The organism is Kitasatospora sp. NBC_00458 (assembly GCF_036013975.1).
Lineage (GTDB): Bacteria > Actinomycetota > Actinomycetes > Streptomycetales > Streptomycetaceae > Kitasatospora.
In genome coordinates, this window is sequence record NZ_CP107904.1 from 5,902,234 (window position 1) to 6,017,576 (window position 115,343).

Here is a 115,343-nt window from a genome sequence, read left to right on the forward strand (position 1 = left end):
ACGAGGCACTGGCACTCGGCCTGCGCCGCAAGGACGGCAGCGGCGCACTGCTCGCCGCCGGTGACCGGATGGCCGGCCTGCTCGGCCCGGCCGCCGCGCTGCTGCGGATCGCCCCCGGCCACGAGACCGCGCTGGCGGCCGCGTTCGGCGCGGCGGCGGACGCCGTGGCCGTCGACTCGCCGGACTCCGCCGCCCTGGCGCTCCGGCTGCTGCGCACGGAGGACGCCGGCCGGGCCGCCCTGCTGATCGCCGGCGGACCCGAACCGCGCGGCCGGGCCGGGGAGTTGCCGCCCGGCGCCCGCTGGGCCGCCGAACTGGTCGACGGCCCGGCCGGATTGCTGCCCGCCGTCGGCGAACTGCTGGCCGGCGTCGCGGTCGTCGACTCGCTCGACGACGCCGTCCGACTGGTCGCCGCACAGCCCGGGACGACCGCCGTCACCGCCGAGGGCGACCGGCTGGGCGCCCACTTCGCACACGGCGGTTCCGGCGGTGCGCCCAGCCTGCTGGAGACCCAGGCCGCGGTGGACGAGACCGCCCGGGCACTCGACGAACTGGCCTCCCGCTGCGCCGAATCGGCCGAACGGCTCGCCGAACTCACCGAACAGCGCCACGAGTCGGCGGCCGAACTGGAACGACTCACCGTCCGGCGGCGGCAGCTGGAACGCGAACGGGCCGAGGTGGCGGGCACGCTCGGCCGGCTCGGCGGACAGGCCAGGGCCGCCGCCGGTGAGGCCGAACGGCTCACGGCCGCCGCCGCCCGCGCCGAGGACGGACTGGACCGGCTGCTCGCCGCCGCCGATGAACTGGCCGAACGCCTCGCGGCGGCCGAGGAGTCGGCGGCCGCGGGGGAGGACGAGCCGGACCCCGCCGAGCAGCAGCGGCTCGCCGCGGCCGCCACCGCCGCCCGGCAGGTCGAACTGGAGGCCCGGCTCGCCGTCCGTACCCACGAGGAGCGGGTCCGCGCCCTGACCGGCCGGGCCGACCAGCTGGACCGGGCCGCCCGCACCGAGCGCGAGGCGCGCGCCCGGGCCGCCGAGCGCCGCCGGCGTGCCGAGCACGACGCCGCGGTGGCGAACGCCGTCGCGGCGGGAGCCCGGCAGCTGCTGGCCTGCCTGGAGGTGTCGCTGGCCAGGGCGGACGCCGGCCGGGCCGCGGTCGAGCGGGCGCGCGCGGCGCGCGAGGCCGAGCTGAAGGAGCACCGCGAGCACGGTCGCGAACTCAAGGACGAGCTGGACAAGCTGGTCGACGCCGGTCACCGCGACGAGGTGCTGCGGGCCGAGAAGCGGCTGCGGATCGAACAGCTGGAGTCCCGGGCACTGGAGGAGTTCGGCATCGAGGGCGGCGAACTGCTGGCCACCTACGGGCCGGACCGGCCCGTCCCGCCGTCCCCCGCGGCCCCGGCCGACGGCGACCCGGCCGAGGGGGCACCGGAACCGGGGGAGTCCCGCCCGTACGTCCGGGCCGAGCAGGAGAAGCGGCTGCGGGCGGCCGAGAAGGCGTACCAGCAGCTGGGCAAGGTCAACCCGCTGGCGCTGGAGGAGTTCACCGCGCTGGAGGAGCGCCACACCTTCCTCGGCGAGCAGCTGGACGACCTCAAGCGGAGCCGGCGCGACCTGCTCGACATCGTCAAGGACGTCGACCAGCGGGTCGAGCAGCTGTTCACCTCCGCGTACCACGACACCGCCGCACAGTTCGAGGGCGTCTTCGCCCGGCTCTTCCCCGGTGGCGAGGGCCGGCTGGTGCTCACCGACCCGGACTCCATGCTCACCACCGGCGTCGAGGTGGAGGCCAGGCCGCCCGGCAAGAAGGTCAAGCGGCTCTCGCTGCTCTCCGGCGGCGAGCGCTCGCTGACCGCGGTGGCGCTGCTGGTCTCGATCTTCAAGGCCCGGCCCAGCCCGTTCTACGTGATGGACGAGGTGGAGGCGGCGCTGGACGAGACCAACCTGCGCCGGCTGATCGCGATCATGGAGGAGCTCCGGGAGAGCTCCCAGCTGATCGTGATCACCCACCAGAAGCTGACCATGGAGTCCGCCGACGCGCTCTACGGCGTGACCATGAAGGGCGACGGCATCTCCCAGGTGATCAGCCAGCGCCTGCGCGGGCAGCCGGCACCCGGCGGCCGGGCCCGGCGCGGGCCCCGCGAGCAGCCGGAGGCCGTCGGCAGCACAACGGTCTAGCCGCGGTACGGCCGCCTGCGGTCCGTCCGGGCCCCGGTCGCGGATACTGGACGGGTTATGGAATACGTGATTCTTGCCGTAGTCATCGCGGTGGTCGCCGTCGGAGCGATCGCCGGACTCGTCGTTTCCGGCAGACGACGCCAGCAGCTCCCCCCGAAGTCGCAGGCGCCGGTCATCACGGCGCCCCCGACCCCGCGCGAACCCGCCGTCGGCGAAGAGGCCGCGCCGCCGACCGAGGAACCGCGCCGCACCGTCGAGGAGGTGGAGCTCCCCGAGGCCGCGGCCGTCGCCGAACCGGCCGTCGTCGAGGAGGCGGTTCCGGCCCTCGACGTCCCCGAGCCCACCGCCGGCCGGCTGGTCCGGCTGCGCTCCCGGCTCTCCCGCTCGCAGAACTCGCTCGGTAAGGGCCTGCTCTCGCTGCTCTCCCGCGAGCACCTCGACGAGGACACCTGGGAGGAGATCGAGGAGACCCTGCTGACCGCCGACGTCGGCGTGACCCCCACCCAGGAGCTGGTCGAGCGGCTGCGCACCCGGGTCAAGGTACTCGGCACCCGCACCCCCGACGAGCTGCGCGGACTCCTCCGCGAGGAGCTGGTCGAGCTGATCGGCAAGGACGCCGACCGCACGGTCCACTCCACCAAGCACGAAGCGGGCCCGGCCGTCGTCCTGGTGGTCGGCGTGAACGGCGTCGGCAAGACCACCACCACGGGCAAGCTGGCCCGGGTCCTGGTCGCCGACGGCCGCACGGTCGTGCTCGGCGCGGCCGACACCTTCCGTGCCGCCGCCGCCGACCAGCTGCAGACCTGGGGCGAGCGGGTCGGCGCGCGCACCGTGCGCGGGCCCGAGGGCGGCGACCCGGCCTCGATCGCGTTCGACGCGGTCAAGGAGGGCATCGCCGAGGGCGTCGACACCGTGCTGGTGGACACCGCCGGCCGGCTGCACACCAAGACCGGCCTGATGGACGAGCTGGGCAAGGTCAAGCGGGTCGTCGAGAAGCACGGCCCGGTGGACGAGGTGCTGCTGGTCCTGGACGCCACCACCGGTCAGAACGGGCTGGTCCAGGCCCGCGTCTTCGCCGAGGTGGTCGACATCACCGGCATCGTGCTGACCAAGCTGGACGGCACCGCCAAGGGCGGCATCGTGATCGCGGTCCAGCGCGAGCTGGGCGTTCCGGTCAAGCTGATCGGGCTCGGCGAGGGCGCGGACGACCTGGCGCCGTTCGAGCCGGGCGCGTTCGTGGACGCGCTGATCGGGGACTGACCCCCGGCTGGCCAGGCCTCCCCCGAGAAGGGTCCGCTCCGCGAGGGGCGGGCCCTTCGGCGTTCCCGCAGGTCGACCGGCGGAGCACCCGCCCGGGCAGTCCGGCAGGCGCCTGTCCCGTGGTGAGCCGTTCGGGCACGCGCCTGCCCCGTCGGCCCCGGCCGTGCACCGGGTCCGTTCGGCGCCCGCCCCGCCAGGGCCCTACGGCACCCGCCCGCCTCAGCCGTGCACGGGACCGCGCCGTCGGCCCCGGCCGTGCACCGGGTCCGCCGTGAGCCGTCCGGCATCCGCCCACCCCACCGGCCCCGGCCACGTACCGGGCCCGCCCCGAGCCCACTCGGCACCCGCCCACCCCGCCGACCTCGGCCATGCACTGGACCCGTTCGGCGCCCGCCCCGCCAGGGCCTTAAAGCACCCGCCCGCCCCGCCGACCCCGGCCATGCACCGGGCCCGCCCCGAGCCGAAGGGCCGCGCCGGTGCCGAAAGGAAGAGCGCGAGGAGGCCGCGAGGAACGAGCGGCATCGGAGCGCCGCTCGTCGGCACCGGATCAAAGCGGCCCGGAGGCGAGCGGGCGACAACACAGCCCGGAGGCGAGCGGGCGACAGTACAGCGGGCTAACCGGCCATCCAGGCGGGCTCCGGGGTGCGCTCCCGGCCGCGGTGGCAGGCGTAGGCGAGGGTGCCGAGCAGCAGTCGGGCCTCGGGCGGGCAGCCGGCGTTGTCGCGGGTGGGGCGGCGGAGCCAGCGGACCGGGCCGAGGCCGCTCAGCACGGTGGGCGGGGCGGCGACGAAGCTCCCCTCGCCGTGGCAGGTGAGGTCGAGTGCGGCGTCGTCCCACCCCATCCGGTACAGCAGGTCCGGCAGCCGGCGGGCGGTGCCGGCCGCGACGAGGAACTGCAGCCGGCCGGTGGGCGCGGTGAGGACCGGTCCGACCTGGGTGCCCATCCGTTCCAGTCGGACCAGCGCCTGCAGCCCGGCCTGTTCGGGGACGTCCAGCACGTCGAAGGCGCGGCCGGTGGGGAACAGGACGGAGACGTCCGGGCCGGGGTGTGCGGCGGGTCCGCCGCCGGGGACGGGGTGCAGTCCGGGGGCGGCGCAGCGCGGGGTGCCGCAGTGGCAGCGGGCCGGGGCGGCGGTGGCGCGGGCCGGCTCGCCGACGACGACGGCCCAGCCCCAGCGACCGGTGTACTCCGCGGCAGCCTGGCCCGCGGTGACGCGGGTGCGGCGGCGCATGCCCAGTGGTGCCAGCCGCAGGTTCCCCAGTCGAAGTTCGCCGAACAGGTTGTCCATGCCTCCCCCAACAGGTTCTCGTTGCCGATGGTTACGGGACGGTGACTGTGTGTTGATTGTCTGTTGCGTGGTGCGTTGTGCGGTGGCGGCGCGCGGCGCTCGGAGTGCGCCTGTTGGGTCGGTGTGCCTCGGGCGCCGCCTTGTGGCGGGCGGTGCCGATGCCGGATCGTCGTGAGCGCGGGGCGGGCTTCGATCGGCGCGCACGGCAAACTCGCCTGTGGCTGGGGCGCATTGCCGTGAAGGACCGGGTACCGCTGGGGACTTGGCGGCCCGCATATGCCGGACCGTCGGGACTACCCAGTCAAGCGCGTGCCGACTTGGTTCGGTTCACTCCTGGGGGTGGCGAAAGGTGGCGTTTCGCCAGGGCCGCTCCCCCGGACGGTACGCGGGGCATTACGTTCAGCACACGGACCTCGTCGGGGAGTCCGCTCCGGGCGCTGGGGAGCCGGGAGTTGGGGGAGCTGACGGTCGGTCCGGCGGCGGTGGCGCCGCAGGCACGACACCGGCAAGAGCCCGCAACCGTCGGGCGGTCACGATCGGGGGCCCCGCAGCAGGGGCCGGGCGGGATGGGGACGTTCCCATGGCAGAGAAGCAACCCAACGAGAAGCTGACCACGTGGTTCGCCCGCAGCGGCTGGTCCAAGGGCGAGTTGGCGCGCCAGGTCAACCGTCGGGCCCGGCAGATCGGTGCCCACCACGTCTCCACCGACACCTCGCGGGTGCGCCGCTGGCTCGACGGCGAGCAGCCGCGCGAGCCGATCCCGAAGATCATGTCCGAACTCTTCTCCGAGCGCTTCGGCTCCGTGGTCTCCATCGAGGACCTCGGCCTGCGCGCCGCCGTTCCGGTCTCCACCGTGGGCGGCGGCGTCGACCTGCCCTGGAGCGCCCCCCAGACCGTCCAGCTGATCAGCGACTACTCACGCAGCGACCTCATGCTCAACCGGCGGGGCTTCCTCGGCACCTCGCTGGCCCTGACCGCCGGCGCCGCGCTGATCGAGCCGATGCAGCGCTGGCTCGCCCCCGGCCCGAACGGCACGCCCACCCCGATCCTGACCGCCGCCAACGGCGGCGAGCCGTTCACCGGCCGGCTCTCCGAGCCCGAGCTGGAACTGCTGGAGCAGACCACCGTGATGTTCCGGCAGTGGGACGCGCAGAACGGCGGCGGGCTGCGCCGCAAGGCCGTGGTCGGCCAGCTCCACGAGGTCACCGACCTGCTCCAGGAGACGTACCCCGAGCAGACCACCCGGCGGCTGTTCCGGCTCACCGCCGAGCTGGCCCACCTGGCCGGCTGGATGTCCTACGACGTCGGCATGCACCCCAGTGCGCAGAAGTACTACGTGCTGGCGCTGCACGCCGCCAAGGAGGCCGGCGACCGCCCGTTCGGTGCGCTGATCCTCACCGACATGAGCCGCCAGATGATCCACCTCAACCGCGGCGAGGACGCCCTGGAGCTGATCCACCTCGCCCAGTACGGCAGCCGCGACACCGCCACCCCGCGCCAGCAGGCGCTGCTCTACGCGATGGAGGCGCGCGCGTACGCGACCATCGGCGAGGTGAACCGCTGCGCCCGGGCGGTCCGGCTGGCCGAGGACACCTTCACCGACATCCGCGAGGGCGACGGCGACCCGGACTGGCTGAAGTTCTTCTCACCGGCCGAGCTGAACGCGGAGAACGCGCACTCGTTCCGCGACCTCGCCTACCACTCCGACCAGTCCGAGCTGTACGCCTCGATGTCCGCCCCGGTGATGGAGCGGGCGGTCGACCTGTTCCGGCAGGACGGCGACCACGTCCGCTCGTACGCCTTCAACCTGATCGGCATGGCCAGCGTGCACCTGCTGCAGCGCGAGCCGGAGCAGGCCGCGGTCTTCGCCGAGCAGGCGGTGGACATCGCCACCAAGGTCCGTTCCGAGCGGCTGAACTCCCGGGTCCGCAAGACCACCGAGGCCGCGGCGGCCCGGTTCCAGGGCGTCGACGCGGTCAGCCGGCTCCAGGAGCGGGTGGTCCAGGACATCCCCGAGTACGTCTCGGTGGTCTGACCCGCGGCCCGCCCGGAGCCCGCCGCCCACCCGGAGCCCGCGGCCCGCCCAGAACCGGCCGCCCGGATCCCGCCGCCCGCCCGAACCAGGCACCCGCCCCGAAGCCCGTGCCCGCCCCGGACCCCGCCGACCGTACCCGCCGCCGCCGGTACGGTCGGTGGCATTTCCGGCACACCCCGTGCGGGGCGGCCGTACGGTAACCCATCCGGCGGCGCGGCGTGGCCGGGGTTCACGCGGGCGTAACCCCGGCGTCGCCCTCGTCACCACGGCGAAACAACCGGCCGCATCGGCCGAAACCAGCCTTCGGCACTCTCCTCTCATCGCCGACGCCCCGGGTACACGGGACAGGAAACCCGGGTGCGGAGCGGCTTCCATTCAGAGGAGACGCCGATGCCGGACGGCTTCAGCGCGGGCGACACCGCCTTCGTACTCATCAGTGCGGCCCTGGTCATGGTGATGACCCCGGGGCTGGCCTTCTTCTACGGGGGGATGGTCCGGGCCAAGAGCACCCTCAACATGCTGGCGATGAGCTTCCTCTCGCTCGGCATCGTCAGCGTGCTCTGGGTCCTCTACGGGTACTCGCTCAGCTTCGGCCCCGACGCGGGCGCCGGGCTGATCGGCAACCTGGACTTCCTCGGGATGCGCGGCATCGGCGTCACCGACCTCGCCGGGACGATCCCGGTCACCGCGTTCTCCGCCTTCCAGCTGATGTTCGCCATCATCACCCCGGCGCTGATCAGCGGAGCGATCGCGGACCGCGCCAAGTTCGCCGCCTGGGGCCTGTTCGTCGGGCTCTGGGTGACCGTCGTCTACTTCCCGGTCGCGCACTGGGTGTTCTTCTTCGACGGCGGCAACGGCGGCTGGCTCGGCGACCGCAACGGCGTGATCGACTTCGCCGGCGGCACGGCGGTGCACATCAACGCCGGTGTCGCGGGACTGGCGCTCTGCCTGGTGCTCGGCAAGCGGATCGGCTTCCGCAAGGACCCGATGCGCCCGCACAGCCTGCCGCTGGTGATGCTGGGCTCCGGGCTGCTCTGGTTCGGCTGGTTCGGCTTCAACGCGGGGTCGGCGCTGGCCGCCAACGGCGTCGCGGCGATGGCCCTGGTCAACACCCAGGTCGCCACGGGGGCCGCACTGATCGGCTGGCTGATCTACGAGAAGCTGCGGCACGGCGCGTTCACCACCCTGGGCGCCGCCTCCGGCGCGGTGGCCGGCCTGGTCGCCATCACCCCGGCCTGCGGCTCGGTCTCCCCGCTCGGCGCGGTGGCGATCGGCCTGATCGCCGGTGCCGCCTGCGCGGCCGCGATCAGCCTCAAGTACCGCTTCGGCTTCGACGACTCGCTGGACGTGGTCGGCGTGCACGCCGTCGGCGGCGCGATCGGCTCGCTGCTGGTCGGCCTCTTCGCCACCGGCACCGTGGGCCAGACCGCCAAGGGCCTGTTCTACGGCGGCGGGCTGGAGCAGCTCGGCAAGCAGGCGATGGGCGTGGCCGTGGTCGGCGTCTACTCCTTCGTGCTCTCCTGGCTGCTCGCCAAGGCGATCGACAGCACCATCGGGTTCCGGGTCGCGGAGGAGGTCGAGGTCGCCGGCATCGACCAGGCCGAGCACGCCGAGTCCGCCTATGACTTCAGCGCGCTGGGCGCCGGTCCGGCCCGGACCACGCCCGCCCCGGCCGTGTCGGCCGTCGCCGCGAGCAGCGCCGTCAAGGCCGCCGGTCCCACCGCCGCCGCGCCCGCTTCCGACCCCGCCGCCGCTCCGAAGAGCACCGAGAAGACCGAGGTGGACGCCTGATGAAGCTCATCACCGCCGTCATCAAGCCCTACCGCCTGGATGAGGTGAAGGCCGCGCTGCAGGCCTTCGGCGTGCACGGCCTGACCGTCACCGAGGCCAGCGGCTACGGCCGCCAGCGCGGTCACACCGAGGTCTACCGGGGCGCGGAGTACACCGTGGACCTGGTCCCCAAGGTCAGAATCGAGGTCCTGGTGGAGGACGACGACGCCGACCAGCTGATCGACGTCCTGGTGAAGGCCGCCCGGACCGGCAAGATCGGTGACGGCAAGGTCTGGGCGGTCCCGGTCGACACCGCCGTCCGGGTCCGGACCGGCGAACGCGGCCCCGACGCCCTCTAGCATTCGGATGATCACGCAGGCGGGCCTGCGACCACCCAGTGGTCGCAGGCCCGCTGACGGCGTATCGGCGCCGCTCGTTCCACCCGCACGACCACGGACGGGGACTTCGCATGGCCACCGGAACCGACGACTCCCGCGACGACTCCTACGACGACCCCCGCGACGGCGGGCCGGACGGCGCGCCCGACCACGCCGCCGCCCGGGCCCGGCTGCTGGCCGCGCCCGGTCCCGGCGGCCGGGCCCGCCGCGCCGCGCTGTCCGCGCTCACCGACGACTGGCTGGCCGGTCTGCTGGCCGCCGCCGGCGCCCCCGCCGGGGCGCCCGCCGACGCCCCGGCCGCAGCGCCCGGCGGCGTCGCCCTGGTCGCGGTCGGCGGCTACGGGCGCGGCGAGCTCTCCCCGCGCAGCGACCTCGACCTCCTGCTGCTGCACGAGGGCCCGCTCGACCCCGCCCTCCCCGAACGCCTCTGGTACCCGGTCTGGGACGCCGGAGCCTCGCTCGACCACTCGGTCCGCACCCTGGCCGAGGCCCGGTCGGTCGCCGCCGCCGACCTCAAGGCGCAGCTCGGACTGCTGGACGCCCGGCACGTGGCCGGCGACCCCGCGCTCACCGCCGCACTGCGCTCCGCCGTGCTCGCCGACTGGCGGGCGAGCGCCCCGAAGCGCCTGCCCGAGCTGCGCGAACTCGGCCGGGAGCGGGCCGAGCGGCACGGCGAGCTGTCCTTCCTGCTGGAGCCCGACCTCAAGGAGGCCCGCGGCGGGCTGCGGGACGTGGTCGCGCTCAACGCCGTCGCCGCGACCTGGCTCGCCGACGCCCCCCGGGACGGCCTGGACGCCGCCGCGCTCCGGCTCGCCGACGTCCGGGACGCCCTGCACCTGGTCACCGGCCGGGCCACCGAGCGGCTCAGCCTCCAGGACCAGGACCAGGTCGCCGAGCGGCTCGGCGTCCTGGACGCCGACACCCTGCTGCGCCAGGTCTACGAGGCCGCCCGGACCGTCGCCTACGCGGGCGACGTCACCTGGCGGGCGGTCGACCGGGTGCTGGCCGCCCGGTCGACCCGGGGGCGGCGCTCCCACCGGCTCGCCTTCCCGTTCGCCGGCCCCTTCGGCGGGTCCGGGCGCGGTGCGGGCGCGGTGGCCCGGGGCGCGGTCGACCGCCGACCGCTCGCCGAGGGCGTCGTCGAGCAGGACGGCGAGGCGGTGCTCGCCCAGGGCGCCCGGCCGGCCGCCGATCCGGTGCTGCCGCTGCGCGCCGCGGCCGCCGCCGCCCAGAACGGCCTGACCGTCTCCTACGCCACGGTGCGCCGACTGGCCGCCGAGTGCCGCCCGCTGCCGGTGCCCTGGCCGGACGAGGCCCGCGAGCAGCTGGTCACCCTGCTCGGCGCGGGCGAGGCCTGCCTGCCGGTGTGGGAGGCGCTGGAGGCCGAGGGGCTGATCACCCGGCTGCTGCCGGACTGGGAGCGGGTCCGCTGCCGGCCGCAGCGCAACGCGGTGCACCGCTGGACCGTGGACCGGCACCTGGTGGAGACGGCGGTGCGGGCGGCCGCGATGACCCGCCGGGTGGCCCGGCCCGACCTGCTGCTGGTCGCCGCGCTGCTGCACGACATCGGCAAGGGCTGGCCCGGCGACCACAGCGAGGCGGGCGAGGTGATCGTCCGCGACGTGGCCGCCCGGATGGGCTTCGACCCCGAGTCGGTGGAGACGCTCGCGGTGCTGGTCCGCCACCACCTGACCCTGGTGGACACCGCGACCCGCCGTGACCCGGACGACCCGGCCACCGTCGAGGCGGTCACCAAGGTGGTCGGCACCCTGTCGCGGCTGGAGCTGCTGCACGCGCTGACCGAGGCCGACGCGCTGGCCACCGGCCCGGCCGCGTGGAGCCGCTGGCGGGCCTCGCTGGTGGAGGGCCTGGCCGCACGGGTCGCCGCCCGGCTGTCCGGGGCGTACCCCGCCGCGGCCCTCGACCGCGGCTACGGCCACCCGGCGGAGGCCGAGCCGACCGCCGAGCAGGAGCGGCTCGCGGTGGAGGCGGCGCGGACCGGCGGGCCCGCCCTGTCGCTGGTCGCCCAGGCCGAGGCGGACGAGTCCGGCACCGAGCCGATGGGCGTACGGCTCCTGCTGGCCGTCCCGGACCGGCCCGGCCTGCTCGGCACCGTCGCCGGGGTGCTCGCGCTGCACCGCCTGACCGTCCGCTCGGCCGGGCTGCGCGAGCTGGACCCGATCGGGGCCGGGGCGGTGCTGCTGCTGTCCTGGACGGTGGCGGCCGAGTTCGGCGAGCTGCCGGAGGCGGCCCGGCTCCGGGCCGACCTGCGCCGGGCGCTGGAGGGGTCGCTGGACGTCTCGCGGCGGCTCGCCGAGCGGGACGCGGCGGCCCCGCGCCGGCGCGGCATCCCGACCCCGCCGCCGCTGGTCGCGGTGGCGCCGCCGGTGGCCTCGGCGACCGCGACGGTGCTGGAGGTGCGCGCGCACGACGCCCCGGGGCTGCTGCACCGGATCGGGCGGGCGCTGGACGGCGCCGGGGTGCGGGTCAGGACCGCGTACGTCTCCACGCTGGGCGCGGACGCCGTCGACTCCTTCTACCTGACCGACGAGGCGGGCCGTCCGCTCGCCGCGCAGCGGGCCGGCGAGGTGGCGGCGGCGGTCCGGGCGGCGCTGGGCTGACGTCCGGGCGGGGCCGGTCCGGCGCAGGTCCGGCGCAGGTCCGGGGCCCGGGCGGGGGCCGGGCGGGGCTCGGGAGGGGGCTCGCGCCGGGCTCGGCGAACCCGGGTGGAGACCGCTCCCGGGGCGGCCGGATACCCTTGGGGGCGACGACCGTACTGATACCGATGCCGCAGAGGACCCGCGACGACGTGTTCGACACCCTTTCCGATCGCCTCGCAGCGACGTTCAAGAACCTCCGGGGCAAGGGCCGCCTCAGCGAGGCGGACATCGACGCCACCACCCGCGAGATCCGCATCGCGCTGCTGGAGGCGGACGTCGCGCTGCCGGTCGTCCGGGCCTTCATCAAGCAGATCAAGGAGCGCGCGCTCGGCTCCGAGGTCTCCGGTGCGCTGAACCCCGCCCAGCAGATCATCAAGATCGTCAACGAGGAGCTCATCGCCATCCTCGGTGGCGAGACCCGCCGGGTGCGGTTCGCCAAGAACGGCCCGACGGTGATCATGCTGGCCGGCCTCCAGGGTGCCGGTAAGACCACCCTCGCCGGGAAGCTCGGCCACTGGCTGAAGCAGCAGAAGCACACCCCGCTGCTGGTCGCCTGCGACCTCCAGCGCCCCAACGCGGTCAACCAGCTGCAGGTCGTCGCCGAGCGCGCCGGTGTCGCGTTCTACGGCCCGCAGCCGGGCAACGGCGTCGGCGACCCGGTCCAGGTGGCGCGGGACTCCATCGAGTACGCCAAGCAGAAGCAGTTCGACGTCGTCGTCGTCGACACCGCCGGCCGTCTCGGCATCGACGCCGAGCTGATGCAGCAGGCCGCCGACATCCGGGCCGCGGTCGACCCGGACGAGGTCCTGTTCGTCGTCGACGCGATGATCGGCCAGGACGCGGTCACCACCGCGCAGGCCTTCCTCGACGGCGTCGACTTCACCGGCGTGGTGCTCTCCAAGCTCGACGGCGACGCCCGCGGCGGTGCCGCGCTCTCGGTCGCGCACGTCACCGGCCGGCAGATCATGTTCGCCTCCAACGGCGAGAAGGTCGACGACTTCGACGCCTTCCACCCGGACCGGATGGCCTCGCGCATCCTGGGCATGGGTGACGTCCTCTCGCTGATCGAGAAGGCCGAGCAGACCTTCTCGCAGGCGGAGGCCGAGAAGATCGCCTCCAAGCTGCAGGGCGGCGGCAAGGACTTCACGCTCGACGACTTCCTGGCCCAGCTGGAGCAGGTCCGGAAGATGGGCTCGATCTCCAAGCTGCTCGGCATGCTGCCCGGCATGGGCCAGATCCGCGAGCAGATCAACAACATCGACGACAAGGACGTCGACCGCGTCGGCGCCATCATCAAGTCGATGACTCCGGCCGAGCGGACCGACCCGAAGCTCATCAACGGCTCGCGCCGCGCCCGCATCGCCAAGGGTTCGGGCGTGCAGGTGGGCGAGGTCAACAACCTGGTCGAGCGGTTCTTCGAGGCCCGCAAGATGATGTCCGCGATGGCCTCCGGCAAGGGCATCCCCGGCATGCCGGGCATCCCGGGGATGGGCGGCGGCGCGAAGAAGTCCGCCAAGAAGGCCCCGGCCGCCAAGGGCAAGCGCAAGAGCGGCAACCCGCTGAAGCGCGCGCAGGAGGAGGCCGCGGCCGCCGAGCGGCGCGCGCTCGGCCCCGGCGCCGGCCAGGCGCCCGCCCAGGGCGGTGCGTTCGGCCTCGGCGCGGGCAAGGGCCCGTCCGACTTCGAGCTGCCCAAGGAGTTCAAGGACCTGCTGTAGGCCCTCGAAGTCCGTTCCGACGGCCCGCCGCCCGGTGCTCCCGGGCGGCGGGCCGTTCGCATGCCCGATGATGGTCGGATGCGAGTGACGATCAGGGCCCCGCGGGCCGGGGACGAGGTGGCGTACGCCGAGGCGGTCCGGCGGTCCGCCGAGCACATCGGACGGTGGAACCCGGTCGAGCCGGACGGGCTCCCGGACCTGCTGGAGCGGCAGGGGCCGGGCCTGCGGACCTACCTGGTGGTCGACCGGGAGACCGGCGGGCTGGTCGGCAAGGTCAACGTCGCCAACATCGTGATGGGCCGGTTCTGCAACGGCTCGCTCGGCTACGACTCCTACCTGCCGTTCGCCGGCACCGGACGGATGTCCGAGGGCATGCGCCTGGTGCTGGACCGCTGCTTCGCCCCGCAGACGGAGGGGGGTCTCGGCCTGCACCGGCTGGAGATCAACGTCCAGCCGGACAACGGGCGCTCCGTCGGGCTGGCCAAGCGGCTGGGCTTCCGGCACGAGGGGTTCACCCCGCGGATGCTGTTCCTGCAGGGGGCGTGGCGGGACCACGAGCGGTTCGCGCTGACGGCGGAGGAGTGGCCCGGGCTGGGAGCGGAGTAGCCGCCGGGCCGGGCGGCCGTCCCGGCGGGGTGCCGCGGCGGCCCGGGCGGGGGTGCGGCCGGGGCGGGGGTGCGGTGCGGCGTTGCGGTTGGAGGACCCGAGCAGATGTCCGTATTGTCCGATGAGTGACCGATCCCGTGCCGCCGCGCCAGACCCCCGACCAGCCGTGGCGCTCCGAGGGCGCCCCGCCCCCGTCGCCCCCGCGCCGCAAGATGCCCGGCGGCTGGTTCGGACTCGTCCTCACCGCCCTCGTGGTGTTCCTGATCAGCGACCTGCTGCTGTCCTTCTTCGGCCCGGGCGGCGCCACCACCATCTCCTACACCGAGTTCAACAGCCAGCTGAACAAGGGCAACATCACCAAGATCTACTCCAAGGGCGACTCGATCGAGGGCACCCTCAAGAACGCCGAGCCCAAGCCGGACGGCGACAAGGGGACGTACACCGAGTTCGACACCCAGCGCCCGGTCTTCGCCGGCGACGACCTCTGGGCCACCCTCCAGCAGCAGGGCGTCGAGGTCACCGCCGAACCGGTCGTCCAGCAGCGCAGCTTCCTCGCCAACCTGCTGATCTCGCTCGCCCCGATGCTGCTGCTGATCCTGGTCTGGGTCCTGATCGCCCGCCGGATGGCCGGCGGCATGGGCGCCGGACCGCTCGGCCGCAAGACCCCGCCCAAGCCCGTCACCGCCGAGGCCGGCAAGCGCACCACCTTCGCCGACGTGGCCGGCATCGACGAGGTCGAGGCCGAACTCACCGAAGTGGTCGACTTCCTCAAGAACCCGCAGCAGTACCGCCGGCTCGGTGCCAAGATGCCGCGCGGCGTCCTGCTCAGCGGCCCGCCCGGGACCGGCAAGACCCTGCTGGCCCGGGCCGTCGCCGGGGAGGCCGACGTGCCGTTCTTCTCCGCCTCCGCCTCCGAGTTCATCGAGATGATCGTCGGCGTCGGCGCCAGCCGGGTCCGCGAGCTGTTCGCCGAGGCCCGCAAGGTCGCCCCGGCGATCGTCTTCATCGACGAGATCGACACCATCGGCCGGCAGCGCGGCGGTGGCGGCGGCATGGGCGGCCACGACGAGCGCGAGCAGACGCTCAACCAGATCCTCACCGAGATGGACGGCTTCACCGGCTCCGAGGGCGTCATCGTGATCGCCGCGACCAACCGGGCCGACGTGCTCGACCCGGCCCTGCTGCGCCCCGGCCGGTTCGACCGGCGGATCACCGTCAGCCCGCCGGACCGGGACGGCCGCGCGGCCATCCTGCGCATCCACACCCGGTCCGTCCCGCTGGCCGGCGACACCGACCTCGACCAGCTCGCCAGGGTCACCCCCGGCATGACCGGCGCCGAGCTGGCCAACCTGGTCAACGAGGCGGCCCTGCTGGCCGTCAAGCGCCGGCAGGACGAGGTGAACGAGCGGGACCTCTCGGAAGCACTGGAGAAGGTCCAGCTGGGCGCGGTCCGGCCGCTGGTGATGCCGCGCGAGGAGCGGGAGCGGACGGCGTACCACGAGAGCGGCCACGCACTGCTCGGCATGCTCCGGCCGGGCGCCGACCCGGTCCGCAAGATCACCATCGTGCCGCGCGGCCGGGCCCTCGGCGTCACCCTCTCCACCCCCGACGCCGACCGGTACTCCTACACCGAGCCCTACCTGCGCGGCCGGATCATCGGCGCGCTCGGCGGGATGGCCGCCGAGCAGGTCGTCTACGGCGTCATCACCACCGGTGCGGAGAGCGACCTGGAACAGGTCACCAACATCGCCCGGGGCATGGCGGGCCGCTGGGGCATGAGCGAGCGGGTCGGCCGGCTCACCGCCGTCCCGTCCGACCCGCAGGGCGCGTACGGGCTCTCCGCCGCTCCGACCACGCTGGACGCGGTGGACGAGGAGGCCCGCCGGATCGTCGCCGAGTGCTACGACGAGGCGGTGCGCCAGCTGACCGAGCAGCGCGCCCGGCTGGACGCGCTCGCCGCCGCGCTGCTGGAGGCGGAGACGCTGGACGAGGAGGAGGCGTACCGGGCGGCGGGGGTGCCGCGGAAGTCGCTGGACTGACCGGGCGGGCTGGACAAGCCGGACCCGCCGGACCCCGCCGGACCCCGCCGGACCGAGGGGCCTGGGCTGTCGGGGAGTGGGGGACCGGGCCCGGCGGTGGGCCGAACGGGTGAAACGGGCTGGACGGGCCCCGGGATGCGCGGTTGCCGTCGTGGTTCCGGTCTGCGGGGCCCGGGCCGGGGTCGGGGTCGGGGTCGGGCCGGGAGGGCGATGGACGGGGCGTGCGCCGCCCGGCGCGCGCCCCGTTCCGCCGCTCCTGCAGCGGTCGGCTACAACGGTCGGTGAGGCCGCTCGGCGACCAGGTAGCGGAAGACGTTCTCCATCCGCACCGTGCCCTCCGGCCGGAGGTACGGATGCAGCGCCTCCTCCAGCTCCTTCGCCACCAGCGGCAGCCCGGAGAACTCCGCCGCCGCGTCGTACAGGCCGGTCGAGAGCAGCCCGCGCACCGCGCTGTCCAGGTCCGGGTAGGCGAACGGGCAGCCCACCCGGCCGCCGCCGGCCGGACGCAGGCCGGCCCCGGCGAGCAGGTCCTCCAGCGCGCCGGGCGGACTCAGCTCGAACGGATCGCGCGCCGTGCTGCGCCGGGTCATCCGGCGCGCCACGTCCAGGACGGCGGCGCTCTCGCAGCGCTCCCGCGGCCCCCAGGCGGCCAGCACCACGTGCCCGCCGGGGAGCGTCAGACGGGCCGCCTCGGCCACCGTCCGGCGCGGATCGGCGGATCCCGGGAGCCCTTCGAAAACCGTGACCAGCGAATGGGCCGAGCGGGCGACGGCCGCCGCCGGCCGCGGCGCCGGGCCCACCCGCAGCCGGCGGCCCCGGGCCAGCTCGCGCAGCTCGCTCTCCGGCTCCAGGCCGGCGACCTGCGCGCCCCGCCCGGCGGCGAGCAGCAGGGCCAGCCCCGAGCGGCAGCCCAGGCCCAGCACGCTGGTCGCGGGACCGACCTCCAGCCGGTCGTGGACGGCCTCGTAGAGCGGCACCAGCATCCGCTCCTGGATCTCCGCCCAGTCGCGCGCCCGGGCGGCCTGCCCGGCCACCGGGCGCGGGTCGTGCGGTCGTGCGCCCGTGGGTCGTACGGTCGTGCCGGTCACCCGCGCTGAAGCCATCGCGGCCTCCTATCCGGTCCTTGGGTGTGCTGCTCCGGCCCCCCAAAGTCCCGCCCCACTCCAGCGAACAGCGGCTCGGGCGCGGCGTCCAGAGGGGTGCGGGGTGGTGCGCGCGTGTCGGGGTGGTGCGCCCCCCGGTGAGACGACCCGCAATCGATTCGAAGTCGAAGCCCGGATCCCCGTACCATTCGCCCCATGGCTAAGGCACCCGTTCTCACCCCTCAGGCGGAAGACTTCCCGCGCTGGTACCAGGACCTCATCAACAAGGCCGAGCTGGCCGACAACGGTCCGGTGCGCGGCACCATGGTCATCCGACCGTACGGCTACGGCCTGTGGGAGCGGATGCAGCAGGAGATGGACGCCCGGATCAAGAAGGCCGGCGCCCAGAACGCCTACTTCCCGATGTTCATCCCGCAGTCCTACCTGACCAAGGAGGCGGAGCACGTCGAGGGCTTCGCCCCCGAGCTCGCGGTGGTGACCCACGGCGGCGGCAAGCAGCTGGAGGAGCCGGTCGTCGTCCGGCCGACCTCCGAGACGATCATCAACGAGTACTTCTCGAAGTGGGTGCAGAGCCACCGCGACCTGCCCCTGCTGATCAACCAGTGGGCCAACGTGGTCCGCTGGGAGCTCCGCCCGCGCGTCTTCCTGCGCACCACCGAGTTCCTCTGGCAGGAGGGCCACACCGCCCACGCCACGTACGAGGACGCCCGTGACTACGCCTCGATGATCCACACCCAGGTCTACGGCGACTTCATGACCAACGTGCTCGGCATCGACGTCGTGCTCGGCCGCAAGACCGCCAAGGAGCGCTTCGCCGGCGCCATCAACACCCTCACCCTTGAGGGCATGATGGGCGACGGCAAGGCGCTGCAGATGGGCACCAGCCACGAGCTGGGCCAGAACTTCGCCAAGGCGTTCAACACCACCTACCAGCTGCAGGGCGCCGAGCGCGAGTACGTCTGGCAGACCTCCTGGGGCGTCTCGACCCGCATGGTCGGCGGCCTGATCATGTCGCACGGTGACGACAACGGGCTGCGCGTCCCGCCGAGGCTGGCCGCCGTCCAGGCCGTCGTCCTCGCCATCAAGGGCGACGACGCGGTGATCGCCAAGGTCCGCGAGATCGGTGCCAGGCTGGAGGCCGCCGGCATCCGCGTGGTCGTCGACGACCGCACCGACACCCCGTTCGGCCGCCGCGCGGTGGACTGGGAGCTCAAGGGCGTGCCGCTGCGCATCGAGGTCGGCCCGCGCGACCTGGAGAACGGCACCGCGATGCTGGCCCGCCGCATCCCCGGCGGCAAGGCGCCGGTCGCGATCGACGGCCTGGAGCAGCTGCTCCCGGGCATCCTCGACGAGGACCAGGCGCAGCTGCTGCGCGAGTCGCGCGAGCGCCGCGAGGCCCGCACGGTCGACGTGAAGGACCTGGACGAGGCCGTCGAGGCCGCCGCCACCGGCTGGGGCCGGATCTCCTGGGCCGAGCTGGGCCCGGAGGGCGAGGCCAAGCTGGCCGAGCAGGGCGTCTCGGTGCGCTGCATCGTCGCCGCCGACGGCTCGGTGCCGCAGACGGACGACCAGGACGGCAACATCGCGATCGTCGCGCGCGCCTACTGACGGACCGGTACGTCCCGCGGGCGATGTGTCCCTGGCGGCGCCCCGCGCGGGAAGTGCCCCGCGGGATGTCTGAACGGGATGTGTCGAACGGGATGTCGTAATGCGACATCCACGGACGCGGACTGACGGCTGTTGACCGGTGCGACGGGTAATTCGCGCGGCCGGTGACCGGGGTTGTTCCGCGGACGTCTCACATCTCGGCATAGCTACTGGTCGGTCAACTGCCGGTATTAACGGAATAGCGGTACGGTGTACGGCCCGTGGCCCTGTCAACTCGACAGGACCCCGGGCCGTACGTCCTGGGGGCGACAGCCCGTCCCCGGACGGAATTGACGAGGCTCGCCGAGCTCGGCGGCCCCAAACCAGCAGGGGGTTGGTCTTGCGTCAGATCCGAAACGCGCATTTCGCGCGGGCGCGCACATTCCTGAGAGTTTCCTGGGAATTCCCGGGGAACGGGAACATGCGGAACATCGGCTCCTACTCCATCGTTGGTCTAGCGTGAGCACGACACAGCCCCTCGTTCTCGCGGCCGAACTGGCCGCCGCCTGGAGTGACATCCAGGCCTACCATCAGGACCTCCCCGACCTCGCCTCTCCCGAGGCGCTGATCGGCGAGTCCTCCTCGGCCTGTGGTACCCGGCTCGGATTCGAGCGGCTCCTCCACGAGGCTGCCCATGGTCTGGCCGCGGCCCGGGACATCCGGGACACCTCGCGGGCCGGCCGCTACCACAACCGGCGCTTCCTCCTCCTGGCCTCCGAGCTGGGCCTGGCGCACCCGGTCGAACCGCACGCCAGCAGCGGCTTCTCCCAGGTGACCATGCTCAAGGAGACCCAGGAGCGGTACGCCGAGACCATCGAACGCCTGGACCGCGCGCTCGGTGCGCACCAGGAGGCGGTGGCCGGCGAGGGGGCCTCGCGCGCCTTCCGCGGCCCGGCCGCCCGGCACGGCTCCTCCGGGGGCGGCGTCCGGGTGAAGGCGGTCTGCGGCTGCGGGCGCAACGTGCGGGTCGTCCCGTCGGTGCTCGCGCAGGCGTCCATCGTCTGCGGGGCCTGCCAGCAGCCGTTCAAGATCGCGTAGCCCGGGGAGCTGGAACAGCTCGGGGAACCCGGGGGACCGGCCGGTGGCTGTGCGGGCAGTGCGTCCGGCCGACGCGATCGACGGTGTTCGACAGTGATTCGCCAGTGATGTGGATGTGGTTGGGCTGACCGGGAGCGGGGGCTCCCGGTCGACCTGTTTCCCGGCCCCTTCGCGGGCCTCCTCGCAGGCCTCTTCGCAGGCCTCTTCGCCGACCCCTCGCCGACTTCCCCACGGGCCCCTTCGCGGGCCCCTCGGCCGGGTCCTTCCGGCGACCCGTTCGCGGGTCCCCGCCGGGCACCGCACGGCTTTCCCGGGGTGCCGCGGGGCGGCCGCCGGGTCCGGCCCGTGCGAGCCGGTCTGCGCCGGTATGGCACAATGGACAGCTGAGTACTCGGCAGCCGAGCAGGACCCCTCTCTCCTACGGCTGGCGTGTCCCTTGAACGGCCCACCCCGCAACCCCACGCGACGGCAGGGCTGCTCACCCACGTCAACACCAGGAGAATCCACTCCCGTGGCAGTCAAGATCAAGCTCAAGCGTCTCGGCAAGATTCGCTCCCCGCACTACCGCATCGTCGTCGCGGACGCCCGCACCAAGCGTGACGGCCGTGCGATCGAGGAGATCGGCATCTACCAGCCGACCTACAACCCCTCGAAGATCGAGGTCGACACCGACCGCGCCCAGTACTGGCTGTCCGTCGGCGCCCAGCCGACCGAGCCGGTCCTCGCCATCCTCAAGCTGACCGGCGACTGGCAGAAGTTCAAGGGCCTGCCGGCTCCGGCGCCGCTGCTGGTCGCCGAGCCGAAGGTCGAGGACTTCTCGCACCTGTTCGCCAAGGCCGTCGCCGGCTTCGAGGACGCCACCACCGGTGTCGCCATCACCCCGAAGGCCAAGAAGTCGGACAAGGCCGAGGCTGAGGCCGACGCCGCCGCCGAGGCCTGAGCGTGATCGAGGACGCCCTCGACCACTTGGTGAAGGGCATCGTCGAGCACCCCGACGAGGTGCAGGTGCGCTCGCGCAACCTGCGTCGGGGCAACACCATCGAGGTGCGAGTGCACCCCGATGACCTCGGCAAGGTGATCGGCCGGGGCGGCCGCACGGCGCGCGCACTGCGCACCGTGGTCGGCGCCCTCGGCGGTCGCAACGTCCGGGTCGACCTCGTCGACGTGGACAGCATTCGCTGACGCAGCTGTTCGCTCAGCCGTCGGGCCTGGGGCCGGCCGGGACGCATGTCGTCCCGGTCGGCCCTTCGCCGTTTTCTCTCGCTGCCCACCGCGGCAGTCTTCCCAAGCACTCACCCAGGAGAACGATCACCGTGCAGCTCGTCGTCGGCAGGATCGGCCGCGCCCACGGCATCAGGGGGGACGTCAGCGTCGAGGTCCGCACCGACGAGCCGGAACTCCGGCTCGGGCCCGGTGCCGTCCTGTCCACCGACCCGGCGTCGGCCGGACCGCTGACCGTCGAGTCCGGCAAGGTGCACAGCGGCCGGCTGCTGCTCCGGTTCGCCGGCGTCAAGGACCGCAACGCCGCCGAGGCGCTGCGCGGCACCGTCCTCATCGCCGAGGTCGACCCGGAGGAGCGTCCGGACGACCCGGAGGAGTACTACGACCACCAGCTGATCGGCCTGGACGTGGTGCTGCTCGACGGCACCCCGGTCGGTGAGCTCACCGAGGTCGTCCACCTGCCCTACCAGGACCTGCTCACGGTCAGGAAGGCCGACGGGACGGAGGTCCTGGTGCCCTTCGTCAGCCGGATCGTGCCGGTCATCGACCTGGAGAACCAGCGTGCCGTGATCGACCCGCCCGGCGGGCTGATCGACCCGGACGGGGCGGACGTCGCCGGAGGGGACTCCGAGGAGCCCGGCGACGGCGCGGAGGGATCCGCCGAAGGCCGGGAGGAGTCGGAGTGACCGCCGAGGAGACCACCGCTCCGGCCCCTGCCCCGGCCCCCGTCTCGGCCCGTGCTCCGGCTGGCACGGAGAGCGCCGTGGAGAGCGGTGCGGGCACTGCGGCCGGGGCTCCGGCGGTGCAGAGCGGGATGCGGATCGACGTCGTCTCGATCTTCCCCGAGTACCTGGAGCCGCTGAACATCTCGCTGGTCGGCAAGGCGCGCGCCCGCGGCCAGCTCGACGTGCACGTCCACGACCTCCGCGACTGGACGCACGACGTGCACCGCACCGTCGACGACAGCCCGTACGGCGGCGGCCCGGGCATGGTGATGAAGCCCGAACCGTGGGGCGAGGCCCTCGACGCGGTGATCGGCCGGGGCCCGGCGGGCGAGGTGCCCACCCTGGTGGTGCCCACGCCCAGCGGCCGGCCCTTCACCCAGGAGCTGGCGCAGGAGCTCGCCGGCCGGCCCTGGCTCGCGTTCACCCCCGCCCGTTACGAGGGCATCGACCGCCGGGTGATCGACGAGGCGGCCACCCGGATGCCGGTCGTCGAGGCGTCGATCGGTGACTACGTGCTCGCCGGCGGCGAGGTCGCGGTCCTGGTCATGGTCGAGGCGATCGCCCGCCTGCTGCCGGGAGTGCTCGGCAACGCCGAATCCCACCGGGACGACTCCTTCGCGCCCGGCGCGATGGCCGACCTGCTGGAGGGCCCGATCTACACCAAGCCCGCCGAGTGGCGCGGTCGCACGGTGCCGGACGTGCTGCTGAGCGGCAACCACGGCCGGATCGCCCGCTGGCGGCGTGAGCAGGCCTTCGCCCGCACCCTGGCGAACCGGCCGGACCTGGTGGAGCGCTGGCAGCGCGGCGCCTTCGACAAGAAGGACCGGGAGGCGCTCAGCGTTCTCGGCCTGGCCTGGGACGAGGGGCTCGGCCGATTTCGGTCTGTGGCCGGTGATGTGGAAGAATAGGCCGCTGCTGTCTGTCGCTGGGCTCCTCCCGTAGGAGTCACGTGGTTCGGCGCCCCCGCCACGGGGGGACCGCCGGTCGCCGACGCGGCCCGCAGCAGACCCCATTGTGACGAACTTCCGTGGGCGGCCCGTGGCGCCTGCGATGGAGAGCAACATGAGCAACAAGCTCGCTGCTGTCGACGCGGCTTCGCTGCGTAGCGACATTCCGGCCTTCCGCGCCGGTGACACCCTGAAGGTTCACGTCCGGGTCATCGAGGGCAACCGCTCCCGTGTCCAGGTCTTCCAGGGCGTCGTCATCCGTCGTCACGGCGCCGGCGTCGGTGAGACCTTCACCGTTCGCAAGGTCAGCTTCAACGTCGGTGTCGAGCGCACCTTCCCGGTGCACACCCCGGTCGTCGAGAAGATCGAGGTCGTGACCCGCGGTGCGGTTCGCCGCGCCAAGCTGTACTACCTGCGTGACCTCCGCGGCAAGGCCGCGAAGATCAAGGAGAAGCGCGACCGCTGATCCACCGGCCCCCGGCACTGCCGGGGGATCGGAACGCTCTGGGGGGCCGGCCTGCCGCACGGTAAGCTCAGCCCCCGATGAGCACGCACGAACCACCCGCGGACCGCGACGGCTGTCCCGCACCCACCGGTGCGGACTCGCCGACGCGGTCCGCGGTCGTTTCCGCAGGTGATCCCGGCACCGCTGCCGCGGACGGCGCCGCCGTCGAGGCCCCGGCGGCCGGACCGGCGGGAGCGGTCGGGCCGGCGCGAGCGGTCGGGCCGGTGGAGGGTGCGAAGCAGGCCGCGGAGGGTGCCGAGGACGCCGACGGCGGTGACGGCACCGAGGGCGGCGAGGGCGGCGACACCAAGGACGCCGAGGACCCCGAGGAGCCGTCCCGATCGCGATCCCGGGACCTCCTGCTGCTCGCCGGGACCTGCCTGTTCGTGCTGCTGGTGGTGAACGCCTTCGTGGCGCGGCCCTTCTCCGTACCGTCCGGGTCGATGGAGAACAGCCTGCGGCCCGGCGACCGCCTGATCGTGAACCAGCTGTCCTACGCCTTCGGCGGCCACCCCCGACGGGGCGACGTGGTGGTGTTCGACGGCACTGGCTCCTTCCTGCGCAAGCCGTTCGAGCGGGGCGGAATCTGGAGCGGGTTGCGCTCCTTCGGCCGGGACGTCGGGCTGGTGCCGGCCGGCGACTCGGTCTACGTGAAGCGGGTCATCGGTGTCGGCGGCGACCGCGTCACCAGCGCCGGTCCGGGGCACCCGATCACCGTGAACGGTGTGCCGGTCGACGAGTCCGCCTACCTGTCGCCGGGGGACGAGCCGTCCGGCGTGGCCTTCGACATCGTGGTCCCGGCTGGAAAACTCTGGGTGATGGGCGACCACCGGAGCGCGTCCCGGGACTCGCGCGACCACCTCGGCGATCCCGGTGGCGGATTCGTGCCGGAGGACAAGGTGATCGGGCGGGCCGCTTGGGTGGTCTACCCGATCGGGCACTGGAGCAGCCTGGACCGGCCGGCGGCGTTCGCCGCGACAGGGGGGACGGGTGGCCATGGGGACCAGAGGTAGGGGCAGGCTCGCCGACCGCCCGGACCCCGGCGCCTCCGGATCGACCGGATCGACCGGAGTGGGCGCGATACCGGGGACGGTTCCGTCCGGGCAGGCCCGGTCCGACTCGGCGGGGATCGAGTCGGCGGGGACCAAACCGACGGGGACCGAGTCGACGGGTTCCGGTGTGGTGGCTCCCGGGCCGACCGCGTCCGGGCCGACCGCGTCCGGTGGGGCGGCCCCGGTGGTGCGGGGCCGGGCCGAGCGCCGTCGCACCGCCCGGCGGGCGGCCCGCCGCCGCAGACGCTCCCACCTGCGGGAGATCCCGCTGATCGTCGTGGTGGCGCTGGTGGTGGCACTGGTGATGAAGACCTTCCTGGTGCAGGTCTTCGTGATCCCGTCCGGTTCGATGGAGCAGACCATCCAGATCGGGGACCGGGTGCTGGTGGACAAGCTCACCCCCTGGTTCGGTGCCGAGCCGGAGCGCGGCGAGGTGGTGGTGTTCAAGGATCCGGGCGGCTGGCTGGAGAACGGCCACCACGGGTCGTCGAAGGACGGACCGGTCCTGCACGGGGCCAAACAGGTGCTCACCTTCGTCGGGCTGCTGCCGTCGGACAACGAGCAGGACCTGATCAAGCGGGTGATCGGTGTCGGCGGCGACACGGTGGAGTGCTGCGACGACCAGGGCCGGGTCAGCCTCAACGGCAAGGCGCTGGACGAGCCCTACCTGGCGCCGGGCAACCCGCCCTCCCGGCAGCCGTTCAAGGTGCAGGTGCCGCAGGGCCGGCTCTGGGTCATGGGCGACCACCGCGACGTGTCGGCGGACTCCCGTTTTCACATGGGGAATCCGGGCCAGGGCACGATCCCGGTGAGCGGTGTGGTGGGGCGGGCCTTCATGATCGCTTGGCCGGTGGGCCGGGTTCATCAACTCGACGTGCCGGTTTCACTCTCCTCGGTGGCGTCGGCCCCGGAGGCGCGCGGAACTGCGCCGAACTCCGTGGGTGTTGGGCCGGGTCCGGAGGAACCTCCGCTCGTTATGGGTGTGTTGGGCATCCTTCCGCTTGTCGGCCGCAGGGTGGGGCGAGCCCGGTCCTAGACCGGTGCGGGTCGACGGTCGGCCGGTCGCGCGTGTGGGACCGCGAGCCGGATGCCCGGGAGTGATAGAGAAGTGCTGGGTGCGGCCGGTCCGTGTCGACTGGTCGCGCCCGAAGGCTGTGCTGGTGTCAGGTGTGCCCGGACCGGGTGGCCCTGGCGTTCACGGTCGGTGGTGGAGCGTGGTGCCCGCTGTGCGGCACTGTGAGCGCGGGCGCACGGGCGTCCGCACAGCAGGGAGGAGACGTTGTGGGGGATTTGGTGATCGGCGCCCGCTCAGGCGCCGGAGAGCCCGAGGGCTCCGGCAGCAGGGCGGCCCGGTCCGCGGAGCCGGCGGCGCCGTCGGCCTCGGCCGATGACGCGACGGCCCAGTCCGCCGACGAGCACGGCAACGGCGCGGACGACGCTTCGGAGGACATCGGGTCCGGCACCGCGCCGGCCGACGAGACGGAGGAGCGACCGGACCGGAAGGAGCGCAAGCAGCGCTCGTTCTGGAAGGAGCTGCCGATCCTGATCGGCATCGCCCTGGTCCTGGCGCTGGTGATCAAGACCTTCTTCGTCCAGGCGTTCTCCATTCCGTCGGAGTCGATGCAGAACACGCTCCAGGTCGGTGACCGCGTCCTGGTGGACAAGCTCACTCCGTGGTTCGGCGCCGAGCCGGAGCGCGGCGAGGTGGTCGTGTTCCACGACCCGGGCGGCTGGCTGGCCGACGAGCCCACCAACGAGAGCAGCAACTCCTTCGTCCGCGGTGTCCAGGACGTGCTCAGCTTCGTCGGTCTGATGCCCTCGGACAACGAGAAGGACCTGATCAAGCGGGTCATCGCGATCGGCGGCGACACCGTCGAGTGCGAGGGCGAAGGCCCGGTGAAGGTCAACGGGATCGCACTCGACGAGCCGTACGTCTACCCGGGCAACACCCCCTGCGGCACCAAGCCGTTCGGCCCGGTGAAGGTGCCGGACGACAGCATCTGGGTGATGGGCGACCACCGCGCGGACTCGCTCGACTCGCGGTTCCACATGGACCAGCCGGGCGGCGGCAGCGTCCCCGTGGACGAGGTGATCGGGCGTGCCTTCGTGGTGGCCTGGCCGATCGACCACTGGTCCACACTGCCGGTGCCGGCGACCTTCGACCAGAAGGGCCTCTCCGCGGCGGCCCCGGTCGTGCCGGCCGCTGCCGGTGCCGTGGGCGCCGTGGCGCTGCTCCCGCTGGTGCGCCGGATGAGGAACCGGGCGGACCGCGACGAGCGGTCCTGACACCGAACCGCTTCCTCCCGGGTCTTGCGCGGGCCGTGGTACCGACGAGTAATCTGCTCGGACGTGCCACGGCCCGCCGGGTTCTCCGCCCGTGGCCCCGGCGCACCGTGAGCGTTTCCGGTTCGGTCAGGGTTGGACGGTGTCGATGAGCAGTGTCGTGGAACGGGCGCCCGACCGTCCGCCGGCCGCCCCGCAGACCCGGCGCAAGCCCGCAGCCGTGCTGCAGGGCGTCCTGCTCGGCATCGGCCTGGTCCTGCTGATCGGCGGCTTCGCGGTGATCGCCGTGAACTACCGGCCGTACGACATCCCGACCGCCTCGATGGCCCCCACGCTCCAGGTCGGGGACACCGTCCTGGCCAGGAAGGCCGGCGGCGCGGACGTCGGCCGGGGTGACGTGGTGATCTTCCGCGACCAGGCCTGGGGCGACCAGCTGATGGTCAAGCGCGTGGTCGCGGTCGGCGGCGACACGGTCGCCGTCGGCGGCGGCGACCAGCGGCTGACCGTCAACGGCAAGCCGGTGGACGAGTCGTACCTCGCCTCGCAGGGCCCGCAGGGCGGCTCCTTCAACGTGACGGTCCCGGAGGGCCGCCTCTTCCTGCTCGGCGACAACCGGCTGGGCTCGCTGGACTCCCGCGTCCACCTGGAGGTCGACGGCGGGACCGTCCCGGCCACCGACGTGGAAGCCCGGGTGGAGGGCACCGTGCTTCCGCTCGGCCGGGCGGGCCTGTTCGGCGGTACCCGTGCGTTCGACGCGGTCGGCGGTGCGGGCCCGGCCGGCCCGGGGCCGCTGGAGCCGGCCTTCTACGCGACCGTCGTGGGCACGGCGACGATCGTCGTGACCTCGGCGGTGGGCGGGGTCACGGGCCTGGTCCGCAGGCGCGGCCGACCGTCCTGACCCCCTTCCGCACCGCCCCCCGCCGGGCCGCTCTGCCGAACCTCGCCCCGGACGGCCGCGCCGGGTGGCAGGATCGGGAGAACGACCGGGCCGGACGAAGGGAGTGTGGGGACCCGCCATGACGGCACAGCGGCGCAGGGCCTCGCGGATCCTGCTGCTGGACGGCCGGGACCGCCTGCTGCTCTTCCACGGGACGGACCCCGCGACACCGGACGTCACCTGGTGGTTCACACCCGGCGGCGGCTTGGAGCCCGGCGAGGGTCCGCGCGAGGCGGCCGAGCGGGAGCTGCGGGAGGAGACCGGCCTGCGGAGCGTGGAGCTGGGACCGGTGGTGGCGTACGGCACGGCGTCGTTCTCCTATCGGGGGCGGCGTTACGAGCAGGAGCAGTGGTTCCACCTGGCCCGGACCGTGGACACGGTGCTCGACCACTCGGGCATGGGCACGGACGAGCACGCCCAGTTGCTCGCGGCGCGCTGGTGGACGGTCGGGGAACTGAGAGCCACCACCGAGACGGTCCATCCGGCCGGACTGGTGGACTTTCTGGAGCGTCTGTTGACCGAGGGGCCACCGGTCGTTCCGGTAAGGCTCTGAGGGTGGGTGCGGTGGTCCACAATGGGTGGACGTGACAAGTTGAGGGGACGCCTGGATGAGTGCCGAAGATCTCGAAAAGTACGAGACCGAGATGGAGCTCAAGCTCTACCGGGAGTACCGGGACGTCGTCGGCCTGTTCAAGTACGTGATCGAGACCGAACGACGGTTCTACCTCACCAACGACTACGAGCTGCAGGTGCACTCGGTCCAGGGCGAGGTGTTCTTCGAGGTGTCGATGGCGGATGCGTGGGTCTGGGACATGTACCGGCCGGCCCGGTTCGTCCGCAAGGTCCGGGTGCTGACCTTCAAGGACGTGAACATCGAGGAGCTCGCGAAGAGCGATCTGGAGCTGCCCTCGGACGAACCCGGCTTCGGGAACTGACGGTGGACCGCTCCGCCCCCGGATGTCCAGGGGAATTTCGGGTATCCCGGGATTACCACCCCTGCGGGTGACAAGAGTTATCCACAGGCCCGGGTTGTCCACAGGAAAGGACAACCCCCTGGTCCGCCCCCGGACCGCACGGCAACCTCCGCGGCGGAGGTGGTCACCGTGCAGGACACCAAGCGCGCCACGCGCAAGCAGACAGCGAAGGCCCCGCAGGACGGGAGGCCGCGCCGGAGGGCGGCGCGGTCCGCGGCGGGCGGGCAGTCCCCGCCGACCGCCCCCGAGGCCGCCGCCCGGGGGCGGATCGGCAACAGCGGCCTCGGCCGCTACGGGGAGCAGGTCGCCGCCCGCCGGCTGGCGGAGGACGGGCTGCACATCCTGGACCGCAACTGGCGGTGCGTCGAGGGCGAGCTGGACATCGTCGCCCTCGACGGCGACACGGTGGCGGTCTGCGAGGTGAAGACCCGCTCCGAGCGGGGGTTCCAGCAGCCCACCCAGGCGATCGACCGGACCAAGGCGGCCCGGCTGAGACGGCTGGCGGAGCGCTGGATGGCCGAGCGCTGGCCGGACCACTTCGCCCGGCTGGCCGGGCCCGGCTACCTGCCCGGACCGGCCGATCCGCCCTGGGTGCCCGCCCCGCCCGGTGGCGTCCGGATCGACCTGGTCGCCGTCATCAACCGGATCCGCGGCGCCGCCTCGGTGGACCACCTGCGGGGGGTGGTCTGAGATGGCCTTCGCCCGGACGTGTTCCGTCGCGCTGGTCGGCGTCGACGGCGTGATCGTCGAGGTCCAGGCCGATCTGGAGCCCGGGGTGGCGGCGTTCACCCTGGTCGGCCTGCCCGACAAGGCGCTCTCCGAGGCCCGCGACCGCGTGCGTGCGGCGGTCGTCAACAGCGGCGAGTCCTGGCCGCAGCGGAAGCTGACCGTCGGGCTGAGCCCGGCGTCGGTGCCCAAGAGCGGCAGCGGTTTCGACCTCGCGGTGGCCTGCGCCGTACTGGCCGCCGCCGAACGGCTGGACCCGACCACGATCGCGGACCTCCTGGTCATCGGCGAACTCGGGCTCGACGGGCGGGTGCGCCCGGTGCGCGGGGTGCTCCCGTCCGTGCTGGCCGCCGCCGACGCCGGCTACCAGCGGGTCGTGGTGGCCGAGCAGACCGCAGCGGAAGCCTCGCTCGTCCCCGGGGTGGAGGTCATCGGCGTGCGGAGCCTGCGCCAGCTGGTGGCCGTACTCACCGGAGCCCCCGAGCCCGAGGAGCCGCCGGACCGGGTCGGCGGGCGCCCCGATCCCCTGATGGCGGGCCTGATGCTCCCCGGGGCCGGGGTGCGCGGGCTGCCCGACGACGCCGCCTCCCGGCTGGACCTCGCCGACGTGGCCGGGCAGTACGAGGCCCGCAGGGCCCTGGAGATCGCCGCCGCCGGCGGTCACCACCTCTACCTGAAGGGACCGCCGGGCGCGGGCAAGACCATGCTGGCCGAGCGGCTGCCGTCGCTCCTGCCGCCGCTCACCCAGAAGGAGGCGCTGGAGGTCACCGCGGTCCACTCCGTGGCCGGGCTGCTCCCGGCCGGCCGGCCGCTGATCGACCGCGCGCCCTACTGCGCCCCGCACCACTCCACGACCATGCCGGCGATCGTGGGCGGGGGCAGCGGCCTGCCGAGACCGGGTGCGGTCTCGCTGGCCCACCGGGGCGTCCTCTTCCTGGACGAGGCGCCGGAGTTCCCCGTCCGGGTCCTGGACGCGCTGCGCCAACCGCTCGAATCGGGCGAGGTGGTGATCGCCCGTTCGGCCGGATCGCTCCGGCTGCCGTCCCGTTTCCTGCTCTGCCTGGCCGCGAACCCCTGCCCCTGCGGGCGCCACTCACGGCGGGGGGAGGGGTGCGAGTGCACCCCGGCCATGGTCAGCCGGTACCAGGGCAGGCTCTCCGGCCCGCTGCTCGACCGGGTCGACCTGCAGGTCCAGGTCGCCCCGGTGACCAGGGCCGAGCTGATGGAGCGGGACAGCACCGCGGAGACCACGGAGATCGTCGCGGCGCGCGTCCGGGAGGCGCGCGAGCGGGCCGCCGCCCGGCTGGCGGACACCCCGTGGCGGACCAATGCCGAGGTCCCCGGGTACGAACTCCGGACCCGCTGGCAGCTGGCGGCGGGCGCGCTGAACGACGCCGCACGCCAGCTGGAGCGGGGACTGCTGACCGCCCGCGGCCTGGACCGGGTGCTCCGGGTCGCCTGGACAGTCGCCGACCTCGCCGGCCGGGACCGCCCGGACCAGCGCGACATCCGGACCGCGCTCGTGCTCCGCACCGGCGTCGAACAGGGACTGCCGATGGCCGAGCGCTTCGCCGGCTGGTCCGACCCCGGCCCCACCGGGGGCGACGGACCGGCGCCGAAGCGGCAGGCCCGCCCACGGGCGGCCCGCAACGCACCCGAGCGGCACGTGGAGGAGGAGACCGCCCCGTGAACCACCCCCTGAGCCACACCGCGGACCACCACCCGGCCGGCCCGCCCCCGCCCACCTGCCCGCCCACTTACCCGCCCCGGGTCCCGCCCCCGTGCCCGCCCGGCACCGCGGAGACCGACACGGATCCCGGGCCGGGACCCGACTCCGAGCGCCTCGCCCGGGTGGCGCTGTGCCGCCTCAGCGAACCCGGCGACGCCCTGGTCGGCCGGTGGCTGGCCCGCCTCGGCGCCGTCGAAGCCCTGCGGGCGATCAGGGACGGCACCCCGCCCGACCTTCCGGGGCCGGACACCGGCCGCCTGGCGGGCTACCGGGCACGGCTGGTCGACATCGATCCCGTCGCCGACCTGGAGCGGGTGCGAGGGGCGGGTGGACGCTTCATCATTCCGGGCGACACGGAGTGGCCGAGCCAACTGGACGATCTCGGCGACAGCCGGCCGATCGGGTTGTGGGTGGCCGGCACGGGGTCGCTGCGCCTGCTCGCCCTGCGCTCGGTCGCGGTCGTGGGCGCCCGGGCCTGCACGGCGTACGGCGCCCACGTCGCCGGCGAGCTCTCCGCACAACTCGCCGAACGCGGCTGGGTGGTGGTCTCCGGCGGGGCGTACGGGATCGACGCCGCGGCCCACCGGGGTGCGCTCGCGGTCGGCGGGATGACCATCGGGGTCCTCGCCTGCGGGGTGGACGTGGCCTACCCGAGGGGCAACACCGACCTGATCCGCAGGATCGCCGCCCAGGGGCTCCTGCTGAGCGAACTCGCACCGGGGGAGCACCCCACCCGGTTCCGGTTCGTCCTGCGCAACCGGGTGATCGCGGCGCTGACCAGGGGCACGGTGGTGGTCGAGGCGGCGATGCGCAGCGGGGCGCTCAGCACGGCCAGACGCGCCCGTGACCTCAACCGGCACACCATGGGCGTCGCCGGGCCGGTGACCTCGGAACTCTCGGCCGGCGTGCACGCCCTGATCCGGAGCGGCGGCGCCACCCTGGTCACCGACGCCGCCGAGGTCGTCGAGCTGATCGGGGCGATCGGCGACGACCTGGCGCCGCAGCGCAGCGGCCCCGTACTGCCGCGGGACCTGCTGGAACCCGCGGCGGCGCTGGTCCTGGAGGCGGTGCCGGCCACCGCCGAGGGGGCGCCGGTCGAGCGGTTGGCCCGGCGGTCCGGGTTCCCGCCGGACGAGGTGCTCCACCGGCTCTACGAGCTGGGCTCGCTCGGCTACGTCGAGCGGCACGGCGCGCACTGGCGCCTGGTCAGGAGGAGGTGACGGGCTGACGGGAAGGCGGGCGCGGCGATCCGGTCCGTCCACCGCCGGTACCCGGCTCCGGCGACACGAGTGCCACCGGATCGGGGGACGCCCGAGTGGCGGTAGCACTCCGCAGTGAGTCGGTCACGCTACGCTCGCCATGCCTTCCCTATCAGCACACGACTCGGCAGAACGGCGCAGACCAACGCATGCCCACACACATTCCCGGACACAGAGTGACCGGTGGCGCCCGGTCCTCGGGAGGGCCGCGGACCGAGCGGCGCCCCGTGACCGAGTTCCCGCCCAAGGCCACAGGCGGGATGGGGTCCCTGGCGCGGCAAGGCGGCCGACCGGCGCACACCGGGGCGCACGACGACCGGCCGGACGCGCCCGGCCCCTCCGACGACGCGTCCGCCCCGGTGCAGACCCCCGCGCCGGCCGAGGCGCCGGCCCCCCGCCGGGAGGCCGGCGGCCAGGACCGCACGGCGCTCGAAGGGCTCTGGCGCTCCTACAAGGAGACGGGCGACCAGCGGCTGCGGGAGCAGCTGATCCTGCACTACTCACCACTCGTCAAGTACGTGGCGGGCCGGGTGGGGGTCGGACTGCCCTCCAACGTGGAACAGGCCGACTTCGTCTCGTCCGGGGTCTTCGGGCTGATCGACGCGATCGAGAAGTTCGACATCGACCGCGCCATCAAGTTCGAGACCTACGCGATCAGCCGGATCCGCGGCGCGATCATCGACGAGCTCCGGGCACTGGACTGGATCCCCCGTTCGGTGCGGCAGAAGGCGAAGGCGGTCGAGCGGACGTACGCCACGCTGGAGGCCCGGCTGCGCCGGACCCCGCACGAACCCGAGGTCGCGGCCGAGATGGGCATCGCCATCGAGGACCTGCACGCCATCTTCAGCCAGCTCTCGCTCGCCAACGTGGTCGCGCTCGACGAACTGCTCCACCCCGTCGGCGAGGGCGGCGACCGGTTGAGCCTGATGGACACCCTGGAGGACCACGGGGCCGACAACCCGGTGGAGGTGGCGGAGGACCGCGAACTGCGCAGGCTGCTGGCGCAGGCGGTGAACACGCTGCCCGAACGGGAGAAGACGGTGGTGACGCTCTACTACTACGAGGGGCTGACCCTCGCGGAGATCGGTCAGGTCCTCGGCGTGACCGAGAGCCGGATCAGCCAGATCCACACCAAGTCGGTGCTCCAGCTGCGGGCCAAGCTGTCGGACGTCCGGTAGGCACAGCCGGGCGTGGCGCACGCCGGGCTCGCGCCCCTCCGCCTCCTGGCGCGTCCCTCCGCGTCCGCTGCGACGCGCGGCACCGTACCGGCGGGCCGTAGGGCTCCGTACAGTGGGAGGGTGCCGAAGATCCGAGCGGCCAGTGTGGCCGAGCATCGTCAGTTGCAGCGAGCAGCTCTCCTTGATGCTGCCCGCAGTCTCCTCACCGAGGGAGGCATGGAAGCGCTGAGCTTCCCCGCGCTCGCGGCGCGCACGGGGCTCGCGCGTTCCTCGGTCTACGAGTACTTCCGTTCCCGCGCGGCGGTGGTGGAAGCGCTCTGCGAGGTCGACTTCCCGCTCTGGGCCGCCGAGATCGAGGCGGGGATGGAGAGCTGCGACACCGCGGCCGAACGGATCGAGTCGTACGTCCGGGGGCAGCTGGTGCTGGCCGCGGACCCGCGCCACCGGGCGGTCGCCGCGATCTCCGCACTGGAACTCGACGACGCGGCCCGTGAACGCATCCGGGCGGCCCACGGGAAGCTGGTCGGACTGGTGGTCCAGGCGCTGGAGGACTTCGGGCACGAGCGGCCGAGGCTGGCTGCCGCGCTGCTCCAGGGGATCGTCGAGGCGGCCGTCCGGCAGTCCGAACAGCGTGCCGCGGGTGGGCGGGCGGAGAGTCCCGAGGTGATCGCGGACGCCGCTGTCGCCCTCGCCCTGCACGGGCTGGGCCCGAGCTGACCCCTTCCGCTCCGGGTAGCAGGGGCCCGGGGGCACTGTCGCGGGGCGGGTCTGCGCCGCTCTCCTCCGGGCCGCCCGCGCCGTCCCTTCCAGCGCCCTCCGAGCCGCCGCCGAGTGGCAGCAGCCGGGCGGTCCCGGCCCCGAGCAGCGCGGGCGGGTCGAGGTACCGTCCGCCGCGCAGCAGTCCCCAGTGCAGGCAGGACCCGCCGGGGCAGTGGCCGCTGCCGCCGCCGAGCCGTCCGATCACCCGGCCCGCCGCCACCGGAGTGCCCACCGGGACGGTGCCGACGACCGGCAGGTAGGTGGTCCGCAACGGGGCCGCCGGAGGGACCGCGGACGCCGGATGGGTGACGGTGACCACCGGCCGGCCCGCCACCGGCCCGGCGAACGTGACCACCCCCGGCGCGGCCGCCCGGACCTCGGAGCCGGGAGCGGCGGCCAGGTCGACGCCCCGGTGGCCGGCGGCCCACGGCTGGGACGGCGCGTCGAACCGGCCGACGACCTCGGCCGGCCTGCCGTCCGGACCGAGCACCGGCCATGACCGCTCCCTCCCGCCGGGTCCGTGCCCGTGCTCGTTCCCGCCTCCGGGTCCGTGCCCGCCCCCGGCGGCGGACCCCTCGGTCGCGTGCCCCACCGAACCGGGGAGCACGGTCGGCAGCAGGGCGGCCGACGTCAGCAACGCGATCAGCAGCATCCGCAGCCCCGCTCCGCGTCCGTGCCCGCGTCCGCGTCCGTGCCCGGATCCCTGTCCGGACGGCCGCAGCGCCGCCGGCGGACCCGCACCCGGGCCGACACCCGGGGCGCCGGGGCGTACCGGACCGGGGCCCGGGAGCCTCCGGCCCGTGACGTCGGAGCCCGCGCCGGCTGGAACACCCGTCAGAGCAGTCATGGGGGTGAGGCTCCCCGAACAGCTCCGGCCCTGCCGACCCCGTCCCGATCGCTGTGGACAACCTGCCCCTGTGGACAGCGGCCGTCCCTCCGACGGGTGTACGCCTGTACGCCGCAGACCGCCCGAGGGCCCGCCGGTCCGGTCCGCTCCCGCCCGTAGCCCCTGTCGCACCCAGCCCGCACCACAGTCCGCGCCACGGCCGGAACCGCCGCTCGCACCAGCGCCCGCACCAGTGCCCGCATCGCGGCCCCGACCACCGTCCGCACCCGTGTCCGGGGCCGCCCGCCTCCTGTGGAGTCGCTCCGCGCTCGGCGCTTCCCGTACACTTCACACGCGACCCGGTCCGCCGGGTCGACTTCGCACGCCCCGCCACCGGTGGAAAGAAACGGCTCAGCCGCCACCCTCCGCCAGGTGCGAGTGCCGCTCGGTCCGCCGAGCCCGACGGTCCCCGGACCGCTCGGGTGGAAGCGGCTCGGCACGTTCGGGGCGTCAGGCGTGGCCGTCACCTGGCTGCCACGGACAAAACCGAGCCTGACCCGGCCTTCGCAGACGCCGAGCGGGGAGCGCCACCGCGCCTACCGCGACGCAGCTGCACCAGAGCCGGGCGCAACACCTGAGGAGCACGGCTATGGCCGTCGTCACGATGCGGGAGCTGCTGGAGAGCGGCGTCCACTTCGGTCACCAGACCCGCCGCTGGAACCCGAAGATGAAGCGCTTCATCATCACCGAGCGCAACGGCATCTACATCATCGACCTCCTGCAGTCGCTGAACTACATCGACCGCGCCTTCGAGTTCATCAAGGAGACCGTTGCCCACGGCGGCAGCGTCCTCTTCGTCGGCACGAAGAAGCAGGCCCAGGAGGCCATCGCCGAGCAGGCCACCCGCGTGGGCATGCCCTACGTGAACCAGCGCTGGCTCGGCGGCATGCTGACCAACTTCTCGACCGTCTACAAGCGCCTGCAGCGTCTCAAGGAGCTGGGCGAGCTGGACTTCGCGGACGTGGCCGGTTCCGGCCTCACCAAGAAGGAGCTCCTGGTCCTCCAGCGCGAGCACGACAAGCTGGAGAAGACCCTCGGCGGTATCCGCGACATGCAGCGCGTTCCCAGCGCTGTCTGGATCGTGGACACCAAGAAGGAGCACATCGCGGTCGGCGAGGCCCGGAAGCTCAACATCCCGGTCGTCGCCATCCTCGACACCAACTGTGACCCCGACGAGGTCGACTACAAGATCCCGGGCAACGACGACGCGATCCGCTCCGTCACCCTGCTGACCCGCGTGATCGCCGACGCCGTCGCCGAGGGCCTGAAGTCCCGCGCGGGTGTCGCCAAGGGCGACACGAAGGCCGAGCCGGGCGCCGACCAGCCGCTGGCCGACTGGGAGAAGGACCTCCTGGAGGGCGAGAAGAAGGCTGAGGAGGCTCCGGCCGCCGACGCCGAGGCCACCGAGGCTCCGGCCGTCGAGGCCCCCGCCACCGAGGCTGCCGCCGCCGAGGCTCCGGCCGCCGAGGCCCCCGCCGCCGAGGTCACCGAGGCTCCGGCCGAGCAGGCCTGACGTACCAAGGGTGAGGGGCACCCGCCGGTACGACACCGGTCGGTGCCCCTCTCTCCCGTGCCCGGGCCGAACCAGCGGCCCCGGCGCAACCCCACGCAGACACGCGAGACGCGAGAAGAGATTCACACCATGGCGAACTTCACCGCCGCGGACGTCAAGAAGCTCCGTGAGCTCACCGGCGCCGGCATGATGGACTGCAAGAAGGCCCTGGACGAGGCCGAGGGCAACGTCGAGAAGGCCGTCGAGCTCCTGCGCATCAAGGGCCAGAAGGGCGTTGCCAAGCGCGAGGGCCGTGACGCCTCCAACGGCGCCGTCGCCGCGCTGATCGCCGAGGACAAGAAGTCCGGCGTCCTGGTCGAGCTGAACTGCGAGACCGACTTCGTCGCCAAGGGTGACAACTTCGTGAAGGTCGCCGACGCGATCGCCGCTCACGTCGCCGCGTCCGCCCCGGCCGACCTGGAGACCGCTCTCGCCTCCGAGATCGAGGCCGGCAAGACCGTCCAGCAGTTCGTGGACGAGGCCAACGCGACCCTGGGCGAGAAGATCGTCTTCCGCCGCTTCGCGCAGTTCGCCGGCGACGGCTTCGTCGCGGTCTACCTGCACAAGACCAGCCCCGACCTCCCGCCGGCCGTCGGCGTCCTGGTCGAGCTGGACAAGGAGAACGCCGAGGTCGCCAAGGACGTCGCGCAGCACATCGCCGCGTTCGCGCCGAAGTACCTGTCCCGCGAGGACATCCCGGCCGCCGACCTTGAGAACGAGCGCCGCGTCGCCGAGGCCACCGCTCGCGAGGAGGGCAAGCCGGAGGCCGCCCTGCCGAAGATCGTCGAGGGTCGCGTCACCGGCTTCGTGAAGGAGCACTCCGTCCTGGAGCAGGCCTTCGCGAAGGACAACAAGAAGACCGTCGCCAAGGTCCTTGAGGAGAACGGCGTCGCCCTCAAGCGCTTCGCCCGCTTCCGCGTCGGCGCCTGAGCCACGTTCCACCGGGCTCCCGGTCTTATTAGGCTGGGAACCGCCCCCGCCCGCTGAGCAGGGCGGGAGGGACGCGCCGAACGGGCTCACCCAGCGCCAGATCCATGGGCGGGTCACGTCGGCAGCATGAACGACGAGGAGGCCATTGCCGTGCAGGACACCGAACCGGTTCCCGCGGCAGTGGCCTCCTCGCGTGTACGCGCAGGCCGGGGATCCGCACATCCACGCCTGTGAACCAGTAGGTGTAGAAGGAGAAGTCCATGCAGGAGACGCAGGAGACCGCGCAGGACACCCAGGCGGGTTCGCGTCGCCGGGTGATGCTGAAGCTTTCCGGTGAGGCCTTCGCCGGTGGCGGCGGACTCGGCGTCGACCCCGACGTCGTGCACGCGATCGCCCGCGAGATCGCCACGGTCGTCCGTGCCGGCACCGAGGTCGCGGTGGTCATCGGCGGCGGTAACTTCTTCCGCGGCGCGGAGCTGCAGGTCCGCGGAATGGACCGGGCCCGCTCGGACTACATGGGGATGCTCGGCACGGTCATGAACTGCCTCGCGCTCCAGGACTTCCTGGTCAAGGAGGGCATCGAGACCCGGGTCCAGACCGCCATCACCATGGGCCAGGTCGCCGAGCCGTACCTGCCGCTGCGGGCCGTGCGGCACCTGGAGAAGGGCCGAGTGGTGATCTTCGGCGCCGGTATGGGCATGCCGTACTTCTCCACCGACACCACGGCCGTCCAGCGCGCGCTGGAGATCCACGCGGACGTGCTGCTGATGGGCAAGAACGGCGTGGACGGCGTCTACGACTCCGACCCCCGGACCAACCCGGACGCGGTCAAGTTCGACGCGCTCGAATACTCCGAGGTCATCGCCCGCGACCTCAAGGTCGCCGACCTCACCGCGATCACACTGTGCAAGGACAACAACCTGCCGATGCTGGTCTTCGAGCTGCTGGCGGAGGGCAATATCGCGCGTGCGGTGAAGAGTGAGAAGATCGGCACACTCATCAGCCAGGATTCTGTCCGGGCCTGAGCCGCAACCAGCCGTACGGGTCGGCGTCACCCGGGCGTGGTCGGAGTGATCACCGCGACCGGCCGTGGCGCCGATACCGGTCGGGACAACCGCAGATGAACCGGACAGGGAGTACACAGTGATCGAAGAGACCCTCCTCGAAGCCGAGGAGAAGATGGAGAAGGCCGTCGCCGTCAGCAAGGACGACTTCGCCGCCATCCGTACGGGCCGCGCCCACCCGGCGATGTTCGCCAAGATCGTGGCCGAGTACTACGGCACCGTGACGCCGATCAACCAGCTGGCCTCCTTCTCCGTGCCGGAGCCGCGGATGGCGGTCGTCTCGCCGTTCGACAAGACCGCGCTGAAGGCCATCGAGCAGGCGATCCGCGACTCCGACCTGGGCGTCAACCCGTCCAACGACGGTTCCATCATCCGGGTGGTGCTGCCCGAGCTCACCGAGGAGCGCCGCCGGGAGTTCATCAAGGTCGCCCGTGGCAAGGGCGAGGATGCCAAGGTCTCGATCCGCGCCGTGCGCCGCAAGGCCAAGGACGCCATCGACAAGCTGGTCAAGGACGGCGAGGTCGGCGAGGACGAGGGCCGCCGTGCGGAGAAGGAGCTCGACGACACCACGGCCAAGTACGTGGCCGCCGTCGACGAGCTGCTGAAGCACAAGGAAGCCGAGCTGCTCGAAGTCTGATGAACGACGCCCCTGACGCCCCTGGCTATTGGGGCCCATCCGACCAGCAGTACCAGCCGTACCAGCCTGCGCAGGCACCGAACGCGCCTGCGCAGGCCCCCGGCACGGCGGCGCCCGCGCCCGGCGCGCCGGCGCCCGGGTCCCACCGGGCGGCCCCGGGGCAGCACGCGGCCCCGGCGCAGCCGCACGGGCGGCACGGCGCCCCGCAGCAGAACGGTGCTCGACCGCAGTACGGAGCTCCGCAGCAGTACGGCGCCCCGCCTCAGTTCGGGGCCCCGGAGCAGCAGGGCGTCCGGGGAGCGCACGACGGTCCCGGACACCACGGCACGGGTGACCCCGGCCGCCGAACGGGTCACTCCCAGCAGTCTCCGGTGTACTGGGGGGCCGACGCGGAGGAGACTCAGGTCATGCGTCCCGTATCGGCCGAGGAGGGTCCCCGGCCGGGGACCCGACCGGGGCCCGACCCGGCGGAGGGGCCGGCCCGGGAGGCCGGCCGGCTGAGCGGCCCGCTGTTCCGGGACGAGCAGCCCGGACCGGCGGGACCGGCGTCGTCGGAGACGGTCGTGCTGCGCGCGATCACCGACGACACCGCCCCCGCTCCCGGAGGTCGGCCGCACCCGCACGCCGCGGCGTACCCGGTCCCGCCGGGTCCCCCCGCGGCAGCGCCGGGTCACCCCGCGGCGGGGCAGCCCCACCCCGTGCCGTCGTCCCACCCAGGGCAGGAGACACCCGTGGCCCAGCCCGACCCGCAGCCGCAGCCGCAACAGCGCAAGCAGCGCGGTGGTCGCAACCTCCAGGCCGCGATAGGCGTGGGCGTCGGCCTCGGCGCGGTGATCGTCGCCTCGTTGTTCGTCGTCAAGGCGCTGTTCCTGGTCGTGGTGATCGCGGCGGTGTCGGTCGGTGTCTGGGAGCTGACCAGCCGGCTGGCCGAGCGCAAGGAGATCAAGGCGCCGCTGGTCCCGCTGGTCGCGGGTGGCATCGCGATGGTCGCCACCGGCTACTGGTCGGGCATCCAGTGGGCGGCCGCGTCGCTCGCGCTGACCGGTCTGGCGGTGATGGTCTGGCGGATGGCCGAGCCGCCGGAGAACTACCTGCGGGACATAACGGCGGGCATCTTCACGGCCTTCTACGTGCCGTTCCTGGCGACCTTCGTGGCGATGATGCTGGCGGCCGACGACGGCCCGCAGCGGATCGTGCTCTTCCTGATCGTCACCGTCTGCAGCGACACCGGCGCCTACGCGGTGGGCTACAAGTTCGGCAGGACCAAGCTGGCGCCGACGATCAGCCCGGGCAAGACCCGCGAGGGCCTGGCGGGCGGCATCGGCCTGTCGATGCTGGCGGGCGCGCTGCTGATGGAGTTCGTGATCGACGACGGCAGCTGGTGGCAGGGCCTGGTCCTGGGCGGCTGCGCGGCGGTCACGGCGACCCTGGGCGACCTGGGCGAGTCGATGATCAAGCGCGACCTGGGGATCAAGGACATGGGCACGCTGCTGCCCGGTCACGGCGGCATCATGGACCGGCTGGACTCGCTGCTGCCGACCGCCCCGGTGGTCTGGCTGCTGCTGGCGGCCTTCGTCGGAAGCTGACCCCGGAGCGGGGAGCAGGGCCGCGGGCGGGGCCCCGGACGCCAGGCGTCCGGGGCCTCCGCCGTCTGCGGCACTGGATGAACCATGCCTAAGCCCGGAGAACATGCTCCGGGGAGATGATGAAAAGCCCCCTACCTGCGGGTTCTCTGTCGGAAGGGGGCTTTCGCGTTGGTGCCGGGCCGTCTCTGGGCCGTCAGTCGGTCGGGTCGCCCGGGAGGAAGAGCCGATTGACGCCCTTCCGGGCACGGTCCTGGCTGTCCGGTACGAGGTCGGCCTACACCCCGGCGGGCGAAGCACCGCAGGCGCCCGGTGCCGGGCTCACGGACACCAGGAGTCGCCGCTATGGCTCGCCCGGGCCTCCACCGTGTAGCCGGCAGACGTCCAGGACACGGCGAGATGGGAGGTGGTGCCGTCGACCTGCTTGGTGAAGCAGAGGCCGAGCCGTTCGCCGGTCGGGTCTTGGCGCCAGGCGGGCTCGTCTGGCTCGGGCGGCGCCGGCAGCCAGTCGTTGCGGGCGGTGGCAGCCCGGTAGTGAGCGACCACGTCAGCCCGCGGGGCGGGCGCGGTGTATCCCTGGGCGAAGTATGCGAAGCGGTCGTCATCGTCGCAACCGGTGTACGACTCGCCGTCGGCCTGTGACCCTTGCGGGGTGCCGAGCGTCCGGACTTGGGAGGCCATCGGGTCCTGCAACGCCGCATCCGCGAAGGTGCAGCCGTAGATCCCGCCGTTGAGGGCCCACCAGCCACCGATAACGGTGAGTGTGCCGAAGACCAGTCCGCCCGCAACGACGGACGCTCCCACCCGAAGATCCTTCACGGCGGGAGCGTACAGCGCCCTACTAGCGGGTTCTCCGCTGGTAGGGCGCTGTCGCGTTGATGGGGCCGTCATTAGGTGGGCTCGCCGGGTAGGAACAGCCGGTCGACGGCCTTCCGGGCGCGGTCCTGGCTGTTCGGCATGAGGTCGGCGTAGACCCTGAGTGTCAGGGCCGGTTCGGCGTGACCGAGGTGGTCGCTGACGGCCCGGATGCTCTCCCCAGCGTCGAGCAGTACTGAGGCGTAGAAGTGCCTCAGGGCGTGCATGCCGTGCTGACGGGCGGAGGCGTAGGGCTCGCCCCGGCACGGCGTCGGGATGAGGTCGGCCGCTGAGATCGCGGGCTTCCACTCATGGAGGTTGAAGTTGCTCCGCCAGACCGGCCCGTCAGCGGTGTTGCTGAACAACAGCCGGAAGGTGACCGGCGGTCCGTCCGGGGTCTTCTACGGGAGCGTGACCGGCACGGGCTTTCAGGCGTCCATGTGGGCTCGGACAGCAGCAGCCACGGAGCTGGGGAGCGGTACATCGCGTTCCTTGTTGCACTTCGGCGGAGCGAACACGGCCTTGCCCCGGATCTGCTTCACCTGACGGAGCACGTGGGCGGCCGACCCGCGCCGGGAGGCCGCGCTCGATCACTCAGAGGTCACTCACAGGCACAATCAGGGGGACGGGATGCCAAGCGAGCCGCCGCAGTCAGTCGAGCCGTTCATCGCCGAACTGAAGCGCTGGCGGGACGTTCGCGGGCTCTCGCAGTCGGCCCTGGCCAAGGCGGTGGGCTACACGCCCTCGTACGTCTCGAAGGTCGAGAGCGGCCAGCAGCGGCCCTCCCGGGCATTCGCCGAGCAAGCCGATCGGGTACTGCATGCCGGAGGCGCGCTCCGCCGGGCTTTCGGTGAGATCGAAGCCCGAATGGGGCCTGGAGTTGAGCCGATCCCCGTCTCCGAATACCGGGGTACGGGGCAGGGGTGGAGTTACGGCAGCGCCTGAGGCCGGGGTGGTGGACGGGTCGTGAGAGTGCCGCTCGGGCCGCGGCGCCACGCGCTGGGTCTCGCCCGCAGGTTTCAGCGGGCAAGACCGGCCGGGTTGCCGAGCTTATGAGCGGCGCCGCTTTCGCTGGTCCTGCGGCAGTGAACCGAGGAAGGTCGCAAGGGCAGCAGCGGTCGTGATAGCCATCCCCACGTCCGGGAAGACCAAGGTGATCACGAAGGCGGCCAGCGCCGCCGCGGCCAGGGCCGTGCGACGTGCTGCCGGGAACTGGTGGCTTTGATCTGATCTCGGGCGTACGTTCAAAGGGCACCTCTGGGCTACCCACCGCGCCGTAGGTGTCCCCGGCTGACCGGGCCGTCTGCGGGCCGTGCAACGGCGGCCAGCGATGACAAACGACGGCCGTGGCCGAAGCCACTGACACAGACAGGGCACGGGCGGGTTCGCCTGATCTGCGACACTGGATGAACCATGCCTAAGCCCGGAGAACTCACCTTTGTCGCGCCGCGCGGCGCAAAGCCCCCGCGACACCTCGCCGACCTGAGCCCCGCCGAACGCAAGGAGGCCGTCGCCGAGCTGGGCGAGCAGCCGTTCCGCGCGAAGCAGCTCTCCAACCACTACTTCGGCCGGATGTCGAACGACCCGGAGAGCTGGACGGACATCCCCGCCGCGAGCCGGGAGAAGCTCACCGAGAGCCTGCTGCCCGAGCTGATGTCGGTGGTCCGGCACGTCTCCTGCGACGACGACAACACCCGCAAGACGCTCTGGAAGCTCTTCGACGGCACGCTCGTCGAGTCGGTGCTGATGCGGTACCCGGACCGGGTCACCATGTGCATCAGCTCGCAGGCCGGCTGCGGGATGAACTGCCCGTTCTGTGCGACCGGCCAGGCCGGTCTGACCCGGAACCTCTCCACCGCCGAGATCGTCGAGCAGATCGCCGCCGGGATGCGCGCGCTCAAGACCGGCGAGATCCCGGGCGGCGAGGCCAGGCTCTCCAACGTGGTCTTCATGGGCATGGGCGAGCCGCTGGCCAACTACAACCGGGTGCTGGCCTCGATCCGCCGCCTCACCGACCCGGCGCCGGACGGCTTCGGCCTCTCCCAGCGCGGCATCACGGTCTCCACCGTCGGACTGGTCCCGGCGATGAACCGGCTGGCGGACGAGGGCCTCAGCTGCCGTCTGGCGCTCTCGCTGCACGCTCCGGACGACGAGCTGCGCGACGAGCTGGTGCCGGTCAACACCCGGTGGAAGGTCGCCGAGGTGCTGGACGCCGCGTGGAACTACGCGGAGAAGTCCGGCCGCCGGATCTCCATCGAGTACGCGCTGATCAAGGACATCAACGACCAGGCGTGGCGGGCGGACCTGCTCGGCCGGCTGATCAAGAACCACCGGGTGCACGTCAACCTGATCCCGCTGAACCCGACCCCGGGCTCCAAGTGGACGGCCTCCCGGCCCGAGGACGAGCGCGAGTTCGTCCGCCGGCTGCAGTCGCACGGCGTGCCGACCACGGTCCGGGACACCCGCGGCCAGGAGATCGACGGCGCCTGCGGTCAGCTCGCCGCGGCGGGCTGAGCCGGCGCGACCCGACCGGAGCGGCCGCCGTCGGGAACGGTCGGAGCGGTCCGGCCGGCGGGGTCAGCGCAGCCCGGCCGCGGCCAGCGCCGCGGTGGCCCCGCCGGTGACCAGCAGGACCGTGCCGACCATCAGGGTCCGCAGCGCGACCGCGCCGAACAGTATCCGCGGCGCGACTCCGAGCCGCAGCAGCGCCTCGGTGACCCCCCGGCGGGAGGTGCGAAGTTCGGCCAGCCGGGCGGCCACGGCGGCGGCCGCGCAGCCGAGCACCAGCGCGGCCTCGACCGCGGGCAGGACGTCGGCGCTGCCGGGCGCGCCGATCCAGTAGCGGACGGTGGTGAGCACCACCGCGAGCGCCAGGGTGAGTACGGCGAGCGGCGGCCCGAGCCGGCGGGCCTGCGCGGTCAGGCCGCGTCCGGCGAGCAGGCGCAGCGGGGTGGGCCGGCCGACGGCGAGCAGTCGTCCCGCCCAGCCGAGCAGCGGTCCGGTGAGCAGCGCGAGTCCCAGCGCGCTCGCGATCCAGCCGCCGAGGGCGGCGGTGCTGGTGGTGCCGAGTCCGGCCGGCAGGTGGATCGGGCGGCCGTCGGCGGCGGCGCCGGGCCGGAGGGCGATCAGTTCGAGTGCCAGGCCGATCACGGCCAGACCGATCGGCAGGGCGAGCCGCCACCGGCCGAAGCCGGTCGGCTCGGGCCCGGGACGGCCGGGCAGGTTCTCGGCGTGCGGGACGGCGCCGGCCGCGGAGATCCCGGCGGTGAGCGGGACGAGGGCGAGCAGGGTGACCGGTGCGGCGGCCGGGAGCGGCACGCCCATGCCGAGTTCGTCGGCGAGTGCCGGGCCCGCGATGTCGTTGCGCAGGACCAGGAACAGCAGCAGGGTCAGGACGGCGCCGGCGCCGCAGGCCAGCGCGACCTCGCCGGCGATCAGGGCCCGGATCCGGGTGGACCCGGCGCCGGCGGCGGTGAGACCGGTGATCCGTTCGGGCCGCCGGGCCGGGACGGCGCGGGCGGCGACGGCGGCGAACCAGCCGACCGCGGCCAGCGGCGGCAGGCACCAGAGCAGTCGGACGAGGGCGTCGCCGCTGCCGAGCGGGTCGCTCATGGCGCGGCCGAGGGCGCGCAGCAGGAAGGCGGCGACGACCGCGCCGGCCAGGGCGGTCAGCAGCCAGCGGCCGAGGTCGAGGGCCCGGTAGCCCCGGGCCAGACGGAGATAGAACACGTCGACTCTTTCAGCGGCAGGCGGCAGGCGGCAGGCGGCGGGCGGCAGGCGGCGTCAGCGGCCGGTGGCCGGGACGGCGGAGGGCCCGGCGACCCCGGCGGCTCCCGGGAGGCCGCGCGGCACGGGCGCGGCCGGGGCGGCCAGCCGTCCGTCGACGAGCGCGACCGAGCGGTCCGCGTACCGGACGAGCTCGGGGTCGTGGGTGGCCAGGACGAGGGTGAGCTGGTGCGAGCGGGCCGCGCTGGTCAGTATCCGCAGGACCTGGTCGGCGGTCTCGCGGTGCAGCGGCGCGGTCGGGTCGTCGGCGAAGACGACCGGCGGCAGCGGGGCGAGCGCGCGGGCGACGGCGACCCGCTGGCGCTGGCTCTGGACGAGGCGGTCCGGCCGGACCTTGGCGAGCTCGCCGATGTCGAGGCGCTCCAGCCACTCGTCGGCGGCGGTGTGGGCGGCCTTTCCGCCGGCTCCGGCGAGCAGCAGCGGCAGGGCGACGTTCTCGCGGGCGGTGAGTTCGGGCACCAGGTGCGGTTCGGAGCCGACGAAGCCGAAGCGGTCGCGGCGGAGCCGCTCGCGGCCGGCCCGGCCGAGGGTGTGCACGGGGGAGCTGTTGAACCAGACCTCGCCCTCGTCGACCGGGAGGAGCGCGGAGAGGCAGCTGAGCAGCGTGCTCTTGCCGGAGCCGCGCGGGCCGGTGACGGCGAGCACCTCGCCCTCCCGGACCCCGAGCGAGATGCCGCGCAGGGCGGGGGTGCCGTGATGGGACTTGACGATCCCCCGGGCCCACAGCACGTCGTTGTCAGGAGGGGCCGCTGACATGAGGTTCCATCCTGGTGGCCGCAGGGATATGACAGTCGTCAGATTAGAACGATCGGGCCTGGGCGCGGGTGCGGCACACTGGCCCATCAGGGGCAAATCACCCGCAATCAGGCGTGTTTGGTCGAGGAACCGGTCGGGAATCCGCCGGCCGGGTGGCCGGTGGGTTTCCTGAGGGGCCGCCCCGGTGCGTGCCGGGCGCGACGGGCACGGCCGCCGGCGGCCGGGAAACGCCGCAGGGCGGCCCCGCGGGAAGCGGGACCGCCCTGCGGCGGAGGGTGGGGAAGGAAGCTCGGACCGTCAGATCTTCGCCCACGCGTCGGTGAGGCTGGTCCGCAGGATCTGCTCGATCTCGTCGAAGGTCGACTGGTCGGAGATCAGCGGCGGGGCCAGCTGGACGACCGGGTCGCCACGGTCGTCGGCGCGGCAGTACAGGCCGTTGTCGAAGAGCGCCTTCGACAGGAAGCCGTAGAGCACGCGCTCGACCTCGTCGTCGTTGAACGACTCCTTGGTGACCTTGTCCTTCACGAGCTCGATGCCGTAGAAGTACCCGTTGCCGCGGACGTCGCCGACGATCGGCAGGTCGCGCAGCTTGTTCAGGGTGCCCAGGAACTTCGACTCGTTGTCGAGGACGTGCTGGTTCAGGCCCTCGCGCTCGAAGATGTCGAGGTTGGCCAGCGCCACCGCGGAGGAGACCGGGTGGCCACCGAAGGTGTAGCCGTGCAGGAAGGTGTTGTCACCCTTGTAGAACGGCTCGGCGATGCGGTCCGAGATGATCGTGGCGCCGATCGGGGAGTAGCCCGAGGTCATGCCCTTGGCGCAGGTGATCATGTCGGGCTGGTAGCCGAACTTGTCGGCGCCGAACATGGTGCCGAGGCGGCCGAAGGCGCAGATGACCTCGTCCGAGACCAGCAGCACGTCGTGGCGGTCGCAGATCTCGCGCAGGCGCTGGAAGTACCCGGGCGGCGGCGGGAAGCAGCCACCGGCGTTCTGCACCGGCTCGACGAAGACGGCGGCGACGGTCTCGGCGCCCTCGTTGAGGATCGCGACCTCGATCTCGTCGGCGCACCAGCGGCCGTACGCCTCGGGGTCGACCGTGCCGTCGGGGCCGGCCAGGAAGGCCGGGGCGCGGTAGATGTTGGTGTTCGGGGCCTTGTGGGTGCCCGGCACCAGCGGCTCGAACGGGGCCTTCAGGCCCGGCAGGCCGGTGATGGACAGCGCGCCCTGCGGGGTGCCGTGGTAGGCGACGGCCCGCGAGATGACCTTGTACTTGGTCGGCTTGCCGGTCAGCTTGAAGTACTGCTTGGCGAGCTTCCAGGCGGTCTCGACGGCCTCGCCGCCACCGGTGGAGAAGAAGACCTTGTTCAGGTCGCCCGGGGCGTAGTTGGCCAGGCGCTCGGCCAGCTCGACGGCCTTCGGGTGGGCGTAGCTCCACACCGGGAAGAAGGCGAGCTCCTTGGCCTGCTTGGCGGCGGCCTCGGCGAGCTCCTCACGGCCGTGGCCGGCCTGGACGACGAACAGGCCGGCGAGGCCGTCGAGGTACTTGCGTCCCTTGTCGTCCCAGACGTAGGTGCCCTCGCCCTTGACGATCGTCGGCACGGGGGAGTTCTCGTACGACGACATGCGGGTGAAGTGCATCCACAGGTGGTCGTAGGCGGTCTTGGAAAGGTCCTTCTGCGCCGGGTCGGCTGTCATCGGGTGCCCCAGGTGTAGGTCTGTTTCCGGAGCTTCAGGTAAACGAAGCTCTCGGTGCTCCGCACGCCGGGAAGCGAGCGGATGCGCTTGTTGATCATTTCGAGCAGGTGCTCGTCGTCCTCGCAGACCAGTTCGGCCAGGAGATCGAACGAGCCTGCGGTGCAGACGACGTAGTCGACCTCGTCGAGGGCGGCCAACGCGTCGGCGACGGGCTCGATGTCGCCCTCGACCCGGATCCCGACCATCGCCTGGCGGGTGAAGCCGACGGTGAGCGGGTCCGTGACGGCGACGATCTGCATCACGCCCTGGTCGAGCAGCTTCTGGACGCGCTGACGCACGGCCGCCTCGGACAGGCCCACGGCCTTGCCGATGGCGGCGTACGGGCGACGCCCGTCCTCCTGGAGCTGCTCGATGATCGCCTTGGAGGCGGCGTCGAGGGGAACGCTGGCGTTCCGGTCGCGGTTGGCCACGCCGCCACTGTGCCTGATCAAGGCCGCGTTCGCAAGCGTGGGAGCTGCTGATTTCGTCGTGATCTTGGAAAACGGATGCGGATTTCATCGTGTCAGTGCAGATGGTCTGTCGATACCGGCAGCCGAACGGCTAACCTGGCCCGGTACCCGCGCGGCTCCGCAGCGCCGCGCGGATTCCCCCACCAGTGGACCGTGCCGGCCCCGGCCCGGCCACTCGGCGCCCTTCGTCGGCCGCACCGGCCGACGTACCATGGCGCCGGATTCTGCAACGCCGCAGGCCGAGACCGAGGAGAGACCGTGAGCGACCTTCGCACGCTGCGCAACTACATCAACGGTGAGTTCGTCGATGCGGCGGACGGCCGTACGCTCGACATCGTCGACCCCACCACCGGCGAGGTCTACGCGACGTCCCCGCTGTCCGGCACCTCCGACGTGGACGCCGCCATGGCCAGCGCCGAGGCCGCGTTCCCGGCCTGGCGCGACGCCACCCCGAGCACCCGGCAGAAGCTGCTGCTGAAGATCGCCGACGCGGTCGAGGCGCGCGCCGACGAGATCGTCGACGTCGAGTGTCGCAACACCGGTAAGCCGCGGTCGCTGACCCTCTCCGAGGAGATCGGCCCGATGGTCGACCAGATCCGGTTCTTCGCCGGTGCCGCCCGCCTCCTGGAGGGCAAGGCCGCCGGTGAGTACATGGACGGCATGACCTCGATCGTCCGCCGCGAGCCGGTCGGCGTCTGCGCCCAGGTGGCGCCGTGGAACTACCCGATGATGATGGCCGTCTGGAAGTTCGCCCCGGCCATCGCCGCGGGCAACACCGTGGTGCTGAAGCCCTCCGACACCACCCCGGCCTCCACCGTGCTGCTGGCCGAGATCATCGGCGGCGTGCTCAAGGACCTGGAGCTGCCGGCCGGCGTCTTCAACGTGATCTGCGGCGACCGCGAGACCGGCCGGGCCATGGTCGAGCACCCCACCCCGGCGATGGCCTCGATCACCGGCTCGGTGCGCGCCGGCATCTCGGTCGCCGAGTCCGCCGCCAAGGACGTCAAGCGCGTCCACCTGGAGCTGGGCGGCAAGGCCCCGGTCGTGGTCTTCGAGGACGCCGACATCGCCGAGGCGGTCGAGGGCATCTCGGTGGCCGGCTTCTTCAACGCCGGCCAGGACTGCACCGCCGCCACCCGCGTGCTGGTGCACGAGTCGATCCACGACTCCTTCGTCGAGGCGCTGGCCAAGGCCGCCGCCGAGACCAAGACCGGTGGCGTGGACGACGAGGACGTGCTCTACGGCCCGCTGAACAACGCCAACCAGCTGAAGCAGGTCACCGGCTTCATCGAGCGCCTGCCGGAGCACGCCAAGGTCGAGGCCGGCGGCCACCGGGTCGGCGACAAGGGCTACTTCTACGCCCCGACCGTCGTCTCCGGGCTGAACCAGGACGACGAGATCATCCAGAACGAGGTCTTCGGCCCGGTCATCACCGTGCAGAAGTTCTCCGACGAGGACCAGGCCGTCGGCTACGCCAACGGCGTGGAGTACGCGCTCGCCTCCTCGGTGTGGACCAAGGACCACGCCCGCGCGATGCGGATGTCCCGCCGCCTGGACTTCGGCTGCGTCTGGATCAACACCCACATCCCGCTGGTCGCCGAGATGCCGCACGGCGGCTTCAAGAAGTCCGGCTACGGCAAGGACCTCTCCTCCTACGGCTTCGAGGACTACACCCGGGTGAAGCACGTCATGACCGCGATCTGAGCGGGTCGTGACCGTCGGACGGCGCGTCGGCGTGATCTGACGAGCGCACGGTCGTGTGATCCGACCATGGGCCCGGGTCCTCGTGACCCGGGCCCTGTGCCTTTGCACCCTGTCGGCCGTTGGCGTGACCGGCTGACAGGATGAACCTGCACTTCGGGGGCGTGACTCCCTAGCCTTGCCGCATGAGCATCCCCACCGCTGACTCAGCCGCCGGCCAGGCCGTCAAGGCCGCCGACCGCGCGCACGTCTTCCACTCGTGGTCCGCCCAGGCGCTGATCGACCCCCTCGCGGTGGCGGGCGCCGAGGGCTCGTACTTCTGGGACTACGACGGCAACCGCTACCTCGACTTCTCCTCCCAGCTGGTGAACACCAACATCGGTCACCAGCACCCGAAGGTGGTCGCGGCGATCCAGGAGCAGGCGGCGAAGCTCTGCACCATCGCCCCCGGCTTCGCGGTCGAGTCGCGCAGCGAGGCCGCCCGGCTGATCGCCGAGCGGACCCCGGGCGACCTCGACAAGGTCTTCTTCACCAACGGCGGCGCCGAGGCCAACGAGAACGCCATCCGGCTGGCCCGGCTGCACACCGGCCGCCAGAAGGTGCTCGCCACCTACCGCTCGTACCACGGCGCCACCGCCAACGCGATCGCCCTCACCGGCGACCCGCGCCGCTGGGCCAACGAGACGGGCGTCTCCGGCATCGTGCACTTCTGGGGCCCGTACGCCTACCGCTCCAACTTCCACGCCGAGAACGAGGCGCAGGAGTGCGAGCGCGCGCTGGCGCACCTGGAGCAGGTCATCGCCTTCGAGGGCCCGGGCACCGTCGCGGCGGTCATCCTGGAGACGGTGGTCGGCACCGCCGGCATCCTCGTCCCGCCGCCCGGCTACCTGGCCGGCGTCCGGGAGATCTGCGACCGCTACGGCATCGTCTTCATCCTGGACGAGGTGATGGCCGGCTTCGGCCGCACCGGCGCCTGGTTCGCCGCCGACCACTGGGGCGTCACCCCCGACCTGCTCACCTTCGCCAAGGGCGTCAACTCGGGCTACGTCCCGCTCGGCGGCGTGGCGATCAGCGCGGAGATCGCCGCGACCTTCGCCGAGCGGCCGTTCCCCGGCGGGCTCACCTACTCCGGCCACCCGCTGGCCTGCGCCTCGGCGGTCGCCACCCTCAACGCGATGGCGGAGGAGGGCATCGTCGAGAACGCCCGGCACATCGGCGAGACCGTGCTCGGCCCCGGGCTGCGCGAGCTGGCCGAGCGGCACCCCTCGATCGGCGAGGTGCGCGGGCTCGGCGTCTTCTGGGCGCTCGACCTGGTCAAGGACCGGGCCACCCGCGAGCCGCTGGTGCCGTACAACGCGGCCGGCGCCGCCAACGCGCCGATGGCCGAGCTGGCCGCCGCCTGCAAGCGGCGCGGGCTCTGGCCGTTCGTCAACATGAACCGGTTCCACGTGGTCCCGCCGTGCACGGTGACCGAGGAGGAGGCCAAGGCGGGTCTCGCGGTGCTCGACGAGGTGCTCACGCTGACCGACGCGCACACCGTCTGACCCCCCGGCAGGCCGGTCGCCGCACCGACCCGTTCGGCGGTGCGGCGCCGCACCGCCGAACGGCAGCACCAGTACCGACCGGGCGGCCCCGGGTGCCCGCGCGCCCGGGGCCGCCCCACGCCCCGGAGGCCCCCATGTCCCGCACCACCCTGACCCGCCGCAGCGTGCTCGGCACCGCCGGGCTGCTCGGCGCCGGCACCCTCGCGGGCTGCGGAATCCCTTCCGCGTACGTCGCCGAGGACCGCCGTTCCGCCCCCGACCGCTCCGGGGACGAGCCGCGGCTGGCCTTCTCCAACTGGACCCAGTACATCGACGCCGACGACGACGGCCGGCGTCCGACCCTGGACGCCTTCACCGAGCGGACCGGGATCGCCGTCACCTACACCGAGGACATCAACGACAACGACGAGTTCTTCGGCAAGATGGGCCCGGTCCTCACCCAGGGCACCGACCCCGGCCGGGACCTCATGGTGGTCAGCGACTGGATGGCGGGCCGGTACGTCTCGCTCGGCTGGGTGCAGGCCCTGGACCGGGGCAACCTGCCCCACGTCACCGCCAACCTGGACCCGCAGCTGGCCGACCCGGCCTTCGACCCCGGGCGCCGGCGGAGCGTGCCGTGGCAGTCCGGGATCACCGGCATCGCCTACAACCGCAAGGAGCTCGGCCGCGAGCTGCGCTCCACCGCCGACCTCTGGGCGCCCGACCTCAAGGGCCGGGTCACCCTGTTCGCCGGGCTGGACGAGGCGCTCGGGCTGCTGATGCTCGCTCAGGGCGCCGACCTCGCCGCGTTCACGGCGGACGACGCGCACCGGGCCATGGACCAGGTGCAGAAGATGGTCGACACCCGGCACGTCCGCCGCTTCACCGGCAACGACTACACGAGCGACCTGGCCTCCGGGGCCGCACTGGCCTGCCAGGCGTACTCGGGGGACGCCGTCCAGCTGATGGCGGAGAACCCGGACCTCGACTTCGTCGTGCCGGAGGAGGGCGGCGAACTCTGGGCGGAGAGCCTGCTGGTCCCGAACCGGGCCGGGCACAAGCGCAACGCCGAGCTGCTGATCGACCACTACTACCAGCCGGAGGTGGCCGCCGAGCTCGCCGTCGCGGTGCAGTACATCTGCCCCGTGCCGGCCGCCCGCGAGGTGCTCGCCGCCAGCGGGGAGAGGGAGAAGGCGGAGCTGGCCGAGCACCCGCTGGTCTTCCCGACCGGGGAGATGCGGGCGCGGCTGCACACCATGCGCGACGTCACCTCGGCCGAGCGGCCCGTCCTCCACAAGGTCTGGGGCCGGATCACCGGGGTCTGACGTTCCCCGCTCCCCGACCTGCTCCCCGACCCCCGCTCCCCGACCCCTGCTCCCCGGCCCAGACCACCGGCCCCGACCACCGGCCCCGACCATCGGGGTGCTGCGCCCGGGCTCAGCGCCGGACGGCGTCCAGGGCGAGCAGCGCGACGTGCAGCGACAGGCAGGACTCCACCTGGTCGAGGTCGACGCCCAGGATCCGCTCGACCTTGTGCAGCCGGTCGTAGAAGGACGGCCGGGACAGGTGCGCCGCGTCGGCCGCGGCCGACTTGTTCCGGCCCTGCTCCAGGTAGATCCGCAGCATCCGGACCAGCTGCGCGTCGTGCTCGGCGTCGTGGGCGAGCAGCGGGCCCAGCTCGCGCTCCACGTACGTCTGCAGCCGGGCGTCGTCGCGCAGCAGGTGCAGCAGGCCGCGCAGCCGGACGTCGGGCAGCCGGTAGTACGACGCCGCCCGGCCGCCGGGCGCGTCGTGCAGCGCCGCGTCGGCGACCTGGGTGGCCTCCAGCAGGGTGCGCCGGGCGTCGCGGACGGAGCCGACCGAGGAGCCGACCGCGACCACCGGGGACGGCGCGGCGGCGTCCCGGGCGGCCTCGGCGGTCAGCCGGCGCAGCGCCGCCGCGAAGGCGTCCAGCGAGGCGTGCTCGTCCTGCTGGGGGCCGAGCGCGATCAGCACGCCCACGCCCTCGTCGTCCAGGGCGCCGACCAGGGCCGAGAGCCGGCAGGCGCGGACGGCGCTCGCCGCCAGCTCGGTGAAGTCGCGCAGCCGGGCCTGTGCCTCCAGCGCGGCCGGGATCGGGCCGCGGCGCTGCCGCAGCACCACGCCGACCAGCCGGCGGCCCTCCAGCGGGACGCCGAGCGCCTGGGCGCGCAGCGCCACCTCGGAGACGGTCAGCGCGTGGGTGAGGATGCCGGAGAGCAGGGTGCGGTGGGTCTGCCGTTCCAGGCTCTCCCGGTCGCGGACCACCAGCCGGTTGAGCGCCAGCGCGGAGGCGCCGCGCTCCAGCAGCATGGTGTTCGGGTGCGGGCCGTCGTCGGGCAGCGGCCCGGGCTCCTGGACCAGGACCAGCCGTCCCCAGTCCTGGCCGCGGGCGCCGACCGTGGTGACCAGCCAGCCGCTGCGCGGGTCGTGGCCGGTGCGGCCGGACGGGCGGACCCCGCGCGAGCGGCGCTCCCAGTCCTCCAGCAGCTCGCTCTCGGGCCGGCCGGCGGGGTCGTGGGTCAGCACCTGGTGGGCGAGGTTCTCCAGGACGACCGGTGCGCCCGCTATCCGGGCGACCTGGCGGACCACCTCGACCGGCTCGGCGCCCTCCACGACGAGTTCGTTGAAGACCTGGTGGATCGCCTCCGAGGTGCGCAGCTGCTCCAGCTGGGCGTTGACCACCAGGGCGTGCACGGCCTCGGTGACGGCGACGAAGCGCAGCTCGCGGCGGAGCGCGATCAGCGGCAGGCCGCGCTGTTCGGCGGCGTGCACCAGGGCGCGCGGCAGGGTGTCGAAGTAGCGCCGCCCGAACTCGATGACCAGGCCGGCCACGCCGACGTCGGCGAGTTCGCGGACGTACCGGGCCAGCCCCTCGCGGTCCTCGGGCAGGGCGATGCCGGTGCTCAGCACCAGTTCGCCGCCCTGGAGCACGCCGGCGACGTCGGGCAGTTCGCTGACGTGCACCCAGCGGACCGGGCGTTCCAGGTGGGCGGCGCCGGCGACGACCTGGGGGAGGCCGCGCCGCATCACCTCCAGGTCCAGGATTCGGGCGACGGTGGGGAGCATCGCGGCCTCCAGGGTTCAGAGTGTCAGGTAAATCATCCCTCCCGGCGACGACCTGTCACCCCGCCCGAACCCTTGCACCCTGTAAGGCCCTGAGCTCCGAGGTTGGCGGAGTGAGCCTTGTCACGCCGGGGCGCCATTGGGCATGGTCAGCGGGTCGGCTGTGGCGGAACACGGGCAACATCCTCGGAATCCGTGGCGTGACCAGAAAGCAACAGCGGAATCCCTTGCCGGAGTACCACCGGGCTTGCCAGGATCGCGGATCCCGGCGACCGGCCGGAACGGATCCCCCTGGACCGCGGGTGCGGCGACTCGACCAGTCCGACCACGCCGTACGGGCCCCTCGTCCACCGGCGTGCGCGGCCCCGCAGGGATGATCAAGGTCACCTACGGGCGGTCGAACCACCGGGAACATGGAGGAACCAGATGGACCTGACCGATTTCGGTGCGGGCGCGCAGTACATCGCGGGCCGGTCGTACCGGGGGAGCGGCGAGCCCTTCCAGGTCGTCAACCCCGCCGACGGCAGCGTGGTCGAGCGGGTCGCCCTGGCCTCCACCGGGCAGGTCGACGAGGCCGTCGCCGCCGCCCGGGCCGCGCTGCCGGAATGGGCGGGCGCCACCCCCGGCGCACGTTCCGAGGCGCTCACCCGGCTCGCCGCCGTCCTCACCGGCGCCGCCGACGACCTGGCCCGGGTGGAGACCGCGCAGACCGGCAAGCCGATCAAGCTCTCCACCGAGTTCGACGTCCCCGGGACGATCGACAACACCGCCTTCTTCGCCGGGGCCGCCCGCAACCTGGAGGGCAAGGCGGCCGGGGAGTACTCCGGCGACCACACCTCGTACGTGCGGCGCGAGCCGATCGGCGTGATCGGCTCGATCTCGCCGTGGAACTACCCGCTGCAGATGGCCGCCTGGAAGGTCCTCCCGGCGATCGCGGCGGGCAACACCGTCGTCCTCAAGCCGGCCGAGCTGACCCCGCTCACCTCGCTGATGTTCGCCCGGGCCTGCACCCTCGCCGGCATCCCGGACGGCGTGGTCAACGTGGTCACCGGCGCCGGACGGACCGCGGGCGAGCACCTGGTCGCCCACCCGGACGTCGCGATGGTCTCCTTCACCGGCTCCACCCCGGTCGGCCGCCGGGTCGCGGAGCTGGCCACCGCCACCGTCAAGCGGACCCACCTGGAGCTCGGCGGCAAGGCCCCGTTCGTGGTCTTCGACGACGCCGACCTGGACGCCGCCGTGCACGGCGCGGTCGCCGCCTCGCTGATCAACAGCGGGCAGGACTGCACCGCCGCGACCCGCGCCTACGTCCAGCGGCCGCTGTACGACGCCTTCGTCGCGGGCGTCGCGGAGCTGTACCGCGCCGTCCGGCTCGGCGACCCGCTGAACCCGCGGACCGACCTCGGCCCGCTGGTCTCCCACACCCACCGCGACCGGGTGGCCGGCTTCGTCGAGCGCGCCCGGGCGGCCGGCGCCACCGTGGTCACCGGCGGCGCGCCCGGCACCGAGGGCCACGACGGGACCGACCTCACCCCCGGTGCCTACTACCTGCCCACCCTGATCACCGGCGCCGCGCAGGACAGCGAGGTCGTCCAGGGCGAGATCTTCGGCCCGGTGCTCGTGGTACTGCCCTTCGACACCGACGACGAGGGCCTGCGGCTGGCCAACGACACCCCCTTCGGCCTGGCCGCCTCCGCCTGGACCGGCAACGTGCACCGCTCGCTGCGCGCCACCCGCGAACTCGCGGCCGGCTGCGTCTGGGTGAACGACCACATCCCGATCATCAGCGAGATGCCGCACGGCGGCTACAAGTCCTCCGGCTACGGCAAGGACATGTCCCAGTACTCGCTGGACGAGTACACCCAGGTCAAGCACGTCATGTTCGACACCACCGCAGTGGCGCGCAAGGACTGGCACCGCACCGTCTTCGGAGACAGATAACCCCTCGGGGGACCCCCACCCCCCTTGCCCCAGGAGGCCCGTTCCATGGCGTTCAACGAGCTCACCGACGGTCTGCCCGAACCGGTCCGCAAGGCCTGGGAACGCAGTCTGACCAGCGGCCGGGCCGCGGTCGGCCGCCGCACCGTGCTGCGCGCCGCCGCCCTGGCCGCCGGCGCCGGAACGCTGGCCGCCTGCGGCATCCCGCCGGCGAGGACCGCCGGCACCGGTGACTCCGCGGCGAACGCCGCCAAGGACCTCTCGGACAGCGAGAAGGAGGTCAACTTCTCCAACTGGCCGCTCTACGTCGACACCGACGAGGACGACAAGGAGAAGCACGGCACCCTGGAGGCCTTCACCGCGGCCACCGGCATCAAGGTCAGGTACAGCGAGGACGTCAACGACAACGTCGAGTTCTTCGGCAAGGTCAAACCGCAGTTCGCGGCCGGCCAGGACACCGGCCGCGACCTGATGGTCCTCACCGACTGGATGGCCGCCCGGCTGATCCGCCTCGGCTGGGCGCAGAAGCTCGACCCGGCCAACGTCACCACCGCCATCACGACCATCGACTCCCGCTTCCGCGCCCCCGACTGGGACCCGGGCCGGCTCTACTCCTACCCGTGGGCCGGCATCCAGGTGGTCATCGCCTACAACCGGAAGGCCACCAAGGGCAAGGAGGTCACCAGCGTCTCCCAGCTGCTCGACGACCCCGACCTCAAGGGCCGGGTCACCTTCCTCTCCGAGATGCGCGACAGCGTCGGCATCACGCTGCTCGACATGGGCAAGGACCCGGCGAAGTTCACCGCCGACGACTACGACGCCGCGATCGCCCGCCTCCAGAAGGCCGTCGACAGCAAGCAGATCCGCCGGTTCACCGGCAACGACTACGGCCAGGAGCTGTCCTCCGGCGACATCGCCGCCTGCGTCGCCTGGGGCGGCGACCTCATCCAGCTGCGCGCCGACAACCCGGACATCGAGTTCGTCATACCGGAGAAGGGCTTCGTGTCCTCCACCGACAACCTGCTGGTCCCGGCCAAGGCCCAGCACAAGACCAACGCCGAGAAGCTGATCGACTTCTACTACCAGCCGAAGATCGCGGCGCAGCTGGTCGCCGGTATCGGCTTCGTCTCCGCCGTCACCGGGATGAAGGACGAGCTCGCCGCGATCTCCCCCGACACCGCGGCCAACCCGCTGGTCGTCCCCACCCCCGAGATGGCGGCCAAGGCGCACGTCTTCCGCACCCTCACCGAGACCGAGGAGAGCTCCTTCGAGGAGAAGTTCTCCAAGCTCATCGGCGCCTGACCCCCGACGGCCGCGACCAGAGAGACCCCCATGACAGACCAGCTGCGCACCCCGGCCGGCGGCGACGTCCGCCTCACCGGCATCGGCAAGACCTACGGCTCCTTCACCGCCGTCCACCCGCTCGACCTGACCGTCCCCCAGGGCTCCTTCTTCGCCCTGCTCGGAGCGTCCGGCTGCGGCAAGACCACCACCCTGCGCATGATCGCCGGCCTGGAGGAGCCCACCGAGGGCACCGTCCTGATCGGCGGCCAGGACGTCACGGCGCTGCCCCCGTACAAGCGCCCGGTCAACACCGTCTTCCAGAGCTACGCGCTCTTCCCGCACCTCGACATCTTCGAGAACGTCGCCTTCGGCCTGCGCCGGCGCGGCCGGAAGGACGTCAGGAAGCAGGTCGAGGAGATGCTGGAGCTGGTCGAACTCGGCGCCTACGCCCGCCGCAAGCCGCACCAGCTCTCCGGCGGCCAGCAGCAGCGCGTCGCCGTCGCCCGCGCCCTGATCAACCACCCGCAGGTGCTGCTCCTCGACGAGCCGCTCGGCGCCCTCGACCTCAAGCTCCGCCGCCAGATGCAGCTGGAGCTCAAGCGGATCCAGACCGAGGTCGGCATCACCTTCGTCCACGTCACCCACGACCAGGAGGAGGCCATGACCATGGCCGACACCATCGCGGTGATGAACGGCGGCCGGGTCGAGCAGCTCGGCGCACCGGCCGATCTCTACGAGAACCCCGCCACCACCTTCGTGGCCAACTTCCTCGGCCAGTCCAACCTGCTGCCCGCCGACGTCACCGGCAGCGCCGGCGAGGAACTGCTGCTCACCGCCGCCGGGGCCCGGCTCACCGTGCCCCGGGCCCGCTGCGCCGCCGAGGCCAAGCGGGTCCACCTCGGGGTGCGGCCCGAGAAGATCACCATCGAGCACGGCTCCGCCGAGGTCGCCGACGGCCGCAACCGGCTGTCCGGCACCGTCGTCGACTCCAGCTTCATCGGCGTCTCCACCCAGTACCTGGTGCGCACCGACGGCGGCCAGGAGGTCACCGTCTTCGAGCAGAACATGGAGCGCGACGCCCGGATCGTCCCCGGCGCCCCCGTCGTCCTGCACTGGAACCCGGCGCACTCCTTCGCCCTGGACGCCGCCCAGGCGATCGACGCGGGCACCGGGGAGGCGGCGGCATGACCACCACCGTCCCGGCCGCCCCCGCGGAGGCCATACCCCCCGACGGCGCCACCCCGGCCGGTCCCGCACCGCGCCCCCGGCGGCGGCTCACCCCGTACTGGCTGCTGCTGCCCGGCATCGCCTGGCTGGTCGTCTTCTTCGCGGTGCCGATGGTCTACCAGGCCTCCACCTCGCTGCAGACCGGCTCGCTGGAGGACGGCTTCCGCGTCACCTGGCACGTGGCCACGTACTGGGACGCCCTGGACGAGTACCGGTGGCACTTCGTCCGCTCGTTCGGCTACGCCGCCACCGCGACCGTGCTCTGCCTGGCCATCGGCTACCCGCTCGCCTACACGATCGCCTTCAAGGCGGGCCGGCGCTGGCGCAACGTCATCCTGATCCTGGTGATCGCGCCGTTCTTCACCAGCTTCCTGATCCGGACGCTGGCCTGGAAGACCATCCTCTCGGACGGCGGACCGGTGGTCGGCGCCCTCGACGCGCTGCACGTCCTCGACGTCACCGGCGCGCTCGGCCTCACCTCCGGCGACCGGGTGCTCGCCACCCCGCTCGCCGTGGTCTGCGGCCTCACCTACAACTTCCTGCCGTTCATGATCCTGCCGCTGTACACCTCGCTGGAGCGGATCGACCCGCGCCTGCACGAGGCCGCCGGCGACCTCTACGCCCGCCCGTTCACGACCTTCCGCAAGGTGACCTTCCCGATCTCGCTCCCCGGCGTGGTCGCGGGCACCCTGCTCACCTTCATCCCGGCCTCCGGCGACTACATCAACGCCCAGCTGCTGGGCTCGCCGAGCGAGCAGATGGTCGGCAACGGCATCCAGAAGCAGTTCCTGAACGTGCTCGACTACCCCACGGCGGCCGCGCTGAGCTTCATCCTGATGGCCCTGATCCTGGGCATGGTGACGGTCTACATGCGCAAGGCCGGGACGGAGGAACTGGTCTGATGTCCCGAGTGATCGCATGGATCCGCCGCAACCTGGTGGTACTCGCCGGCCTGCTGGCGCTGGCCTACCTGGTGCTCCCCAACCTCGTCGTGCTCGCCTTCTCGTTCAACAAGCCGGTCGGCAAGTTCAACTACGAGTGGAACGAGTTCTCCACCGACGCCTGGACCGACCCGTGCGGCGTGGCCGAGATGTGCCAGTCGCTCTCGCTCAGCCTCCAGGTCGCCGTCGCCGCCACCGTCGGCGCCACCGTGCTCGGCACCATGGTCGCCTTCGCGCTGGCCCGCTACCGGTTCCGCGGCAAGGGCGCCACCAGCGCCATGATCTTCCTGCCGATGGCGATGCCCGAGGTGGTGATGGCCGCCTCGCTCGGCACCCTCTTCCTCAACATGCGCATCCCGTTCGGCTTCACCACCATCCTCATCGCGCACATCATGTTCTGCCTCAGCTTCGTGGTGACGGCGGTCAAGGCCCGCGTGATGAGCATGGACCCGCGGCTCGAACAGGCCGCCCAGGACCTCTACGCGACCCCCGTCCAGACCTTCCTGCGGGTCACCCTGCCGCTCGCCTCCCCGGGCATCGCGGCCGGCGCGCTGCTCAGCTTCGCGCTCTCCTTCGACGACTTCATCATCACCCAGTTCAACTCGGGACCGACCACGGTCACCTTCCCGATGTTCGTCTGGGGCGCCTCGCAGCGCGGCATCCCGGTCCAGGTGAACGTCATCGGCACCGCGATGTTCGCCGCCGCCGTCGTGCTCACGGTCGCCGGCCAGTGGCTCGGCAACCGCCGCAAGGCGGCCGCCTGACCGACCTCCAGTACACCGCTCTACCTGTGGAAAGTGGCTGATAATGCATGGACTCCGCCCGCGCGCTCGCTGACGCCCGGCCCACCCCCTTCTGGCTGGAGGACCCCGGTCGGCCCGCGGCCCTGCCCGCCCTGACCGGGCCCACCGGCTGCGACCTGCTGGTCGTCGGCGGCGGCTACTCCGGTCTGTGGACCGCCCTGATCGCCAAGGAACGCGACCCCTCGCTGGACGTCGTCCTGGTCGAGGGCCAGGAGATCGGGTGGGCCGCGTCCGGGCGCAACGGCGGGTTCTGCGCCGCCAGCCTGACCCACGGCTTCGGCAACGGCCTGCAGCGCTGGCCCGCCGAACTCGGCCGGCTGGAGCGCCTCGGTGCCGCCAACCTCGACGGCATCGGGGCGACCCTGGAGCGGTACGGCATCGACGCCGAGTGGGAACGGACCGGCGAGATCGACATCGCCACCCAGCCCCACCAGCTCGAAGAACTCCACGAGCTCGCGGAGGCCGTCGCCGAGTACGGCCTCGACCTCACCGTGCTCGACGCCGGGGCACTGCGCGCCGAGGTCGACTCGCCGACCTTCCTCGGCGGGGTCTGGGACCGGGACGGCGTCGCCATGGTCCACCCCGCCAAGCTGGCCTGGGGCCTCAAGGCCGCCTGCCTGGGCCAGGGCGTACGGATCTTCGAGCACACCCCGGCGCTCGACCTGCGCGAGGACGGCGCAGGCATGAGCGTCCGCACCCCGCACGGCCGGGTGTCCGCCGGCAAGGTCGCGCTCGGCACCAACGCCTTCCCGTCCCTGCTCCGGCGCGTCCGTCCGTACGTCGTCCCGGTGTACGACTACGCGCTGATGACCGAGCCGCTCACCGAGGAGCAGCTCGCCGCCATCGGCTGGCGCGGACGGCAGGGCCTCAGCGACAGCGCCAACAAGTTCCACTACTTCCGGCTCAGCGCCGACAACCGGATCCTGTGGGGCGGCTACGACGCCGTCTACCACTTCGGCGGACACCTGCGGCGGGCCTACGACCAGCGGCCGCAGACCTTCGACACCCTCGCGCGGAACTTCGCCCGCTGCTTCCCGCAGCTGGAGGGGATCCGCTTCACCAACGCGTGGGGCGGGGCCATCGACACCTGCAGCCGGTTCTCCGCCTTCTACGACACCGCCCACCGCGGCCGGGTCGCGTACGCCGCCGGGTACACCGGCCTCGGCGTCGGCGCCACCCGCTTCGGCGCCGAGGTGATGCTCGACCTGCTGGCGGGGGAGCGCACCGAACGCACCGAACTGGAGATGGTCCGCCGCAAGCCGCTGCCCTTCCCGCCCGAGCCGGTCCGCTGGGCGGGCATCGAGATCACCACGCGGTCGCTGGAGCGCGCCGACCGCCTCGGCGGCCACCGCAACCTCTGGCTGCGCACCCTCGACCGGATGGGGCTCGGCTTCGACAGCTGACCGGTCGCGGGCCGCCGGTCGCCGCCGGTCGCGGGTCGCAGTCGCCGACCCGCGGACGCCGTCGCCCTCCGGCCTCCGGCACCGGACCGTGACACGGGCCACCCGAGGACCCGTGTAAGAGAGACCCGCCGTCACCCTCTCGTTGGTGACGGCGGGTCTCACTGCCCTTCCCGCCGCGTCACGACAGACCGATGCGAAGAAGCGGGGAAGCACATGGAGAGCACCGGACTGCACTGGCTCGCCCAGGCGGCGCCGGACCCGGAGTCCTTCCGGGAACAGTGGGAACGCACCGGCCTCGGCTTGGTGCTCCTCCCGGCCGGCCGGCGCTGGGACGTCCTCTCGGTGCCCGCCCGGCTCGGCCGGCCCGCCGTGGACCTGCTCGGCGCCGCCACCTGCGGCCCGGTCCTCACGGACTTCGGCGACGAGTACGTCGGCTTCCTGGTGCCCGCCGGGACCGCGGCCCGATGGGTCGGCACCGGAGTGCGCTGCGCGGGGGAGGGCACCTGGATCGTCGTGCCGCACCCGGGCCGGCGCAGCCGGGGCATCCGCTGGCTGGTCCCGCCCGACGGCTCCGGACGGCTCAACGACCCGGTCGTCCTCGAACTCGCGCTCCACGAGGCGGCCGCCGGGCTCAGCGACCGGTGAACCACCGGGCCGTCCACCGACCGGCGGCCGCGCCGACCCGGCCGGGGGCCGGTCCCGTCCGGCGGGCCCGGCGCACCGCACGGGCCCGCGCGCCAGACTGGAGGGGTGACCACCGCCCCGGACACCGCCGACCCGCCCCTCCGCCCCGACCCGGTCCAGCTGCGCCTCGCCGAACTGGCCCGGCCCGTCTGCGACCGGTACGGACTCGCGCTCGCCGGCGGACACGCGCTGCGGGCCCACGGCGTCCCGGCCTGCGCCCAGGACGGGCTCACCCTGGTGGCCGACGGCACCACTGACCTGCCGACGGCCGCCGCCGAGCTGGCCGCCGCCTACCGGGCGGCCGACGGCGGGGTCGCCGAGCGGCCGGGCACGCCGCGCCTGGAGCAGCTCTCCGTACGGCTCACCCTCGGCGGGCGGTCGCACGCCGTCGAGCTGCGCAAGGAACCGCTCGCCCACCGGCCGGTCCGCGTCGGCCTCGGCGGGCCCGAAGCCCCGCTGGCGGTCACGGCCGTCGCCCTGGAGGACGCCGCCGCGCTCGGCACCGTCCTGCTCGCCGACCGCGCCCTGCCCCGAGACCTGATCGACGTGCACGCGCTGACCGCCTGGTACCGCGAGGGCGAACTGCTCGCGCTGGCCACCGGACTCGACGCCGAGTTCCAACCCGCGGTGCTCGCCGACCGGCTGGAGACGCTGGCCGAGGCCGCCGACGGGCGGTTCCGGGCCCGGGGCTGTCCGTCCGGGGAGGTCGGGGAGCTGAAGCGGTGGGCGCTGGCCTGGGCACAGGACCTCCGGCTCGACCTGCTGGAGACCCGGGAGGCGGCCGACGGCCTGCACGACCCGTACCTGGAGGACGAGGAGGAGGCGTGACCGCCGGGCCGTCGGCCGCGCCGTGCCGCTCCAGCGGGTTCCGGGGCCCGTTCCGGAACGCTTCCTTCCCCCGAACGGGCCCGTGTCCCGACGACCTGTAAGGCTGAACCTCCGATCCCCGTCAGCCTGTTCGTTGAGCCGGCCGGCGCCGGCGACCAGACTGGGTGCTGAGCGCGGTCACCCCGTGACCCCGCCGCCCGGGCGCCGCGCGGGCGGCGCCACACAAGGGACCGGTGGCTTGATGCCGCCCGGGACTTCGGAGGCAGACGGACCTTGAGCAAGCACATCACCCACTGGATCGGCGGCCGGCCGGTCGCCACCGCCGGTGCCGCGCCCCGCCGCGGTGACATCTTCGACCCGGCCACCGGGCAGGTCACCGGCCAGGTCGACTTCGCCGGGACCGCCGAGGTCGACCAGGCGGTCGCCGCGGCCGCCTCGGCGTTCGCCGAGTGGCGCACCGCGTCGATCGCCAAGCGCACCACCGTGCTCTTCGCCTTCCGCGAGCTGCTCAACGCCCGCAAGGACGAGCTGGCGTCGATCATCGTCGCCGAGCACGGCAAGGTGCACTCCGACGCCCTGGGCGAGATCGCCCGCGGCCTGGAGGTCGTCGAGTACGCCTGCGGCATCCCGCAGCTGCTCAAGGGCGGATTCACCGAGCAGGCCTCCACCGGCATCGACGTCTACTCGATCCGCCAGCCGCTCGGCCCGGTCGCGATCATCTCGCCGTTCAACTTCCCGGCCATGGTGCCGATGTGGTTCTTCCCGATCGCCATCGCGGCGGGCAACACCGTCGTCCTCAAGCCCTCGGAGAAGGACCCGTCCGCCGCCGACTTCCTCGCCGGGCTGTGGAAGGAGGCCGGTCTGCCGGACGGCGTCTTCAACGTCGTGCACGGCGACAAGGTGGCCGTCGACCGCCTGCTGGAGCACCCTGACATCAAGTCGGTCAGCTTCGTCGGCTCCACCCCCATCGCCCGGTACGTGTACGAGACCGGCACCCGCTACGGCAAGCGCGTCCAGGCCCTCGGCGGCGCCAAGAACCACATGCTGGTCCTGCCCGACGCGGACCTCGACCTCAGCGCCGACGCCGCCGTCAACGCCGGCTTCGGTGCGGCGGGCGAGCGCTGCATGGCGGTCTCCGTCCTGGTCGCGGTCGACCCGGTCGGCGACGAGCTGGTCGAGAAGATCAAGCAGCGGATCGCCACCCTCACGGTGGGCCCCGGCTGCAACGGCGAGTCCGAGATGGGCCCGCTCGTCACCGGTCAGCACCGGGACAAGGTCACCTCCTACGTCGAGTCCGGCCTCGCCGACGGCGCCGAGCTGGCCGTCGACGGCCGCAAGCACCCGGTCACGGCCGAGGACCGGAACGGCGCGCCGACGGCCGACGGCTTCTGGCTCGGCCCGACGCTGTTCGACCGGGTGAAGCCCGGCATGTCCGTCTACACCGACGAGATCTTCGGCCCGGTGCTCTCGGTGGTGCGCGTCGCCTCCTACGAGGAGGGCCTGGCGCTCATCAACGCCAACCCCTACGGCAACGGCACCGCCATCTTCACCAACGACGGCGGCGCGGCCCGGCGCTTCCAGTACGAGGTGGAGGTCGGCATGGTCGGCATCAACGTGCCGATCCCGGTCCCGGTCGCCTACTACTCCTTCGGCGGCTGGAAGGCTTCGCTGTTCGGCGACGCCCACGCCTACGGTGCGGACGGCGTGCACTTCTTCACCCGCGGGAAGGCCGTCACCCAGCGTTGGCTCGACCCCTCGCACGGCGGCATCAACCTCGGTTTCCCGACCAACAGCTGAACCTCCCGCGGGCGGGTCCCCCGCCCGCCGCCGGGTCTCCTCCGTAGGCCGGTCCGCTCACCAGCGGACCGGCCTACGGGCGTTCCCGGGGTCCTGCCGCCGAGGTCCATCCCGGCCGCGCACAGCCCGCCGGCGGGGGTTTGCACCTGCCCCGGAACGGGCGTAGTGTTCCCTAGTCGCTCGACAGGGAGCACCGGACACGCACCAGCGCGGACGGTCCCGGAGCGGCCAATCCTCTGAAACACCACTTCCCATGCGGATCGGGTCGCGTTCTGCCTTTTGGCTTTCGCGGCTCGGATTGTATTTGGCGTGCCTGTTTATGCGGATTGCGGCTGGATTCGCCTTTCGGGGCGGGGATCGGCTAGAGTTTGGAACGTCGGACGGGGCGTCAAGCCGCAGAAGACACCAGCGAGTTGGATGAACGAAGCGCCGGAAACGGTGCGGAAAACATCTGGTAAGCTGGGAACACGAAAGAACGAAGCGCCCGGAGGGCCGGTGTGAAAGCCGCCTGAAGGAAGTGTCCGTTCCTTGAGAACTCAACAGCGTGCCAAAAGTCAACGCCAGATATGTTGACATCCCCGGCCTCAGATCATCTGGGGTTGGAGATTCCTTTTGAAGTAAAACACTAGCGAGGACGCAGTGCGCGGGATCACCCTATTCCGGTGGTTGCCGTGCCGCTCAACGCGGGTGTCGACCGGATTACCGGTAAACATTCACGGAGAGTTTGATCCTGGCTCAGGACGAACGCTGGCGGCGTGCTTAACACATGCAAGTCGAACGGTGAAGCCCTTCGGGGTGGATCAGTGGCGAACGGGTGAGTAACACGTGGGCAATCTGCCCTGCACTCTGGGACAAGCCCTGGAAACGGGGTCTAATACCGGATATGACCTTCCTCCGCATGGGGGTTGGTGGAAAGCTCCGGCGGTGCAGGATGAGCCCGCGGCCTATCAGCTTGTTGGTGGGGTAATGGCCTACCAAGGCGACGACGGGTAGCCGGCCTGAGAGGGCGACCGGCCACACTGGGACTGAGACACGGCCCAGACTCCTACGGGAGGCAGCAGTGGGGAATATTGCACAATGGGCGAAAGCCTGATGCAGCGACGCCGCGTGAGGGATGACGGCCTTCGGGTTGTAAACCTCTTTCAGCAGGGAAGAAGCGCAAGTGACGGTACCTGCAGAAGAAGCACCGGCTAACTACGTGCCAGCAGCCGCGGTAATACGTAGGGTGCGAGCGTTGTCCGGAATTATTGGGCGTAAAGAGCTCGTAGGCGGCCTGTCGCGTCGGATGTGAAAGCCCGGGGCTTAACCCCGGGTCTGCATTCGATACGGGCAGGCTAGAGTGTGGTAGGGGAGATCGGAATTCCTGGTGTAGCGGTGAAATGCGCAGATATCAGGAGGAACACCGGTGGCGAAGGCGGATCTCTGGGCCATTACTGACGCTGAGGAGCGAAAGCGTGGGGAGCGAACAGGATTAGATACCCTGGTAGTCCACGCCGTAAACGTTGGGAACTAGGTGTTGGCGACATTCCACGTCGTCGGTGCCGCAGCTAACGCATTAAGTTCCCCGCCTGGGGAGTACGGCCGCAAGGCTAAAACTCAAAGGAATTGACGGGGGCCCGCACAAGCAGCGGAGCATGTGGCTTAATTCGACGCAACGCGAAGAACCTTACCAAGGCTTGACATATGCCGGAAACATCCAGAGATGGGTGCCCCCTTGTGGTCGGTATACAGGTGGTGCATGGTTGTCGTCAGCTCGTGTCGTGAGATGTTGGGTTAAGTCCCGCAACGAGCGCAACCCTTGTTCTGTGTTGCCAGCATGCCTTTCGGGGTGATGGGGACTCACAGGAGACTGCCGGGGTCAACTCGGAGGAAGGTGGGGACGACGTCAAATCATCATGCCCCTTATGTCTTGGGCTGCACACGTGCTACAATGGTCGGTACAAAGGGCTGCGATGCCGCGAGGCGGAGCGAATCCCAAAAAGCCGGCCTCAGTTCGGATTGGGGTCTGCAACTCGACCCCATGAAGTTGGAGTTGCTAGTAATCGCAGATCAGCATGCTGCGGTGAATACGTTCCCGGGCCTTGTACACACCGCCCGTCACGTCACGAAAGTCGGTAACACCCGAAGCCGGTGGCCTAACCCGTAAGGGGAGGAGCCGTCGAAGGTGGGACCAGCGATTGGGACGAAGTCGTAACAAGGTAGCCGTACCGGAAGGTGCGGCTGGATCACCTCCTTTCTAAGGAGCACATAGCCGCTTGCAGGCGAATGTCCTGCACGGTTGCTCATGGGTGGAACGTTGACTATTCGGCACACTGGGTTGGCATCCGCTAGTACTGCTTCGGCGTGGAAGACGGATTGTTGATCGGGTGTGTCGGGCACGTTGTTGGGTCCTGAGGGAACGGCCGTATGGTCGTTGCTTCAGTGATGCCGGTCCCATGCGAGGCGGTCTTCGGGTCGTTGAGTGTGGGTGTCTGGTCGTTGTTTGAGAACTGCACAGTGGACGCGAGCATCTGTGGCCAAGTTTTTAAGGGCGCACGGTGGATGCCTTGGCACCAGGAACCGATGAAGGACGTGGGAGGCCACGATAGTCCCCGGGGAGCCGTCAACCAGGCTTTGATCCGGGGGTTTCCGAATGGGGAAACCCGGCAGTCGTCATGGGCTGTCACCCATACCTGAACACATAGGGTATGTGGAGGGAACGCGGGGAAGTGAAACATCTCAGTACCCGCAGGAAGAGAAAACAACCGTGATTCCGGGAGTAGTGGCGAGCGAAACCGGATGAGGCTAAACCATGAGCGTGTGAGACCCGGCAGGGGTTGCGCTTGTGGGGTCGTGGGATTTTTCTTGACCGGTCTGCCGGCCGGTCGGCGAGTCAGAAACCGTATGGATAGTCGAAGGACATGCGAAAGGTCCGGCGTAGAGGGTAAGACCCCCGTAGGCGAAATCTGTACGGCTCGTTTGAAGAACTCCCAAGTAGCACGGGGCCCGAGAAATCCCGTGTGAATCTGGCGGGACCACCCGCTAAGCCTAAATATTCCCTGGTGACCGATAGCGGATAGTACCGTGAGGGAATGGTGAAAAGTACCGCGGGAGCGGAGTGAAATAGTACCTGAAACCGTGTGCCTACAAGCCGTGGGAGCGTCGTTCACGTTTTCGGACGTGGGCCGTGACTGCGTGCCTTTTGAAGAATGAGCCTGCGAGTTTGCGGTGTGTAGCGAGGTTAACCCGTGTGGGGTAGCCGTAGCGAAAGCGAGTCCGAATAGGGCGGTTGAGTTGCATGCCCAAGACCCGAAGCGGAGTGATCTAGCCATGGGCAGGTTGAAGCGGAGGTAAGACTTCGTGGAGGACCGAACCCACCAGGGTTGAAAACCTGGGGGATGACCTGTGGTTAGGGGTGAAAGGCCAATCAAACTCCGTGATAGCTGGTTCTCCCCGAAATGCATTTAGGTGCAGCGTCACGTGTTTCTTGCCGGAGGTAGAGCACTGGATAGGCGATGGGCCTCACCGGGTTACTGACCTTAGCCAAACTCCGAATGCCGGTAAGTGAGAGCGTGGCAGTGAGACTGTGGGGGATAAGCTCCATGGTCGAGAGGGAAACAGCCCAGAACACCGACTAAGGTCCCTAAGCGTGTGCTAAGTGGGAAAGGATGTGGAGTCGCAGAGACAACCAGGAGGTTGGCTTAGAAGCAGCCACCCTTGAAAGAGTGCGTAATAGCTCACTGGTCAAGTGATTCCGCGCCGACAATGTAGCGGGGCTCAAGCACATCACCGAAGTCGTGTCATTGCAGCATATAGGGCCAACGCCTGCTGTGATGGGTAGGGGAGCGTCGTGTGCCGGGTGAAGCGGCGGTGGAAACCAGTCGTGGACGGTACACGAGTGAGAATGCAGGCATGAGTAGCGATACAAGAGTGAGAAACTCTTGCGCCGATTGACCAAGGGTTCCTGGGTCAAGCTGATCTGCCCAGGGTAAGTCGGGACCTAAGGCGAGGCCGACAGGCGTAGTCGATGGACAACGGGTTGATATTCCCGTACCCGCTTTGAAGCGCCAACGCTGAACCAGGTGATGCTAAAGCCGTGAAGCCGGCCCGGAGTCTTCGGACAAAGGGACGTGGTGGAGCCGCTGAACCAAGTCTGTATTAGGTGAGCGATGGGGTGACGCAGGAAGGTAGTCCAGCCCGGGCGGTGGTTGTCCCGGGGTAAGGGTGTAGGCCGAGTGATAGGCAAATCCGTCACTCATTAAGGCTGAGACCTGATGCCGAGCCGATTGTGGTGAAGTGGATGATCCTATGCTGTCGAGAAAAGCCTCTAGCGAGTTTCATGGCGGCCCGTACCCCAAACCGACTCAGGTGGTCAGGTAGAGAATACCGAGGCGTTCGGGTGAACTATGGTTAAGGAACTCGGCAAAATGCCCCCGTAACTTCGGGAGAAGGGGGGCCATTCCTGGTGACGGCACTTGCTGCCAGAGCTGGGGGTGGCCGCAGAGACCAGCGAGAAGCGACTGTTTACTAAAAACACAGGTCCGTGCGAAGCCGTAAGGCGATGTATACGGACTGACGCCTGCCCGGTGCTGGAACGTTAAGGGGACCGGTTAGCTTGGATTCGTCCAGGCGAAGCTGAGAACTTAAGCGCCAGTAAACGGCGGTGGTAACTATAACCATCCTAAGGTAGCGAAATTCCTTGTCGGGTAAGTTCCGACCTGCACGAATGGCGTAACGACTTCTCGACTGTCTCAACCATAGGCCCGGTGAAATTGCATTACGAGTAAAGATGCTCGTTTCGCGCAGCAGGACGGAAAGACCCCGGGACCTTTACTATAGCTTGATATTGGTGTTCGGTTCGGCTTGTGTAGGATAGGTGGGAGACTTTGAAGCAGCAACGCCAGTTGTTGTGGAGTCGTCGTTGAAATACCACTCTGGTCGTGCTGGATGTCTAACCTGGGTCCGTGATCCGGATCAGGGACAGTGTCTGGTGGGTAGTTTAACTGGGGCGGTTGCCTCCTAAAGAGTAACGGAGGCGCCCAAAGGTTCCCTCAGCCTGGTTGGCAATCAGGTGTTGAGTGTAAGTGCACAAGGGAGCTTGACTGTGAGACTGACGGGTCGAGCAGGGACGAAAGTCGGGACTAGTGATCCGGCGGTGGCTTGTGGAAGCGCCGTCGCTCAACGGATAAAAGGTACCCCGGGGATAACAGGCTGATCTTCCCCAAGAGTCCATATCGACGGGATGGTTTGGCACCTCGATGTCGGCTCGTCGCATCCTGGGGCTGGAGTAGGTCCCAAGGGTTGGGCTGTTCGCCCATTAAAGCGGTACGCGAGCTGGGTTTAGAACGTCGTGAGACAGTTCGGTCCCTATCCGCTGTGCGCGTAGGAGTGTTGAGAAGGGCTGTCCCTAGTACGAGAGGACCGGGACGGACGAACCTCTGGTGTGCCAGTTGTCCTGCCAAGGGCATGGCTGGTTGGCTACGTTCGGGAGGGATAACCGCTGAAAGCATCTAAGCGGGAAGCCTGCTTCGAGATGAGCACTCCCACCTCCTTGAGAGGGTAAGGCTCCCAGTAGACGACTGGGTTGATAGGCCGGATATGGAAGCCCTGTAAGGGGTGGAGTTGACCGGTACTAATAGGCCGAGGGCTTGTCCTCAGTTGCTCGCGTCCACTGTGTTGTTCTGAAACAACGACCCCCATGACATGGCCTGTCGTGGGTGCGGTTGACAGTTTCATAGTGTTTCGGTGGTCATAGCGTGAGGGAAACGCCCGGTTACATTCCGAACCCGGAAGCTAAGCCTCACAGCGCCGATGGTACTGCAGGGGGGACCCTGTGGGAGAGTAGGACGCCGCCGAACAATCATTCCAAAAAGACCCCCTCCCGTTCGGGAGGGGGTCTTTTTGCGTTAACGTCTCCCCACCACGTCCAAGCCCGGTGGAGAGGCGCGAACCGTTGCAGAACCTGACCCTTACCTGGCAGTCCGCCGGGGGCGCCGCGGTCGCACTCTACGGCGGCTCGTACGCGGCCGCCCGGGTCCGGCGAGGGGCGGTGGCGGCTGTCCTGCGGGAGGCCGGCACGCTGCTCGCCCTGTTCGCCCTCTGGCAGCTGGTCGGGAGCCTCTCCCTGATGAGCACCGAGCACGCGCTGGACCGGGCGAGCTGGATCCACCGGACGGAGGTGGCGCTCGGGCTGCCGGACGAGGTGGCCTGGCAGGAGGCGGTGACGCCGTACCCGGTGCTGGTGAGGCTGGCCAACTACTACTACGCGGCGATGCACTTCACGGTGATGATCGCGCTGCTGGTCTGGGTGTTCCTGCGGCACCGCCGGCGCTACGCGTGGGTGCGGACGACGGTGGTCATCACGACGGCGGTCTGCCTGGCCGTGCAGTTCATCCCGGTGGCACCGCCCCGGATGCTCCCGCAGGAGGGCTTCGTCGACGTGGCCGCGGAGTACGGGCAGTCGGTCTACGGGGGAACGGTCGGCGGGATGGTCAAGGCGGCCCAGCTGTCGGCGATGCCGTCGGTGCACGTGGCCTGGTGCGTGCTGGTGGCGGTGGCCGTCATCAAGGTGTCGACGAGTTCGCTGCGCTGGCTGGTGGTGCTGCACCCGGTCCTGACGGTGACGGTGGTGGTCGTCACGGCCAACCACTTCTGGGCGGACGGCCTGGTGGCGGTGGCGATCCTGCTGCTGGCGTACGCGGCCCAGGCGTACGCCGCCCGCCGGCGTGCCGGGCGGGCGGCTGAGGTCCGGTCGGCGGACGAGCCGGACCGGGTGGCCACCGGGGGCTGAGCGAGGCCCGCCCGGGCGGGCGGGGAGCCCCGGCGGGGCCGGACGTGCCGACGGACCGGGCCCCGTGGGGGGTGGGTCCGGTCCGCCGGTGGTCCTGCCGTTACTTGACGGGCAGGGCGTCCCGGCCCCACGCGCTGTTGGTCAGCGACGCGGTGGCCCAGTACCAGGCCGCCAGCCCGGAGGCCGCGGCGACCCAGCCGGCGGCCTTGGCGAGGCCCCCGGAGGTGTTGAAGGTGGCGAGTGCGGAGAGCAGCAGCGAGACCGTCAGCAGGCCGTAGACGACCCGGTTGAACAGGCCCGCGTTCCAGCTGGCCGCGGTGAGGGTGAGCGCGAGCAGGGCCCACAGGAGGAGGAACAGGCCGGCCGCGTTCTTGTGTGCTCCGGAGGCCGTGGACCAGGTGGCCCAGAAGGCTCCGAGGCTGGTGAAGGCGGTGCCGGTGAAGCCCTCGCCGCCGCGGAGCTGCCAGAGACCGGCGATGAACAGGGTGAGACCGCCGACGACGTGGGCGAGACGGGCTGAGTCCCCGACCCCTGTGCCACTGAAGATGCCGGTGGAGAGCAGGCCGTAGGCGAGGAGGGTCAGGCCGAGTGCGAGGTAACCGAGGTTACCCGCGTCGGCTCCGGTGGAGCGGGCGTTCAGTGCCCCGGTAGCTTCGTTGCTCACCGGAGGCTCCTTTCACTCTGGGCGCGCGCAGGGCGCAGTGAACTCGGGTGAGTTTCGATGAGGTGAATGCGCGCGACCGCGCCGAGGGCGCACGGCTGGAGCGTGCGACGGCTGCGATCAGAATGCTGGGCCAGCGGAGAACCGCTGGTCACGTCCCCGCCGGGGGATTCCCCGGTGAGATCGGTGTACCCAGGGTGAGCGGGCTTGTACCCTTGTGAATCGCACAATTTGTGACGTCGTCGGTCGGGGATCGTTCACGGCCGGACACCGCTCCGGCCCCGCTCCGGCAGCGGCGGGACACCGGTCGGCGCCACCGGGCTCCGGGACTCAGGCGGTCCGCTGGGTGGGGACCCGCAGGGTGAGGATCGCCATGTCGTCGGAGGGCGGCTCCGGGGCGAACCGCTCGACCGCCCGCTGGACCCGCAGCGCGACCGCGCCCGCGGTGAGCCCGGTGCAGCCGGTGAGGACCTCGGCGAGGCCGTCGTCGCCCAGCATCCGCAGGCCCTCGCGGCGTTCGGTGACACCGTCGGTGACGCAGAGCAGGACCTCACCGGGCGAGAGCACCAGGCGTTCGGCGGTGAGGTCGAGGTCCTCCATGACGCCGAGCAGCGGCTGCGGGGTCGCGGCGCGGTCCACCCGGCCGTCGGTGCGCAGGCGCAGCGGCAGCGGGTGGCCGGCGCAGACCAGGGAGAGCTCGGTGCTGCCGTCCGGAAGGGGCGTCAGCTCGCCGTAGAGCAGGGTGAGGAAGCGGCTGCGCGAACCCTCCTCCAGGATCGCCGTGTTGAGCCGGCTGAGGACCTGCGGGGCGTCCAGGCCCTCGCGGGCGAGCAGGCGCAGCGAGTGCCGGGCGAGGCCGGTGACGGAGGCGGCCTCGGGGCCGGTGCCGCAGACGTCGCCGATGGCGAAGCCGTAGGTGCCCTCGCGGATCGGGAAGAGGTCGTAGAAGTCGCCGCCGACCTCGTTGCCCTCGCCGGCCGCCTGGTAGTAGACGTCCACCTCGACGCCCGGGATCTCCGGCAGGTCCGGCGGCAGCAGACTGCGCTGCAGGGCCTGGCTGGTGGCGGTGCGCTCGGAGTAGAGGCGGGAGTTGTCGAGTGCGAGGGCGGCCCGGCGGGAGAGGTCCTCGGCGAGTTCGAGGACCTCCTGGCGGAAGCGGACGCCCGCCGAGGTGCCGAGGACGAACAGGCCGATCACGCGGTTGCGGGCGGTCAGCGGCAGGACGACGGTCTCGCCGAGGAGTCCGGACAGGTCGGGGCTGTCGGCGAGTCCGCTGCCGCGCGCGGTGTCGGCGGGCGCGGTCCAGAAGCGGGCGCCGTGGGTGGGGCCGGCGTCGGGTGCGGGGGTCTTGTCGAGCAGTGCGCGCAGCGGGTCGATGCGGTCCTCGTCCTCGTGCAGGACGAAGGCGAGCGAGGCCGGGGCGCCGTGGTCGCCGTTGGTGTAGACGGTGCACCAGGAGGCGAGGGTGGGGACGGCCATCTGTGCCATCAGGGCGAGGGTCTGCTCGTGTTCGAGGGTGCCGGCCAGCAGGTCGGAGGCCTCGACGAGGAAGGAGAGCGAGCCGCGGCGCAGCCGTTCGAGTTCGGTGAGCCGGGTGGACTCGACGGCGAGGGCGAGCCGGTCGGCGGCGAACTGCAGCCGGAGGGCGTCCTCGTTGTCGTACCGGCCGGGGGCGGCGGTGGCGATGCCGAGCGAGCCGATCAGCCGGCCCTCGACCTTGAGCGGGACGGTGAGCAGGGAGCGCATGCCGCTGCCGCCGAGGACGGGCAGGCCGGTGGGCCGGGTGGCGAGGTCCTCGTGGACGGAGGGGAGGCGGGGCGAGTCGTAGCGGTTGCCGGTGTCGACCGGGAAGCGGGTGTGCCGGCGGTGGCCGGAGGTGAGTCCGGTGGCGGCGCGGACCTCGAACTCGGTCTCGTCGTCGGTGGTGAGCAGCAGGTAGGCGGCGTCGGCGTCGAGCAGGTCGCGGGCGCGCTCGACGGTGTGCTGGAGCAGTGTGTCGAGGTCCTCGCCGGAGCCGAGGCCGGCCAGCAGGTCGAGCCGGGCGGAGGCCTCGGGCTTCTCGCCGGGCAGGGCGCGGGCGGGGGAGCGCAGGACGGCGCGGTCGTCGTCGAGGACGAGCAGGCAGAGGGTGGAGGGGGTGCCGTCGGTGTCGCGGAGGCGGACCTGGACGCCGTAGACGTCGACCGTGGAGCCGTCGGCACGGCGCAGCGCGTAGCCGCCCTCCCAGCGGGCCAGGCGGAGGGTGGCGGCGAGGCCGAGGCCGGGGGTCTGCGGCCAGACGGCGAGGTCGGCCCAGGGGTGGCCGAGGACGCTGTCGGCGGGGTGCTGGAAGAGCGCCTCGGCGTCGGGGTTCCAGGCGAGGACGCGGCCGTCGTCGTCGAGCTGGACCACGGCGACGTGCACCGGGCCGCTGCTCCTGGGCAGTTCGCTGCCGGGCGTGGCGGGGACGGCGTAGCGGGTGCCGGCGACGTGGGCGGGCAGGGCGAGGCGGAACCAGACGGTCTTGCGGCCGGCGCCGTACTCGACGCCCCAGCGTTCGGCGAGGGCCGCGCACATCAGCAGGCCGCGGCCGCCCTCGCCGTCGGGGTCGGCGTAGTGGTCGGAGGCGGTGGCGGGGACGTCGGCGAAGGTGGGCAGGCCGCGTTCGGGGTGGTGGTCGGTGACCTCGATCCGGACGGTGTCGGCCTCGCGGAGGCAGCAGACCTCGGCGGCGGTGCCGGCGTGGACGACGGCGTTGGTGACGAGTTCGCTGACCAGCACGACGGCGTCGTCGACGACCTCGGGCAGGCCCCAGCCCAGCAGGGCGTCCCGGACGAAGGAGCGGGCGGCGGAGGCCGACCGGCCCACCGGTTCGAAGGTGGCGGCTGCGCGCGCGGTGACCACGTTGCCACGTCTCCTCTGCTCTGTCCCTGACTGTCCGGGTGCGGCGCCGACTCCCCGGTGCGTGCCGGCGGGGTGGGCGGCGGCGCTTGGGGCGGGTCGGGGCCCGGTGCAGCGCTCCACCCTACTTTCCGCTTGGTTCCCCGTGGGGGCGGGGCGTCGAAACAGGCACCGGAGGGTGATTCTGCCCACCTGTTTCGGCCGGGGCGGTACCAACCGAGCGCAACCGGCCTTATACCCGGCGCGAGTGCTGCCAGACTGGGGGGTCCGCGATGTCCGGTCCGAGCAGTACGGTCGTTGCGGGTGCCGGTGCCCCGTGCGGGTCGCCGGGACGCAAGCCGGGACGGTGCCCGGTGCCGGGCCCGTCCGGGTCGCGGGTCGCGGGGTGCCGGACAGTACACGATCTGGGAGGGGCCCGTTGAGTTCGGCCACCAAGGACGCAACCGGTACGACGCCGCCCGCCCAGCGTGGCGGACGCTCCGGGGCCGCGCCGCGGAGCGCGGCCGGCCGGCGTGCCAACCACAGCCGCGGCGCGGAGCCGGCCGAGCTGCGCAAGCTGCTGTCGGCGCTGACGGCGATGCGCGACGGCAACTTCCGGCGCCGGCTGACGGTGCCGGGGGACGGGCCGCTGGCGGAGATCGCCGCGGTGTTCAACGAGGTCGCCGAGCGGAACCAGCACCTGACGGGTGAACTGGCGCGGGTGCGGCGCGCGGTGGGTCGCGAGGGCCGGCTGAACGAGCGGCTGGAGACCGGTGCTGGCGAGGGCGCCTGGATGGCGGCGGTCGACAACTGCAACGCGCTGATCGACGACCTGGCGCGGCCGATGGCCGAGGTGGGCCGGGTGCTGGCGTCGATCGCCGAGGGCGACCTGGACCAGAAGATGGAGCTGCGCTCGCTGCACAGCAACGGGGTGAGCCACCCGTTGCGCGGCGAGTACCTGAAGATCGGGCGGACCGTCAACGGGCTGGTGGACCAGCTGTCGGAGTTCACCGACGAGGTGACCCGGGTGGCCCGCGAGGTCGGCACCGAGGGCAAGCTGGGCGGCCAGGCCAAGGTGCGCAGCGTGTCCGGGAGCTGGAAGGACCTCGCGGACTCGGTCAACACGATGGCGGGCCGGCTGACCGCGCAGGTGCGGAACATCGCGCAGGTGACCACGGCGGTGGCCAAGGGCGACCTGTCCCGCAAGGTCACGGTCGAGGTGGCCGGCGAGATGCTGGAGCTGAAGAACACCGTCAACACGATGGTGGACCAGCTCAACGGCTTCGCGGCGCAGGTGACCCGGGTGGCCCGGGACGTGGGGACGGAGGGCAGGCTCGGCGGTCAGGCGCAGGTGCCGGGCGTCGCCGGGGTCTGGCGGGACCTCACCGACTCGGTGAACTTCATGGCCGACAACCTGACCGGCCAGGTCCGCAGCATCGCGCAGGTGACGACGGCGGTGGCGCGCGGCGACCTCTCGCAGAAGATCGAGGTGGACGCGCGCGGGGAGATGCTGGAGCTCAAGAACACCATCAACACGATGGTGGACCAGCTCTCGGGCTTCGCCGAGCAGGTGACCAGGGTGGCCCGCCAGGTGGGCACCGAGGGGCGGCTGGGCGGCCAGGCGCAGGTGCCCGGCGCGGCCGGGGTCTGGCGGGACCTGACCGACAACGTCAACTTCATGGCGAACAACCTCACCGATCAGGTGCGGAACATCGCGCAGGTGACGACGGCGGTCGCCCGCGGCGACCTCTCGCAGAAGATCCAGGTGGACGCCCGCGGCGAGATCCTGGAGCTGAAGAACACCATCAACACGATGGTGGACCAGCTGAGCGCCTTCGCCGACGAGGTGACCCGGGTGGCCCGGGACGTCGGCACCGAGGGCATCCTCGGCGGTCAGGCGAGCGTGCCGGGGGTGTCCGGCACCTGGAAGGACCTGACCAACAGCGTCAACCTGATGGCCAACAACCTGACCAGCCAGGTCCGCAACATCGCCGAGGTGACCACGGCGGTGGCGCGCGGGGACGTCTCGAAGAAGATCACCGTCGACGCGCGGGGGGAGATCCTGGAGCTGGTCACCACCGTGAACACCATGGTGGACCAGCTGTCGGCGTTCGCCGACGAGGTCACCCGGGTGGCGCGCGAGGTGGGGACCGAGGGGATCCTGGGCGGTCAGGCCCGGGTGCGCGGGGTGTCGGGCATCTGGAAGGACCTGACCGACAACGTCAACTTCATGGCGTCGAACCTGACGGGCCAGGTGCGGAAGATCGCCGAGGTGGCGACCGCGGTGGCCAGCGGCGACCTCTCGAAGAAGATCAGCATCGAGGCGCAGGGCGAGGTCGCGGCGCTGGCCGGGACGCTCAACATCATGGTGGACCAGCTGTCGGCGTTCGCGGTCGAGGTGACCAGGGTGGCCCGCGAGGTGGGCACCGACGGCACGCTGGGCGGCCAGGCGGGCGTGCCGGGCGTGGCCGGGATCTGGAAGGACCTGACCGACAACGTCAACCTGATGGCCAACAACCTGACCGGCCAGGTGCGGAACATCGCGCTGGTCATCACGGCGGTGGCCCGGGGTGACCTGTCGCAGAAGATCGACGTCGACGCGCGGGGCGAGTTCCTGGAGCTGAAGACCAGCATCAACACCATGGTCGACCAGCTCTCCGGCTTCGCCGACGAGGTCACCCGGGTCGCCCGCGAGGTGGGCACCGACGGGCGGTTGGGCGGCCAGGCACGGGTGCCCGGCGTGGACGGCACCTGGCAGGACCTGACCGAGTCGGTCAACGAGCTGGCCAACAACCTGACCCGGCAGGTGCGTGCGATCGCGCAGGTCGCGACCGCCGTGACCAGGGGCGACCTGTCGCTGCGGATCGACGTGGACGCCGCCGGTGAGCTCGACGAGCTCAAGGACAACATCAACCAGATGATCGCCAACCTGCGCGAGACCACCCGCACCAACCAGGAGCAGGACTGGCTGAAGACCAACCTGGCCCGGATCTCCGGCCTGCTGCAGGGCCGCCGGGACCTGGAGGCGGTCGCCTCGCTGATCATGACCGAGCTCACCCCGGTGGTCTCGGCGCAGCACGGCGCCTTCTTCCTCGCCCAGCCGGCCGGCCGCACCGCCGAGCTGATCACCGAGGACGACGACGAGAACGACACGGTGCTGCGCCTGATCGGCAGCTACGGCTACCAGCGGCGGGCCATGCCGACCACCTTCCGCCCCGGCGAGTCGCTGATCGGCCAGGCGGCGGTGGAGAAGCGGGCGATCATCCTCAAGGAGGCCCCGCCCGGGTACCTGAAGATCGCCTCGGGGCTGGGCGAGGCCTCGCCGGCCCACATCGTGGTGCTGCCGGTGCTGTTCGAGGGCCGGCTGCTCGGGGTGATCGAGCTGGCCACCTTCAGCTCGTTCACGACCGTCGCGCTGGACTTCCTCAACCAGATCGCCGACCTGATCGGCGTGACCGTCAACACCATCAGCGTCAACACCAAGACCGAGGGACTGCTGCTGGAGTCGCAGCGGCTGACCGCCGAACTCTCGATGCGGTCGGCCGAGTTGGAGGCCCGCCAGGAGGAGCTGGAGCGCACCAACGAGGAGTTGCAGGAGAAGGCCGAGCAACTCGCCCAGCAGAACCGTGACATCGAGATCAAGAACAGCGAGATCGAGGAGGCCCGGCAGGTGCTGGAGGAGCGCGCCGAACAGCTCGCGCTGGCCTCCCGGTACAAGAGCGAGTTCCTCGCCAACATGTCGCACGAGCTGCGCACGCCGCTCAACTCGCTGCTGATCCTGGCCAAGCTGCTCTCCGACAACAACGAGGGCAACCTCTCGCCGAAGCAGGTCGAGTTCGCCGACACGATCCACGGTGCGGGCTCGGACCTGCTCCAGCTGATCAACGACATCCTCGACCTCTCCAAGGTCGAGGCCGGGAAGATGGACGTCCGCCCGGCCCGGATCGCCCTGGTCCAGCTGGTCGACTACGTCGAGGCCACCTTCCAGCCGGTCGCGCTGGACAAGAACCTGGAGTTCGGGGTCCGGGTCTCGCCGGCGCTGCCGGTCACCCTGCACACCGACGAGCAGCGGCTCCAGCAGGTGCTGCGGAACCTGATCTCCAACGCGGTGAAGTTCACCGACGCGGGCGCCGTCGACTTCTCGATCACCCCGGCCGGCCCGGACGTCCCGCAGCACGTGCGGGAGCGGCTGCTGGAGGCGGGTGCGATCCAGGCGCCGGACGACCCGCTGATCGCCTTCGCGGTCTCCGACACCGGCATCGGCATCCCCGGCAACAAGCTGCGGGAGATCTTCGAGGCGTTCAAGCAGGCGGACGGCACCACCAGCCGCAAGTACGGCGGGACCGGCCTCGGGCTGTCGATCAGCCGGGAGATCGCCCGGCTGCTCGGCGGCGAGATCCACGCCGAGAGCGAGCTGGGCAAGGGTTCCACCTTCACGCTGTACCTGCCGCTGCGCAGCGAGGCCCCGGAGGCCGCTGCCGGGGCCGGCCAGGCGCCGCGGGCCGCGGTCGGGGTGACCCCGGCGGGGACGCCGGTGCCGGTCGGCGAGAACCCGGCCGACCACTGGGCCCAGGAGGTCCGCGAGCTGGCCGAGGTCCGCCGCCGGGGCGCCGTCGAGCGGCGCCGCGCCGCGGCCCTGGAGGCGCTGCCCGCCGAGGGCGGGGCCCCCGACGGCCGCTCCGCGGAGTCGGCGCCGGCCGCCCGCCGCTCGGGCCGGGCGGACACCCGGTTCGACGGCGAGCAGGTGCTGATCGTGGACGACGACGTCCGCAACGTGTTCGCGCTCACCAGCGTGCTGGAGCAGCACGGCCTGACGGTGCTGTACGCGGAGAACGGCCGCGAGGGCATCGAGATGCTGGAGCAGCACGAGAACGTCGCGCTGGTCCTGATGGACATCATGATGCCGGAGATGGACGGCTACGCGACCACCGAGGCGATCCGCCGGATGCCCCAGTTCGCCGGTCTGCCGATCATCGCACTGACCGCCAAGGCGATGAAGGGCGACAAGGAGAAGTCGCTGGAGGCCGGTGCCACCGACCACATCACCAAGCCGGTGGAGACCGACCACCTGCTCTCGGTGATGCACGAGTGGCTGGCCGCCCGGAAGCGGTAGGTACCGTGTCGGGGGCGTGAACTCCGGGGTTCGCTCCGGGGTTCACGCCGGTGCGGCGGGCGGTTTGCTGGCGGGGAGGGGCGGGAACCGGGTAGGGTCACCGATCGTTGCGAACAGTGACCGGATGGCGACTCGCTGGTGAGCGTGCGCCGGTGCACTGTGTGCGTGCCGCTCCGGACCCAGAGGTGACGGAGCGATGTGCCGGGCGAGGGGGTGCGGCTAGCATGACCGGGGTAGTGGTGGGCAGTACGCGGGTGCCTTCCCCAGGTAGGCAGGCGACAGGAGGGCGCGTCGTGATGCAGAAGGCGAAGATCCTCCTGGTCGACGACCGACCGGAGAACCTGCTGGCGCTGGAGGCGATCCTCTCGGCGCTGGACCAGACCCTGGTCCGGGCGGCCTCGGGTGAGGAGGCGCTCAAGGCGCTGCTCACCGACGATTTCGCGGTGATCCTGCTGGACGTGCAGATGCCCGGGATGGACGGCTTCGAGACGGCCGCCCACATCAAGCGGCGCGAGCGCACCCGGGACATCCCGATCATCTTCCTGACCGCGATCAACCACGGGCCGCACCACACCTTCCGCGGCTACGCGGCCGGTGCGGTCGACTACATCTCCAAGCCGTTCGACCCGTGGGTGCTGCGCGCCAAGGTCTCGGTCTTCGTGGACCTGTACATGAAGAACTGCCAGCTGAAGGAGCAGGCCGCGCTGCTCCGGCTGCAGCTGGAGGAGAGCGGGGCGGAGCCGGCCATCGGCGGTGCGCTGCTGGGCGAGCTGTCGGCGCGGCTGGCGTCTGTCGAGGAGCAGGCCGAGGCGCTGACCAAGCAGCTGGACGGCACCGAGGACAGCGGGGTCGCGGCCACCGCGGCGCACCTGGAGCGCAAGCTCGCGGGACTGCGGCGCGCGCTGGACGCACTGCGCCCCGGCGCCGGCTAGGGCCCGCCCCGGGACGCCTGGGAGGGGGCGGAAAGCGGGGCGGAGAGCGCCGGTCCGTTCCTTCGTCCGGGTGAACCGCGACCGGTGTGACGGTGTGTCTGCGACACGTCCCGGCACCCCGGTCCGACGACGTGGGCACAGGTCCCGCACCCCGGTAGGCTGCTGACCCATGGCCACACGCACGCCCGGAAGCGCGGCACGCAACCCGAGTCCGGGACCGTCCAAGAAGGCCGCGGCGAAGGCTCCGGCCAAGCCGCCAGCGAAGAAGGCGGCGGCCAAGAAGGCCGCCCCCGCGAAGAAGACGGCGGCCAAGCCCGCCGCCCCGGCGCCCCCCGCACCCCGGCCGATACTCTTCCGCGCCGTGCGCGCCGTCTGGCTCGGCACGGCGCACGGCATCGGCGCGGTCTTCCGCGGGTTCGGCGACGGCGCCAAGAACCTGGACCCGGCGCACCGCAAGGACGGCGTCGGCCTGCTGCTGCTCGCACTCGCCCTGGTCACCGCGGCCGGCACCTGGTTCAGCCCGCAGGGCTGGCTGGGCGAGGCGGCCACCAACGTGGTCTCCGGTCTGTTCGGCCGGCTCGATGCGCTGGTGCCGTTCCTGCTGGCCGCGGTCGGGGTCCGGCTGATGCGCCACCCGGAGCTGCCGGAGGCCAACGGGCGGATCATGATCGGCATGAGCACGCTGCTGGTCGGGGTGCTCGGCCTGGTCCACATCGGCTGCGGCGCGCCCATGATGGGCAGCGGGGCGACCCGGATAAGGACGGCCGGCGGGATCATCGGCTGGGCCGCCTCCACCCCGATGATGGCCGCCGCCGGGCCCGCGCTCGCGGTGCCGCTGCTCCTGCTGATCGCCTTCTTCGGCCTGCTGGTCACCACCGCCACCCCGGTCAACCGGATCGGCGAGCGGGTGCGCGCCGTCGGGGTCCGGCTGGGCGTGGTCGAACCGGGGCCGCAGGAGGCGGAAACCGGGGGGCGCACGCCGGAGCGCGAGCTCTCCAACGAGCCGCCCGAGGACGCCGACCCGTCGGCGCTGCCCTTCACGGTGGACACCGACGGTGACGGCCTCGACGAGGTGGCCGCCCGCCGGCGCCGCCGCAGGCGCAAGCCGACCGGGGAGCCGGCCGCCGAACCGGACCCCTTCGCCGAGGAGGCCGCCGACCCGTACGCCACCCGGGACCTCGCCGCCGGCGCCGCCGCCGACCTGGACGGCGCGCTGGTCTACGGCGTGCCCGCCTCCTCGGCGGTGGCGGACATGATGCACCAGGTGCAGGACCGCACCGCCCCGCCCGAGGAGGCGGCCGTCCCGGCCGCCCGCACCGGCGGCCACGCCGCCCCCGACGAGCACGGCCCGGCGCCCGTCCGGATGGAGCAGCTCCAGCTCTCGGCCGGCCTCACCTACGCGCTCCCCCCGCTCGACCTGCTGGACCGCGGCGGCCCGGCCAAGGCCCGCAGCGCCCTCAACGACGAGGTGGTCGCCCAGCTCACCGGCGTCTTCGCCGAGTTCAAGGTGGACGCCCGGGTGACCGGCTTCACCCGCGGCCCGACGGTCACCCGCTACGAGGTCGAGCTCGGCCCGGCCGTCAAGGTCGAGCGGATCACCGCCCTCGGCAAGAACATCGCGTACGCGGTGGCCAGCCCGGACGTGCGGATCATCAGCCCGATCCCGGGCAAGTCGGCGGTCGGCATCGAGATCCCGAACCGGGACCGCGAGATGGTCAACCTCGGCGACCTGCTGCGCTCGCGCACGGCCGCCGAGGACACCCACCCGATGGTCGTCGGCATGGGCAAGGACGTCGAGGGCCACACCGTGATGGCCAACCTCGCCAAGATGCCGCACATCCTGGTGGCCGGCGCGACCGGCGCGGGGAAGTCCTCCTGCATCAACTGCCTGATCACCTCGGTGCTGGCCCGGGCCACCCCGGACGAGGTGCGGATGGTGCTGGTCGACCCCAAGCGGGTCGAGCTGACCGCGTACGAGGGCATCCCGCACCTGATCACGCCGATCATCACCAACCCGAAGAAGGCCGCCGAGGCCCTCCAGTGGGTGGTGCGCGAGATGGACATGCGGTACGACGACCTCGCCGCGTACGGCTTCCGGCACGTGGACGACTTCAACGCGGCCGTCCGGGCCGGCACGGTCACCCCGCCGCTCGGCAGCGAGCGCGAGCTGACGCCGTACCCGTACCTGCTGGTGATCGTCGACGAGCTGGCCGACCTGATGATGGTCGCCCCGCGGGACGTCGAGGACTCCGTGGTCCGGATCACCCAGCTCGCCCGCGCGGCCGGCATCCACCTGGTGCTGGCCACCCAGCGGCCCTCGGTCGACGTGGTCACCGGCCTGATCAAGGCCAACGTGCCGTCCCGGCTGGCCTTCGCGACCTCGGCGATGGCGGACTCCCGGGTCATCCTGGACCAGCCCGGCGCCGAGAAGCTGATCGGCAAGGGCGACGCGCTGTTCCTGCCGATGGGGGCGAGCAAGCCGGTCCGGATGCAGGGCGCGTTCGTCACCGAGGCGGAGATCGCCGCGGTGGTGAAGCACTGCAAGGAGCAGCTGTCCGCCGTCTACCGGGACGACGTGACGGTCGGCGGCGGGCCGAAGAAGGAGATCGACGAGGAGATCGGCGACGACCTGGAGCTGCTGATCCAGGCGGCCGAGCTGGTCGTCTCCACCCAGTTCGGATCCACCTCGATGCTCCAGCGCAAGCTGCGGGTCGGGTTCGCCAAGGCCGGCCGGCTGATGGACCTGATGGAGTCGCGGGGCATCGTCGGTCCGAGCGAGGGCTCCAAGGCCCGCGACGTGCTGGTGAAGCCCGACGAACTGGACGGCGTGATCGTCACCATCCGCGGCTGACGGACCCCCGGCCGGAGCAGCGGGCACCCCGTCGGGTGCGGCCGCCCGGGCGGGGACTCCCGCCGCTCCGGGGCCGTGCCCCCGGGCCGCCCGGTGCCCGGCGGACCAGGGGCGGCGGGAGGGTGTTCACCCGTACGGACGGGGGTAGGCGCCCGGTGCGGAACCGATCGGGTGCGTACCGCGTCCCATGAGCCACACCGGACGCGCGGCCGGGCCCGGGGTGCTCCGGCGGCGGTGACCCCCCGTGCTGACGGGCGGTCAGTGCACGCCCGGCCCCGCGTCGGGCCGGCCGGACGCATTCGGTCCTGTTCCGCTTGAGAAACGATCCGCCCGCGCCCCTAGACTGTTCCCCAGCAGGTGGCCCACCGCTCGAAAGGCGTGCACCGTGACCATCGGCAAGTCCCCCGACCGCGAGAACGCCCCGTCGTCCGCCCTGCCCCCCGGGGCCGCGGAACAGACGGCCGATGCGCCGAGCATCGGCCGGGTGCTGTCCGCCGCCCGGATCGAGGCCGGGCTCACGGTGGATCAGGTGAGTGGTGCCACCCGGGTGCGGGTGCCGCTCGTCCACGCCATCGAGGAGGACGACTTCGCCCGCTGCGGCGGCGACTTCTACGCCCGCGGACACATCCGCTCGATCGCGCAGGTGGTCGGCGTGGACGGCGAGGCCCTGGTGGCCCGGTACGACGCCGACCACGGCGGCTCCCCGGCCTCGCGGCGGCCGACCCAGCTGATCGAGAGCGGGCCGATCAAGGTCCCGGGCCGGGGCCGGCCGAACTGGACGGCCGCGATGGTCGCGGCGATCGTCGCGGTGGTCGGGCTGATCGGCTTCAACCTCGTCAGCGGCAAGACCACCACCGCCACCACCACCGGCTCGGCCAGCGCCCCGCTGCCCTCCGGCTCCGGGACCGGCTCGGTCGCCCCGGCGGCGCCCGCGCCGACCCCGACCGTGCAGCCGCCCGCTCCGGTGCCCAGCGCCGCCGCGATCGCCGCCGCCCCGGCCGACAAGGTCACCGTGAAGCTGGTCGCCGAGAAGGACACCAGCTGGGTGTCGGCGGTCGACGGCAACGGGAAGTCGCTGTACCAGAACAACATCGAGGAGGGTCAGGACCAGACCTTCACCGACCCCAAGCAGATCAAGCTGGTGATCGGCAACGCCGGCGCCGTGCACGTGTACGTCAACGGCAAGGACCTCGGCCCGGCGGGCAAGAACGGCCAGGTGGTGCACGTCACGTACACCCCGGGAGACCCGCAGGCGGGCTGATCGCAGGGGGCGTCCGGGCCGGGCCGGAACCCGTGGAGCGAGGCGCGCGGCCTCCGGGGCGAACGGCTCCGGCGGCCGCGCGTTAATCTTGGCCCTATGCCTGAACGCCGTACTGTCGCCCTTGTCACGCTCGGATGCGCCCGCAACGAGGTGGACTCCGAGGAACTCGCCGGGCGACTGGAAGCCGACGGCTGGTTGCTCGTGGACGACGCCGCCGAAGCCGATGTCGCCGTCGTCAACACCTGTGGCTTCGTCGAGGCCGCCAAGAAGGACTCCGTCGACGCCCTGCTGGAGGCCAACGACCTCAAGGGCCACGGCCGCACCCAGGCGGTCGTCGCGGTCGGCTGCATGGCCGAGCGGTACGGCAAGGAGCTGGCCGACGCGCTGCCCGAGGCGGACGGCGTGCTCGGCTTCGACGACTACTCGGACATCTCCGACCGCCTGCAGACCATCCTCTCCGGCGGCCACCACGCCCCGCACATCCCCCGCGACCGCCGCAAGCTGCTGCCGCTGAGCCCGGTCGAGCGGCAGGCCGCCGCCGCCGAGGTCGCCCTGCCCGGCCACGGAGCCCCCGAGGACCTCCCGGAGGGCCTCGCCCCGGCCTCCGGGCCGCGCACCCTGCGCAAGCGGCTGGACGACAGCCCGGTGGCCTCCGTCAAGCTCGCCTCCGGCTGCGACCGGCGGTGCTCCTTCTGCGCCATCCCGGCCTTCCGCGGCTCGTTCATCTCCCGCCGCCCCTCCGACGTGCTGCACGAGGCCCAGTGGCTGGCCGAGCAGGGCGTCCGCGAGGTCGTCCTGGTCAGCGAGAACAACACCTCGTACGGCAAGGACCTCGGGGACATCCGGCTGCTGGAGACGCTGCTCACCGAGATCGCGGAGCTCGACGGCGTCGAGCGGGTCCGGGTCTCCTACCTGCAGCCCGCCGAGATGCGCCCCGGGCTGATCGACGCGATGACCGGCACCGCGGACGTGGTGCCCTACTTCGACCTCTCGTTCCAGCACTCGGCGCCGGCGGTGCTCCGCCGGATGCGCCGCTTCGGCTCCACCGACCAGTTCCTGGAGCTGCTCGGGACGATCCGCTCCAAGGCCCCGCAGGCCGGTGCCCGGTCCAACTTCATCGTGGGCTTCCCCGGCGAGACCGAGGCGGACTTCGCCGAGCTGGAGCGGTTCGTCACCGGCGCCGGGCTGGACGCGATCGGCGTCTTCGGCTACTCCGACGAGGAGGGCACCGAGGCCGCCGGCTACCAGGACAAGCTGCCCGAGGACGTGGTCGCGGACCGGCTGGCGAGGCTCAGCCGGCTCGCCGAGGAGATGACCGCCCAGCGGGCCGAGCAGCGGATCGGCACCGAGGTCGAGGTGCTGGTCGAGTCGGTCGACGGCGACCTGGTCGAGGGCCGCGCCGCCCACCAGGCCCCGGAGACCGACGGGATCACCACGCTCACCGGCGTCGAGCACCCCGAGGTGGGCGGCTTCTACCGCGCCCGGGTGGTCGCCAGCGAGGGCGTCGACCTGGTCGCCGAGGCGCTGGAGCAGGTGCGCGTCCGCCGGGCACCGGGAGCAGGGGAATGACCCACGGGCCCGGCGCCCCGGCCGCGGCCCACCCGGGCAGACCGGAGGCCGCGGTGCCGCCGTCGCCGGGGATCTGGAACATCGCCAACATGCTCACGATGCTCCGGCTGCTGCTCGTGCCGGTCTTCGTGACGCTGCTCTTCGCCGACGGCGGCCACGACCCGAAGTGGCGCTCGGTGGCCTGGGCCACCTTCGCCGTCGCGATGATCACCGACCTGTTCGACGGGGAGCTGGCCCGCCGCAAGGGCCTGGTCACCGACTTCGGCAAGATCGCCGACCCGATCGCCGACAAGGCGATCATGGGCGCGGCGCTGATCGGCCTCTCGGTGCTGGGCGACCTGCCGTGGTGGATCACCGTGGTGATCCTGGCCCGCGAGCTCGGCATCACGCTGATGCGGTTCTGGGTGATCCGCTTCGGCGTGATCCCGGCCAGCCGGGGCGGCAAGCTGAAGACGCTCACCCAGGGCATCGCGGTCGGGATGTACGTCCTGGAGCTGACCGGCTGGCTGGCCACCGCCCGGGCCGTGCTGATGGGCCTCGCGGTGCTGCTGACCATCGGCACCGCGCTGGACTACATCGGGCAGGCCCTGCGGATGCGGCGCGAGGGACTGGCGGCGCGCACGGGGCGCTGAGACCCCGCCGCGCCGCCTCCGGCCGGACCGGGGCCGACCGGCGGTCGATCGCGGTCGATCCGGTTTCCGCCCGTCGAGGCGGGGGGCTCCGGGGGCCTGCCGGGCTCACAATGGCGGGTACTCCGGGGCGGGCCCGGGGTGCGAGGGAGGGACGTCGGGATGAGTGGCAGAGCTGCGACGGACGGCAGAACCGACTCAGGTACGGCCGCGGGGGCCGGGCCGGCGGGGCACGAATCGGCGGGGCACGAATCGGCGGGGCACGAATCGGCGGACCGCGGGCCGGCGGACCACGGCCCGGCGGACTACGGGCTGGCGGAGCGGGCGCACGCCGCGCTCCGCGCCGAGGGCGGCACGGTGGCCGTCGCCGAGTCGCTGACCGGGGGGCTGCTGGCGGCCGCGCTGGTGGACGTCCCCGGGGCGTCCACGACCTTCCGGGGCTCGGTGACCGCGTACGCGACCGAGCTGAAGGCCTCGGTGCTCGGGGTCGACGAGGGCCTGCTGGAGGTCAGCGGGCCGGTCCACCCGGTGGTGGCCCGGCAGATGGCCGAGGGCGTGCGGAAGCTGCTGGGTGCCACCTACGGGGTCGCGACGACCGGAGTGGCCGGTCCGGACCCGCAGGACGGGCAGGCGGTGGGCACCGTATACCTCGCGGTCGCGGGCCCCGGGGGAAGTCTGGTCACTTCGCCCCGGTTGTCGGGGGAGCGTGCCACAATCCGTCACAGGGCGGTGACCGCCGCTCTGGAGCTGCTCGTCGGGCGGCTTCCGTCCGGTACGCCCACGCACTGAGTCTTCGTCCGCCACCGTTCCCGCCGCTCGCCCGACCCGTCACCGCGGCGGTGCCGCCGGGGCGCCGCCGGGGCCGCCACCGCGGTGCCCGGGGGCCTCCGGAGCTCCGTACACCAAGATCTCCACCGAACCGAGATCTGCCGAACTGGCGTACGGGCATCGTGCGGCTGGAGGATCGTGTTACACCGGTGGTCCTGGTTGGGCAGAAACCAGGTGGCGAACGAGTGGCGCGGCGGTGGCCGGGTGCCGCCCGGAGGGTACGACGAGGTGCCCGCAGACCCGGGTGCGACACCGAAATTGGGGAGGGGACAGCCTTGCAGCCCAGAGTGAACACGACCATGGTCCCCGCACGCGAAGCGGGCAAGGCGGTACGGTGGGGACGTGACATCTCGATCCGCAGTCCGAGGAGGGAGGCACCGATGATCCTGCTTCGTCGCCTACTGGGCGATGTACTGCGTCGGCAGCGCCAGCGCCAGGGCCGCACACTCCGCGAGGTGTCGGCAGCCGCCAGGGTTTCGCTCGGTTACCTCTCCGAGGTCGAGCGGGGTCAGAAGGAGGCCTCCTCGGAGCTGCTCTCCGCCATCTGCGACGCACTCGACGTCCGGATGTCCGAGGTCATGCGCGAGGTCAGCGACGAACTGTCGCTCGCCGAACTTGCGGCGATGGCCACCCTCTCCGAAGGTGAACTGCTGAGGCCGGTGCTCGAACCGGTGCAGCTGCCCGCCCCCGGCGCCGACCGGGCGAACATGTCGCCCAAGGCCGCCGCGATGGACGTGGTCGCCGCCTGATCCGGCCTCGACACCCGGGCGCCTGGTGCCCGGGGCGAGCGAAGGAGGGCGGTCGTGCGGAGAACGGCGGTGGTGCGTGCCGGGGCCCGAATACGGTTCCGACGGCGGTGGCCGCAGCCGGTCCGCCGCGGTCTGCCGGTCCTGGCCGGCGGGCTCGGCTGGTGGTTGCTGGCCGCCCCCGGGCAACTGACCGGCGGCGCGGTGCCGGTCCTGCTGGCTGCCGGCGGGTGGGGGCTCGGGTTGATCCCGGTCCACGCCGACCGGCTGTCCACCGGACCGTCAAGGCGCCGGACGGGTGAGACGACGGCCCGGTTGGAGGCGGAGCCTCCGATCGGGTGAGGAACGTGTACGAGGGCCGCGGTACCGGACTCCGGTACCGCGGCCCTCGCCGTTCGCGCGCCCGGCAGGATCCGGAGGAGAGGGCCTAAGGCCGCAGGCGCAGCCCGCGCGGGGTGGCGTGGAAGCCGGCCTCCTCCAGGGCGGCCCCGAGGTCGGAGCCGAGGGCGGGGGCGCCGTTGGCCCGTTCGACGGTGACGCTCCCGAGCGCCCCCGCGCGGACCGCGCCGGCCAGCGCACCGGTCGCGGCGGCGATCGTCGCCGGATCCTCCGGCCAGGCCAGCAGCGACTTGCCGCCGCGCTCGACGTAGAGGCTCAGCTCGCCGTCGACCAGGACCACCAGGGCGCCCGCCTTCCGGCCCGGCCGGTGGGCCCTGGCCGCGGCGCCGTCACCCGCGCCGCCGCCCGCGCCGGTCGGCGGTTCGGGCCAGGGCAGTGCGGCGCCGTACGCGTTGGCGGGGTCGGCGGCGGCCAGCACCAGTGCCTGCGGCGGCTCGGCGGCCGGGGCGGCCGGCCACTCGGCGGCCCCGGCCCGCTCCAGCCGGCCGTTGACCGACCGCAGCCGGTCGGCCGCGCCCTCCATGGCGAACTGGGCGCCGCCCAGCCCCTCCACGAAGTAGCCCCGGCGGGTCCGGCCGCGCTCCTCCATCGCGGTGAGCACCCGGTAGACCCCGGCGAAGCCGCCCGGGACCCGCTCGGCCGCCACCGCGCCCCGGGTGAGCAGGCCGTGCCGGTCCAGCAGGCTCTGCGCCTGGGCGGTGGCCCGTACGGTCTGCTCGGTGCTGAACGCGGGCAGCAGCGACCAGCGCCCGCCGACCGTCGGGGGACCGCTGCGCAGCGCGCCGCCGGCCCGGCCGAAGGGGCGGCCCGCGCCGCCGTAGCGGCCGCGCGGGACGGCCCGGGGCGCCCGGTGCGCGGTGGACCCGGCCGTCCGGCCGGAGCCGAGCAGGGCGCGCAGCGGGGCGAGGGTGTCGTTGCCGACGTAGCCCGCCCAGACGAGGTCCCAGAGCGCCTCGACGAGCTCCGGCTCGGGGGTGTCCGGCAGGTGCGCGACCAGCTGGCGGAAGAAGAGGCCGTAGCCGCCCGCCAGCGCCTCCAGCAGTGCGGTGTGCACCGGGGTGACGGTGGGCGGGACCGGCTCGGGGCGCAGCAGCCGGGCGTTCTCGGCCAGGTGCAGGCTGATCCAGCCGTCCTTGCCGGGCAGGGCGCCGGCGCCGGTCCAGCCGATCTCGCCGGCGGCCATCAGCTCGTCCAGGAGAGCGGGGGAGTAGTCGGCGAGCCGGGCCGGGAGGATCAGCTTCTCCAGCGCGGAGGCGGGCAGCGCGGTGCCCTGGAGCTGCTCGACCACCCGGAGCAGGCCGTCCGGGCCGCGCAGCCGGTGGCCGGCCAGGTGCTGCCACTGCGGCAGGAAGGCGGCCAGGGCGCGCGGAGGGACGGGCTCGACCTCCTGGCGCAGGGCGGCCAGCGAGCGGCGGCGCAGCCTGCGCAGCACCTCGGCGTCGCACCATTCGACGGTGGCGGTGTGGCCCTCGACCGGTCTGAACTCGCCCTGGACCAGGCGGCCGGCGGAGGTCAGCCGGTGCAGGGTGCCGGTGACCACGGCCGCGCCGAGGCCGAAGCGCTCGGCGGCCTCCGCCGCGGTGAACGGCCCGTGGGTGCGGGCGTGTCGGGCGAGGAGGTCGCCCAGCGGGTCCTTGACCGGTTCGGTGAAGGCCTCGGGGACGCCGACCGGGAGCGGGGTGCCGAGGGCGTCGCGCAGCCGCCCGGCGTCCTCGACGGCGGCCCAGCGGTGCTCGCCGGCGATCCGGACCCGGATCACCCGGCGGGCGGCCTCCAGCTCCAGGGCCCAGACCGGCTCGGCGCCCCTGGCGGTCAGCTCGGCCTCGCCGAGCGGGCCGAGCAGGCGCAGCGTGTCGGCCACGCCCTCGGCGTCCCTGATCCGGCGCTCGGGGGTGAGCCGCTGGAGCTCGGCCTCCAGCTCGGCGAGGACCCGGGGGTCGAGCAGCTCGCGCAGCTCGGCCTGGCCGAGGAGTTCGGAGAGCAGCCGGGAGTCGAGCGAGAGGGCGGCGGCGCGCCGCTCGGCGAGCGGGGAGTCGCCCTCGTACAGGAACTGTGCGACGTAGCCGAAGAGCAGTGAGCGGGCGAAGGGCGAGGGCTCGGTGGTGGTGACCTCGACCAGCCGGACGGCGCGGGATTCGAGGTCCGCCATCAGCTCGACCAGACCGGGGACGTCGAAGACGTCCTGGAGGCATTCGCGGACCGCCTCCAGCACGATCGGGAAGGACCCGTACTCGGAGGCGACCTCCAGCAGCTGGGCGGCGCGCTGGCGCTGCTGCCAGAGCGGGGTGCGCCGCCCCGGGCTGCGGCGGGGGAGCAGCAGGGCGCGGCCGGCGCACTCGCGGAAGCGGGAGGCGAACAGGGCGGAGCCGCCGACCTGGTCGGTGACGAGCTGTTCGATCTCGCCCGGGTCGAAGAGGGCGGCGTCGGCGCCGACCGGGGCGTCGTCGGTGACGGGCCTCCCGGTCGGGGCGCCGAAGTCGAAGTCGAGGCCGGGGGCGAGCAGGTCGGCGTCCGGGAGGCGGAGCACGATGCCGTCGTCGGCGTGCATCACCTGCGGGTCCAGGCCGTGCTTCTCGCGCAGCCGGGCCCCGAGGGCGAGCGCCCAGGGGGCGTGGACCTGGGCGCCGAAGGGGGAGTGGATGACGATCCGCCAGTCGCCCAGCTCGTCGCGGAACCGCTCGACCACGATGGTGCGGTCGTCGGGGAGGTGGCCGCAGGCGGTGCGCTGCTCGGTGAGGTAGTCCAGCAGGTTGCCGGCGGCCCAGTCGTCCAGGCCCGCCTGCCGGAGCCGGGCGGTGGCGGCCTCGGGGTCGAGGGCCCCGAGCTCGCGGGTGAAGGCGCCGAGGGCGCGGCCGAGTTCGAGCGGGCGGCCCAGGGTGTCGCCCTTCCAGAACGGGAGCCGGCCGGGGACGCCGGGGGCGGGGGTGACCAGCACCTTGTCGTGGGTGATCTCCTCGATCCGCCAGGAGGTGGTGCCGAGGGTGAAGACGTCGCCGACCCGTGACTCGTAGACCATCTCCTCGTCCAGCTCGCCCACCCGCCGCCCACCGGTGCCCTTCTTGTCGTCCGTCCCGGCGATGAAGACGCCGAACAGGCCGCGGTCGGGGATGGTGCCGCCGGAGGTGACGGCGAGCCGCTGGGCGCCGGGCCGGCCGGTCACGGTGCCGGCGACCCGGTCCCAGACCAGGCGCGGGCGCAGTTCGGCGAAGGCGTCCGAGGGGTAGCGGCCGGCCAGCATGTCGAGCACGGCGTCGAAGGCGGACTGCGGCAGGGTCGCGAACGGCGCGGCCCGGCGGACCACGGCGAGCAGGTCGTCCACCGGCCAGGTGTCCAGCGCCGTCATCGCGACCAGCTGCTGGGCCAGGACGTCGAGCGGGTTGCGCGGGATGCGCAGCGCCTCGATCCGGCCGGCCCGCATCCGCTCGGTGACCACGGCGGACTGGACGAGGTCCCCGCGGTACTTGGGGAAGACGACGCCGGTGGAGACCGCGCCGACCTGGTGGCCGGCCCGGCCGACCCGCTGCAGTCCGGAGGCGACCGAGGGCGGGGACTCGACCTGGACCACCAGCTCGACGGCGCCCATGTCGATGCCGAGCTCCAGGCTGGAGGTGGCGACCACGGCGGGCAGCCGGCCGGCCTTGAGCTCCTCCTCGACGAGGGCGCGCTGCTCCTTGGAGACCGAGCCGTGGTGGGCCCGGGCGATCACCGGCGGGGCGCCCCTGGCGGCGCCGGAGCCGCCCATCAGCAGGGCGGGGGCGTGGTCCTCGGGGGCGGCGGCGCCGGTGGCGCGCTCCAGGGCGATCTCGTTCAGCCGGTTGCAGAGCCGCTCGGCGAGGCGGCGGGAGTTGGCGAAGACGATGGTCGAGCGGTGGGCCTGGACGAGGTCGACGATCCGCTCCTCGACGTGCGGCCAGATCGAGTTCTGCCGGGCCGGGTCGCCGTCGGCGGCGGCGCCGACGGCGGGGGCGGCGGGCAGGTCGTCGAGATCCGGGACGGGGACGACCACGGACAGGTCGAACTCCTTGGCGGAGGGCGGCTGGACGACGGTGGCGCCGCGGCCCGGGCTGAGGAAGCGGGCCACCTCCTCGACCGGGCGGACGGTGGCGGAGAGGCCGATCCGGCGGGCCGGACGGTCCAGCAGCTCGTCCAGGCGCTCCAGGGAGAGTGCCAGGTGGGCGCCGCGCTTGGTGCCGGCGACGGCGTGCACCTCGTCCAGGATCACCGTGTCGACGCCGCGCAGCGCCTCGCGGGAGGCGGAGGTGAGCAGCAGGAAGAGCGACTCGGGGGTGGTGATCAGGATGTCCGGCGGGTGGGTGGCGAAGCGGCGGCGGTCGGCGGCCGGGGTGTCGCCGGAGCGGATGCCGACCTGGACGTCGGGCTCGGGCAGGCCGAGCCGGACGGCGGCCTGGCGCAGGCCGGTCAGCGGGGCGCGGAGGTTCCGTTCGACGTCGACCGCGAGGGCCTTGAGCGGCGAGATGTAGAGGACCCGGCAGCGGCGGGCGGGCTCGGCCGGGGGCGGGGTGGAGCTGAGCCGGTCGAGCGCGGAGAGGAAGGCGGCGAGCGTCTTGCCGGAGCCGGTGGGCGCCACGACCAGGACGTCGGTCCCCTGGTCGATGGCGCGCCAGGCCTCGGCCTGGGCGGCGGTGGGGGCGGAGAAGGCCGCGGTGAACCAGGCCCGGGTGGCCGGGGCGAAGCCGGCCAGCGGATCGGTCGGGGGCGGGGTCTGGTTCTGCGGCGCCATGCCCCCATGGTGCCGTGTGCCACTGACAGCGGCGGGGCCGGTGCGGGGGCGGCCGGCGGGCGAGTCGTCCCGGGCGGCGGACGGGCCGGTGCGGGGGGCGGCGGGCGCGGGCGGGGCGGACCGGCGGGGCGGGTGGCCGTTCGGTGGAGCTGGAAAGGCAAAACGAACAATCGGACCATATGGTGATGATTCAGACCCTGTGATGTCCCTGTGAAGATCAGCCCCTCCTGCGGCCGCCCGACCCCGGACGGCCACCGGGACCGACGAGCGGAGACCGTGCCATGGCGCAGGTGGACCCGTCCCGCCGCGGTCCCGGCCGCGTCCGGACCGGCCGGGCCGTCCGGCCCCGCGCCCGGGGCCCCTTCCGGGTGCTGCTCGCGATGCTGCTCACCGCCCTGGTGGTCGGCGGCGCCGTGCCCTACGTCTCCGGGCCCGGCCGCGCGTACCTCAGCTACCTGGTCCTCGCCGAGCAGGCGGACGCCGCCGGGGCCGCCCGGGCCGCGGCGGAGGCGCGCGCGGCCGGCGGACAGGTCGTCCAGGAGTACCCGCAGATCGGCGCCGTCCTCGCGTACGCCGCCGCCGGGGGCTTCGCCGACGAGGTCAGGGCCCGGCCCGGGGTGGCCGCCGTCGGCGCCACCCGGACGGCACCGGTACCGGGCCCGCCCCGGCCGCTCGACGGCGCCGGCGACTTCGGCCCGGGGGCGGTGCGGGCGGGGAGCGCGGACGGCCGGGACGACACCACCGCCACGGTGGCCGACCCGGCCGAGCACGACGCCTGGAACCTCACCCTGCTCGGAGCCGCCGCCGGCCCGGGCGGCGACACCACCCCGAACCTGCTGGGCGGCCCGGAGACCCCCGCCCTGCGCAAGGTGCTGGTCGCGGTGCTGGACTCCGGCGTCGACGACACCCACCCCGACCTGCGCGCCGCCGTCGACCCCGGGGCGTCCGCCTCCTGCGCCGACGGCCGCCCCGACGCCCGCACCGGCGCCTGGCGCCCCGACGACGGGGTCGGCGAGAGCGGGCACGGCACGCACGTCGCCGGGATCGTCGGCGCCGCCCGGGACGGCCGCGGCGTCAGCGGGGTCGCGCCCGGCGTCCGGATCGCCGCCGTCCGGCTGCTCGGACCGCTCGGCCAGTACTACGCCGAGAACATCGTCTGCGGGATGCTCTGGGCCGCCGACCACGGCGCCAAGGCCGTCAACAACAGCTACTTCGCGGACCCGTGGAAGTACAACTGCCCGGCGGACCGCGACCAGGCCGCGCTGACCGCCGCCGTCGGCCGGGCCGTCGACTACGCGCGCCGGAAGGGCGCCGTGGTGGTCGCCTCTGCGGGCAACGACGGGCAGGACCTCGGCGCCGCCCGCACCGACGAGCGCAGCCCGAACGACCGCACCGCCGGCCCCGCCGAGTCCCGGTACGTCGGCCCCGAGTGCGTCCGGCTGCCCGGTGAGCTGCCCGGCGTGGTCACGGTGACCGCCGTCAACCGGGACGGCCGCCCCTCCGTGTACACCAACCACGGGCGCGGCAGGGTCTCGCTGGCCGCACCCGGCGGCGACCCCGACGGCGGCGCGCAGGGGGCGGTGGTCTCCGACTGGCCCGGCGGCCGGTACGCCGCGCTGGCCGGCACCTCGATGGCCGCCGCGCACGTCACCGGCGCGGTCGCGGTGGCCGCCGCGCTCCACCCGGACTGGGACGCGGACCGGCTCGCCGACCTGCTGGCCGCCACCGCGGCCGCTTCCTGCCCGCCCGGCCCGCACGCCTGCGGCGACCGGCAGTACTACGGGGCGGGGACGCTGACGCTGCCGCGCTGACGGGCCGCGGCGGGCCGGTGTCCCGGCGGGCGGGCGGCGGCCGCGTGAAGCAGGGGGCGGAGGCGGGGAAGGCGGGGGAAAACCGGGTGACGGGTGGGACCGGGGCGGGCGAGGATCGGGGGATGGAGCCCTTCGTCACCACCGAGCGGCTGGTGCTGCGCCGCTTCACCGCCGCCGACGCGGACCGCCTGGAGGAGCTGGACGGCGACCCCGGGGTGATGCGCTACCTCACCGGGGGCCGGCCCACCCCGCGCGAGGTCGTCGAGAACGTCCTGCTGCCGCTGTACTTCGACCACTACCGCCGGTACGGCGACCTCGGCTGGTGGGCCGCGGAGGAGCGGGCGAGCGGGGACTTCCTGGGCTGGTTCGAGTTCCGGCCGCCGGACGGCGACCGCTCCGAGGTCGAGCTCGGCTACCGCCTGCGCCGCCCGGCCTGGGGGCACGGCTACGCCACCGAGGGCGCCCGGGCACTGGTCCGCCGCGGCTTCACCGAGCTCGGGGTGGAGCGGGTGGTGGCCTACACGATGGCGGTCAACCACGGGTCGCGGCGGGTGATGGAGAAGGCCGGGCTCTCCCTGGTCCGGACCTTCCACGAGGATTACCCCGAGGCGATCCCGGGCAGTGAGCAGGGCGAGGTCGAGTACGCACTGGTGGCGGCGGACTGGCGCCCCCCGTCCTGACGGCGGGCCGGTCCGGGATACTGGTGGGCATGAGGCTGACGGAGTTCTGGCGGCGGATGCACGCGCACTTCGGTGAGGCGTACGCGGAGTCCTTCGCCACCGACCACGTGATGAGCGAGCTGGGCGGCCGAACGGTCCGGCAGGCGCTGGACGCCGGCTGGGAGGCCAAGGACGTCTGGCGGGTGGTCTGCGAGACGCAGGGCGTCTCCGCGGTCCTGCGCTGATCCCGGCCCGATGCCCGAACGGGCGTCGGGCATGGGTCAGACTGTGCGGGTGACAAGCAGTGCAGAACCGCAGAATTCGGACAGGTCGGCGCAGGTCGCCGACGAGGCCGCGGGCGCCCCGCCCGCCTCGCCGCCCGCCCGGACCGCCGCCGACGGCATCTGGGGTTCGGGGATGCCGCGCTGGCTGCCCCGGGCGATGGTGCTGGCACTGCTCATGGTCGGGCTGTTCCAGCTCGCCGACTGGGCCTTCCACCAGCTGATCGACCTCTTCGTGATGCTGCTGGTCTCCTTCTTCCTGTCGCTGGCGCTGGAGCCGGCGGTCGACCGGATGGCGGCCCGCGGCGTGCGCCGCGGGGTCGGCACGTTCCTGGTCTTCGTCGCGGTGGCGATAGCGGTGGGCGGCTTCCTGACCGCGCTCGGCACCCTGCTGGTCGACCAGGTCGCGAAGATCGCGGGGGACCTGCCGCACCTGCTCGACAGCCTGATCGACTGGGTCAACCGGACCTTCAACCAGGACCTGTCGCTGGACGAGCTGCAGAAGAAGCTGCTCAAGGACTCCGGCGCCATCGAGAACTACGCCCAGCAGGCCGCCGACAACGTCTGGGGCGTCTCCTCCACCCTGATCGGCGGGCTCTTCCAGGCCTTCACCGTCGGCCTGTTCACCTTCTACTTCACCGCCGACGGCCCCCGGGTGCGACGGACCGTCTGTTCGCTGCTGCCGCCCGCCAAGCAGGGCGAGGTGCTGCGCGCCTGGGAGATCGCGCTGGCCAAGACCGGCGGCTACCTCTACTCGCGGGCGCTGCTCGCCGTCGCCTCGGCGTTCGCGCACTGGGTGATGTTCGCCGTGCTGGACCTGCCGTACGCGGCGGCGCTGGCGATCTGGGTCGGCGTCATGTCGCAGTTCGTGCCGACCATCGGGACCTACCTGGCGGGGGCGCTGCCGGTCCTGGTGGCGCTCACCGTGGAGCCGGTCGACGCGCTCTGGGTCCTGGTGTTCGTGGTGGTCTACCAGCAGGTCGAGAACTACCTGCTGCACCCGCGGATCACCGCGAAGACGGTGGACGTGCACCCGGCGGTGGCGTTCGGCTCGGTGATCGCCGGGGCGGCCCTGCTCGGGGCGGTCGGCGCGCTGATCGCCATCCCGGCGGCGGCCACCCTGCAGGGGTTCGTGGGGACGTACGTGCGCCGGTACGAGGTGGCCACCGACCCGCGGATCGACCGGGGCGAGCAGCGGCGGCACCGGCGGGCGCTGCGCCGGGAGGCGGCGCGGCGGCTGCGGCGGATGGTCGGCGGGGGGCCGGAGGGCGGCTCGGGTGCGGGGCCGGGCTCCGGGTCCGGTTCGAGCTCCGGTTCCGGTTCCGGTTCCGGTTCCGGTTCCGGCTCCGGGCGGGGGCCGGAGGACGGGGGCGGCGCGGAGGGCGGGGGGAAGTAGTCCGAACGGCTCCGGCTTGAATCGAACACTTGTTCTTTGTACTCTCCGGCCAAGAGTTTTCCCCAGGCCGAGCCCGGTCAGGGTCGATTGTCAGTGGGACGCGCTAGCGTCGATGACGATGAAGCGCACAGCACAGAACCCGAGGGTGGAAGCCATGGCAGGTACGGACCGCGAGAAGGCTCTTGAGACCGCACTCGCCCAGATCGAGCGGCAGTTCGGCAAGGGCTCGGTGATGCGCCTGGGCGAGAAGGCCAATGAGCCGATCGAGGTGATCCCCACCGGGTCCACCGCGCTGGACGTCGCCCTCGGAGTCGGTGGCATCCCGCGCGGCCGGGTGGTCGAGATCTACGGCCCCGAGTCCTCCGGCAAGACCACGCTGACCCTGCACCTGGCGGCCAACGCCCAGCGGGCCGGCGGCACGGTGGCCTTCGTCGACGCGGAGCACGCGCTCGACCCGGAGTACGCCAAGAAGCTCGGGGTGGACACCGACGCCCTGCTGGTCAGCCAGCCGGACACCGGTGAGCAGGCGCTGGAGATCACCGACATGCTGATCCGCTCCGGCGCGATCGACCTGGTGATCATCGACTCGGTCGCGGCGCTCGTCCCGCGTGCGGAGATCGAGGGCGAGATGGGCGACTCGCACGTCGGTCTGCAGGCCCGACTGATGAGCCAGGCGCTGCGCAAGATCGCCGGTGCGCTGAACCAGTCGAACACCACCGCGGTGTTCATCAACCAGCTGCGTGAGAAGATCGGCGTCATGTTCGGCTCCCCGGAGACGACGACCGGTGGCCGTGCGCTGAAGTTCTACGCCTCGGTCCGCCTCGACATCCGCCGGATCGAGACCCTGAAGGACGGCACCGAGGCGGTCGGCAACCGCACCCGGGTCAAGGTCGTCAAGAACAAGGTCGCCGCGCCGTTCAAGCAGGCCGAGTTCGACATCCTCTACGGCGTGGGCATCAGCCGCGAGGGCGGCCTGATCGACATGGGCGTCGAGCACGGCTTCATCCGCAAGTCGGGCGCCTGGTACACCTACGAGGGCGACCAGCTCGGCCAGGGCAAGGAGAACGCCCGCAACTTCCTGCGGGACAACCCGCAGCTGGCCGACGAGATCGAGCGCAAGATCAAGGGCAAGCTCGGCATCGGCCCGAAGATCGAGGAGCCGGCCGAGGCCGACGCGGCCGGTGCGGCGGGTGCGGCGGAGGGTGCGGCCAAGCCGATCACCGCGACCGCCGCCAAGACGGCCGCGGCGAAGAAGACGGCGGCGGCTGCCAAGGCCTGATCCGTTGATGCAGCACACCGGGGCAGCGGGCGGCCGCCCGGAGGACGACGACGACCACGGCCCGCCGGACTGGTTCGCGGCGGTGGCCGAGCCCGGGCCCGGCCCGGACCGGGCGCCCGGCCGCGTACCGGGCCGGTCGCCGTCCGGTCGCCGTCCGGCCGCGAGCGGCCCGGCGGACGTGGGCGACCTCGGGCTGGTCACGGCCTCCGAGCTCCCCACGGGCCGACGCCGGCGCCGGTCGGCGCTGGAGCAGGAGAACACTGACCCCGGCACGGGCGGGGGTCGAGCGGGGGCGGACGGTCACGGGGGTGTGGCCGCCCCCGCCCGGTCCCTGCCGCCGTCCGCCGGGCGCTCGTCCACCGGGCGCTCGTCCGCCGGGCAGTCGTCCGCCGGGCGGCGGGGACGTGGGCGGGCCGGGCGGCCGGAGCACGGCGAGGCGCCGGAGACCGGGGCCTCCCGGCGCACCCGCACCGAGGAACCCGCCGACCCGGAGGCACGGGCGCGGGACATCTGCCTGCGCCTGCTCACCGGTGCGGCCAAGACCCGCAAGCAGCTCGCCGACGCCCTGCGCAAGCGGGAGATCCCGGACGAGGTCGCCGAGGAGGTGCTGACCCGGCTGGAGGAGGTCGGGCTGATCGACGACGCGGCCTTCGCCCGGGCCTGGGTGGAGTCCCGGCACGCCGTCCGGGGGCTCTCCCGGCGGGCGCTGGCCCAGGAGCTGAGGACCAGGGGAGTGACCGGCGAGCAGGCCGAGCAGGCCCTCGCCCAGCTCGACCACGACGACGAGGCCGAGGCGGCCCGGGAGCTGGTCGACCGCCGGCTCCGGACCACCCGGGGCCTGGAGCGGCAGGCCCGGACGCGCCGGCTGGTCGGCGTGCTGGCCCGGCGCGGCTACTCCGAGGGCCTGGCGTTCCGGGTGGTCCGCGAGGCGCTGGACGAGGAGGAGCCCGCGGACGCCGGAGCGGACGCGGACGGACCTTCCGGCGAGGACTGGGACTGACCCCGGGTCGGCTCCGGACGGATCGCGGAGACGGCCAACTACCAAGCCAGTCTTGACCGTTTCGTAACCCGCGCTTAGCCTCGCAGTCAGTGCGCGAGCACGTCGATCATTCCTCGGCCACCCCTGGCCCCTCCTCGCCACGCCCGTGGCCGGACGGGTCCGGACCCGGCCGCGCGGTCGGTCCCGGGCGGCGTGCCGCGGCGGGACGGGGAGTGGGCAGGATGAGGATCGCGGTGAGCGGCGGATCGGCCGCCTTCCTGCTGGTGGCCGTCCTGCTGGCGGTGGCCGTGCTGGCCGCCGTCGGTGCGGCGCTCTGGTTGCCGGCGAGGCGGCTGCGGAACGCACGGCGCAGGGCCGCCGCCGAGACCGAGCGGGCCCGGCGCTGGGCCGAGCAGCAGGCCGACCAGCTGCGGGCCGAACTCGACCGGCGCGAGGAGCGGTTGACCGAGGAGCTGGACAGGCTCCGCACCCGCGAGGGCGAACTGGCCGAGCGGTCGGCCGCGTTGGAACTGGCCCGGGGCGAGGCGGCGGAACTGGTCCGGCGCCGGGCGGCGGAGCTGGAGCGGACCGCCGGGCTCTCGGCGGACCAGGCCCGGGCCGAGCTCGTCCGGGAGGCCGCGTCCGAGGCCCGCCGGGAAGCGGCGGTCACCGTCCGGGAGATCGAGCGCGCCGCCCGCGAGGAGGGCGAGCAGCGGGCCCGGGGGATCGTCGCCGGGGCGATCCAGCGGCTGGCCGCCGAGCAGACCGCAGAGACGGCCGTGTCGCTGTTCCGGCTGCCGAACGAGGAGATGAAGGGCCGGGTGATCGGGCGGGAGGGCCGGAACATCCGGGCCTTCGAGGCCGTCACCGGCGTCAACCTGATCATCGACGACACCCCGGCGGTGGTGCAGCTCTCCTGCTTCGACCCCGTCCGGCGGGAGACCGCCCGGCTCACCCTGGAGCAGCTGGTCGAGGACGGCCGGATCCACCCGCTGCGGATCGAGCACGTCCACGAGCGCAGCCGCGAGGAGGTCGAGCGGCGCTGTGTCAGGGCCGGGGAGGACGCGCTGCTGTCGGTGCGGGTCGGCGGGATGCACCCGGACCTGGTCCGCACCCTGGGCACGCTGCGCTACCGGGCCTCGTACGGGCAGAACGTGCTGGGCCACCTGGTGGAGTCGGCGCACCTGGCCGGGCTGATGGCGGCCGAGCTGGGGGTGGAGCCGGAGCCGGTGCGGCGCGCGGCGCTGCTGCACGACATCGGCAAGGCGCTCACCCACGAGGTGGAGGGCAGCCACGCGGCGGTGGGAGCGGACTTCGCCCGGCGGCACGGCGAGTCGGCGGACGTGGTGCACGCGATCGCGGCGCACCACGGGGAGGTGGAGCCGCGGACCGTCGAGGCGGTGCTGATCCAGGCGGCCGACGCCTGCTCGGGCGGCCGGCCCGGGGCGCGCAAGGAGTCGCTGGAGACGTACGTGCGCAGGCTGGAGCGGCTGGAGGAGATCGCCCGGTCGCACGACGGCGTGGCCGCGGTGTACGCGATGCAGGCCGGTCGGGAGGTCCGGGTGATGGTCCGGCCGGAGGTGGTGGACGACCTCGGGGCGCAGGTGATCGCCCGCGAGGTCGCCAGGAGGGTCTCCGAGGAGCTGACGTACCCCGGTCAGATCAGGGTCACGGTGGTCCGGGAGAGCCGGGTCACCGAGGTGGCCCGCTAGGTTCGGCGGCGGCCGGCTCGGCCAGGGGGCCGGCCACCGGCTTCGGCCCGGGGGCCGGTGCCGGTGCGTTGGCCGGCCGGTTGCCCGAGCCCGAGCCCGAGCCCGGTGCCGGTGTCGGGCCCGGTGCCGACGGCGTCGCCGGGGCGGGTGCGTCGGCCGGCCCGTGAGCGGGCTCGGAGCCGTCGGTCAGCGAGGCCGGACCGCCGCGGACCGCGTCGGCCAGGGCCTGGAGCTCCTCGGCCGCGGCGCCCTGGGTGACCCCGACCAGGTGGCCGTCGGGGCGGATCAGCAGGACGCTGTGCGGCCCGGCGCCCGGGTAGGCCTCGGTGACCAGGACCTCGGCCGGTACCGGCAGGGCGGCGGCCACCTCGGCGAGCCGGGGCATCAGCCCGGCGCCCAGCCAGTGCTCGGCGGACCAGACGGTGGTGCCGGGGGCGACGAGCAGCAGCAGGAACCCGGCGCCGAGGCGGGCGTGCAGCTGGTCCGGGGTGCCGTCGGCGGCCAGCACCGGCAGGTCCGGGACGAGCACGCCGGGGGCGGTCGCGGGCAGCAGTTCGCTGAGCGAGGTGCTGCCGCGCGCCCCGCGCTGGACCGGGACCCGCCCCGGCACGCCGGAGGGGGCGGCCGGGTAGGCGGGCGCGCCGCCGAACCGGCCGGTGCCGAGCTGGCCGTCGGCGAGCATCGGCGCGTGCTTGCGGAACGAGCCGGTGAGCAGTGAGCGGCGGGTGGCCTGCCAGCCGCGCAGCGGGCGCAGCAGCGGCATGGCCTGGTCGACCGCGCGCAGCCGGGCGCCGACCGCGCCGCGCCGCTCGGTCTCGTACCCGTCGAGCAGGGACCCGCCGGGCTGCGGGCCGCCGGAGTGGAGGTGCCAGGCGAGGGCGAGCCGCCAGGCCAGGTTGTCGGCGTCGCGCAGGCCGTCGGCGAGGTTCTGCATGCCGAGCGCGCCGTGCAGGTGGGCGGCGTCCCCGGCCAGGAAGCAGCGGCCGTGGCGGAAGCGGGCGGCCAGGCGCTGCTGGGCGGTGTGGTCGGCGGCGGCGAGCAGGTCGAACCGGGGGAGTTCGCCGCACCAGCCGGTGAGGGTGGCGGTGACCCGGGTGAGCAGGGTGTCGCCGGTGACGATGCCGGGCCAGGTGGCGTGCGGGTCGACCGTCTCGGCGGGTGCCGGCCGGCCGGGCGGCAGTCGCCAGTCCAGCCGCCAGACGCCGTCCGGGAGCGGGCGGGCGGAGGCCTCGCGGTCGCCGCGCCACGGCGGCTCGCGGTGCAGCCGGGGCTCGCTGAACGGCAGGTCGACCCGGACGGTGGCGATGGCGCTGCGGTCGACGGCCGGGCGGCCGGGGAAGCGGATCTTCAGCAGCTTGCGGACGGTGGAGCGGGCGCCGTCGCAGCCGACCAGGTGGCTGCCGCGCCACCAGGTCTCGGTGCCGTCCTGCGGGTTGCGGGTGTGCACGCTGACGCCGTCGCGGTCCTGTTCGAGCCGGGTGACCCGGTTCAGCGGGACCAGCCTGACCAGGGGGGTGCCGGTGAGGGCGTCGCGCAGACCGCGCTGGAGCCGGTGCTGGGGCAGGTGCAGGACGGGGGTGTCGGCGAGGTCGATCCGGAGCACTTCCTGGCGGCGGCGCCAGACGGTGAAGGCGTTCCAGCGGGCGGCGTCCGAGACGGCCCGGGGGTAGCCGATCCGGGTGAGGAGGGCGGCGGTGTCGGCGCCGAGGACGACGCTGCGGGGGCTCTCGGGACAGAGCCCGGAGCCCTCGTCGAGGACGACGGTCGGCACCTCGTGCCGGGCGAGGGCGAGGGCCAGGGCCAGGCCCACCGGCCCGGCCCCGACCACGATCACCGGGTCCATGCCGGGACCTCCGGGCACGGGCGGGCCGGTGCGGCGCGGCCGGGGGCCTCCGGGCGAGGGCAGGCCGACGGGGTGGCGTCATATGCCGCGTGGATGCTCCCGGATGGTGTCACGAAGAGCAATGCAACAGTTCACCTGGGTGTCCGTCAAGCAGCAGCCGAAGTGCGCCGGTTCGCGCCGCGTCGGCCGCGTGCCTCGATCCACCGGGCGAGCGCGGTGAGCAGGAGGCACATCGCGATGTAGATGGGGCCGATCACCAGCACCACGGGGATGTAGGGGAAGCCCGCGGCGTTCAGCGGCTGACTGGCGATGGCCTTACCGACGAACAGCAGCTCATGGTAGGTGATGATGAAGCCGAGCGAGGTGTCCTTGAGGGTGACGACCAGCTGGCCGATCATCGTGGGCAGCATCGAGCGGACCGCCTGCGGCACCAGGACGGTGGTCATCACCTGCGTCTTGCGCAGGCCGAGCGCGTAACCGGCCTCGCCCTGGCCGCGCGGCACGGCGTTGACGCCGCTGCGGATGATCTCGGCCTGGACCGAGCCGTTGTAGAGGGTGAGCCCCAGCACCAGGGCCCACATCGGCTCCTTGGCGAAGAAGGCGTAGTAGAGCGCGACGATCAGGATCAGCAGCGGCATCGCCCGGAAGAACTGGACGAACGAGACGGCCGCCCAGCGCACCGGCCTGTGGTCGGAGAGCTGCCCGGCGGCGAGCAGCGCGCCCAGTGCGAGCGAGCCGACCGCGGCCAGCCCGAAGGCCTCCAGGGTGGCCAGCAGACCGTCGACGATCCGCTGCTGGATGGTGTTGTACTGGAACGCGTCCCAGAGTTCGGCGTCGAACTGGCCGTTGTCGGCGAGCGCCGTGACGGTGTACCAGAGCAGGCCGGCGATCGCGAGCAGCGCCAGCACGCCGAACACCCGGTAGCGGGAGCGGGCCTTCGGGCCGGGGGCGTCGTAGAGGACGCTGGCCGTGGAAGGGCGGGTGAAGATCGAGCTCATCGGGCCACCGCCAGTCGGTTCTCCAGGGAGCGGAACAGCAGGGCGACGGTGGCGCTGATCACCAGATAGGCGCAGGCCACCCAGAAGAAGATCGCGAAGATCGAGTAGCCGCGCTCGGAGAAGGTCTGCTGCGCGCTGTACAGCTCGCTGACGCTGAACGCGCCGGCGATCGCCGAGTTCCTGGGCAGGGCGATGAACACGCTGCTCATCGGCGCCAGCACCGTCCGGGCCGCCTGCGGCAGGACGATCTGGGTGAGGGTCTGGCCGAAGGTCATGCCGAGGCTGCGGGCGGCCTCGGCCTGGCCGAGCGGAACGGTGTTGATGCCCGAGCGCAGCACCTCGCAGACGAACGACGCGGTGTACCCGCCGAGCGCCAGCACCGCGAAGGTGAGGTGGCTGAAGTGCACGCCGAGCGGGGGGAGGCCGAACGTCACGGCGAAGAACAGCACGGTCAGCGGGGTGTTGCGGAAGAGCGTCACCCAGGTGGTGCCGAAGCCGCGCAGCACCGGGACGGGGGAGACCCGGCAGGCCGCCAGCAGGGTGCCCAGCAGCAGGGCGAGCAGCGCGCTGAGCGCGCTCAGCTCGATCGTCTGCAGGAAGCCGTCGCGGAACAGCGCGAAGTTGCCGTCCTCGAACAGGAAGCCCATCCGGCGGCCCTCCTCTCAGGTGGTCGGTGGTTCGGGGGTCGTTCGGTGGTTCGGGGGCCGTTCGGTCGTTCGGGAGTGGTGGCGGCCGGTGCCGGCGGCCGGCGGGGCCGCCGGCACCGGCCGGCCGTCAGTAGCGCTCCAGGACCGGCGGCTGCGGCGCGGTCGAGCCGGAGAGGCCGAGGGTGGCGTCGTAGGCCTTCTTCCAGTCGCCGTTGTCCTGGTGGGCCTTGAGCGCGTCGCTGATCGCGTCGCGGAGCGCCTTGTCGTCCTTGTTCAGGCCGACGCCGTAGTTCTCCTTGGTGAACGGCTTGCCGACGACCTTCAGCTTGGTCGCGTACTTGGAGGCGTAGCCCTTGAGGATGGCGTCGTCGGTGGTGACCGCGTCGACCTCGCCGGACATCAGCTTCTCGACGCAGGCCGAGTAGGTGTCGAACTGGGTGATCTTCGGCGAGTACTGCTGGATGTTCTTGATCGAGGTGGAGCCGGTGGCGGTGCAGACGTTCTTGCCGTTGACCGACTCGGGGCCGGTGATGGCGGTGTTGTCGGCCTTCACCAGCAGGTCCTGGCCGGCGACGTAGTACGGGCCGGCGAAGGAGACGGTCTTCTTGCGCTCGTCGTTGATGCTGTAGGTGCCGACGTAGAAGTCGATCTGGCCGTTGGAGATCGCGGGCTCGCGCTGCGAGGAGACCAGGGTCTGCCACTTGATCTGCTGCGGGGTGAAGCCGAGGTCGGCGGCGACCATCTTGGCGATCTCGATGTCGAAGCCGCTGCGGTCGCCGGAGGCGAGGTCCTCCCAGCCGAGGAACGGCTGGTCGGACTTGGCGCCGATGATCAGCTGGCCGCGCTTCTTGGCCGCGGCCAGGGCCGGCGAGTCCAGCTTGACGTCGGTCTTCACGGTGTAGGTGGGCAGCGCCGGTGCGGCGCTGCCGCCCGCGCTCGCCTTGTCGGCGCCGGGCGTACCGTCCTTCCCGCAGGCGGCGGTGGCGGTGAGCGCGATGGCACAGAGCGCGACGGCGAGGGTGCGACGAGTCCTCATGAGGGTAGCTCTCCTGGGGCTTGGCCACGGTTCAACCGGGCTCTGGCGGAGGGGAATCCGGGTGCGGGCGGGCGGACCGGCGACGGCGTGCCCGCCGACGTCGGCCCCGATCCGGCCCGGGGGATCAGTGGTGCAGGATCTTGGAGAGGAAGTCCTTGGCGCGGTCCGAGCGGGGCGCGGTGAAGAAGGCCTCGGGGGTGTTCTGCTCGACGATCCGGCCGTCGGCCATGAAGAGCACCCGGTTGGCGGCGGAGCGCGCGAAGCCCATCTCGTGGGTGACGACCACCATGGTCATGCCGTCGGCGGCCAGCCGGCGCATGACCTCCAGCACCTCGTTGATCATCTCGGGGTCGAGCGCCGAGGTGGGCTCGTCGAAGAGCATCACCTTGGGGTTCATCGCCAGGGCCCGGGCGATCGCGACGCGCTGCTGCTGCCCGCCGGACAGCTGCGCCGGGAACTTGTCGGCCTGCGCGGCGACGCCGACCCGCTCCAGCAGCTCCCGGGCGGTCCGGACGGCCTGGTCGCGGGCGATGCCCCGGACCTTGACCTGGCCGAGCACCACGTTGTCCAGCACGGTCTTGTGCGCGAACAGGTTGAAGCTCTGGAACACCATGCCGACCTCGGCCCGCAGCCGGGCCAGCTCCCGGCCCTCGGCCGGCAGCGGGCGGCCGTCGATGGAGATCGTGCCGGAGTCGATGGTCTCCAGCCGGTTGATCGTCCGGCAGAGCGTGGACTTGCCCGAGCCGGAGGGGCCGATCAGGACCACCACCTCGCCCTGGGCGATCTCCAGGTCGATGTCCTGGAGCACGTGCAGTGCGCCGAAGTGCTTGTTCACATTGCGCAGGACCACCAGGGGAGCGGCGTCGGCGCGGGAGTCCTTGCTGAGGCTCGTGGTCATCGGGCCTGCTCCCTCGTGTCGGCCCGAGGGAGACGAACTCCCTTGGGCTGCAATGGTGGTAGGAATCCGAGGGCCGCGGCCGGCGGAGCCGCGGCCCTCGGTGGGCTGACCATAGGAGCGCTGACGGTGTCACGTCAGCCGATCTGAGCGGAACTTGAGCATCACGATCCGGCCACGCGCCGGGCGCGGGCTGTTCACCGGCGCCCGGTACGGGCACAGTGACAACGTCCGGCGGCCCCGGTGACGGCCCCCGCGGGCCGCGGTGACGGCGGGCACCCGCCCCGGAGCACCCCGTCCCGCCCGGTCCCGGCGGGTGGCCGAGCCTGGCGTCCGGGCCCCGGCTGGCCCATACTGCGCAGGACCGGGACCTGCCCGGCAGGGGGCCGTGACGACCACGAGAGGACCCCCGGGAACGTGGGGGAGAGGAGGAGAAACCGAGATGCGACTACTGCTCGTCGAGGACGACGAACGCGTGGCCGCGGCCCTCGTCGCGGTACTGGGCCGGCACGGCTTCCAGGTCAGGCACGCCCGCAGCGGCCACGAGGCGCTCGACGCGCTGGTGCCCGACGGCAACGAGCCCTACCGGGTCGTCCTGCTCGACCTCGGACTGCCCGACCGCGACGGCTTCGAGGTCTGCAGCCGGATCAGGGCCGGCAGCGGCGTACCCGTGATCATGGTCACCGCCCGCGCCGACATCCGCTCCCGCATCCACGGCCTCAACCTCGGCGCCGACGACTACGTCACCAAGCCCTACGACATGGGCGAGCTGCTCGCCCGGATCCACGCCGTGGCCCGCCGCGGCGCCGCGCCCGCCGCCGTCGCCGTCCCCGCGCCGGACACCGTGCCGCAGCAGCGCGGCCCGCTGGAGTCCCGCGGCATCGTCATCGACCGCGAGCGCCGCCGGGTCAGCGTGGACGGCCGGGACGTGCCGCTCACCCGCAAGGAGTTCGACCTGCTGGCGCTGCTCGCCCAGAGCCCCGGCGTCGTCTACCGCCGCGAGCAGATCTTCAGCGAGGTCTGGCGCAGCGGCTGGGAGGGCAACGGCCGCACCCTGGAGGTGCACATCGGCTCGCTGCGCACCAAGCTCGCCCTGCCCGGCCTGGTCGAGGCCGTCCGGGGCGTCGGCTACCGGCTGATCCCCGAGTGCCCGGCCACCGCGGCCGACACGCCGCCCCCGGCCCGCGCGGAGCACTGACCGCACGTGCGCACCCGCCTCCTCGGCATCCTGATCGCGCTGATGCTGTGCGTCCTCGCCGCGCTCGGGATGCCGCTCGCCGCGGCCGTCGCGGCCGCCGAGCAGAGCCGGGTGGTGGTCGACCGGCTGGACGACGCCGCCCGGTTCGCCCAGGACCTGCCCACCTCGGGCGTCTCCGGCCTGGAGTCCGCGCTCAAGGGCGACCCGCAGCCGGCCCCCGGCGACCTCAGCCGCCGGCACGCCCTCGGCAACGAGGTGGTGCGCTACCACGAGCTGTACGGGGTGCGGATCGGCATCTTCCAGCGGGACGGCCTGCCGATCGCGGTCGCCCCGGCCGGCTGGCGGGTGCCCGCCGGGGGCTGGGCCGAGCAGGCCTTCCAGGAGGCGCTCGACGGGCGGCGCAGCCACAACCCGCCGCAGGTCTGGCCGTGGACCCCGGACCGCACGCTCACCGTCGCGACCCCGGTGGTCCGGGACGGCGACGTCGTCGCGGTGGTCCTCAGCGAGTCCCCGACCGGCGCGCTGCGCACCCGGGTCCTGCACCGCTGGCTGGTGATCGGGGCCGGCGAGGCGGCCGCGATGATCGTCGCGGTGCTGCTGGCCGTCCGGCTCACCGAGTGGGTGCTGCGCCCCGTCCGCACCCTGGACCGGGCCACCCACGACATCGCCACCGGCCGGATGAACGCCCGTGTCGCGTCCGGCGGGGGGCCGCCCGAGCTGCAGCGGCTGGCCCGCTCCTTCAACGAGATGGCCGACCACGTGGTGCTCGCCCTCGACCAGCAGAAGGCCTTCGTCGCGGACGCCTCGCACCAGCTGCGCAACCCGCTGGCGGCGCTCCTGCTCCGGGTCGAGGTGCTGGGCCTGGAGCTTCCCGAGGGGCACGAGGAGGAGCTCGGCGGGGTCCGCGAGGAGGGCGCCCGGCTGGCCCGGGTGCTGGACGACCTGCTCGGACTGGCCACCGCCGAGCACGCCCGCCCCGAGCCGGAGCCGACCGACCTCGCCGCGCTCACCCTGGCCCGGGCCGACGCCTGGCGGCCGGTGGCCCGGCTGCGCGGGATCGAGCTGGCCTGGGAGGGTCCGGCCCTGGCGCTCGGCCTGGCCGACCCGATCGGCTTCGGCTCCGCGCTGGACGCGGTGGTCGACAACGCGATCAAGTTCGGGCCGGAGGGGAGCCGGGTCCGGGTGCTGGTCGCGGTGCGGCGGGACGAGGTCGCGGTGACCGTCTCGGACCAGGGACCGGGGCTCACCGAGGAGGAGCTGGCCCGCGCGGGCGACCGGTTCTGGCGCAGCGCGCGCCACCAGAACGTGGACGGCTCGGGCCTGGGGCTGTCGATCGCCCGGACCCTGCTGCAGGCGGCGGGCGGCTCGCTCACCTTCGGCGCGGTCGTGCCGTCCGGGCTCGCGGTGACCCTCGCGGTGCCGCGGGCGGCCCGGAAGGCTCCCTAGGCCGGGCTCCCCAGGGCTGGATCGCCGCCGCCCCGCCCGTCCGGCCGGGGCGCCCCGGCCGTCGCCGGAGGGCCTTTGCCGACACGCCCTACGGCTTGACCGAGCGGTAGTAGCGCATCGCGCCCTCGTGCAGCGGGAGCGGGTCGGTGTAGACGGCGGTGCGCAGGTCGACCAGCTGGGCGGCGTGCACCTGGGAGCCGATCTGGTCGCGGCTGTCTATCACCGCCCTGGTCATGCCCTGGACCAGGTCCTCGTCGACGTCGGCCCGGGTGATCAGCAGGTTGGGGACGGCCACGGTGGCCACCGCTTCGCGGGGCTCGGCGCCCGGGTAGGTGCCCTTCGGCATGGTGGCCGCCCGGTAGGCGTCGGTGCCGCCGCCCTCCACCTTGTGGATCGCCTCGGCGAGGTCGCCGAGCGGCACGATCCGGATCCGGACGTGCTCGGACAGGTCGGTCAGCGCGCTGGTCGGCAGGCCGCCGGACCAGAAGAACGCGTCCAGCTGGCCGGCCCGCAGCTGGTCGGCGGCGTCGCCCACGCCCAGGGGCGCGGGCTTGATGTCGCGGTCCGGGTCCAGGCCGGCGGCGGCCAGCAGCCGCCTGGTGACCAGGTTGACCCCGGAGAGCGACTGGCCCACGCCGACCCGCAGCCCCTTGAGGTCGGCCGTCCGGCGCACCGGCGAGGAGGCCGGGACGACCAGCTGGAGGTAGTCGTCGTAGAGCCGGGCGATCGCCCGCAGCCTCTCCCGGCCCGGGCCCGAGTACTGGGCGACGGCGTCGGCGGTCGCGATCGCGAAGTCGTCCCGCCCGTCGGTCACCCGGGCGAGGTTGTCGATCGACCCCTCCGAGTTGTCCAGCCGCAGCCGCACCCCCGGCATCGCCTTGGCGACGTGGGTCTCCAGCAGCTGGCCGTACCGGTCGTACACCCCGCGCTTCACCCCGGTCGCGAGACCGGTGTCACCCCGCGGGTACCCGGGCGAGCGGCTCTCCGAGAGCCACCAGCCGCCGAGGCCCGCCGCCACCAGCACCAGCACCAGCAGGACCCGCCAGAGCGGACGGTGGGAAGCCGTCCGGACGGCGGCGCCGAGGCGGGAGGGGGTGTCGGGGGTCATGCAGGGATAGTGCCAGGCTCACGGGGCGAACGGGAGGGGAAAAGTCGTTCGCGGCTGCCCGTACTCTGGACGGGTGAGTGGTGACAGCGGATCGAAGAGCTACAGGGTCGTCACGTACGGCTGCCAGATGAACGTCCACGACTCCGAGCGGCTCTCGGGCCTGCTGGAGGACGCCGGGTACGTGAAGGCCGGGCAGGACGGTGACCCCGACCTGGTCGTGTTCAACACCTGCGCGGTGCGGGAGAACGCCGACAACAAGCTGTACGGCAACCTCGGGCAGCTGGCGCCCGTCAAGACCCGCCACAAGGGCATGCAGATCGCCGTCGGCGGCTGCCTGGCCCAGAAGGACCGCGACACCATCGTCCGGAAGGCCCCCTGGGTCGACGTGGTGTTCGGCACCCACAACATCGGGCACCTGCCGGCGCTGCTGGAGCGGGCCGCGGTCGAGCGCAAGGCCCAGGTCGAGATCCTGGAGTCGCTGGAGACCTTCCCCTCCACCCTGCCCACCCGCCGCGAGTCCGCGTACGCCGCGTGGGTCGCGATCTCGGTCGGCTGCAACAACACCTGCACCTTCTGCATCGTCCCTGCGCTGCGCGGCAAGGAGGAGGACCGCCGCCCCGGCGACGTCCTCGCCGAGATCGAGGCGCTGGTCGACGAGGGCGTCATCGAGGTCACCCTGCTCGGCCAGAACGTCAACGCCTACGGCTCCGACCTGGGCGACCGCGAGGCCTTCTCCAAGCTGCTGCGCGCCGCCGGTCAGATCGAGGGCCTGGAGCGGATCCGCTTCACCTCGCCGCACCCGCGCGACTTCACCGACGACGTGATCGCCGCGATGGCCGAGACCCCGAACGTGATGCACCAGCTGCACATGCCGCTGCAGTCGGGCTCGGACACGGTGCTCAAGGCGATGCGCCGCTCGTACCGGCAGGAGCGCTTCCTCGGCATCATCCGCAAGGTGAGGGAGGCGATGCCGGACGCCGCCATCTCCACCGACATCATCGTGGGCTTCCCCGGCGAGACCGAGGAGGACTTCGAGCAGACCATGCACACGGTCCGCGAGGCGCGCTTCACCAACGCGTTCACGTTCCAGTACTCCAAGCGCCCGGGGACCCCGGCCGCCGACATGGCGGACCAGATCCCGAAGGCCGTCGTCCAGGCCCGCTACGACCGGCTGATCGCCCTCCAGGAGGAGATCTCCTGGGACGAGAACAAGAAGCAGGTCGGCCGCACCCTGGAGGTCCTGGTCGCCGAGGGCGAGGGCAAGAAGGACGACCGGACCGACCGGCTCTCCGGCCGCGCCCCCGACAACCGGCTGGTCCACTTCACCCGCCCGTCGGAGCCGGTCCGCCCCGGTGACATGGTCACGGTGGAGATCACCTACGCGGCCCCGCACCACCTGCTGGCCGAGGGCCCGACCCTCGCGGTGCGCCGCACCCGGGCCGGGGACGCCTGGGAGAAGCGCCAGGCCAAGCCCGCCGCCAAGCCGGCCGGCGTGATGCTGGGCCTGCCGTCCATCGGCGCCCCGGCGGCGCTGCCGCTCGCCGCCCCGGCGGGCGGCTGCTGCGGCGACTGACCGCGCTGATCGGCGGGGCGGCCCGGCGGGACCACGGATCCGGCCGGGCCGCCCGCGTTGTTCGTTACAGTGATCCACATGCTGGTTGCCGCCGCCGTCTGCCCCTGCCCGCCGCTGCTCGTCCCGGAGGTCGCCGCCGGGGCGGCCGCCGAGCTGGAGCCGCTCCGCGCGGCCTGCGACGAGGCGGTGGCGGCGGTGCTCGCCGCCGCACCGGACCTCCTCGTGGTGGTCGGCACCGGGCCCGAGGCCGAGGTGTGGACCGAGGGCGGGGCCGGTTCCTTCCACCGGTACGGGGTGCCGCTGGTGGCCGCGCTGCCGGGCGGCCGGGCCGAGGGGCCCGAGCTCGCGCCCGCGCTGACCGTGGGCGCCTGGCTGCTGCAGCGGGCCGGGGTGACCCTGCCGACGCACGCCTGCGCGGTGCCCGCGGACGCGCCCGCCGACCGGATGCTCGGGCTGGGCCAGGGCCTGGCCGGGCTGGCCGACCGGGTCGGGCTGATCGTGATGGGGGACGGCAGCGCCTGCCGGTCGCTGAAGGCGCCCGGCTACCTGGACGAGCGGGCCGAGGGGTTCGACGCCGCGCTGGCGCGGGCGCTGGGCTCGGCGGACACGGCGGCGCTGGCCGCGTTGGACGCGGAGCTGGCCGCCGAGCTGAAGGCCGAGGGGCGGGCGCCCTGGCAGGTGCTGGCCGGCGCCGCCGAGGGGGTCGGCCTGACCGCGCGGCTGGGCTACCAGGACGCGCCGTACGGGGTCGGGTACCTGGTCGCCGACTGGAGCTGAGCCCCCGGCCTGGTGGAGCCGGTCGGGCTCGGGCTGCCCCGGGCCGTGGCGGCCCCCGGCGGCCCGAGCCGGGCCCGGGGCCGCCGGGTCGGGCCGCCGGACCGGTCAGACCGCCGGCCCCTGGGGACCGCCGTTCGGGGGCGTGCCGGGACCGGCCGTCGGGGGCTTGTGGGCGAAGTCGTCGACCGCGCCCTTGGCCTTGCTGGTGCCGTTCTCGATCTTCTCCGAGTACTTGCCCTTGGTGGCCTTGTCGATCGCACCGCCGGCCTTGTCGACCGCGTTCTCGATCTGCCCGCTGTGCTTGCCGGCGAACTCGCTGGCCTTGCCCTTGAGCTCCCCGGCCTTGCCCTTGAGGTTGTCCATCAGGCCCATCACGCCTCACCTTCTCTCGTTGTCACTCTCACAACGTCCGTCACGGGCGAACCGTTCGCAACGGCTCGATCCGGCCGCAAACCGGCACAACGGACGCAAGCGGAGCCAAGCGGGCGCAAAGGGTCGCGCGGCCGCCCGATCGGCGGGGCCGGCCGGGCGGGGCCGCCGGCGGGTCGGCGCTTTTGGCAGACTTGACCGGTGAGCAGCTCCCCCGCCGTCCCGTCCGCCCGTCCCGTCGAGCCCGGCCTGCCCCGCGTCGTCTCGGTCGTCGGCGCGACCGCCGCCGGCAAGTCCGACCTGGCCGTCGCCATCGCCCGAGCCCTCGGCGGCGAGGTGATCAACACCGACTCGATGCAGCTCTACCGGGGCATGGACATCGGCACCGCCAAGCTCACCACCGAGGAGCGCGGCGGGATCCCGCACCACCTGCTGGACATCTGGGACGTCACCGAGGCCGCCAGCGTCGCCGAGTACCAGCGG

At 72.7% G+C, this 115,343-nt stretch carries 85 protein-coding genes, 3 rRNA genes and 2 pseudogenes (2 of these 90 only partly in view); 70 read left to right on the plus strand and 20 right to left on the minus strand.

Annotated features, from left to right (window positions below; genetic code table 11):
• Positions 1-2,177: the 3' portion of a chromosome segregation protein SMC gene (gene smc / locus OG550_RS24675; protein ID WP_327681013.1), read on the plus strand. The gene continues 1,465 nt to the left of window position 1, outside the view; 2,177 of the gene's 3,642 nt are visible here — the last part of the coding sequence; its start codon lies off the left edge, out of view; it ends in the stop codon at positions 2,175-2,177.
• A 57-nt stretch (positions 2,178-2,234) separates the two neighbouring features.
• Complete coding sequence (ftsY, locus tag OG550_RS24680) at positions 2,235-3,437, plus strand: signal recognition particle-docking protein FtsY (protein WP_327681014.1); 1,203 nt, start codon at positions 2,235-2,237, stop codon at positions 3,435-3,437.
• Between the two features lie 614 nt (positions 3,438-4,051).
• On the opposite strand, the gene OG550_RS24685 is transcribed toward ftsY, so the two are convergent.
• Positions 4,052-4,726, minus strand: coding sequence for a bifunctional DNA primase/polymerase (locus OG550_RS24685; RefSeq protein ID WP_327681016.1), 675 nt, complete (start codon positions 4,724-4,726; stop codon positions 4,052-4,054).
• A 580-nt stretch (positions 4,727-5,306) separates the two neighbouring features.
• Here OG550_RS24685 and nsdA point away from each other — a divergent pair.
• From nsdA to ftsH, 7 genes are all read left to right on the plus strand, one after another.
• The gene (gene nsdA / locus OG550_RS24690) at positions 5,307-6,761 is read left to right on the plus strand and encodes a transcriptional repressor NsdA (RefSeq protein WP_327681018.1); all 1,455 of its coding nucleotides are present in this window, start codon (positions 5,307-5,309) and stop codon (positions 6,759-6,761) included.
• Between the two features lie 390 nt (positions 6,762-7,151).
• Entirely contained in the window at positions 7,152-8,552 is a 1,401-nt protein-coding gene (locus OG550_RS24695; protein WP_327681020.1) for an ammonium transporter, read from the plus strand.
• Positions 8,552-8,890 carry a P-II family nitrogen regulator gene (locus OG550_RS24700; RefSeq protein WP_327681022.1) on the plus strand — a complete coding sequence of 113 codons (339 nt, stop codon included), beginning with the start codon at positions 8,552-8,554 and terminating at the stop codon, positions 8,888-8,890. Before OG550_RS24695 ends, OG550_RS24700 begins: the two co-directional genes overlap by 1 nt.
• A gap of 110 nt (positions 8,891-9,000) precedes the next feature.
• A complete protein-coding gene (locus OG550_RS24705) occupies positions 9,001-11,550 on the plus strand; it encodes a [protein-PII] uridylyltransferase (protein ID WP_327681024.1) in 2,550 nt (849 codons plus the stop codon).
• Positions 11,551-11,738: 188 nt separating this feature from the next.
• Positions 11,739-13,304, plus strand: a complete 1,566-nt coding sequence (gene ffh, locus OG550_RS24710) for a signal recognition particle protein (RefSeq protein ID WP_327684108.1) — start codon at positions 11,739-11,741, stop codon at positions 13,302-13,304.
• 78 nt (positions 13,305-13,382) lie between these two features.
• On the plus strand, positions 13,383-13,910 hold the full coding sequence (locus OG550_RS24715; RefSeq protein ID WP_327681026.1) for a GNAT family N-acetyltransferase: 528 nt from the start codon (positions 13,383-13,385) through the stop codon (positions 13,908-13,910).
• A gap of 125 nt (positions 13,911-14,035) precedes the next feature.
• Positions 14,036-15,949: an ATP-dependent zinc metalloprotease FtsH gene (gene ftsH / locus OG550_RS24720; RefSeq protein ID WP_327681028.1), complete on the plus strand. Its 1,914-nt coding sequence runs from the start codon at positions 14,036-14,038 to the stop codon at positions 15,947-15,949.
• Between the two features lie 269 nt (positions 15,950-16,218).
• Here ftsH and OG550_RS24725 read toward each other — a convergent pair whose 3' ends face one another.
• Positions 16,219-17,052, minus strand: a complete 834-nt coding sequence (locus tag OG550_RS24725; RefSeq protein ID WP_327681030.1) for a class I SAM-dependent methyltransferase — start codon at positions 17,050-17,052, stop codon at positions 16,219-16,221.
• A gap of 195 nt (positions 17,053-17,247) precedes the next feature.
• Between OG550_RS24725 and proS the strand changes: the two genes are divergently transcribed.
• The 18 genes from proS to OG550_RS24815 all read left to right on the plus strand — a co-directional run bounded on the left by proS (position 17,248) and on the right by OG550_RS24815 (position 33,990).
• Entirely contained in the window at positions 17,248-18,660 is a 1,413-nt protein-coding gene (gene proS, locus OG550_RS24730) for a proline--tRNA ligase (protein ID WP_327681032.1), read from the plus strand.
• A 498-nt stretch (positions 18,661-19,158) separates the two neighbouring features.
• Positions 19,159-19,737 (plus strand): hypothetical protein, encoded by a 579-nt coding sequence (locus OG550_RS24735; RefSeq protein ID WP_327681034.1) that lies wholly within the window; start codon positions 19,159-19,161, stop codon positions 19,735-19,737.
• A 511-nt stretch (positions 19,738-20,248) separates the two neighbouring features.
• On the plus strand, positions 20,249-20,677 hold the full coding sequence (rpsP, locus tag OG550_RS24740; RefSeq protein WP_327681036.1) for a 30S ribosomal protein S16: 429 nt from the start codon (positions 20,249-20,251) through the stop codon (positions 20,675-20,677).
• A 2-nt stretch (positions 20,678-20,679) separates the two neighbouring features.
• Positions 20,680-20,919: an RNA-binding protein gene (locus OG550_RS24745; protein WP_030306741.1), complete on the plus strand. Its 240-nt coding sequence runs from the start codon at positions 20,680-20,682 to the stop codon at positions 20,917-20,919.
• 131 nt (positions 20,920-21,050) lie between these two features.
• On the plus strand, positions 21,051-21,644 hold the full coding sequence (gene rimM / locus OG550_RS24750; RefSeq protein WP_327681039.1) for a ribosome maturation factor RimM: 594 nt from the start codon (positions 21,051-21,053) through the stop codon (positions 21,642-21,644).
• Positions 21,645-21,772: 128 nt separating this feature from the next.
• Entirely contained in the window at positions 21,773-22,591 is an 819-nt protein-coding gene (gene trmD, locus OG550_RS24755; RefSeq protein ID WP_327684110.1) for a tRNA (guanosine(37)-N1)-methyltransferase TrmD, read from the plus strand.
• A gap of 154 nt (positions 22,592-22,745) precedes the next feature.
• Positions 22,746-23,096: a 50S ribosomal protein L19 gene (rplS, locus tag OG550_RS24760; protein ID WP_063347674.1), complete on the plus strand. Its 351-nt coding sequence runs from the start codon at positions 22,746-22,748 to the stop codon at positions 23,094-23,096.
• Between the two features lie 77 nt (positions 23,097-23,173).
• Positions 23,174-24,148 carry a signal peptidase I gene (gene lepB / locus OG550_RS24765; RefSeq protein ID WP_327681043.1) on the plus strand — a complete coding sequence of 325 codons (975 nt, stop codon included), beginning with the start codon at positions 23,174-23,176 and terminating at the stop codon, positions 24,146-24,148.
• A gap of 223 nt (positions 24,149-24,371) precedes the next feature.
• Positions 24,372-25,223 carry a signal peptidase I gene (lepB, locus tag OG550_RS24770; protein ID WP_442906073.1) on the plus strand — a complete coding sequence of 284 codons (852 nt, stop codon included), beginning with the start codon at positions 24,372-24,374 and terminating at the stop codon, positions 25,221-25,223.
• 245 nt (positions 25,224-25,468) lie between these two features.
• The gene (gene lepB / locus OG550_RS24775) at positions 25,469-26,473 is read left to right on the plus strand and encodes a signal peptidase I (protein WP_327681047.1); all 1,005 of its coding nucleotides are present in this window, start codon (positions 25,469-25,471) and stop codon (positions 26,471-26,473) included.
• A 145-nt stretch (positions 26,474-26,618) separates the two neighbouring features.
• On the plus strand, positions 26,619-27,368 hold the full coding sequence (gene lepB / locus OG550_RS24780; protein ID WP_327681048.1) for a signal peptidase I: 750 nt from the start codon (positions 26,619-26,621) through the stop codon (positions 27,366-27,368).
• A gap of 118 nt (positions 27,369-27,486) precedes the next feature.
• On the plus strand, positions 27,487-27,960 hold the full coding sequence (locus tag OG550_RS24785; protein WP_327681050.1) for an NUDIX domain-containing protein: 474 nt from the start codon (positions 27,487-27,489) through the stop codon (positions 27,958-27,960).
• A 55-nt stretch (positions 27,961-28,015) separates the two neighbouring features.
• Positions 28,016-28,342, plus strand: a complete 327-nt coding sequence (locus OG550_RS24790) for a DUF2469 domain-containing protein (RefSeq protein WP_030306725.1) — start codon at positions 28,016-28,018, stop codon at positions 28,340-28,342.
• 306 nt (positions 28,343-28,648) lie between these two features.
• Positions 28,649-29,071: a YraN family protein gene (locus OG550_RS24795; RefSeq protein ID WP_327684112.1), complete on the plus strand. Its 423-nt coding sequence runs from the start codon at positions 28,649-28,651 to the stop codon at positions 29,069-29,071.
• Between the two features lies 1 nt (position 29,072).
• Positions 29,073-30,797 carry a YifB family Mg chelatase-like AAA ATPase gene (locus OG550_RS24800; RefSeq protein WP_327681052.1) on the plus strand — a complete coding sequence of 575 codons (1,725 nt, stop codon included), beginning with the start codon at positions 29,073-29,075 and terminating at the stop codon, positions 30,795-30,797.
• Positions 30,794-32,056 carry a DNA-processing protein DprA gene (dprA, locus tag OG550_RS24805; protein ID WP_442906074.1) on the plus strand — a complete coding sequence of 421 codons (1,263 nt, stop codon included), beginning with the start codon at positions 30,794-30,796 and terminating at the stop codon, positions 32,054-32,056. The genes OG550_RS24800 and dprA overlap by 4 nt, the downstream gene beginning before the upstream one ends.
• A gap of 299 nt (positions 32,057-32,355) precedes the next feature.
• Entirely contained in the window at positions 32,356-33,273 is a 918-nt protein-coding gene (whiG, locus tag OG550_RS24810; RefSeq protein ID WP_442906174.1) for an RNA polymerase sigma factor WhiG, read from the plus strand.
• Between the two features lie 144 nt (positions 33,274-33,417).
• Positions 33,418-33,990, plus strand: coding sequence for a TetR/AcrR family transcriptional regulator (locus tag OG550_RS24815; RefSeq protein ID WP_327684116.1), 573 nt, complete (start codon positions 33,418-33,420; stop codon positions 33,988-33,990).
• A 166-nt stretch (positions 33,991-34,156) separates the two neighbouring features.
• Here the strand turns inward: OG550_RS24815 and OG550_RS24820 are convergent.
• Positions 34,157-34,879, minus strand: a pseudogene (locus tag OG550_RS24820) (peptidoglycan DD-metalloendopeptidase family protein); the annotation flags it as partial.
• A gap of 628 nt (positions 34,880-35,507) precedes the next feature.
• Here OG550_RS24820 and rpsB point away from each other — a divergent pair.
• The 5 genes from rpsB to OG550_RS24845 all read left to right on the plus strand — a co-directional run bounded on the left by rpsB (position 35,508) and on the right by OG550_RS24845 (position 40,687).
• On the plus strand, positions 35,508-36,431 hold the full coding sequence (gene rpsB, locus OG550_RS24825) for a 30S ribosomal protein S2 (protein ID WP_327681054.1): 924 nt from the start codon (positions 35,508-35,510) through the stop codon (positions 36,429-36,431).
• Positions 36,432-36,560: 129 nt separating this feature from the next.
• Entirely contained in the window at positions 36,561-37,400 is an 840-nt protein-coding gene (gene tsf, locus OG550_RS24830; RefSeq protein WP_327681056.1) for a translation elongation factor Ts, read from the plus strand.
• Positions 37,401-37,660: 260 nt separating this feature from the next.
• On the plus strand, positions 37,661-38,425 hold the full coding sequence (gene pyrH / locus OG550_RS24835; protein ID WP_327681058.1) for a UMP kinase: 765 nt from the start codon (positions 37,661-37,663) through the stop codon (positions 38,423-38,425).
• 118 nt (positions 38,426-38,543) lie between these two features.
• Entirely contained in the window at positions 38,544-39,101 is a 558-nt protein-coding gene (gene frr, locus OG550_RS24840) for a ribosome recycling factor (RefSeq protein WP_327681060.1), read from the plus strand.
• A gap of 407 nt (positions 39,102-39,508) precedes the next feature.
• The gene (locus tag OG550_RS24845; RefSeq protein WP_327681062.1) at positions 39,509-40,687 is read left to right on the plus strand and encodes a phosphatidate cytidylyltransferase; all 1,179 of its coding nucleotides are present in this window, start codon (positions 39,509-39,511) and stop codon (positions 40,685-40,687) included.
• Positions 40,688-41,005: 318 nt separating this feature from the next.
• Here OG550_RS24845 and OG550_RS24850 read toward each other — a convergent pair whose 3' ends face one another.
• Positions 41,006-41,503: a hypothetical protein gene (locus tag OG550_RS24850; protein ID WP_327681064.1), complete on the minus strand. Its 498-nt coding sequence runs from the start codon at positions 41,501-41,503 to the stop codon at positions 41,006-41,008.
• 71 nt (positions 41,504-41,574) lie between these two features.
• The gene (locus tag OG550_RS32820; protein WP_442906075.1) at positions 41,575-41,904 is read right to left on the minus strand and encodes a tyrosine-type recombinase/integrase; all 330 of its coding nucleotides are present in this window, start codon (positions 41,902-41,904) and stop codon (positions 41,575-41,577) included.
• Between the two features lie 265 nt (positions 41,905-42,169).
• On the opposite strand from OG550_RS32820, the gene OG550_RS24860 reads away from it, so the two are divergent.
• Together OG550_RS24860 and rlmN are read left to right on the plus strand one after the other, a co-directional pair.
• Complete coding sequence (locus OG550_RS24860) at positions 42,170-42,484, plus strand: helix-turn-helix domain-containing protein (RefSeq protein WP_327681066.1); 315 nt, start codon at positions 42,170-42,172, stop codon at positions 42,482-42,484.
• A gap of 468 nt (positions 42,485-42,952) precedes the next feature.
• On the plus strand, positions 42,953-44,053 hold the full coding sequence (gene rlmN / locus OG550_RS24865; RefSeq protein ID WP_327681068.1) for a 23S rRNA (adenine(2503)-C(2))-methyltransferase RlmN: 1,101 nt from the start codon (positions 42,953-42,955) through the stop codon (positions 44,051-44,053).
• Between the two features lie 63 nt (positions 44,054-44,116).
• Here the strand turns inward: rlmN and OG550_RS24870 are convergent, their stop codons facing one another.
• The 4 genes from OG550_RS24870 to OG550_RS24885 all read right to left on the minus strand — a co-directional run bounded on the left by OG550_RS24870 (position 44,117) and on the right by OG550_RS24885 (position 48,243).
• Positions 44,117-45,268, minus strand: a complete 1,152-nt coding sequence (locus tag OG550_RS24870) for a hypothetical protein (protein WP_327681070.1) — start codon at positions 45,266-45,268, stop codon at positions 44,117-44,119.
• Between the two features lie 54 nt (positions 45,269-45,322).
• Positions 45,323-46,081, minus strand: a complete 759-nt coding sequence (locus OG550_RS24875) for an ABC transporter ATP-binding protein (protein WP_327681072.1) — start codon at positions 46,079-46,081, stop codon at positions 45,323-45,325.
• Between the two features lie 297 nt (positions 46,082-46,378).
• The gene (locus OG550_RS24880; RefSeq protein WP_327681074.1) at positions 46,379-47,773 is read right to left on the minus strand and encodes an aspartate aminotransferase family protein; all 1,395 of its coding nucleotides are present in this window, start codon (positions 47,771-47,773) and stop codon (positions 46,379-46,381) included.
• On the minus strand, positions 47,770-48,243 hold the full coding sequence (locus OG550_RS24885) for an Lrp/AsnC family transcriptional regulator (protein WP_327681076.1): 474 nt from the start codon (positions 48,241-48,243) through the stop codon (positions 47,770-47,772). The genes OG550_RS24880 and OG550_RS24885 overlap by 4 nt, the downstream gene beginning before the upstream one ends.
• A 297-nt stretch (positions 48,244-48,540) precedes the next feature.
• Between OG550_RS24885 and OG550_RS24890 the strand changes: the two genes are divergently transcribed.
• The 3 genes from OG550_RS24890 (at position 48,541) to OG550_RS24900 (ending at position 52,831) form a co-directional block, all read left to right on the plus strand.
• Positions 48,541-49,986 carry a gamma-aminobutyraldehyde dehydrogenase gene (locus OG550_RS24890; protein ID WP_327681078.1) on the plus strand — a complete coding sequence of 482 codons (1,446 nt, stop codon included), beginning with the start codon at positions 48,541-48,543 and terminating at the stop codon, positions 49,984-49,986.
• A gap of 182 nt (positions 49,987-50,168) precedes the next feature.
• Positions 50,169-51,527, plus strand: a complete 1,359-nt coding sequence (locus OG550_RS24895; RefSeq protein ID WP_327681080.1) for an aspartate aminotransferase family protein — start codon at positions 50,169-50,171, stop codon at positions 51,525-51,527.
• Between the two features lie 134 nt (positions 51,528-51,661).
• Complete coding sequence (locus OG550_RS24900) at positions 51,662-52,831, plus strand: polyamine ABC transporter substrate-binding protein (RefSeq protein WP_327681082.1); 1,170 nt, start codon at positions 51,662-51,664, stop codon at positions 52,829-52,831.
• 112 nt (positions 52,832-52,943) lie between these two features.
• Here the strand turns inward: OG550_RS24900 and OG550_RS24905 are convergent, their stop codons facing one another.
• Complete coding sequence (locus tag OG550_RS24905) at positions 52,944-54,593, minus strand: PucR family transcriptional regulator (protein WP_327681084.1); 1,650 nt, start codon at positions 54,591-54,593, stop codon at positions 52,944-52,946.
• Between the two features lie 423 nt (positions 54,594-55,016).
• Here OG550_RS24905 and OG550_RS24910 point away from each other — a divergent pair, with 423 nt between their 5' ends.
• The 13 genes from OG550_RS24910 to OG550_RS24970 all read left to right on the plus strand — a co-directional run bounded on the left by OG550_RS24910 (position 55,017) and on the right by OG550_RS24970 (position 72,264).
• The gene (locus tag OG550_RS24910; protein ID WP_327681086.1) at positions 55,017-56,531 is read left to right on the plus strand and encodes a gamma-aminobutyraldehyde dehydrogenase; all 1,515 of its coding nucleotides are present in this window, start codon (positions 55,017-55,019) and stop codon (positions 56,529-56,531) included.
• Positions 56,532-56,576: 45 nt separating this feature from the next.
• Positions 56,577-57,830 (plus strand): polyamine ABC transporter substrate-binding protein, encoded by a 1,254-nt coding sequence (locus OG550_RS24915; RefSeq protein WP_327681088.1) that lies wholly within the window; start codon positions 56,577-56,579, stop codon positions 57,828-57,830.
• A gap of 30 nt (positions 57,831-57,860) precedes the next feature.
• Positions 57,861-59,000: an ABC transporter ATP-binding protein gene (locus OG550_RS24920; protein ID WP_327681090.1), complete on the plus strand. Its 1,140-nt coding sequence runs from the start codon at positions 57,861-57,863 to the stop codon at positions 58,998-59,000.
• Positions 58,997-59,941, plus strand: coding sequence for an ABC transporter permease (locus tag OG550_RS24925; RefSeq protein WP_327681092.1), 945 nt, complete (start codon positions 58,997-58,999; stop codon positions 59,939-59,941). Before OG550_RS24920 ends, OG550_RS24925 begins: the two co-directional genes overlap by 4 nt.
• Positions 59,941-60,744, plus strand: coding sequence for an ABC transporter permease (locus OG550_RS24930; protein ID WP_327681094.1), 804 nt, complete (start codon positions 59,941-59,943; stop codon positions 60,742-60,744). The genes OG550_RS24925 and OG550_RS24930 overlap by 1 nt, the downstream gene beginning before the upstream one ends.
• Positions 60,745-60,791: 47 nt before the next feature.
• Positions 60,792-62,186: an NAD(P)/FAD-dependent oxidoreductase gene (locus OG550_RS24935; protein ID WP_327681096.1), complete on the plus strand. Its 1,395-nt coding sequence runs from the start codon at positions 60,792-60,794 to the stop codon at positions 62,184-62,186.
• Positions 62,187-62,399: 213 nt separating this feature from the next.
• On the plus strand, positions 62,400-62,831 hold the full coding sequence (locus OG550_RS24940; RefSeq protein ID WP_327681098.1) for a hypothetical protein: 432 nt from the start codon (positions 62,400-62,402) through the stop codon (positions 62,829-62,831).
• Positions 62,832-62,936: 105 nt separating this feature from the next.
• Positions 62,937-63,698: a hypothetical protein gene (locus tag OG550_RS24945; RefSeq protein WP_327681100.1), complete on the plus strand. Its 762-nt coding sequence runs from the start codon at positions 62,937-62,939 to the stop codon at positions 63,696-63,698.
• Positions 63,699-63,971: 273 nt separating this feature from the next.
• Complete coding sequence (locus tag OG550_RS24950; RefSeq protein WP_327681102.1) at positions 63,972-65,495, plus strand: CoA-acylating methylmalonate-semialdehyde dehydrogenase; 1,524 nt, start codon at positions 63,972-63,974, stop codon at positions 65,493-65,495.
• Between the two features lie 712 nt (positions 65,496-66,207).
• Positions 66,208-67,731: ribosomal RNA gene (locus tag OG550_RS24955) — 16S ribosomal RNA — on the plus strand.
• A 278-nt stretch (positions 67,732-68,009) separates the two neighbouring features.
• Positions 68,010-71,130, plus strand: a 23S ribosomal RNA gene (locus tag OG550_RS24960).
• Positions 71,131-71,215: 85 nt separating this feature from the next.
• A 5S ribosomal RNA gene (gene rrf / locus OG550_RS24965) occupies positions 71,216-71,332 on the plus strand.
• Together the 16S, 23S and 5S rRNA genes form the textbook arrangement of a ribosomal RNA operon.
• 95 nt (positions 71,333-71,427) lie before the next feature.
• On the plus strand, positions 71,428-72,264 hold the full coding sequence (locus OG550_RS24970; RefSeq protein ID WP_327681104.1) for a phosphatase PAP2 family protein: 837 nt from the start codon (positions 71,428-71,430) through the stop codon (positions 72,262-72,264).
• A gap of 100 nt (positions 72,265-72,364) precedes the next feature.
• Here the strand turns inward: OG550_RS24970 and OG550_RS24975 are convergent, their stop codons facing one another.
• Both OG550_RS24975 and OG550_RS24980 read right to left on the minus strand, forming a co-directional pair.
• Positions 72,365-72,928: an acetate uptake transporter gene (locus tag OG550_RS24975; RefSeq protein WP_327681106.1), complete on the minus strand. Its 564-nt coding sequence runs from the start codon at positions 72,926-72,928 to the stop codon at positions 72,365-72,367.
• A 327-nt stretch (positions 72,929-73,255) separates the two neighbouring features.
• A complete protein-coding gene (locus tag OG550_RS24980; RefSeq protein ID WP_327681108.1) occupies positions 73,256-75,808 on the minus strand; it encodes a SpoIIE family protein phosphatase in 2,553 nt (850 codons plus the stop codon).
• Positions 75,809-76,352: 544 nt separating this feature from the next.
• Here OG550_RS24980 and OG550_RS24985 point away from each other — a divergent pair.
• From OG550_RS24985 to OG550_RS25020, 8 genes are all read left to right on the plus strand, one after another.
• Positions 76,353-80,897 carry a HAMP domain-containing protein gene (locus OG550_RS24985; RefSeq protein WP_327684118.1) on the plus strand — a complete coding sequence of 1,515 codons (4,545 nt, stop codon included), beginning with the start codon at positions 76,353-76,355 and terminating at the stop codon, positions 80,895-80,897.
• A gap of 293 nt (positions 80,898-81,190) precedes the next feature.
• Positions 81,191-81,829 carry a response regulator gene (locus OG550_RS24990; RefSeq protein ID WP_327681110.1) on the plus strand — a complete coding sequence of 213 codons (639 nt, stop codon included), beginning with the start codon at positions 81,191-81,193 and terminating at the stop codon, positions 81,827-81,829.
• Positions 81,830-81,998: 169 nt separating this feature from the next.
• Positions 81,999-84,680: a DNA translocase FtsK gene (locus OG550_RS24995; protein WP_327681112.1), complete on the plus strand. Its 2,682-nt coding sequence runs from the start codon at positions 81,999-82,001 to the stop codon at positions 84,678-84,680.
• Positions 84,681-85,065: 385 nt separating this feature from the next.
• A complete protein-coding gene (locus tag OG550_RS25000) occupies positions 85,066-85,941 on the plus strand; it encodes a helix-turn-helix domain-containing protein (RefSeq protein ID WP_327681114.1) in 876 nt (291 codons plus the stop codon).
• 96 nt (positions 85,942-86,037) lie between these two features.
• Positions 86,038-87,510, plus strand: coding sequence for a 30S ribosomal protein S12 methylthiotransferase RimO (gene rimO, locus OG550_RS25005; protein ID WP_327681115.1), 1,473 nt, complete (start codon positions 86,038-86,040; stop codon positions 87,508-87,510).
• Positions 87,507-88,142, plus strand: a complete 636-nt coding sequence (gene pgsA, locus OG550_RS25010) for a CDP-diacylglycerol--glycerol-3-phosphate 3-phosphatidyltransferase (RefSeq protein ID WP_327681117.1) — start codon at positions 87,507-87,509, stop codon at positions 88,140-88,142. Before rimO ends, pgsA begins: the two co-directional genes overlap by 4 nt.
• Before the next feature lie 309 nt (positions 88,143-88,451).
• Positions 88,452-88,928, plus strand: coding sequence for a CinA family protein (locus OG550_RS25015; protein WP_327684120.1), 477 nt, complete (start codon positions 88,452-88,454; stop codon positions 88,926-88,928).
• 419 nt (positions 88,929-89,347) lie between these two features.
• Positions 89,348-89,716: a helix-turn-helix domain-containing protein gene (locus OG550_RS25020; protein WP_327681118.1), complete on the plus strand. Its 369-nt coding sequence runs from the start codon at positions 89,348-89,350 to the stop codon at positions 89,714-89,716.
• Between the two features lie 424 nt (positions 89,717-90,140).
• On the opposite strand, the gene OG550_RS25025 is transcribed toward OG550_RS25020, so the two are convergent.
• Positions 90,141-94,853, minus strand: a complete 4,713-nt coding sequence (locus tag OG550_RS25025; RefSeq protein ID WP_327681120.1) for an ATP-dependent helicase — start codon at positions 94,851-94,853, stop codon at positions 90,141-90,143.
• A gap of 281 nt (positions 94,854-95,134) precedes the next feature.
• Between OG550_RS25025 and OG550_RS25030 the strand changes: the two genes are divergently transcribed.
• The 7 genes from OG550_RS25030 to rny all read left to right on the plus strand — a co-directional run bounded on the left by OG550_RS25030 (position 95,135) and on the right by rny (position 102,970).
• Positions 95,135-96,664 carry a S8 family serine peptidase gene (locus OG550_RS25030; RefSeq protein WP_327681123.1) on the plus strand — a complete coding sequence of 510 codons (1,530 nt, stop codon included), beginning with the start codon at positions 95,135-95,137 and terminating at the stop codon, positions 96,662-96,664.
• 122 nt (positions 96,665-96,786) lie between these two features.
• Complete coding sequence (locus OG550_RS25035; RefSeq protein WP_327681125.1) at positions 96,787-97,344, plus strand: GNAT family N-acetyltransferase; 558 nt, start codon at positions 96,787-96,789, stop codon at positions 97,342-97,344.
• A 29-nt stretch (positions 97,345-97,373) separates the two neighbouring features.
• Positions 97,374-97,568, plus strand: coding sequence for a DUF3046 domain-containing protein (locus OG550_RS25040; RefSeq protein ID WP_327681126.1), 195 nt, complete (start codon positions 97,374-97,376; stop codon positions 97,566-97,568).
• A gap of 172 nt (positions 97,569-97,740) precedes the next feature.
• Positions 97,741-99,000: an AI-2E family transporter gene (locus tag OG550_RS25045; protein ID WP_327684122.1), complete on the plus strand. Its 1,260-nt coding sequence runs from the start codon at positions 97,741-97,743 to the stop codon at positions 98,998-99,000.
• 154 nt (positions 99,001-99,154) lie between these two features.
• Positions 99,155-100,279, plus strand: a complete 1,125-nt coding sequence (gene recA / locus OG550_RS25050; protein ID WP_327681128.1) for a recombinase RecA — start codon at positions 99,155-99,157, stop codon at positions 100,277-100,279.
• Positions 100,280-100,286: 7 nt separating this feature from the next.
• Positions 100,287-101,279 carry a regulatory protein RecX gene (locus tag OG550_RS25055; protein WP_327681130.1) on the plus strand — a complete coding sequence of 331 codons (993 nt, stop codon included), beginning with the start codon at positions 100,287-100,289 and terminating at the stop codon, positions 101,277-101,279.
• A 221-nt stretch (positions 101,280-101,500) separates the two neighbouring features.
• A complete protein-coding gene (gene rny / locus OG550_RS25060; protein ID WP_327681132.1) occupies positions 101,501-102,970 on the plus strand; it encodes a ribonuclease Y in 1,470 nt (489 codons plus the stop codon).
• Here rny and OG550_RS25065 read toward each other — a convergent pair.
• The 5 genes from OG550_RS25065 to OG550_RS25085 all read right to left on the minus strand — a co-directional run bounded on the left by OG550_RS25065 (position 102,951) and on the right by OG550_RS25085 (position 108,392).
• Positions 102,951-104,813: an FAD-dependent monooxygenase gene (locus tag OG550_RS25065; protein WP_327681134.1), complete on the minus strand. Its 1,863-nt coding sequence runs from the start codon at positions 104,811-104,813 to the stop codon at positions 102,951-102,953. The genes rny and OG550_RS25065 overlap by 20 nt on opposite strands.
• Positions 104,814-104,959: 146 nt before the next feature.
• The gene (locus tag OG550_RS25070; protein ID WP_327681136.1) at positions 104,960-105,811 is read right to left on the minus strand and encodes an amino acid ABC transporter permease; all 852 of its coding nucleotides are present in this window, start codon (positions 105,809-105,811) and stop codon (positions 104,960-104,962) included.
• A complete protein-coding gene (locus tag OG550_RS25075; RefSeq protein WP_327681138.1) occupies positions 105,808-106,458 on the minus strand; it encodes an amino acid ABC transporter permease in 651 nt (216 codons plus the stop codon). Before OG550_RS25075 ends, OG550_RS25070 begins: the two co-directional genes overlap by 4 nt.
• Positions 106,459-106,585: 127 nt before the next feature.
• Positions 106,586-107,494, minus strand: a complete 909-nt coding sequence (locus tag OG550_RS25080) for a glutamate ABC transporter substrate-binding protein (RefSeq protein ID WP_327681140.1) — start codon at positions 107,492-107,494, stop codon at positions 106,586-106,588.
• A 124-nt stretch (positions 107,495-107,618) separates the two neighbouring features.
• The gene (locus OG550_RS25085; RefSeq protein ID WP_327681142.1) at positions 107,619-108,392 is read right to left on the minus strand and encodes an amino acid ABC transporter ATP-binding protein; all 774 of its coding nucleotides are present in this window, start codon (positions 108,390-108,392) and stop codon (positions 107,619-107,621) included.
• 439 nt (positions 108,393-108,831) lie between these two features.
• On the opposite strand from OG550_RS25085, the gene OG550_RS25090 reads away from it, so the two are divergent.
• Positions 108,832-109,587 carry a response regulator transcription factor gene (locus tag OG550_RS25090; RefSeq protein WP_327681145.1) on the plus strand — a complete coding sequence of 252 codons (756 nt, stop codon included), beginning with the start codon at positions 108,832-108,834 and terminating at the stop codon, positions 109,585-109,587.
• 6 nt (positions 109,588-109,593) lie between these two features.
• A complete protein-coding gene (locus OG550_RS25095) occupies positions 109,594-111,033 on the plus strand; it encodes a sensor histidine kinase (RefSeq protein ID WP_327681146.1) in 1,440 nt (479 codons plus the stop codon).
• A gap of 88 nt (positions 111,034-111,121) precedes the next feature.
• Here OG550_RS25095 and OG550_RS25100 read toward each other — a convergent pair whose 3' ends face one another.
• Positions 111,122-112,141, minus strand: a complete 1,020-nt coding sequence (locus tag OG550_RS25100; protein WP_327681148.1) for a TAXI family TRAP transporter solute-binding subunit — start codon at positions 112,139-112,141, stop codon at positions 111,122-111,124.
• 73 nt (positions 112,142-112,214) lie between these two features.
• Here OG550_RS25100 and miaB point away from each other — a divergent pair, with 73 nt between their 5' ends.
• Complete coding sequence (gene miaB / locus OG550_RS25105) at positions 112,215-113,714, plus strand: tRNA (N6-isopentenyl adenosine(37)-C2)-methylthiotransferase MiaB (RefSeq protein ID WP_327681150.1); 1,500 nt, start codon at positions 112,215-112,217, stop codon at positions 113,712-113,714.
• A 78-nt stretch (positions 113,715-113,792) separates the two neighbouring features.
• Positions 113,793-114,491 (plus strand): class III extradiol dioxygenase subunit B-like domain-containing protein, encoded by a 699-nt coding sequence (locus OG550_RS25110; protein ID WP_327681151.1) that lies wholly within the window; start codon positions 113,793-113,795, stop codon positions 114,489-114,491.
• Between the two features lie 105 nt (positions 114,492-114,596).
• Here the strand turns inward: OG550_RS25110 and OG550_RS25115 are convergent, their stop codons facing one another.
• Complete coding sequence (locus OG550_RS25115; RefSeq protein WP_327681153.1) at positions 114,597-114,863, minus strand: antitoxin; 267 nt, start codon at positions 114,861-114,863, stop codon at positions 114,597-114,599.
• Between the two features lie 246 nt (positions 114,864-115,109).
• Between OG550_RS25115 and miaA the strand changes: the two are divergent.
• A pseudogene (gene miaA / locus OG550_RS25120) lies at positions 115,110-115,343 on the plus strand (tRNA (adenosine(37)-N6)-dimethylallyltransferase MiaA) (its annotated part continues 675 nt past the right edge of the window); the annotation flags it as partial.

Bases quoted from the DNA above. Each gene is read 5' to 3' on its own strand.
- OG550_RS24725 (WP_327681030.1), bottom strand. From the start codon at position 17,052: ATGGCTTCAGCGCGGGTGACCGGCACGACCGTACGACCCACGGGCGCA.
- OG550_RS25020 (WP_327681118.1), top strand. From the start codon at position 89,348: ATGATCCTGCTTCGTCGCCTACTGGGCGATGTACTGCGTCGGCAGCGC.
- rimO (WP_327681115.1), top strand. From the start codon at position 86,038: ATGCCTGAACGCCGTACTGTCGCCCTTGTCACGCTCGGATGCGCCCGC.
- OG550_RS24790 (WP_030306725.1), top strand. From the start codon at position 28,016: ATGAGTGCCGAAGATCTCGAAAAGTACGAGACCGAGATGGAGCTCAAG.
- OG550_RS25030 (WP_327681123.1), top strand. From the start codon at position 95,135: ATGGCGCAGGTGGACCCGTCCCGCCGCGGTCCCGGCCGCGTCCGGACC.
- OG550_RS24925 (WP_327681092.1), top strand. From the start codon at position 58,997: ATGACCACCACCGTCCCGGCCGCCCCCGCGGAGGCCATACCCCCCGAC.
- OG550_RS24915 (WP_327681088.1), top strand. From the start codon at position 56,577: ATGGCGTTCAACGAGCTCACCGACGGTCTGCCCGAACCGGTCCGCAAG.
- nsdA (WP_327681018.1), top strand. From the start codon at position 5,307: ATGGCAGAGAAGCAACCCAACGAGAAGCTGACCACGTGGTTCGCCCGC.
- OG550_RS25040 (WP_327681126.1), top strand. From the start codon at position 97,374: ATGAGGCTGACGGAGTTCTGGCGGCGGATGCACGCGCACTTCGGTGAG.
- OG550_RS24705 (WP_327681024.1), top strand. From the start codon at position 9,001: ATGGCCACCGGAACCGACGACTCCCGCGACGACTCCTACGACGACCCC.
- OG550_RS24860 (WP_327681066.1), top strand. From the start codon at position 42,170: ATGCCAAGCGAGCCGCCGCAGTCAGTCGAGCCGTTCATCGCCGAACTG.
- OG550_RS24910 (WP_327681086.1), top strand. From the start codon at position 55,017: ATGGACCTGACCGATTTCGGTGCGGGCGCGCAGTACATCGCGGGCCGG.
- OG550_RS24695 (WP_327681020.1), top strand. From the start codon at position 7,152: ATGCCGGACGGCTTCAGCGCGGGCGACACCGCCTTCGTACTCATCAGT.
- lepB (WP_327681043.1), top strand. From the start codon at position 23,174: ATGAGCACGCACGAACCACCCGCGGACCGCGACGGCTGTCCCGCACCC.
- OG550_RS24800 (WP_327681052.1), top strand. From the start codon at position 29,073: ATGGCCTTCGCCCGGACGTGTTCCGTCGCGCTGGTCGGCGTCGACGGC.
- OG550_RS24880 (WP_327681074.1), bottom strand. From the start codon at position 47,773: ATGACAGCCGACCCGGCGCAGAAGGACCTTTCCAAGACCGCCTACGAC.
- OG550_RS24920 (WP_327681090.1), top strand. From the start codon at position 57,861: ATGACAGACCAGCTGCGCACCCCGGCCGGCGGCGACGTCCGCCTCACC.
- pgsA (WP_327681117.1), top strand. From the start codon at position 87,507: ATGACCCACGGGCCCGGCGCCCCGGCCGCGGCCCACCCGGGCAGACCG.
- rny (WP_327681132.1), top strand. From the start codon at position 101,501: ATGAGGATCGCGGTGAGCGGCGGATCGGCCGCCTTCCTGCTGGTGGCC.
- OG550_RS25055 (WP_327681130.1), top strand. From the start codon at position 100,287: ATGCAGCACACCGGGGCAGCGGGCGGCCGCCCGGAGGACGACGACGAC.
- OG550_RS25025 (WP_327681120.1), bottom strand. From the start codon at position 94,853: ATGGCGCCGCAGAACCAGACCCCGCCCCCGACCGATCCGCTGGCCGGC.
- OG550_RS24845 (WP_327681062.1), top strand. From the start codon at position 39,509: ATGCGTCCCGTATCGGCCGAGGAGGGTCCCCGGCCGGGGACCCGACCG.
- OG550_RS24900 (WP_327681082.1), top strand. From the start codon at position 51,662: ATGTCCCGCACCACCCTGACCCGCCGCAGCGTGCTCGGCACCGCCGGG.
- rpsB (WP_327681054.1), top strand. From the start codon at position 35,508: ATGGCCGTCGTCACGATGCGGGAGCTGCTGGAGAGCGGCGTCCACTTC.
- OG550_RS24895 (WP_327681080.1), top strand. From the start codon at position 50,169: ATGAGCATCCCCACCGCTGACTCAGCCGCCGGCCAGGCCGTCAAGGCC.
- rplS (WP_063347674.1), top strand. From the start codon at position 22,746: ATGAGCAACAAGCTCGCTGCTGTCGACGCGGCTTCGCTGCGTAGCGAC.
- OG550_RS24995 (WP_327681112.1), top strand. From the start codon at position 81,999: ATGGCCACACGCACGCCCGGAAGCGCGGCACGCAACCCGAGTCCGGGA.
- OG550_RS24935 (WP_327681096.1), top strand. From the start codon at position 60,792: ATGGACTCCGCCCGCGCGCTCGCTGACGCCCGGCCCACCCCCTTCTGG.
- OG550_RS24875 (WP_327681072.1), bottom strand. From the start codon at position 46,081: ATGTCAGCGGCCCCTCCTGACAACGACGTGCTGTGGGCCCGGGGGATC.
- OG550_RS25110 (WP_327681151.1), top strand. From the start codon at position 113,793: ATGCTGGTTGCCGCCGCCGTCTGCCCCTGCCCGCCGCTGCTCGTCCCG.
- OG550_RS24940 (WP_327681098.1), top strand. From the start codon at position 62,400: ATGGAGAGCACCGGACTGCACTGGCTCGCCCAGGCGGCGCCGGACCCG.
- OG550_RS25065 (WP_327681134.1), bottom strand. From the start codon at position 104,813: ATGGACCCGGTGATCGTGGTCGGGGCCGGGCCGGTGGGCCTGGCCCTG.
- ftsY (WP_327681014.1), top strand. From the start codon at position 2,235: ATGGAATACGTGATTCTTGCCGTAGTCATCGCGGTGGTCGCCGTCGGA.
- OG550_RS25115 (WP_327681153.1), bottom strand. From the start codon at position 114,863: ATGGGCCTGATGGACAACCTCAAGGGCAAGGCCGGGGAGCTCAAGGGC.
- proS (WP_327681032.1), top strand. From the start codon at position 17,248: ATGGCTAAGGCACCCGTTCTCACCCCTCAGGCGGAAGACTTCCCGCGC.
- trmD (WP_327684110.1), top strand. From the start codon at position 21,773: ATGCGGATCGACGTCGTCTCGATCTTCCCCGAGTACCTGGAGCCGCTG.
- rlmN (WP_327681068.1), top strand. From the start codon at position 42,953: ATGCCTAAGCCCGGAGAACTCACCTTTGTCGCGCCGCGCGGCGCAAAG.
- OG550_RS25045 (WP_327684122.1), top strand. From the start codon at position 97,741: ATGCCGCGCTGGCTGCCCCGGGCGATGGTGCTGGCACTGCTCATGGTC.
- OG550_RS25080 (WP_327681140.1), bottom strand. From the start codon at position 107,494: ATGAGGACTCGTCGCACCCTCGCCGTCGCGCTCTGTGCCATCGCGCTC.
- OG550_RS25035 (WP_327681125.1), top strand. From the start codon at position 96,787: ATGGAGCCCTTCGTCACCACCGAGCGGCTGGTGCTGCGCCGCTTCACC.
- OG550_RS25075 (WP_327681138.1), bottom strand. From the start codon at position 106,458: ATGGGCTTCCTGTTCGAGGACGGCAACTTCGCGCTGTTCCGCGACGGC.
- OG550_RS25070 (WP_327681136.1), bottom strand. From the start codon at position 105,811: ATGAGCTCGATCTTCACCCGCCCTTCCACGGCCAGCGTCCTCTACGAC.
- OG550_RS24905 (WP_327681084.1), bottom strand. From the start codon at position 54,593: ATGCTCCCCACCGTCGCCCGAATCCTGGACCTGGAGGTGATGCGGCGC.
- OG550_RS24785 (WP_327681050.1), top strand. From the start codon at position 27,487: ATGACGGCACAGCGGCGCAGGGCCTCGCGGATCCTGCTGCTGGACGGC.
- OG550_RS25090 (WP_327681145.1), top strand. From the start codon at position 108,832: ATGCGACTACTGCTCGTCGAGGACGACGAACGCGTGGCCGCGGCCCTC.
- OG550_RS24930 (WP_327681094.1), top strand. From the start codon at position 59,941: ATGTCCCGAGTGATCGCATGGATCCGCCGCAACCTGGTGGTACTCGCC.
- OG550_RS24685 (WP_327681016.1), bottom strand. From the start codon at position 4,726: ATGGACAACCTGTTCGGCGAACTTCGACTGGGGAACCTGCGGCTGGCA.
- recA (WP_327681128.1), top strand. From the start codon at position 99,155: ATGGCAGGTACGGACCGCGAGAAGGCTCTTGAGACCGCACTCGCCCAG.
- OG550_RS24715 (WP_327681026.1), top strand. From the start codon at position 13,383: ATGCGAGTGACGATCAGGGCCCCGCGGGCCGGGGACGAGGTGGCGTAC.
- pyrH (WP_327681058.1), top strand. From the start codon at position 37,661: ATGCAGGAGACGCAGGAGACCGCGCAGGACACCCAGGCGGGTTCGCGT.
- lepB (WP_327681048.1), top strand. From the start codon at position 26,619: ATGAGCAGTGTCGTGGAACGGGCGCCCGACCGTCCGCCGGCCGCCCCG.
- OG550_RS25085 (WP_327681142.1), bottom strand. From the start codon at position 108,392: ATGACCACGAGCCTCAGCAAGGACTCCCGCGCCGACGCCGCTCCCCTG.
- OG550_RS25100 (WP_327681148.1), bottom strand. From the start codon at position 112,141: ATGACCCCCGACACCCCCTCCCGCCTCGGCGCCGCCGTCCGGACGGCT.
- OG550_RS24700 (WP_327681022.1), top strand. From the start codon at position 8,552: ATGAAGCTCATCACCGCCGTCATCAAGCCCTACCGCCTGGATGAGGTG.
- tsf (WP_327681056.1), top strand. From the start codon at position 36,561: ATGGCGAACTTCACCGCCGCGGACGTCAAGAAGCTCCGTGAGCTCACC.
- whiG (WP_442906174.1), top strand. From the start codon at position 32,356: ATGGGGTCCCTGGCGCGGCAAGGCGGCCGACCGGCGCACACCGGGGCG.